Source organism: Isoptericola chiayiensis (genome assembly GCF_013149805.1).
GTDB lineage: Bacteria > Actinomycetota > Actinomycetes > Actinomycetales > Cellulomonadaceae > Isoptericola > Isoptericola chiayiensis.
The window spans coordinates 337,690-450,159 of sequence record NZ_JABEZT010000002.1 but is presented as its reverse complement, the minus strand read 5'-3'; the positions used below and the strand labels follow the sequence as shown (position 1 = coordinate 450,159).

At 73.1% G+C, this 112,470-nt stretch carries 109 protein-coding genes, 6 tRNA genes and 1 pseudogene (2 of these 116 cut by a window edge); 62 read left to right on the top strand and 54 right to left on the bottom strand.

Going from position 1 to position 112,470, the window contains the following annotated elements; genetic code table 11:
* From HDG68_RS05145 to HDG68_RS05135, 3 genes are all read right to left on the bottom strand, one after another.
* A protein-coding gene (locus HDG68_RS05145) for a hypothetical protein (protein WP_172149909.1) crosses the window boundary here: on the bottom strand, positions 1-47 show its 5' portion. 643 nt of this gene lie to the left of the window's left edge; the window shows 47 of its 690 coding nt (coding positions 1-47); its start codon is at positions 45-47; its stop codon lies beyond the left edge, outside the window.
* 28 nt (positions 48-75) lie between these two features.
* Positions 76-1,104, bottom strand: coding sequence for a M14 family zinc carboxypeptidase (locus tag HDG68_RS05140; RefSeq protein WP_172149908.1), 1,029 nt, complete (start codon positions 1,102-1,104; stop codon positions 76-78).
* 129 nt (positions 1,105-1,233) lie between these two features.
* Entirely contained in the window at positions 1,234-1,893 is a 660-nt protein-coding gene (locus HDG68_RS05135; protein ID WP_343037439.1) for a DUF5701 family protein, read from the bottom strand.
* A 229-nt stretch (positions 1,894-2,122) separates the two neighbouring features.
* Between HDG68_RS05135 and acnA the strand changes: the two genes are divergently transcribed.
* Entirely contained in the window at positions 2,123-4,876 is a 2,754-nt protein-coding gene (gene acnA, locus HDG68_RS05130) for an aconitate hydratase AcnA (protein WP_343037438.1), read from the top strand.
* Positions 4,877-5,002: 126 nt separating this feature from the next.
* Here the strand turns inward: acnA and HDG68_RS05125 are convergent, their stop codons facing one another.
* A complete protein-coding gene (locus HDG68_RS05125) occupies positions 5,003-5,842 on the bottom strand; it encodes an alpha/beta hydrolase (RefSeq protein ID WP_172149905.1) in 840 nt (279 codons plus the stop codon).
* A gap of 99 nt (positions 5,843-5,941) precedes the next feature.
* On the opposite strand from HDG68_RS05125, the gene HDG68_RS05120 reads away from it, so the two are divergent.
* Positions 5,942-6,670, top strand: coding sequence for a TetR/AcrR family transcriptional regulator (locus tag HDG68_RS05120; RefSeq protein ID WP_246253565.1), 729 nt, complete (start codon positions 5,942-5,944; stop codon positions 6,668-6,670).
* Here HDG68_RS05120 and HDG68_RS05115 read toward each other — a convergent pair.
* From HDG68_RS05115 to guaB1, 6 genes are all read right to left on the bottom strand, one after another.
* On the bottom strand, positions 6,610-7,953 hold the full coding sequence (locus HDG68_RS05115; RefSeq protein ID WP_172149903.1) for a permease prefix domain 1-containing protein: 1,344 nt from the start codon (positions 7,951-7,953) through the stop codon (positions 6,610-6,612). The two genes, HDG68_RS05120 and HDG68_RS05115, sit on opposite strands and share 61 nt — an antisense overlap.
* A complete protein-coding gene (locus tag HDG68_RS05110) occupies positions 7,953-8,336 on the bottom strand; it encodes a PadR family transcriptional regulator (RefSeq protein ID WP_172149901.1) in 384 nt (127 codons plus the stop codon). The genes HDG68_RS05115 and HDG68_RS05110 overlap by 1 nt, the downstream gene beginning before the upstream one ends.
* 184 nt (positions 8,337-8,520) lie before the next feature.
* Positions 8,521-8,949, bottom strand: coding sequence for a DUF1801 domain-containing protein (locus tag HDG68_RS05105; RefSeq protein ID WP_172149899.1), 429 nt, complete (start codon positions 8,947-8,949; stop codon positions 8,521-8,523).
* Complete coding sequence (locus HDG68_RS05100; protein ID WP_172149897.1) at positions 8,946-9,860, bottom strand: phosphotransferase; 915 nt, start codon at positions 9,858-9,860, stop codon at positions 8,946-8,948. Before HDG68_RS05100 ends, HDG68_RS05105 begins: the two co-directional genes overlap by 4 nt.
* A complete protein-coding gene (locus tag HDG68_RS05095; RefSeq protein WP_425483724.1) occupies positions 9,860-10,549 on the bottom strand; it encodes an NUDIX hydrolase in 690 nt (229 codons plus the stop codon). Before HDG68_RS05095 ends, HDG68_RS05100 begins: the two co-directional genes overlap by 1 nt.
* The gene (guaB1, locus tag HDG68_RS05090; RefSeq protein WP_172149895.1) at positions 10,546-11,994 is read right to left on the bottom strand and encodes a GMP reductase; all 1,449 of its coding nucleotides are present in this window, start codon (positions 11,992-11,994) and stop codon (positions 10,546-10,548) included. Before guaB1 ends, HDG68_RS05095 begins: the two co-directional genes overlap by 4 nt.
* A gap of 82 nt (positions 11,995-12,076) precedes the next feature.
* On the opposite strand from guaB1, the gene dxs reads away from it, so the two are divergent.
* The 4 genes from dxs to HDG68_RS05070 all read left to right on the top strand — a co-directional run bounded on the left by dxs (position 12,077) and on the right by HDG68_RS05070 (position 18,015).
* A complete protein-coding gene (gene dxs, locus HDG68_RS05085; protein WP_172149894.1) occupies positions 12,077-13,966 on the top strand; it encodes a 1-deoxy-D-xylulose-5-phosphate synthase in 1,890 nt (629 codons plus the stop codon).
* 149 nt (positions 13,967-14,115) lie between these two features.
* Positions 14,116-16,380: a formate C-acetyltransferase gene (pflB, locus tag HDG68_RS05080; RefSeq protein WP_172149892.1), complete on the top strand. Its 2,265-nt coding sequence runs from the start codon at positions 14,116-14,118 to the stop codon at positions 16,378-16,380.
* Positions 16,380-17,240, top strand: coding sequence for a pyruvate formate-lyase-activating protein (gene pflA / locus HDG68_RS05075; RefSeq protein WP_172149891.1), 861 nt, complete (start codon positions 16,380-16,382; stop codon positions 17,238-17,240). Before pflB ends, pflA begins: the two co-directional genes overlap by 1 nt.
* A gap of 46 nt (positions 17,241-17,286) precedes the next feature.
* Positions 17,287-18,015 carry a PIG-L deacetylase family protein gene (locus HDG68_RS05070; RefSeq protein ID WP_172149889.1) on the top strand — a complete coding sequence of 243 codons (729 nt, stop codon included), beginning with the start codon at positions 17,287-17,289 and terminating at the stop codon, positions 18,013-18,015.
* A 9-nt stretch (positions 18,016-18,024) separates the two neighbouring features.
* Here HDG68_RS05070 and HDG68_RS05065 read toward each other — a convergent pair whose 3' ends face one another.
* Positions 18,025-19,128: a carboxylate-amine ligase gene (locus tag HDG68_RS05065; protein WP_246253563.1), complete on the bottom strand. Its 1,104-nt coding sequence runs from the start codon at positions 19,126-19,128 to the stop codon at positions 18,025-18,027.
* 166 nt (positions 19,129-19,294) lie between these two features.
* On the opposite strand from HDG68_RS05065, the gene HDG68_RS05060 reads away from it, so the two are divergent.
* Together HDG68_RS05060 and HDG68_RS05055 are read left to right on the top strand one after the other, a co-directional pair.
* Positions 19,295-20,152: an SGNH/GDSL hydrolase family protein gene (locus tag HDG68_RS05060; protein WP_172149887.1), complete on the top strand. Its 858-nt coding sequence runs from the start codon at positions 19,295-19,297 to the stop codon at positions 20,150-20,152.
* A 10-nt stretch (positions 20,153-20,162) separates the two neighbouring features.
* The gene (locus HDG68_RS05055) at positions 20,163-20,831 is read left to right on the top strand and encodes an HAD family hydrolase (protein ID WP_172149885.1); all 669 of its coding nucleotides are present in this window, start codon (positions 20,163-20,165) and stop codon (positions 20,829-20,831) included.
* A gap of 145 nt (positions 20,832-20,976) precedes the next feature.
* Here the strand turns inward: HDG68_RS05055 and HDG68_RS05050 are convergent, their stop codons facing one another.
* From HDG68_RS05050 to HDG68_RS05030, 5 genes are all read right to left on the bottom strand, one after another.
* The gene (locus HDG68_RS05050) at positions 20,977-21,666 is read right to left on the bottom strand and encodes a hypothetical protein (RefSeq protein WP_172149883.1); all 690 of its coding nucleotides are present in this window, start codon (positions 21,664-21,666) and stop codon (positions 20,977-20,979) included.
* A 432-nt stretch (positions 21,667-22,098) separates the two neighbouring features.
* Positions 22,099-24,243, bottom strand: coding sequence for a 3-hydroxyacyl-CoA dehydrogenase NAD-binding domain-containing protein (locus HDG68_RS05045; protein WP_172149881.1), 2,145 nt, complete (start codon positions 24,241-24,243; stop codon positions 22,099-22,101).
* A 6-nt stretch (positions 24,244-24,249) separates the two neighbouring features.
* Entirely contained in the window at positions 24,250-25,521 is a 1,272-nt protein-coding gene (locus HDG68_RS05040) for a thiolase family protein (RefSeq protein ID WP_172149879.1), read from the bottom strand.
* A gap of 136 nt (positions 25,522-25,657) precedes the next feature.
* A complete protein-coding gene (locus HDG68_RS05035) occupies positions 25,658-26,884 on the bottom strand; it encodes an HRDC domain-containing protein (RefSeq protein ID WP_172149877.1) in 1,227 nt (408 codons plus the stop codon).
* The gene (locus HDG68_RS05030; protein WP_172149875.1) at positions 26,881-27,462 is read right to left on the bottom strand and encodes a DUF3000 family protein; all 582 of its coding nucleotides are present in this window, start codon (positions 27,460-27,462) and stop codon (positions 26,881-26,883) included. Before HDG68_RS05030 ends, HDG68_RS05035 begins: the two co-directional genes overlap by 4 nt.
* A gap of 191 nt (positions 27,463-27,653) precedes the next feature.
* Between HDG68_RS05030 and gndA the strand changes: the two genes are divergently transcribed.
* From gndA to cuyB, 4 genes are read left to right on the top strand one after another with little or no spacing between them, the layout of a single operon-like run.
* Positions 27,654-29,090, top strand: coding sequence for an NADP-dependent phosphogluconate dehydrogenase (gene gndA, locus HDG68_RS05025; RefSeq protein ID WP_172149873.1), 1,437 nt, complete (start codon positions 27,654-27,656; stop codon positions 29,088-29,090).
* Between the two features lie 7 nt (positions 29,091-29,097).
* The gene (locus tag HDG68_RS05020; RefSeq protein ID WP_172149871.1) at positions 29,098-30,429 is read left to right on the top strand and encodes a carboxylate--amine ligase; all 1,332 of its coding nucleotides are present in this window, start codon (positions 29,098-29,100) and stop codon (positions 30,427-30,429) included.
* Positions 30,426-31,706: a carboxylate--amine ligase gene (locus HDG68_RS05015; RefSeq protein WP_172149869.1), complete on the top strand. Its 1,281-nt coding sequence runs from the start codon at positions 30,426-30,428 to the stop codon at positions 31,704-31,706. The genes HDG68_RS05020 and HDG68_RS05015 overlap by 4 nt, the downstream gene beginning before the upstream one ends.
* The gene (gene cuyB, locus HDG68_RS05010) at positions 31,703-32,449 is read left to right on the top strand and encodes a cysteate racemase (RefSeq protein ID WP_172149867.1); all 747 of its coding nucleotides are present in this window, start codon (positions 31,703-31,705) and stop codon (positions 32,447-32,449) included. Before HDG68_RS05015 ends, cuyB begins: the two co-directional genes overlap by 4 nt.
* Before the next feature lie 67 nt (positions 32,450-32,516).
* Here the strand turns inward: cuyB and HDG68_RS05005 are convergent, their stop codons facing one another.
* On the bottom strand, positions 32,517-33,011 hold the full coding sequence (locus tag HDG68_RS05005) for a hypothetical protein (RefSeq protein ID WP_172149865.1): 495 nt from the start codon (positions 33,009-33,011) through the stop codon (positions 32,517-32,519).
* Positions 33,012-33,020: 9 nt separating this feature from the next.
* Positions 33,021-33,815, bottom strand: a complete 795-nt coding sequence (locus tag HDG68_RS05000) for a dihydrofolate reductase family protein (protein ID WP_172149863.1) — start codon at positions 33,813-33,815, stop codon at positions 33,021-33,023.
* 32 nt (positions 33,816-33,847) lie between these two features.
* Here HDG68_RS05000 and zapE point away from each other — a divergent pair, with 32 nt between their 5' ends.
* Entirely contained in the window at positions 33,848-34,927 is a 1,080-nt protein-coding gene (zapE, locus tag HDG68_RS04995) for a cell division protein ZapE (RefSeq protein ID WP_172149861.1), read from the top strand.
* A 4-nt stretch (positions 34,928-34,931) separates the two neighbouring features.
* Here zapE and HDG68_RS04990 read toward each other — a convergent pair whose 3' ends face one another.
* On the bottom strand, positions 34,932-35,783 hold the full coding sequence (locus HDG68_RS04990) for a PPK2 family polyphosphate kinase (protein WP_172149859.1): 852 nt from the start codon (positions 35,781-35,783) through the stop codon (positions 34,932-34,934).
* On the bottom strand, positions 35,780-37,312 hold the full coding sequence (locus tag HDG68_RS16945) for an alpha-amylase family protein (RefSeq protein WP_172149857.1): 1,533 nt from the start codon (positions 37,310-37,312) through the stop codon (positions 35,780-35,782). The genes HDG68_RS04990 and HDG68_RS16945 overlap by 4 nt, the downstream gene beginning before the upstream one ends.
* Positions 37,313-37,600: 288 nt before the next feature.
* Between HDG68_RS16945 and HDG68_RS04980 the strand changes: the two genes are divergently transcribed.
* Positions 37,601-37,834 carry a hypothetical protein gene (locus tag HDG68_RS04980; RefSeq protein ID WP_172149855.1) on the top strand — a complete coding sequence of 78 codons (234 nt, stop codon included), beginning with the start codon at positions 37,601-37,603 and terminating at the stop codon, positions 37,832-37,834.
* Between the two features lie 16 nt (positions 37,835-37,850).
* Here the strand turns inward: HDG68_RS04980 and HDG68_RS04975 are convergent, their stop codons facing one another.
* The 7 genes from HDG68_RS04975 to HDG68_RS04945 all read right to left on the bottom strand — a co-directional run bounded on the left by HDG68_RS04975 (position 37,851) and on the right by HDG68_RS04945 (position 39,146).
* Positions 37,851-38,144, bottom strand: coding sequence for a hypothetical protein (locus HDG68_RS04975; protein WP_425483723.1), 294 nt, complete (start codon positions 38,142-38,144; stop codon positions 37,851-37,853).
* Positions 38,145-38,237: 93 nt separating this feature from the next.
* Positions 38,238-38,312 (bottom strand) — tRNA-Val (locus tag HDG68_RS04970).
* Position 38,313: 1 nt separating this feature from the next.
* Positions 38,314-38,389: transfer RNA gene (locus tag HDG68_RS04965), tRNA-Gly, on the bottom strand.
* Positions 38,390-38,515: 126 nt separating this feature from the next.
* Positions 38,516-38,800: a DUF2277 domain-containing protein gene (locus HDG68_RS04960; protein ID WP_172149853.1), complete on the bottom strand. Its 285-nt coding sequence runs from the start codon at positions 38,798-38,800 to the stop codon at positions 38,516-38,518.
* Positions 38,801-38,871: 71 nt separating this feature from the next.
* A tRNA-Val gene (locus tag HDG68_RS04955) sits at positions 38,872-38,946 on the bottom strand.
* A gap of 1 nt (position 38,947) precedes the next feature.
* Positions 38,948-39,018, bottom strand: a tRNA-Cys gene (locus tag HDG68_RS04950).
* Between the two features lie 55 nt (positions 39,019-39,073).
* A tRNA-Gly gene (locus HDG68_RS04945) sits at positions 39,074-39,146 on the bottom strand.
* Positions 39,147-39,260: 114 nt separating this feature from the next.
* On the opposite strand from HDG68_RS04945, the gene HDG68_RS04940 reads away from it, so the two are divergent.
* The 5 genes from HDG68_RS04940 to HDG68_RS04920 all read left to right on the top strand — a co-directional run bounded on the left by HDG68_RS04940 (position 39,261) and on the right by HDG68_RS04920 (position 42,492).
* The gene (locus HDG68_RS04940) at positions 39,261-40,373 is read left to right on the top strand and encodes a chorismate-binding protein (protein ID WP_172149851.1); all 1,113 of its coding nucleotides are present in this window, start codon (positions 39,261-39,263) and stop codon (positions 40,371-40,373) included.
* Positions 40,374-40,414: 41 nt separating this feature from the next.
* The gene (locus tag HDG68_RS04935; protein ID WP_172149849.1) at positions 40,415-40,792 is read left to right on the top strand and encodes a VOC family protein; all 378 of its coding nucleotides are present in this window, start codon (positions 40,415-40,417) and stop codon (positions 40,790-40,792) included.
* A gap of 55 nt (positions 40,793-40,847) precedes the next feature.
* On the top strand, positions 40,848-41,459 hold the full coding sequence (locus HDG68_RS04930; protein ID WP_172149848.1) for a dihydrofolate reductase family protein: 612 nt from the start codon (positions 40,848-40,850) through the stop codon (positions 41,457-41,459).
* A gap of 5 nt (positions 41,460-41,464) precedes the next feature.
* Complete coding sequence (locus HDG68_RS04925) at positions 41,465-42,331, top strand: aminotransferase class IV (protein ID WP_172149846.1); 867 nt, start codon at positions 41,465-41,467, stop codon at positions 42,329-42,331.
* An 89-nt stretch (positions 42,332-42,420) separates the two neighbouring features.
* A tRNA-Val gene (locus HDG68_RS04920) sits at positions 42,421-42,492 on the top strand.
* A gap of 381 nt (positions 42,493-42,873) precedes the next feature.
* Here HDG68_RS04920 and HDG68_RS04915 read toward each other — a convergent pair.
* The 11 genes from HDG68_RS04915 to HDG68_RS04865 all read right to left on the bottom strand — a co-directional run bounded on the left by HDG68_RS04915 (position 42,874) and on the right by HDG68_RS04865 (position 52,700).
* Positions 42,874-43,122 carry a DUF2630 family protein gene (locus HDG68_RS04915; protein WP_172149844.1) on the bottom strand — a complete coding sequence of 83 codons (249 nt, stop codon included), beginning with the start codon at positions 43,120-43,122 and terminating at the stop codon, positions 42,874-42,876.
* Complete coding sequence (locus HDG68_RS04910; RefSeq protein WP_172149842.1) at positions 43,119-44,486, bottom strand: ABC transporter permease family protein; 1,368 nt, start codon at positions 44,484-44,486, stop codon at positions 43,119-43,121. Before HDG68_RS04910 ends, HDG68_RS04915 begins: the two co-directional genes overlap by 4 nt.
* Positions 44,483-45,220, bottom strand: coding sequence for an ABC transporter ATP-binding protein (locus HDG68_RS04905; RefSeq protein ID WP_172149840.1), 738 nt, complete (start codon positions 45,218-45,220; stop codon positions 44,483-44,485). The genes HDG68_RS04910 and HDG68_RS04905 overlap by 4 nt, the downstream gene beginning before the upstream one ends.
* Positions 45,217-46,389, bottom strand: coding sequence for an MFS transporter (locus HDG68_RS04900; protein WP_216647999.1), 1,173 nt, complete (start codon positions 46,387-46,389; stop codon positions 45,217-45,219). The genes HDG68_RS04905 and HDG68_RS04900 overlap by 4 nt, the downstream gene beginning before the upstream one ends.
* Positions 46,390-46,427: 38 nt before the next feature.
* Entirely contained in the window at positions 46,428-47,399 is a 972-nt protein-coding gene (locus tag HDG68_RS04895; protein ID WP_172149838.1) for an SLAC1 family transporter, read from the bottom strand.
* On the bottom strand, positions 47,396-48,100 hold the full coding sequence (locus HDG68_RS04890; RefSeq protein WP_172149836.1) for an SDR family oxidoreductase: 705 nt from the start codon (positions 48,098-48,100) through the stop codon (positions 47,396-47,398). The genes HDG68_RS04895 and HDG68_RS04890 overlap by 4 nt, the downstream gene beginning before the upstream one ends.
* On the bottom strand, positions 48,097-48,615 hold the full coding sequence (locus HDG68_RS04885) for a YbhB/YbcL family Raf kinase inhibitor-like protein (RefSeq protein ID WP_172149834.1): 519 nt from the start codon (positions 48,613-48,615) through the stop codon (positions 48,097-48,099). Before HDG68_RS04885 ends, HDG68_RS04890 begins: the two co-directional genes overlap by 4 nt.
* Positions 48,616-48,679: 64 nt before the next feature.
* Positions 48,680-49,837, bottom strand: coding sequence for a zinc-binding alcohol dehydrogenase family protein (locus HDG68_RS04880; RefSeq protein ID WP_343037436.1), 1,158 nt, complete (start codon positions 49,835-49,837; stop codon positions 48,680-48,682).
* On the bottom strand, positions 49,782-50,855 hold the full coding sequence (locus HDG68_RS04875; protein ID WP_216647998.1) for an L-dopachrome tautomerase-related protein: 1,074 nt from the start codon (positions 50,853-50,855) through the stop codon (positions 49,782-49,784). The genes HDG68_RS04880 and HDG68_RS04875 overlap by 56 nt, the downstream gene beginning before the upstream one ends.
* 121 nt (positions 50,856-50,976) lie before the next feature.
* Entirely contained in the window at positions 50,977-51,861 is an 885-nt protein-coding gene (locus HDG68_RS04870; protein WP_172149830.1) for a helix-turn-helix domain-containing protein, read from the bottom strand.
* On the bottom strand, positions 51,858-52,700 hold the full coding sequence (locus HDG68_RS04865) for a helix-turn-helix domain-containing protein (RefSeq protein WP_172149828.1): 843 nt from the start codon (positions 52,698-52,700) through the stop codon (positions 51,858-51,860). The genes HDG68_RS04870 and HDG68_RS04865 overlap by 4 nt, the downstream gene beginning before the upstream one ends.
* A 173-nt stretch (positions 52,701-52,873) precedes the next feature.
* Here HDG68_RS04865 and HDG68_RS04860 point away from each other — a divergent pair, with 173 nt between their 5' ends.
* From HDG68_RS04860 to HDG68_RS04845, 5 genes and pseudogenes are all read left to right on the top strand, one after another.
* The gene (locus tag HDG68_RS04860) at positions 52,874-55,576 is read left to right on the top strand and encodes a helix-turn-helix transcriptional regulator (protein ID WP_172149826.1); all 2,703 of its coding nucleotides are present in this window, start codon (positions 52,874-52,876) and stop codon (positions 55,574-55,576) included.
* 205 nt (positions 55,577-55,781) lie between these two features.
* Positions 55,782-56,603, top strand: coding sequence for an alpha/beta fold hydrolase (locus tag HDG68_RS04855; RefSeq protein ID WP_172149824.1), 822 nt, complete (start codon positions 55,782-55,784; stop codon positions 56,601-56,603).
* Between the two features lie 207 nt (positions 56,604-56,810).
* Positions 56,811-57,302: pseudogene (locus tag HDG68_RS17645) on the top strand (alpha/beta fold hydrolase); the annotation flags it as partial.
* Positions 57,303-57,342: 40 nt separating this feature from the next.
* The gene (locus HDG68_RS04850; protein WP_172149822.1) at positions 57,343-58,062 is read left to right on the top strand and encodes a hypothetical protein; all 720 of its coding nucleotides are present in this window, start codon (positions 57,343-57,345) and stop codon (positions 58,060-58,062) included.
* A complete protein-coding gene (locus tag HDG68_RS04845; protein WP_172149820.1) occupies positions 58,062-58,244 on the top strand; it encodes a hypothetical protein in 183 nt (60 codons plus the stop codon). Before HDG68_RS04850 ends, HDG68_RS04845 begins: the two co-directional genes overlap by 1 nt.
* Positions 58,245-58,354: 110 nt before the next feature.
* Here HDG68_RS04845 and HDG68_RS04840 read toward each other — a convergent pair whose 3' ends face one another.
* On the bottom strand, positions 58,355-59,137 hold the full coding sequence (locus HDG68_RS04840; RefSeq protein ID WP_172149818.1) for a hypothetical protein: 783 nt from the start codon (positions 59,135-59,137) through the stop codon (positions 58,355-58,357).
* Positions 59,138-59,488: 351 nt separating this feature from the next.
* Here HDG68_RS04840 and HDG68_RS04835 point away from each other — a divergent pair, with 351 nt between their 5' ends.
* Positions 59,489-60,157, top strand: a complete 669-nt coding sequence (locus tag HDG68_RS04835) for a GAP family protein (protein WP_172149816.1) — start codon at positions 59,489-59,491, stop codon at positions 60,155-60,157.
* Between the two features lie 18 nt (positions 60,158-60,175).
* On the opposite strand, the gene HDG68_RS04830 is transcribed toward HDG68_RS04835, so the two are convergent.
* From HDG68_RS04830 to HDG68_RS04810, 5 genes are all read right to left on the bottom strand, one after another.
* Positions 60,176-60,952: an anti-sigma factor gene (locus tag HDG68_RS04830; protein WP_172149814.1), complete on the bottom strand. Its 777-nt coding sequence runs from the start codon at positions 60,950-60,952 to the stop codon at positions 60,176-60,178.
* Entirely contained in the window at positions 60,936-61,523 is a 588-nt protein-coding gene (locus HDG68_RS04825) for an RNA polymerase sigma factor (protein ID WP_343037435.1), read from the bottom strand. The genes HDG68_RS04830 and HDG68_RS04825 overlap by 17 nt, the downstream gene beginning before the upstream one ends.
* Before the next feature lie 78 nt (positions 61,524-61,601).
* Positions 61,602-62,321 carry a class F sortase gene (locus HDG68_RS04820; RefSeq protein WP_172149812.1) on the bottom strand — a complete coding sequence of 240 codons (720 nt, stop codon included), beginning with the start codon at positions 62,319-62,321 and terminating at the stop codon, positions 61,602-61,604.
* Positions 62,322-62,326: 5 nt separating this feature from the next.
* The gene (locus HDG68_RS04815; protein WP_172149810.1) at positions 62,327-63,172 is read right to left on the bottom strand and encodes a DUF4397 domain-containing protein; all 846 of its coding nucleotides are present in this window, start codon (positions 63,170-63,172) and stop codon (positions 62,327-62,329) included.
* A gap of 119 nt (positions 63,173-63,291) precedes the next feature.
* Positions 63,292-63,495, bottom strand: coding sequence for a hypothetical protein (locus tag HDG68_RS04810; protein WP_172149808.1), 204 nt, complete (start codon positions 63,493-63,495; stop codon positions 63,292-63,294).
* Positions 63,496-63,736: 241 nt separating this feature from the next.
* Here HDG68_RS04810 and HDG68_RS04805 point away from each other — a divergent pair, with 241 nt between their 5' ends.
* Genes HDG68_RS04805 through HDG68_RS04795 form a run of 3 tightly spaced genes read left to right on the top strand, consistent with a single transcriptional unit; the run spans position 63,737 to position 65,889 of the window.
* A complete protein-coding gene (locus tag HDG68_RS04805) occupies positions 63,737-64,156 on the top strand; it encodes a DUF6325 family protein (RefSeq protein ID WP_172149806.1) in 420 nt (139 codons plus the stop codon).
* A 1-nt stretch (position 64,157) separates the two neighbouring features.
* Complete coding sequence (locus tag HDG68_RS04800) at positions 64,158-64,517, top strand: SHOCT domain-containing protein (protein ID WP_172149804.1); 360 nt, start codon at positions 64,158-64,160, stop codon at positions 64,515-64,517.
* A 37-nt stretch (positions 64,518-64,554) separates the two neighbouring features.
* Positions 64,555-65,889, top strand: coding sequence for a chloride channel protein (locus tag HDG68_RS04795; RefSeq protein ID WP_172149802.1), 1,335 nt, complete (start codon positions 64,555-64,557; stop codon positions 65,887-65,889).
* Positions 65,890-65,892: 3 nt separating this feature from the next.
* Here HDG68_RS04795 and HDG68_RS04790 read toward each other — a convergent pair whose 3' ends face one another.
* The 3 genes from HDG68_RS04790 to HDG68_RS04780 form a co-directional block, all read right to left on the bottom strand.
* Entirely contained in the window at positions 65,893-66,429 is a 537-nt protein-coding gene (locus HDG68_RS04790) for a DinB family protein (RefSeq protein ID WP_172149800.1), read from the bottom strand.
* Between the two features lie 10 nt (positions 66,430-66,439).
* A complete protein-coding gene (locus HDG68_RS04785; protein ID WP_172149798.1) occupies positions 66,440-67,198 on the bottom strand; it encodes a uracil-DNA glycosylase in 759 nt (252 codons plus the stop codon).
* A 79-nt stretch (positions 67,199-67,277) separates the two neighbouring features.
* Positions 67,278-67,763 (bottom strand): aromatic ring-opening dioxygenase LigA, encoded by a 486-nt coding sequence (locus HDG68_RS04780; protein WP_172149796.1) that lies wholly within the window; start codon positions 67,761-67,763, stop codon positions 67,278-67,280.
* 337 nt (positions 67,764-68,100) lie between these two features.
* On the opposite strand from HDG68_RS04780, the gene thrS reads away from it, so the two are divergent.
* The 21 genes from thrS (at position 68,101) to HDG68_RS04675 (ending at position 90,757) form a co-directional block, all read left to right on the top strand.
* Positions 68,101-70,113 carry a threonine--tRNA ligase gene (gene thrS, locus HDG68_RS04775; RefSeq protein ID WP_172150347.1) on the top strand — a complete coding sequence of 671 codons (2,013 nt, stop codon included), beginning with the start codon at positions 68,101-68,103 and terminating at the stop codon, positions 70,111-70,113.
* A 2-nt stretch (positions 70,114-70,115) separates the two neighbouring features.
* On the top strand, positions 70,116-70,679 hold the full coding sequence (locus tag HDG68_RS04770; protein ID WP_172149794.1) for an HIT family protein: 564 nt from the start codon (positions 70,116-70,118) through the stop codon (positions 70,677-70,679).
* Between the two features lie 72 nt (positions 70,680-70,751).
* On the top strand, positions 70,752-71,387 hold the full coding sequence (pgsA, locus tag HDG68_RS04765) for a phosphatidylinositol phosphate synthase (RefSeq protein ID WP_172149792.1): 636 nt from the start codon (positions 70,752-70,754) through the stop codon (positions 71,385-71,387).
* Positions 71,384-72,334, top strand: a complete 951-nt coding sequence (locus HDG68_RS04760; protein ID WP_172149790.1) for a phosphatidylinositol mannoside acyltransferase — start codon at positions 71,384-71,386, stop codon at positions 72,332-72,334. The genes pgsA and HDG68_RS04760 overlap by 4 nt, the downstream gene beginning before the upstream one ends.
* A gap of 8 nt (positions 72,335-72,342) precedes the next feature.
* Positions 72,343-73,554, top strand: a complete 1,212-nt coding sequence (locus HDG68_RS04755) for a glycosyltransferase family 4 protein (RefSeq protein WP_172150345.1) — start codon at positions 72,343-72,345, stop codon at positions 73,552-73,554.
* Complete coding sequence (locus HDG68_RS04750; RefSeq protein ID WP_172149788.1) at positions 73,551-74,150, top strand: hypothetical protein; 600 nt, start codon at positions 73,551-73,553, stop codon at positions 74,148-74,150. Before HDG68_RS04755 ends, HDG68_RS04750 begins: the two co-directional genes overlap by 4 nt.
* 153 nt (positions 74,151-74,303) lie before the next feature.
* Positions 74,304-75,227, top strand: coding sequence for a pyridoxal 5'-phosphate synthase lyase subunit PdxS (gene pdxS / locus HDG68_RS04745; RefSeq protein WP_172149786.1), 924 nt, complete (start codon positions 74,304-74,306; stop codon positions 75,225-75,227).
* Between the two features lie 91 nt (positions 75,228-75,318).
* The gene (gene hrpB / locus HDG68_RS04740; protein WP_343037434.1) at positions 75,319-77,856 is read left to right on the top strand and encodes an ATP-dependent helicase HrpB; all 2,538 of its coding nucleotides are present in this window, start codon (positions 75,319-75,321) and stop codon (positions 77,854-77,856) included.
* A gap of 58 nt (positions 77,857-77,914) precedes the next feature.
* Entirely contained in the window at positions 77,915-78,496 is a 582-nt protein-coding gene (locus HDG68_RS04735) for an NUDIX hydrolase (RefSeq protein ID WP_172149782.1), read from the top strand.
* A gap of 7 nt (positions 78,497-78,503) precedes the next feature.
* Positions 78,504-79,178: a pyridoxal 5'-phosphate synthase glutaminase subunit PdxT gene (pdxT, locus tag HDG68_RS04730; protein WP_172149780.1), complete on the top strand. Its 675-nt coding sequence runs from the start codon at positions 78,504-78,506 to the stop codon at positions 79,176-79,178.
* Positions 79,179-79,185: 7 nt separating this feature from the next.
* Positions 79,186-79,941, top strand: coding sequence for a YebC/PmpR family DNA-binding transcriptional regulator (locus HDG68_RS04725; protein ID WP_172149778.1), 756 nt, complete (start codon positions 79,186-79,188; stop codon positions 79,939-79,941).
* Between the two features lie 110 nt (positions 79,942-80,051).
* Positions 80,052-80,645, top strand: coding sequence for a crossover junction endodeoxyribonuclease RuvC (gene ruvC / locus HDG68_RS04720; RefSeq protein WP_172149776.1), 594 nt, complete (start codon positions 80,052-80,054; stop codon positions 80,643-80,645).
* Positions 80,642-81,259 (top strand): Holliday junction branch migration protein RuvA, encoded by a 618-nt coding sequence (gene ruvA, locus HDG68_RS04715; RefSeq protein WP_172149774.1) that lies wholly within the window; start codon positions 80,642-80,644, stop codon positions 81,257-81,259. Before ruvC ends, ruvA begins: the two co-directional genes overlap by 4 nt.
* Complete coding sequence (ruvB, locus tag HDG68_RS04710) at positions 81,252-82,349, top strand: Holliday junction branch migration DNA helicase RuvB (RefSeq protein WP_172149772.1); 1,098 nt, start codon at positions 81,252-81,254, stop codon at positions 82,347-82,349. The genes ruvA and ruvB overlap by 8 nt, the downstream gene beginning before the upstream one ends.
* Before the next feature lie 67 nt (positions 82,350-82,416).
* A complete protein-coding gene (yajC, locus tag HDG68_RS04705; protein ID WP_172149770.1) occupies positions 82,417-82,839 on the top strand; it encodes a preprotein translocase subunit YajC in 423 nt (140 codons plus the stop codon).
* Positions 82,840-82,920: 81 nt separating this feature from the next.
* Positions 82,921-84,894, top strand: a complete 1,974-nt coding sequence (gene secD / locus HDG68_RS04700) for a protein translocase subunit SecD (protein WP_343037433.1) — start codon at positions 82,921-82,923, stop codon at positions 84,892-84,894.
* Positions 84,894-85,988 (top strand): protein translocase subunit SecF, encoded by a 1,095-nt coding sequence (secF, locus tag HDG68_RS04695; protein WP_172149768.1) that lies wholly within the window; start codon positions 84,894-84,896, stop codon positions 85,986-85,988. Before secD ends, secF begins: the two co-directional genes overlap by 1 nt.
* The gene (locus HDG68_RS04690; protein WP_172149766.1) at positions 85,985-86,575 is read left to right on the top strand and encodes an adenine phosphoribosyltransferase; all 591 of its coding nucleotides are present in this window, start codon (positions 85,985-85,987) and stop codon (positions 86,573-86,575) included. The genes secF and HDG68_RS04690 overlap by 4 nt, the downstream gene beginning before the upstream one ends.
* 50 nt (positions 86,576-86,625) lie before the next feature.
* Complete coding sequence (locus tag HDG68_RS04685; protein WP_172149764.1) at positions 86,626-88,968, top strand: RelA/SpoT family protein; 2,343 nt, start codon at positions 86,626-86,628, stop codon at positions 88,966-88,968.
* Between the two features lie 37 nt (positions 88,969-89,005).
* Complete coding sequence (locus tag HDG68_RS04680; protein ID WP_172149762.1) at positions 89,006-90,169, top strand: ATP-dependent DNA ligase; 1,164 nt, start codon at positions 89,006-89,008, stop codon at positions 90,167-90,169.
* A gap of 30 nt (positions 90,170-90,199) precedes the next feature.
* Positions 90,200-90,757: a dihydrofolate reductase family protein gene (locus tag HDG68_RS04675; RefSeq protein ID WP_172149760.1), complete on the top strand. Its 558-nt coding sequence runs from the start codon at positions 90,200-90,202 to the stop codon at positions 90,755-90,757.
* A gap of 24 nt (positions 90,758-90,781) precedes the next feature.
* On the opposite strand, the gene ligD is transcribed toward HDG68_RS04675, so the two are convergent.
* From ligD to HDG68_RS16940, 4 genes are all read right to left on the bottom strand, one after another.
* Positions 90,782-91,861 (bottom strand): non-homologous end-joining DNA ligase, encoded by a 1,080-nt coding sequence (gene ligD, locus HDG68_RS04670; protein WP_172149758.1) that lies wholly within the window; start codon positions 91,859-91,861, stop codon positions 90,782-90,784.
* Positions 91,862-91,866: 5 nt separating this feature from the next.
* A complete protein-coding gene (locus HDG68_RS04665) occupies positions 91,867-92,514 on the bottom strand; it encodes a hypothetical protein (RefSeq protein ID WP_172149756.1) in 648 nt (215 codons plus the stop codon).
* A 113-nt stretch (positions 92,515-92,627) separates the two neighbouring features.
* Positions 92,628-94,148 carry a DUF349 domain-containing protein gene (locus HDG68_RS04660; RefSeq protein ID WP_172149754.1) on the bottom strand — a complete coding sequence of 507 codons (1,521 nt, stop codon included), beginning with the start codon at positions 94,146-94,148 and terminating at the stop codon, positions 92,628-92,630.
* Positions 94,145-94,939 carry a peptidylprolyl isomerase gene (locus HDG68_RS16940; protein ID WP_172149752.1) on the bottom strand — a complete coding sequence of 265 codons (795 nt, stop codon included), beginning with the start codon at positions 94,937-94,939 and terminating at the stop codon, positions 94,145-94,147. The genes HDG68_RS04660 and HDG68_RS16940 overlap by 4 nt, the downstream gene beginning before the upstream one ends.
* Before the next feature lie 145 nt (positions 94,940-95,084).
* Between HDG68_RS16940 and HDG68_RS04650 the strand changes: the two genes are divergently transcribed.
* Positions 95,085-95,804 (top strand): MBL fold metallo-hydrolase, encoded by a 720-nt coding sequence (locus tag HDG68_RS04650; RefSeq protein WP_172149750.1) that lies wholly within the window; start codon positions 95,085-95,087, stop codon positions 95,802-95,804.
* A gap of 52 nt (positions 95,805-95,856) precedes the next feature.
* Entirely contained in the window at positions 95,857-97,236 is a 1,380-nt protein-coding gene (gene hisS, locus HDG68_RS04645) for a histidine--tRNA ligase (protein WP_172149748.1), read from the top strand.
* 3 nt (positions 97,237-97,239) lie between these two features.
* On the opposite strand, the gene HDG68_RS04640 is transcribed toward hisS, so the two are convergent.
* Positions 97,240-97,623 (bottom strand): VOC family protein, encoded by a 384-nt coding sequence (locus HDG68_RS04640; RefSeq protein WP_172149746.1) that lies wholly within the window; start codon positions 97,621-97,623, stop codon positions 97,240-97,242.
* Between the two features lie 130 nt (positions 97,624-97,753).
* Here HDG68_RS04640 and HDG68_RS04635 point away from each other — a divergent pair, with 130 nt between their 5' ends.
* Positions 97,754-98,854: an Rv2578c family radical SAM protein gene (locus HDG68_RS04635; protein ID WP_172149744.1), complete on the top strand. Its 1,101-nt coding sequence runs from the start codon at positions 97,754-97,756 to the stop codon at positions 98,852-98,854.
* A gap of 37 nt (positions 98,855-98,891) precedes the next feature.
* Positions 98,892-99,956: a hypothetical protein gene (locus HDG68_RS04630; RefSeq protein WP_172149742.1), complete on the top strand. Its 1,065-nt coding sequence runs from the start codon at positions 98,892-98,894 to the stop codon at positions 99,954-99,956.
* Between the two features lie 27 nt (positions 99,957-99,983).
* Here HDG68_RS04630 and HDG68_RS04625 read toward each other — a convergent pair whose 3' ends face one another.
* Positions 99,984-100,451, bottom strand: coding sequence for a PPOX class F420-dependent oxidoreductase (locus HDG68_RS04625; protein ID WP_172149740.1), 468 nt, complete (start codon positions 100,449-100,451; stop codon positions 99,984-99,986).
* 118 nt (positions 100,452-100,569) lie between these two features.
* On the opposite strand from HDG68_RS04625, the gene aspS reads away from it, so the two are divergent.
* A complete protein-coding gene (gene aspS / locus HDG68_RS04620; protein ID WP_172149738.1) occupies positions 100,570-102,363 on the top strand; it encodes an aspartate--tRNA ligase in 1,794 nt (597 codons plus the stop codon).
* Positions 102,364-102,462: 99 nt separating this feature from the next.
* On the opposite strand, the gene HDG68_RS04615 is transcribed toward aspS, so the two are convergent.
* The gene (locus HDG68_RS04615; protein ID WP_172149736.1) at positions 102,463-104,238 is read right to left on the bottom strand and encodes an SLC13 family permease; all 1,776 of its coding nucleotides are present in this window, start codon (positions 104,236-104,238) and stop codon (positions 102,463-102,465) included.
* A gap of 226 nt (positions 104,239-104,464) precedes the next feature.
* Here HDG68_RS04615 and HDG68_RS04610 point away from each other — a divergent pair, with 226 nt between their 5' ends.
* The 8 genes from HDG68_RS04610 to mltG all read left to right on the top strand — a co-directional run.
* The gene (locus HDG68_RS04610) at positions 104,465-105,856 is read left to right on the top strand and encodes a replication-associated recombination protein A (RefSeq protein ID WP_172149734.1); all 1,392 of its coding nucleotides are present in this window, start codon (positions 104,465-104,467) and stop codon (positions 105,854-105,856) included.
* A 295-nt stretch (positions 105,857-106,151) separates the two neighbouring features.
* The gene (locus tag HDG68_RS04605; protein ID WP_172149732.1) at positions 106,152-107,165 is read left to right on the top strand and encodes a hypothetical protein; all 1,014 of its coding nucleotides are present in this window, start codon (positions 106,152-106,154) and stop codon (positions 107,163-107,165) included.
* A 277-nt stretch (positions 107,166-107,442) separates the two neighbouring features.
* Positions 107,443-108,069, top strand: coding sequence for a 30S ribosomal protein S4 (rpsD, locus tag HDG68_RS04600; RefSeq protein ID WP_172149730.1), 627 nt, complete (start codon positions 107,443-107,445; stop codon positions 108,067-108,069).
* Positions 108,070-108,175: 106 nt separating this feature from the next.
* Positions 108,176-108,559, top strand: a complete 384-nt coding sequence (locus HDG68_RS04595) for a DUF948 domain-containing protein (protein WP_172149728.1) — start codon at positions 108,176-108,178, stop codon at positions 108,557-108,559.
* Positions 108,556-108,918: a hypothetical protein gene (locus HDG68_RS04590; protein WP_216647996.1), complete on the top strand. Its 363-nt coding sequence runs from the start codon at positions 108,556-108,558 to the stop codon at positions 108,916-108,918. Before HDG68_RS04595 ends, HDG68_RS04590 begins: the two co-directional genes overlap by 4 nt.
* Positions 108,919-109,027: 109 nt before the next feature.
* A complete protein-coding gene (gene alaS / locus HDG68_RS04585; protein ID WP_172149726.1) occupies positions 109,028-111,724 on the top strand; it encodes an alanine--tRNA ligase in 2,697 nt (898 codons plus the stop codon).
* The gene (gene ruvX, locus HDG68_RS04580) at positions 111,717-112,220 is read left to right on the top strand and encodes a Holliday junction resolvase RuvX (RefSeq protein ID WP_343037432.1); all 504 of its coding nucleotides are present in this window, start codon (positions 111,717-111,719) and stop codon (positions 112,218-112,220) included. Before alaS ends, ruvX begins: the two co-directional genes overlap by 8 nt.
* A gap of 42 nt (positions 112,221-112,262) precedes the next feature.
* Positions 112,263-112,470, top strand: partial view of an endolytic transglycosylase MltG gene (gene mltG, locus HDG68_RS04575; protein ID WP_172149724.1) — the 5' end (the start) only. It continues 950 nt past the right edge of the window; only the first 208 of its 1,158 coding nucleotides appear in the window; the start codon lies at positions 112,263-112,265; its stop codon lies beyond the right edge, outside the window.

Below are 112,470 nucleotides of genomic sequence, written 5' to 3'. Positions count from 1 at the left end.
AGGAAGGTCACGATGGGCCGCTCGGAGACGGCTGCGGAGCTCGTCATGACCCCAGCCTGCCATCCGTCGCGGCGGTCAGCAGGTACCGCGGACGCGGTCGCCTCGCTCGGGCAGCAGGTCGGCGGCGGTCGGGTCGACCGCGTCGAACGACCCGTCCGCGAGCGACTCGGCCACGGCCTGCATGCTCACCAGGGCTTCGCGGACGAGCGCTCCGTGTCCCTTCTGGCCGACGTCCTGCTGGCCGCGCTGCTCCACCAGGACGGTCGGGTAGCCGTCCAGCGAGAGCCCGTTGCGCGCGGTCGTGGCCGTGTCGCTGCGCGGGTACAGCGTCACGGTCGCGTGCCCGTTGCCGGCGAGCGAGTCGCCGATGACGGTGACGGCGCGCCGTGCGTCGTCGGCCACTGCGGGTGCGACGTCCGGGTGGGTGCCCCACATCGTGGACATGGTCACCAGGTCGTCGCTGCCCTCGGCGGTGTAGCTGACCTGGTGGTGGAAGTCGAGCACGAGGTCCGGGTCGACCTCCTCGACCAGGGACTGGACCGCCACCGCCTCCGGCGCCAGGGACAGGTCGATGTCGGTGGGGCCGAACGTCCGGTTGAGGTCGATGTCGTTCGAGTTGCGCCGGGGGTCCAGGCCGTCGGCGAAGTCGCGGTCCTGGTACCTCTCCCAGCCGTCGGGGTTGATGCGCGGGACCGCGACGAGAGTGACGCCGTCGCGCAGCGCCTCGGCGGCGGGGGAGTTGCCGGCCGCCCGGCGCAGCAGGTCGAGGACCGCTTCGGTGCCGAGCGGCTCGTCACCGTGCACCTGGGTGAGGATCAGCAGCGTGCGGGGGCCGTCGCCCACGGTGACGGACTCCAGGGGTCGGCCCTCGACGGAGCGGCCGATCTCGGTGACCTCGACGGTGTCCGGGTGGTGCTCCGCGAGCTTGTCGAGCGTCGCGGCGAGCTCGGCGTTGCTGGTGAGGCCGCCGAGGTTGATCGGCTGGTTCTCGCACACCCACGGTCCGCCGGGGACCGGGTCGGCGCCGGCGGCGGGTGCGGCGACGGTGAGCGGCAGGACGAGTGCGGGCAGGGCGAGCGCGGCAGCGGCACGGGTGGTGCGCACGAGTTCCTCCTCGGGGCGGCGGTGGGCGCCCGGTCGGGCGCCCGAGAGACACGGTGGCACCCGACCTGCGACGTCGCGACCGGGCAGGCCGACGTCGGACGTGCTGAGTGGTCCCGTGCGCCGGCTCGTTCAGGCGGTACGGACATCCGTCGAGGCGAACCCGAGCCAGGTGTGGCGGTTGCGCCACCAGCACCACCCGACCTTGGGCGCGCCACGGCGCTCGGTGCCGTCGCGGCCCGTCCCGCCCGAGACCCAGATCGCGGGGGTGCGGGCGTCGAGGGTCCCGTCGGGGCGTCGCAGCCGCGAGCCGATGGTCATGAAGCAGTGGTTCGGCTCCAGGACCGCGGGATCCTGGAGCACCCAGTACACGCCCTCGGCCAGGGTCAGCGGGCTGCGGCCGCGTCCCGCCAGCACCGGCTGCGCCTCGGCCGGCGAGGCGTTCGCCAGGTCGTCGCCCCGGTCCGGGGCGGCCACGGCGTAGACGTCGACGTCGGGCACGGTGACGTCCACGGGGCCGAACGCGTCGACGTCGGTCATGTCGACCACGACGAACCCCTCGCGCTCGACGGTCCCGGCGCGGGTGCGCACGGTCCGTCGCATCCGGGGTGCCAGGGTCGACGGCGCCAGGTGGCGCGGGTGCACCACGAGCAGCGCGCCCGGCGGTGCGGTGCGCCCGAGGCGTGCTGCCGCGGACCGGACGGCGTCGGCGCCCGCCGGGGTGCCGTCGTCGGGCAGGAGCCCGAGCCGGTCGAGCCGGTCGGCCTGGGCGGGGAGCGAGGGCAGGGGCACGCGGGTCCTTCCGTCGGGGCGGAAGGCCAACGCGCGGCGGCGAGGGCGTGTTCCCCGGTGAGGCACGCCTAAGTATCTTGACGTCAAGATATATGGGTTATGCTGGGTGCGGTCCGGCCACCTCTGCGTAGGCTGGACGGAGCCCCCGGACAACCACGGCGACGGAACCGCTGCACCGATGGACGCAGCGTGGTGCCCGCGCCGGTCAGCCCCCGTTGAAGGAGCCGCAGTGAGCAGCGTGGACACATTCGGATCGAAGGGAACCCTGGAGGTCGGAGACGCCTCGTACGAGATCTTCCGGCTGTCGGCCGTCGAGGGGCTCGAGCGCCTCCCGTACTCGCTGAAGATCCTCGCCGAGAACCTCCTGCGCACCGAGGACGGTGCGAACATCACCGCCGACCACGTGCGCGCGCTCGCCGGCTGGGACCCGGACGCCCAGCCGAGCACGGAGATCCAGTTCACGCCGGCGCGCGTGATCATGCAGGACTTCACCGGCGTGCCCTGCGTCGTCGACCTCGCCACCATGCGCGAGGCCGTCGCAGACCTCGGCGGGGACCCCACCCGCATCAACCCTCTCGCCCCCGCCGAGATGGTCATCGACCACTCCGTGCAGATCGACGTCGCCGGCACCACCGAGGCCTTCGCGCGCAACGTCGAGTACGAGTACGAGCGCAACCACGAGCGCTACCAGTTCCTGCGCTGGGGCCAGACCGCGTTCGACGACTTCAAGGTCGTCCCGCCGGGCACCGGCATCGTCCACCAGGTCAACATCGAGTACCTGGCCCGCACCGTGATGACCCGCGAGGTCGACGGGGTCCTGCGCGCCTACCCCGACACCTGCGTCGGCACCGACTCGCACACCACGATGGTCAACGGCCTCGGCGTGCTCGGCTGGGGCGTCGGCGGCATCGAGGCCGAGGCGGCCATGCTCGGCCAGCCCGTCTCCATGCTGATCCCGCGCGTGGTCGGCTTCAAGCTCACCGGCGAGATCCCCGCCGGCGTGACCGCGACCGACGTCGTCCTCACGATCACCCAGATGCTGCGCCAGCACGGCGTGGTCGGCAAGTTCGTCGAGTTCTACGGCTCCGGCGTCGGCCAGGTGCCGCTCGCCAACCGCGCCACCATCGGCAACATGTCGCCCGAGTTCGGCTCCACCGCAGCGATCTTCCCGATCGACGACGTCACGGTCGACTACCTGCGCCTGACCGGTCGCAGCGAGGACCAGCTCGCCCTTGTCGAGGCCTACGCCAAGGAGCAGGGCCTCTGGCTCGACCCGAGCAGCGACGACTACGTCGAGCCCACCTTCTCGGAGTACATGGAGCTCGACCTGTCCACCGTCGTGCCGTCCATCGCCGGCCCGAAGCGCCCGCAGGACCGCATCGAGGTGTCCAGGGCCAAGGCCGCGTTCGCCCGCGACCTGCCGAACTACGCCTCCGACGTCATCGACTTCGTCGACGAGGCCGAGAAGGAGTCGTTCCCCGCCTCCGACTCGCCGTCGACCCACGAGCACGTGCGTCCCACGGTGCCGGTGACCGACACCCAGGGCCGCCAGTTCGACCTCTTCCACGGCGCCGTCGCCATCGCCTCGATCACGTCGTGCACCAACACCTCGAACCCGTCGGTCATGCTCGCCGCGGCACTGCTGGCCAAGAACGCCGTCGAGGCCGGCCTGGTCTCCAAGCCCTGGGTCAAGACGTCGATGGCCCCCGGCTCGCAGGTCGTGACGAACTACTACGAGAAGGCCGGCCTGTGGCCGTACCTGGAGAAGCTCGGCTTCCACCTGGTCGGCTACGGCTGCACCACGTGCATCGGCAACTCCGGCCCGCTCGACGAGAAGGTGTCCGAGGCCGTCCAGGAGAACGACCTCGCCGTCGTCTCCGTGCTGTCCGGCAACCGCAACTTCGAGGGCCGGATCAACCCGGACGTGAAGATGAACTACCTGGCCTCCCCGCCGCTGGTCATCGCCTACGCGCTCGCCGGGACCATGGAGTTCGACTTCGAGGCCGACCCGCTGGGCCGCGACGACGAGGGCAAGCCGATCTTCCTCAAGGACATCTGGCCCACGCCGGACGAGGTCCAGGCCACGATCGAGTCCTCGATCGACCGCAAGATGTTCGAGGCCGACTACGCCGACGTGTTCGCCGGTGACGACCGGTGGCGTGCGCTCGAGACCCCGGAGGGCTCCACGTTCTCCTGGGACGACGAGTCCACCTACGTGCGCCGCCCCCCGTACTTCGAGGGCATGGGCGCCACCCCGGACCAGGTCGAGGACATCGCCGGCGCCCGGGTGCTGGCGAAGCTGGGCGACTCGGTCACGACCGACCACATCTCGCCGGCCGGTGCCATCAAGCCGGACAGCCCCGCGGGCAAGTACCTCGCCGACCACGGCATCGCGCGCCGCGACTTCAACTCCTACGGCTCGCGCCGCGGCAACCACGAGGTCATGATCCGTGGCACGTTCGCGAACATCCGCCTGAAGAACCTGCTCCTGGACGGCGTCGAGGGCGGCTTCACCTACAACTTCGTCAAGGGTGAGCAGGACACCATTTACGACGCCGCGCAGGACTACGCCGCGCAGGACACCCCGCTGGTGGTGCTCGGCGGCAAGGAGTACGGCTCCGGCTCCTCGCGCGACTGGGCCGCCAAGGGCACCAAGCTGCTCGGGGTGAAGGCGGTCATCACCGAGTCGTTCGAGCGCATCCACCGCTCGAACCTCATCGGCATGGGCGTGCTCCCGCTGCAGTTCCCGGCCGGCGAGTCCGCGGACTCCCTCGGCCTGGACGGCACCGAGACGTTCGACATCTCGGGCATCACCGCGCTGAACGACGGTGACACCCCGGAGACCGTCGCGGTGAAGGCCACGAAGGACGACGGCACGACCGTCGAGTTCGACGCCGTGGTGCGCATCGACACCCCGGGCGAGGCCGACTACTACCGCAACGGCGGCATCCTGCAGTACGTGCTGCGCTCGCTGGTCGCCTGAGCAGGTCACCCGGCAGCACGAACGCCGACGCCCCGCCGCTCCTCGAGAGCGGCGGGGCGTCGTCGTCCCCACGGCGTCGCCTGCCATCCCCCAGCGGGGTGGGGGGCGACGGGGAGCGCGCGGGGGTCAGGCGGGGACGCGGGTCAGGTGCTCGACGACGGTCTTCACGACGGTCTCGTCGTCCAGGACGCCGTTGTGCCCCTGGCCGGAGGTGATCAGCAGCTCGCTGTCGGGGTGCGCGGCATGCAGCGCCCGGGCCTCCTCGACGCCGTGCATCCGGTCGTCGGCGTCCTGGACGAACAGCGTCGGCACCTCGGCCGGGACCGGGTGCCGGCACAGGTCGAACCGGGCCCGGAAGTCGGTGATGCCCGGGAACAGGGTGCGGGCGATGTCGTCGCAGACGCGGTCGTGCAGCCGCGCAGGGATCCCGACGAGCCGCATGTAGGTGGCGGCGACGGAGTCGAAGCTGGTCGGTGCCGCCAGGGCGGCGAACCGTTCGGCCCGGAACCCCTCGTGCAGCGCCGTGCCGGCGGTGAAGGCGCCCAGGGAGTGCCCGACGACGGCGGTGTAGGTGCCGCGCCGCTCCTGCATCGCGCGCATCGCGGCCATGTGCTCGATGACGGTGAGCCGGTCACCGGGCGACTCGCCGTGCGCCGGGCCGTCGTAGGAGTCGACGGACCACCCGGCGTCGACCAGGGCGCGCACGAGTGCGGCGAAGCGGCTCGCGCGGCGCTGCCAGCCGTGCACCAGCAGCACGGTCGGCGCCTCGGGGGAGCTCGCGCCCCAGTGGTAGGTGGTCACGGGTGAGCCGTCGACGTCGACGGTGCCGCGGTCGGCGTCGTCGTGGACGTCCTGGTCGGCCGGGCGGACGCGGGCCCGTGGGCCGACCTTCGTGAACAGTCGCGCGGCGACGCCGGTGGCGACCGGGGGAGCGACGACGGACAGCGTGCGGAACGTCGCGCGCATCGGTGCAGGGACCACGGTGTACCTCCAAGAACGGCTGATGCCCCCACCGTAGCACTATCTGAACGATCGTGCGTAAAGATTTGTGGATACACTGGTCTCATGACGATCCACGGGCTCGAACCAGAGGTCGCCGCAGCGGTGCCGTCGTCGGACGGCCGGCGCCGCCGGGGCGACCGCACCCGCGCGGCCGTGCTGGACCACGCCGTCCAGCGCGCCTCCGCCGACGGGCTCGCCGGCCTCACGTTCGGCACCCTCGCCACCGAGGCCGGGGCCACCAAGAGCGCGATCGCCGGGCTGTTCGGGAACAAGGAAGGACTCGAGATCGCGCTCGTCCAGCACGCGCGAGGGATCTTCCTCGACGCCGTGATCGTCCCCGCCCGCGCAGCGAGCCCGGGGCTCGACCGGGTGTGGGAGCTCGCCCGACGATGGGCCGAGTACTCCCGGACCCGGACGTTCGCCGGCGGGTGCTTCTTCCGCGCCGTCGAGACCGAGGTGGACTCCCGACCCGGACCGGTGCGCGACGCCGTCGTGGGCGTGCGCCGGGAGTGGGACGGCTACCTGGAGCACCACGTCGCGCTCGCGGTCGAAGCCGGTGAGCTGGCGACCGACGTCGACCCCGCGCAGGTCGTCTTCGAGATCGTCGCGCTGCTCGGCACGGCCAACGACCGCTCCCTGCTGCTGGACGACGACGGCTCCTACGCGCGTGCGCTGGCCGCGGTCCGCACCGTGCTGGTGGCGCACGGCGCCGACCCGGAGCGCCTCGCCGATCAGGCGAAGCCGAACAGCGGGCCGAACGCCACCACGACGCACGCCGCCCACACCGCGTAGACGGGCAGGTAGCTGGTCTGCCACCCCTCCAGCGCGGCGAAGCCTCGCCGGCGTCGGCAGAATCCCAGCAGCAGCCACCCGGTCCGCACCAGGTGCACCAGCAGCAGGAGGTTGAGACCCAGAGCCGCCACCTTGTTGGGGCTGGCGCCGAACTCGGCGATACGCGTCAGCATCGCCGTCAGGGCGAGCGCGTCGACCGCGAGGGCCGCCACGACGAGGATGAGCTGCAGGCCGTCGAACAGACCTGGTCGCGCCATCGGGTCGCGGGCGGAGATCGAGTACAGCAGCAGCGCGAGCACCAGGACGAGGACGGCGTCGAGCAGGATGAGCAGCTCGCGGTCGACCGTCGTCAGGCCGCCCGCGGTGGCCAGCACAACGAACGAGACGGCGAGCATCACCGTGGTCAACGGGGTGAACACGCGGGTCAGCACCGGCGCGATGTTCTCGACCACCTCCTGCTTGGCCTCCACCAGCCAGGCGGCCACCAGGAACGCGCCGGGCACGCAGAACGGCAGGATCCAGCCCTCGAGGACCGGTTCGAGGTCGACGTCGACCAGGCTGAGCAGCCCGGCGGTCAGCCCCAGCAGCACGCCGCCGCCGAGCGCCAGCAGCACGAAGTAGATGGCGAGCTCGCCGGTGAACCGCACGAAGTCCATCCGGCGGTCCGGCGACCGCCACCGTCCGCCCGCGTAGACGACGCCGACCAGCGCCCACAGCACCACCGGTGCGTGCGCGGCGGCCAGCAGCGCGGTCGACCCGCCGGGTGCGAACGGGTAGAGGTTCACCAGGGCGCACGCGACGGCGGCCGAGCCGGTCACGACGGCGACCGGGTGGAGCGGTGGGCGCCGCTTCCAGACGAAGTAGGCCGCCAGGAAGGGCAGCACGAGGAAGACGGCGTTGCGCACGAACGTCTCCTCGTCGAGGCCCGCGGCAGCGATCTTGACGGCCGTTCCGGCGCCGACGGCAAGGGCGAGCAGGACGCCGAGGTCACGCCAGGGCGTGCGCGCCCCGGTCGTGCCGTCGTCGGGCATCAGGACGAGCTGCTTCCAGAGACGTTCGGAGTGCTCGCGGGCGAACTCGCGCGAGACGGCGTCGAGGCGACCCAGGCGCTTGACCGCGACCAGGAAGGCCTCCTCGTCGTCGAGTCCTGCGCCCCGCAGGTCGTCGATGCGTTCGCGCAGGTGGTCGGTCATCTCGTCGACGTCGTCGGGGGCCACGGCGCGGTGCCGGCGCACGTAGTCGCGCCACCGGTCGATCTGGGCCTCGAGGGCGGTGTCGTCCATCAGGCGGTGCCTCCGGCCGGGCGCGGAGAGATCGCGGCGGGTCCGGACGGGGCGGCCAGGGACTGCCAGGCGCGATCGAGCGTCGCCGCCACGACCTCCCACTGGGACCGGCGCTCGGCCAGCTCGGCGCGACCGGCGGCGGTCAGCGCGTAGTGCTTGCGGCGTCGGCCGGCGGGGGACCGGCCCCACGAGGCCTCGATCAGGCCGTGGCGCTCGAGGCGGTGCAGCAGCGGGTAGAGCATCCCGTCGGTCCACTCCATGTGGCCGTCGGACAGGTCGGCCACCTGCTTGGCGATGGCGTACCCGTAGGACTCGCCGTCGGCGAGGATGCCGAGGACGAGCGGCGTCGCGGAGGCCGCGACGAGATCCTTGTCGATGTGCATGGTCCCTCTATCCCTCGTGCTGCGAGGTGTCTGACCCTAGCACTGCGAGGGGTAGCGGTGCGAGGGGTCAGTTGCCCTGCCCGCGAGGTCGTACCTTCCGTCGCGGGGTCGTACCCGCGGAGTACGACCCCGCGACGGAAGGTACGACCTCGCGGGCAGGGTGACGCGGCAGGGGCCCCTGGGGTCAAGAACCGCCGTCGCGGGCCCGGAGCCCGTAGGTGCCGGCCGTCAGCGTGGCGTAGGCGTCGGCGACGACCTTCTCGAGCACCGCGAGGTCGACCTGGGCGAGGTTCGCCAGGTACAGGCACCCGACGCCGGTGCGGTGCGGGCCCAGCCGCTCGAGGTCCGCGGCGTGCGCCTCGACGCCGTCCATGAGGTAGACGACGCTGTTCGCCGCGCGCGGTGCGAACGCCGCGGCGGGGGCGTCGCCGGACCGCCCGGAGGCGTACTCGTAGTGGTACCGCCCGAACCCGACGATCGTGCCCTGCAGCTCGGGTGCCTGCCCGGTGACCCGGCCCATCATCTCCAGCAACGTCTCGGCGTCACGACGACGGCCGGGGCGCTCGACGGCGTCGACGAACGCGCGCACGTCGTCGGGGATCGCGGTGCTCATGGCGTCAGTGTGGTCTCTCGGTCGTCGGCCAGCACCTCGGCCAGGGACTCGCGGCCCAGGCTGACGAGCCACGCGTGCTCGGGTCCGGACGTCAGCATCGAGGTCGCCATCGACAGCGCCCAGCCGCGAGCGCGGTCCCAGACGGGGTCGTCGGCGGGGTACGGGCCTGCCAACGCGGTGCGGAACGCCCGCCGGCCCACGCCGTCGAACACCGTCCACGCGGCGGCCAGGTCGGTCGCGGGGTCGCCGGAGGTGAGGTCACCCAGGTCCGCCACGGCGGCGAGCTCCGGAGCCGACGTGGCGGTCAGCACGAGGTTGCCCGCGTGCGGGTCGCCGTGCAGCCACAGTGCGGGGCCGTCCCACCTCTCGGCCGCCAGCGCGCGTTCCCAGACCGCCAGGGCGGCGCTCGTGCGGGTGGTGACGCCGGACGCGAGGCGGTCGCGCAGCGGCCCGTCGCGGAACTCCAGCGGTACGCCGCGGTAGGGGTTGGCCGGGGCATCGGCGGGAGCGGGCCGGTGCAGGGCGACGAAGAACCGGGCGAGCGGGACGGCGACTGCGGTGCGGCGCCCCCGGGCGACGTCGGCGCCTCGCACGCCCGACATCCACGGGACCACGGACCACCGCCACGGGTAGCTCAGCGCGGTGCTCGGTACGCCGACGCGCAGCGGGACCGGCACCGGGACGGGCAGCCGGGGGGCCAGCCGTGGGAGCCATCGCTGCTCGTGCTCGATCAGCGGTGCCGCCGTCGCGCGCCGCGGCAGCCGGACGGCCAGGTCGTCCCCGAGCCGCACCATGACGTTGTCCCAGCCGTGGGCCGCGACGTGCAGCGGTCGGTCCGCCAGGTCGGGGTGCTGCTCGGCCAGGAGTGCCCGCACGAGCGCCGCGTCGATCTCGATCTCCGCGGCGGCCATCAGTCGAGCTCCAGCTCGCGCCCGCGGTCCCACGGCTCGGTCCAGCCGAGGTGGTCGAACATCGCGTCGAGGATGCCCGCGGTGAACCCCCACACCAGGTGCTCGGTGCCGCCGTCGTCCACGAGGAATGCGGGACCGCGCCAGACCTGCCCGCCACGGCGCAGCACGGTGGTGACGCGGTGGTCCGGGTCGAGGAGGTCGGCCACGGGGGCGCGGAACACGTGCGAGGACTCGGCGGGGTCGACGACGCCGACCGGGGACTGGCGCGTCCACCAGCCGAGCACGGGGGTGACCACGTGGTTGCTCACCGGCATCGGCAGGGGGGTGAGCGTGCCGAGCACCTCGACGCCGTCGGTGTCGACGCCCGTCTCCTCGCGGGCCTCGCGCAGCGCGGCCGAGACGGCGTCCTCGTCGGCGTCGGCGCGCCCGCCCGGGAACGCCACCTGCCCCGCGTGGGAGCGCAGCGTGGCGGCCCGGGCGAGGAGGAGCACGTCGAGGTCGGCGGAGACGGCCAGCGCCTGCGCGTCGTGGTCCGAGGGCAGGCCGTCCAGCACGCCGAACAGCACCAGGACCGACGCGGGCCGGGCGGAGGCGTCGTCGAGCTCGCCGCGGGCGTGGCGCCACGGTCCGGTGAACGCGCCGTCGGCGGCCAGCGCCCGGAGCTGGTCGCGGGCGGAGGGCACCGTCACCAGGAGGTGGCCACCGGCATGCCCTCGGCGAACCCGGCCGCGGACTGGATGCCGACGGTGGCGCGCTCGGCGAACTCGGCCAGCGTGCGGGCCCCGGCGTACGTGCAGCTGGAGCGCAGGCCGGAGGTGATCTCGTCCAGGAGGTCCTCGACACCGGGGCGGCGCGGGTCCAGGTACATCTTGCCCGTGGAGATGCCCTCCTCGTAAAGGGCCTTGCGGGCGCGGTCGAACGCGGAGCCGGCGCCGGCGGTGCGGGCCGCGACGGCGCGGGCCGAGGCCATGCCGAAGGAGTCCTTGTAGAGCCGGCCCGAGCCGTCCTCGTGCAGGTCGCCCGGCGACTCGTACGTCCCGGCGAACCAGGAGCCCACCATCACCTGCGACGCGCCGGCCGCCAGCGCGAGGGCGACGTCGCGCGGGTGGCGCACCCCGCCGTCGGCCCACACGTGCTTGCCGAGCTCGCGCGCGGCGGCGGCGCACTCCAGCACCGCGGAGAACTGCGGGCGTCCGACGGCGGTCTGCATGCGCGTGGTGCACATCGCGCCCGGGCCCACGCCCACCTTGAGGATGTCGGCGCCCGCCTCGACGAGGTCGCGCACGCCCTCGGCCGTGACCACGTTGCCGGCCACGACCGGCACCTGCGGGTCGACGGAGCGCACGGCGCGCAGCGCGGCGATCATCTTGTCCTGGTGGCCGTGCGCGGTGTCCACCACGAGCACGTCGATCCCGGCGTCGAGCAGCTCGCGGGTCTTGGCGGCGACGTCGCCGTTGATGCCGACGGCGGCGCCGACGCGCAGCCGGCCGCGGGGGTCCAGGGCAGGGGAGTAGACCGTGGAACGCACGGCACCCTTGCGGGTCAGCACCCCGGCGAGCACGCCGTCGCGCACCACGGGGGCGAGCTGGACCTTGGCGGCGTGCAGGCGCTCGAACGTGGCCGCCAGGCCGTCGTCCTCGATCTCCTTGGCGTCCACCGTGACCAGGTCGGTCGACATCACGGCGCCGACCCGGGCGAACCGGTCCACGGCGGTGCAGTCGGCCTCGGTGACCACGCCGACCGGGCGGCCGGCGTCGGCCACCACCGCCGCGCCGTGGGACCGCTTGCCGAGCAGGGACAGCACGTCGGCGACGGTGTCGGCCGAGGTCACCACCACGGGCGTCTCGACGACGGGGTCCTTGGACTTGACGTCCGCGACCACGTCGGCCACAACGTCGACCGGGATGTCCTGCGGCAGGATCGCGATGCCGCCGCGGCGCGCGACCGTCTCCGACATGCGCCGGCCGGCCACCGCGGTCATGTTCGCCACGACCACGGGGATCGTGGTGCCGGTGCCGTCGTCGGTGGACAGGTCGACGTCGAAGCGGCTGGTGACGTCCGAGCGGGACGGCACCATGAAGACGTCGCCGTAGGTGAGGTCCGTGGTGGGCTGCTGGCCGGAGAGAAAACGCACCCTCCGAATCTACCGCGCCCGCCCTGCACGGCACGGTCACGATCACCGCATAGAGTGGTCGGATGATGTGTGGGAGGAACGCATGGGGTTGCTGAGCACGATCACCTCGCCCGAGGACGTGCGCCGGTTGACCCCGGCCCAGACCGAGAAGCTCGCCGCGGAGATCCGGACGTTCCTGGTCGAGAACGTCTCGCGCACCGGCGGGCACCTCGGGCCGAACCTCGGCGTCGTCGAGCTGACCATCGCGATGCACCGCGTGTACTCCTCGCCGCGGGACACGATGGTGTTCGACACCGGGCACCAGAGCTACGTGCACAAGCTGCTGACGGGGCGGCAGGACTTCTCCGCGCTGCGCAAGGCCGGCGGGCTGTCCGGGTACCCGAGCCGGGCCGAGTCCGAGCACGACGTCGTGGAGAACTCCCACGCCTCGACCGCGCTGTCCTGGGCGGACGGCGTCGCCAAGGCCAACGTCGTCGCCGGGCGGCGCGACCGTCACGTCGTGGCCGTCATCGGTGACGGCGCGCTGACCGGCGGCATGGCCTGGGAGGCGATCAACAACATCGCCGCCGACGCCGACCGGCGCCTGGTGATCGTCGTCAACGACAACGGCCGCTCCTACTCGCCGACGATCGGCGGCGTCGCGAACCACCTGCAGACGCTGCGCACCACCAGCGGGTACGAGGCATTCCTCGAGTGGGGCAAGCGCACCCTGTACCGTACCGGCCCGCCCGGACGGTTCGCCTACGGCTGGCTGCACGGCCTGAAGAAGGGCCTCAAGGACGTCGTCGCGCCCCAGGGCATGTTCGAGGACCTGGGCCTGAAGTACGTCGGCCCCGTAGACGGGCACGACGCCGAGGCCATGGAGCACGCGCTGCGGCGCGCCAAGGCCTACGGGCGCCCCGTCATCGTGCACGCGATCACGGAGAAGGGCCGAGGGTACACGCCCGCGATGGAGGACGTCGCCGACCGGTTCCACGCCGTCGGCAAGATCCACCCCGAGACGGGGCTGCCGGTGGCGCCGTCGCGGTTCGGGTGGACCCAGGTGTTCGCCGACGAGATCGTCCAGATCGGTCGTCGCCGCTCCGACGTCGTGGCGATCACCGCCGCGATGCTGCACCCCGTCGGCCTGGCCCCGTTCTCGCAGGAGTTCCCCGAGCGCACGTTCGACGTCGGGATCGCCGAGCAGCACGCCGCCACCTCGGCCGCGGGCATGGCGTTCGCCGGCCTGCACCCCGTCGTGGCCGTCTACGCCACGTTCCTCAACCGGGCGTTCGACCAGGTCCTCATGGACGTCGCCCTGCACCGGGCCGGCGTGACGTTCGTCCTCGACCGTGCCGGCGTCACCGGCGACGACGGCGCCAGCCACAACGGCATGTGGGACATGGCGCTGCTGCGCATCGTGCCCGGGCTGCGGCTGGCCGCGCCGCGCGACGAGGCCACGCTGCGCGGTGCGCTGCGGGCCGCCGTCGACGTCGACGACGCCCCCACCGTGGTGCGCTACCCCAAGGGCGCGCTCGTCGAGGCGATCGACGCCGTCGAGGAGCGCGAGGGCCTCGACGTCATCGCCCGTCACATCCCGGGCGACGGCGCACCGGCCGGCCGGCGCGTGCTCGTGGTCGGCGTCGGCTCGATGGCCGGGGCGGCGCTCGCGGCGGGGGAGTCGCTGGCCGCCCACGGCCTGGAGGTCGAGGTCGTCTCGCCGACGTGGGTCCTGCCCGTGCCGGAGGCGCTCGTGAAGCAGGTCGGGGAGCACGACCTGGTCCTCACCCTGGAGGACGGCGTGGTCGACGGCGGTGTCGGGGCGATGCTGGCCCAGCGGGCCGGAGAGCAGGGCGTGCAGACCCCGTTCGTGCACCGGGGTCTGCCGGTGGCGTTCCTGGACCACGCGAGCCGCGACCAGGTGATCACCGCCCAGCGGATGCGCGCCGAGGACGCCGTGCGGGACGCGCTGGCGGCGCTGAGCCGCGACTGACGACCCTGGTCCGCGGGGCCCGCCACCGGAGCGCCGTGGCGGGCCCCGCTGCCGTGTGAGGCACGAGACAGCACTGCTGTCTACTGTGCCACTGCGCTTGTGAAGACCTTCACGTACTGTGGTCTTACCAAGCGTCGAAGGGGCGAGCCATGAGCATCCAGGCCGAGCAGAGCACCGCAGCAGCGGACGTCGCGTGGGAGGGGTTCGTCCCCGGCCCGTGGTGCGACGGCGTCGACGTGCGCGACTTCATCCAGCGCAACTACACCCCGTACACCGGGGACGCGACGTTCCTCGCCGGCCCGACGCCGCGCACCAGCGCGCTCTGGGCCCGCCTGAGCGAGATGTTCCCGGCCGAGCGCGAGAAGGGCGTCCACGACGTCTCCGCCGACGTCCCCGCCGGCATCACCGCCCACGCGCCCGGGTACATCGACCGGGCCGCCGAGATCATCGTCGGCCTGCAGACCGACGCCCCGCTGAAGCGCGCCATCATGCCCAACGGCGGCTGGCGCATGGTCGAGGGCGCCCTGAACACCTACGGCTATCCCGTGGACCAGGACCTCAAGAAGGTCTTCACCGAGTACCGCAAGACCCACAACCAGGCCGTGTTCGACATCTACCCGCCGAACGTGCGCGCCGCCCGCAGCTCGCACGTCGTCACCGGTCTGCCGGACGCCTACGGCCGCGGCCGCATCATCGGCGACTACCGCCGCGTCGCGCTGTACGGCGTCGACGCGCTCGTCGAGGCCAAGAAGCTCGACAAGCTCACCCTCGAGGCCGAACCCTTCACCGAGGACGTGGCCCGGGCCCGCGAGGAGCACGCCGAGCAGATCCGTGCCCTCGGCGAGCTCAAGGAGATGGCCGCCTCCTACGGCGTCGACATCTCCCGCCCGGCCCGTACCGCCGTCGAGGCCGTGCAGTGGCTCTACTTCGGGTTCCTCGCCGCCGTCAAGGAGCAGAACGGCGCCGCGATGTCGCTCGGGCGCACCTCGACGTTCCTGGACGTCTACCTCGAGCGAGACCTCGCCGCCGGGCGGATCACCGAGGCCGAGGCGCAGGAGGTCATGGACGACTTCGTCATCAAGCTGCGCATCGTGCGGTTCCTGCGCACCCCCGAGTACGACGCCCTCTTCTCCGGCGACCCGACCTGGGTCACCGAGACCATCGGCGGCATGGGCGCCGACGGCCGCACCCTGGTCACCAAGAACTCGTTCCGGATGCTGCAGACCCTCTACAACCTGGGCCCGGCGCCCGAGCCGAACATGACGGTGTTCTGGACCGCCGCGCTGCCCCAGGGGTTCAAGGACTTCTGCGCCCAGGTCTCCATCGACACCTCGGCCGTGCAGTACGAGTCCGACGACGAGATCCGGGCCGCCTGGGGCGACGACGCCGCCATCGCCTGCTGCGTCTCGCCGATGGCGATCGGCAAGCAGATGCAGTTCTTCGGCGCCCGCGTCAACCTCGCCAAGGCGCTGCTGTACGCGATCAACGGCGGTCGCGACGAGGTCACCGGCAAGCAGGTGTCCCCGGCGTTCGCGCCCGTGGCCGCCGGCGAACCGCTCGACTACGACGACGTGCGTGCCCGGTTCGACCGCACCATGGACTGGCTCGCCGCGACCTACGTCGAGGCGCTGAACTGCATCCACTGGTCGCACGACAAGTACGCCTACGAGCGGCTCGAGATGGCGCTGCACGACCGTGACGTGCTGCGCACCATGGCGTGCGGCATCGCCGGGCTCTCGGTCGCGGCCGACTCGCTGTCCGCGATCCGCTACGCCACCGTCACCCCGGTCCTCGACGAGCGGGGCGTCGTCGTCGACTACGACACCGTCGGCGACTACCCGGCCTTCGGCAACGACGACGACCGCGTCGACGCCATCGCCGTGGAGCTGGTCGAGACGTTCATGGCCAAGGTCCGCAGCCACCGCACCTACCGCGACGCCGTGCCGACGCAGTCGGTGCTGACGATCACCTCGAACGTCGTCTACGGCAAGGCCACCGGCAACACCCCGGACGGCCGCCGCGCCGGCGAGCCGTTCTCCCCGGGCGCGAACCCGATGAACGGCCGGGACACGCACGGGATGCTCGCCTCCGCGCTCTCCGTGGCCAAGCTGCCCTACGCCGAGGCCCAGGACGGCATCTCGCTGACCAACACCATCGTGCCCACCGGGCTGGGCCGTACGCGTGCCGAGCAGGTGGCCAACCTGGCCGGCCTGCTGGACGCCTCGTTCGGCGCCGGCGGCTACCACATGAACGTCAACGTGCTGGTGCGCGAGACGCTGACCGACGCCATGGAGCACCCCGAGAAGTACCCCCAGCTGACCATCCGGGTGTCCGGGTACGCGGTCAACTTCGTCCGGCTCACGCGTGAGCAGCAGCTCGACGTTCTCGCCCGGACCTTCCACGGAGCGGTCTGATGCCCGCCGACCCGGTGCTGCTCGACGCCCCCTCGCGGCGCCGGGCCGGCGCCGGCCTGCGGGGTTTGGCGACCTCCGACGTCGAGCGGTCCCAGCGGCTGCGGCTCATGCGGTCCGGGGCGCTCGGCTCGGTGCACTCCTGGGAGCTCGTGACCGCCGTCGACGGTCCCGGCACGCGCCTGACGGTGTTCCTCAACGGCTGCCCGCTGCGCTGCCAGTACTGCCACAACCCCGACACGTGGTCCATGAGGGACGGCGGGCCGGTGCTGGCGAGCGACCTGCTGGGGCGCGTCGAGCGGTACCGCGGCGTGTTCTCCGCGACCGGCGGGGGCCTGACCCTCTCCGGCGGGGAGGTGCTCATGCAGCCGGCCTTCGCGGCGCGGATCCTGCGCGGAGCGAAGGAGCTCGGCGTGCACACCTGCCTGGACACCTCGGGCTACCTCGGCGCGAACGCCACCGACGAGATGCTCGACGACACCGACCTGGTGCTGCTGGACATCAAGGCCGGCGACGAGGACACCTACCGGCGCGTGACCGGGCGGTCCCTGGCCCCGACGCTGGCGTTCGGGCGCCGCCTCGCCGAGCGCGGCGTGGCCGTGTGGGTGCGGTTCGTCCTGGTGCCCGGGCTGACCGACGACCCGGCGAACGTCGCGGCCGTCGCTGACCACGCCGCCGCGATCGAGGCCGTGCGGCCGGGGACCGTGCAGCGCGTCGAGGTCCTGCCGTTCCACCAGATGGCCCGGGACAAGTGGGCCGAGCTGCGGCGGGCGTACCCGCTGGCCGACACCGAACCCCCCACGCCGGAGGCCACCGAGACGGTGCGGGAGGTGTTCCGCTCGCGCGGGCTGACGACGTACTGACCGCCCCCGCCCGACACCGGGCCGACCGGGTCGGTAGCGTCGGGTCATGGACACCGACGCGCTCGCACCGCTGGACGAGGACTTCTCCACCGCGCTGGTCGTCGTCGCACACCCCGACGACATGGAGTTTGGGGGAGCGGCGGCCATCGCCCGCTGGACCGGTCAGGGCAGACGGATCGCCTACGTCATGGTCACCAGCGGCGAGGCCGGCATCGACGGCACGTCGCCCGAGGAGGCGCGGCCCGTGCGCGAGGCCGAGCAGGTCGACTCCGCCCGCCTCGTGGGCGTCGAGGAGGTCGAGTTCCTCGGGTTCCCCGACGGCGTGGTCGAGTACGGCCTGCCCCTGCGCGCCGCGATAGCGCACGCGATCCGCCGGCACCGGCCCGAGATCGTGATCACCCTGAACTTCCGCGCGGAGTTCCCCGGCGGTGTCCTGAACCAGGCCGACCACGTCGCGGTGGGCCGCGCCGTCGTCGACGCCGTGCGCGACGCCGCCAACCGGTGGGTCTTCGCCGACCAGCTCGACGACGGCCTCGAGCGCTGGGACGGCGTCCGTGAGGTGTGGGTCGCCGCCTCCCCGCGCGCCGAGCACGCCGTCGACGTCACGGACACGTTCGACGACGGCGTCGCCTCCCTGCGCGCCCACAGCGCCTACATCGCGGGGCTGGGCTGGGAGGACTTCGACGCCGGCGAGTTCCTCGGCCGCATCACCCGCGACAACGGCGAGGCGTTCGGCACCGAGCACGCCACCACCTTCGAGGTGCTGCGGATGTGACCGCGCGGCTCAGGAGTGCGTGACCTCCACGGCCCGCTCGGCCACCCGCCGCAGGTCCCCGCCCGACTCGGCGAACCAAGCACGCTGCTGCGCCGCACCGCCGCCGGTGGACCACAGGTGGCCGAGCAGGTCCGTCACGGCGTCGAGGTCCCCCACGTCGTCCAGCGCGTCGCGGACGTGCGAGACGAGCTGTCCGACGACGTCGTGCGCCGGCGCGGGACGCCACGTGATCGGCGAGACCAGATCGCCCGCGAGCCCCGACCGGCCCGCCCGCCACGCAGCCGTGCGCAGCAGCTCGGGGTAGGTCTCCGTCACGGGGGCGTCCTCGGCGGCCTCGCGGGCGGCGGTCTCCACCAGGCCGCGTCCCAGCGCCGCCAGCAGCGTCGCCGTGTCGGGATGCAGGCAGACATCGGCGACCCGGATCTCCACCGTGGGGTACCGGGGCGACAGCCGCGCGTCGAAGTGCACCATCCCGCGGTCCAGCACCGTGTCGGTGGCCACGATGGCGTCCACGGCCGCGTGGTACGCCTCCGGGGTGCCGAACCGGCGCGTGGGTCCCGCCGTCGGCCAGCGGGCCCACACCTGGGACCGGAAGCTCGCGTAGTCGGTGTCCTCGCCCTGCCAGTACGGCGAGTTCGTGCTCAGCGCCAGCAGCGTCGGCAGCCACGGCCCGATCCGGTCCAGGACGGCCACGCCCTCGACCTCGTCGTCGACGGCGACGTGCACGTGGCAGCCGCTGGTCAGCTGCTCGCGGGCCGTCATGCCGAATGTGTGCCGCGCCTGCAGGTACCGCAGCCGGGACACCGTCGTGCCGGTGAACGCGATCGGCGACGTCGCTAGCGCCGCGACCCGCGCCCCGACCCGGTCCGCGGCGTCCTGCGCGCGGGTCCGCCCGGCACGGATCTCCTTGGCGAGGTCCTCCAGCGAGGCGCGCGGCAGCGTGGCGGTCTCGAGCTGCTCCTCCATGAACTCCGGCTCCAGGGCACCCGTGCCACCGCCCTTGGTGGAGTTCCCGGACGCCTCGAGAGCCTCGGCGGCCTTGGCGACCGGTGACCCGTCCGGACCCACGAGGAGGAACTCCTCCTCGACACCCATCGTGCGCGGCTTCGTCATCTCGGCATCATGGGGCCGCACGGCCCGGAGCGCGCGCCGACGCGCCGTCGCGGCCCGTCCAGCGCACGGCCGGGACCGCCGTCGGACGGCAGTTGTGCCACCGGCCGACGGCGACACGACACCGCGCCGTCACGCCGCGTTCAACCCGATCTGCTTCAACTCACCTATGAGCACCCGCACCTCGCTCACGGCGCTCGCCGCGCTGGCCGCCCTCACGGTCTCCACCGCCGTGGCCGTGGAGATCCTGCGCCGCCAGGCGGCGGTGGCCCGCCGGCGGATCGGCAAGGCGCTGGGCGAGGTCGCCCCCGACGCCGACCGCGTCTGGCGCAAGAAGTACGGGGGCGAACCGCTCCAGATGCTCGTCCTGGGCGACTCCATCGCCGCCGGGCTCGGCGCCGAACGCCGCAAGGACACCCTCGGCGGGCGGGTCGCGCGCGGCGTCGCCAAGGCGCTGCAACGGCCCGTGCGGCTGCGGGTGGCGGCCGTCGTCGGCTCGGAGACCTCGGCGCTCGCGGCCCAGCTCGACGCGCTGCCGGACGGCTACCGCCCCGACGTGACCGTCGTCGTCGTGGGCGGCAACGACGTCACCCACCGCGTGCCCCCCGCGGTGTCCGTGCGGCACCTCGTCGACGCCGTGGACCGGCTGCACGCGCTGGGCTCGGTCGTCGTGGTCGGCACCTGCCCGGACCTCGGCGCGCTGCGCCCGGTGCCGCAACCGTTGCGGGTGCTCGGCGCGCGGGCCTCCCGGCAGCTCGCCGCCGCCCAGTCCGTCGCCGTGCGCCGGGCCGGGGCGCACGCCGTCTCGCTGGCCGACGTCGTCGGACCGTTCTTCATCTCCTACCCCGAGGAGGCGTTCAGCCTCGACCGGTTCCATCCCAGCGCCCTGGGATACCGCCGCACCGCCAAGGCGCTGGTGCCGTCCGTGCTGGTGGCCCTCGGGGAGCGGGACGAGCTCCCGCACGGGCACCGACCGCCCGACCCGCTGGCCGGGACGGTCCGGCGGCGCCGGGCGCGGCCCGCGTAGCCTGCACCTCATGATCTGGCTGCTCGACCTCGACAACACGCTCGTCTCCCGCGACGACGCCTTCGCCGCCTGGGCCGCGACCGCGGTGGCGGACGACGGCGGCACGGACGCCGACCTGGCGGCCATCGTCGCCGCGGACGACGGCGGGTTCTCGCCCAAGGCGGTCGTGGCGCGCGAGCTCATCGACCGGTTGGGCTGGGCCGACGACGTCGAGGCGGCGATCGACCGGTTCCGCGCGGGCATCCGCGAGCACGTGCGGGCGTACGACGGGGTGCTCGCCGACCTCGACGCGCTGCGCGCCGCCGGGGACCGGGCGGCCGTGGTGACCAACGGCGTCTCGCACCAGCAGCGCGGCAAGATCGCCCGGTGCGGCATCGCGGCGCACGTGGACGCGATCGTCGTCTCCGGGGAGGAGGGCGTCGAGAAGCCCGACCCGCGGATCGTGGAGATCGCGCTCGCGCGGCTCGGCGTGACCGACGTCGACCGCGACCGGGTCTGGATGGTCGGCGACGCCGGGCACGCCGACGTCGCCGTCGGGCGGGCCGCCGGGGTGCGCACCGGGTGGGTGTCGCACGGGCGTGCCTGGGACGACGCCGAGGGGCCGGTGCCGGACGCTGTGGGCGCCACCACCCGGGACGTCCTGGCGCTCGTGACCGCCGGCGAGCCGGCCGCGCCCTGACCCGCTCGCCGCCCCCCTCCCGCGAGATACCGGTCCGTCGCCGAGATACCGGTGCGTCGCCGTCCGCGACGGCGACGCACCGGTATCTCGGCGACCGGTCGGTATCTCGCGGTGACGGACGGAGGGGACCGGACTCCAGAAGGGGTCAGCCGAGCTCGTCCGCCAGGGTCGTGAGCCACTCGCCCCAGAACTTCTTCCACTGCTCGGCCTCGGCCGGCGACGCGATCTTCTCGTGGCTGACGGTCAGGCGGCAGCGGTCGCCGACGGCGTCGGTCGACAGCAGCAGCACGCCTTGGACGACGTCACCGTCCGCCCCCAGTTCGGCGACGGTGAAGCGCGGGCTCCTGACGCCGGGGCGGGACCGCGGCGTCAGCGTCAGCCCCGGCACCAGGGCGCCCGGACCGCCGTCGTCGAGCAGGCGCGCCCGCACCGTGTCCCGGCTCGCACCGAGCAGCTTCGACCGGCTGACCGTGAAGGTGCCGTCGGGCATCTGGCCCGGCAGCCGGATGCCGGTGATCCGCTCGTAGCCGACGGTGACCGTCTGCACCCACCAGCCGGACATCTCGGCGTGGTCGGTGAGCCAGGCGACGATCTCGGGGTGGCCGGCGGTGCGGCCGGGCCCGGCGTCCAGCCGGGCGACCCACTCGTCCCAGCCGAGGCCGGTCGCGGAGCGGACCCGAGTGTCGGACAGCTCGGGCTCGCTGACCCGCCGGGCGGGTGCACCCGGCGCGCCGGCCGAGGCGGACAGCAGGGTGCGGCGGGCGGCGGCGTAGCGCTCACCGGTACGGGCCATGCGCTCGCGGACGCGGCGCTTGAAGGACTCGTGCGTGGTCATGAGGACTCCTCGTGCTCACAGGTGCGCCACCCGCGGCCCGCGCCCGCCGGTGCCGCACCGGAACACAGTGTCCTGTGCGACGCGTCGAGCACTCGAGGTCCCCTTTGCCCTCACCACTGTCGCGGTCCCGATGGCGCGAGCACCGGGGAGAGGGTGGGGCGGGACGCACCGCCCACCCACAGGTTAGCGCACGGCTCCCCGCTACCCCCCCGCGCGAGATACCGGTTCGTCGCCGAGATACCGGTGGATCGCCGTCCGAGTGGGCGACGCATCGGTATCTCGGCGACCGGCCGGTATCTCGCGGGGGGAGGGGGGAGAGGGGGAGAGGGAGAGAGGGCGACGGAGCGGTGAGACAGCCGTGGCCCGGTCCGACGTCGGACCGGGCCACGGGTGGTGCGTCACCCCCGGGAGGGCGTTGTCAGGCGACCGGGCTCAGGCGGAGCCCCCGGGGACGTTCGCGACGCCGTCGGGCAGCAGCCGACGGCCCAGCACCTGCTCGCTGTACCCGGTGCGGTCCAGGTACGGCGTGATCCCGCCGGTGTGGAAGCCCCACCCGGCACCCAGGATCATGCACAGGTCGATCTGGCTCGGGTCGGCCACGACCTGCTCGTCGAGCATGTGGCCGATCTCGACGGTCAGCGCCGTCAGCACCGAGTCCAGGACGCCGGCGGCGTCGAGCACCGGCGTGCCGGCGCGACCCTCGGACCCGGCGGGCAGCGCCTCGCCGAACACCGTCTGGATCGCCGGGTCGACGGGCTTCGGCAGACCGCGGCCCGGCGCGTCCGCCACCACGCGGGTGCCGTCGGCGACGAGCTTCTCCAGGCCGGGGGAGCGGGGGAACCGCTCGCCCAGGTCCTCGCGCAGCGAGGTCAGCACGTGGAGACCGACGGCGGGGCCCACCAGGTCGAACAGCTCGAAGGTGGGCATCGGGAACCCGAGGGGCGACAGCGCGGTGTCGGCGACCTCGACGGAGGTGCCGTTCTCGACGGCCTCGACGACCTTGCCCATGACGAGCACGAGCAGACGGTTGACCACGAAGCCCGGACGGTCCGCGACGAGCACGGCCGTCTTGCGCAGCTTCTTCGTGATCGCGAACGCCGTGGCGAGCGCCTCGTCCGAGGTGCGCTCGGCGTTGACGACCTCGACCAGCGGCATCTGGGCCACCGGGTTGAAGAAGTGGATGCCGACCACGCGCTCGGGGTGGCGCAGGTCGGAGGCCATCTCCGTGACCGACAGCGCCGAGGTGTTCGTCGCCAGGACGGTGTCGGAGCTCACGATGTCCTCGAGCTCGGCGAACACCTTCTTCTTCAGGCCCATCACCTCGGTGACGGCCTCGACGACGACGTCGCAGGAGGCGAACTCGCCGATCTCGGTGGTGCCGGAGATGCTGGCGACGATGCGGTCGCCCACCTCGGGCTTCATGCGGCCCCGGCCGACGAGCTTCTCGACGGTGGAGCGGACGTAGCCGAGCCCCTTCTCGACGCGCTCGGTGTCCAGGTCGCGCATGACGACCGGCACGCCGAGCCGCTGCGAGACGAGCAGGGCGATCTGGGCGGCCATGAGGCCGGCACCGACGATGCCGACCCGGGTCACGGGCTTGGCCAGCGACTTGTCCGGGGCGCCCTTCGGCTTCTTGCCCGACGAGGTCAGGCCGAACGCGTACACGCTGGAGCGCATCTCGTCGGTCATGATCAGGTCGGCCAGCGCCTCGTCCTCGGCCGCGAAGGCCTCCTCGCGGGAGGCGTCGCGCGCACCGGCCAGCAGGTCCAGCGCCCGGTACGGCGCGGGCCGCGAGGCGTTGATGACGGCGTCCAGGCGCTCGCGGGTGGCCTGCACGACGGCGTCCCACACCTGGGGCGGGTCGAGCTCGCGCCGCGCCGGGGTCACCTCGCCCGCGAGGACCCGGGCGGCCCAGTCGATGGAGCGCTCGAGGAAGTCGGCGGCCTCGAACAGCTCGTCGACGAGACCGATCTCGAGGGCCTCGGCGGGCTTGAACGGCTTGTTCGCGGCGGGGCGCGTCAGGATGACGTCCACGGCCTTCTCGATGCCGACGAGTCGCGGCACGAGGTAGGCGCCGCCCCAGCCGGGCACGAGGCCGAGGCCGGTCTCCGGCAGGCCGAGGGCCGCGGCGTCGGAGGCGACGGTGCGGTAGTCGCAGTTGAGCGCCACCTCGAGGCCGCCGCCGAGCGCGAGGCCGTTGACGAACGCGAACGTCGGCACGCCCATGGTGTGCAGCAGCTCGTAGGCGGCGTGGCCGGCCCGGCCCAGCTCGAGGGCCTGCTCCCGGGAGGTGACGGCGCTGACGCCGAGGAGGTCGGCGCCGGCGGCGAGGAAGTACGGCTTGCCGGTGACGCCCACGGCGACGATCTCGCCGGCGGCGGCGCGCCGCTGCAGGGTCTGCAGCGCGGCGGTGAGCTCGGCGAGGCCCTCGGGCCCGAGGGTGCTGGGCTTGGTGTGGTCGAGCCCGTTGTCGAGGGTGACGAGCGCAAGGGTGCCCTGGCCGCCGGGGAGCTCGACGTCGCGCACGAGGGAGTGGGTGACGCGTTCGGCGCGCGGCTGTGCGGTGGTCTCCGTCATGGTCGTTCAGCCCTCCTGGGTCGACGGGACGTGGCCCGAGTAGTCGGCGTGGTGCGGGTTCTCCCAGATGACGGTGCCGCCCTGGCCGAGTCCGACGCACATGGTGGTGATGCCGTAGCGGACCTCGGGGTGCTGGGCGAACTGGCGCGCGAGCTGGGTCATCAGACGCACGCCGGAGCTGGCCAGCGGGTGACCGACGGCGATGGCGCCGCCGTAGGAGTTGACGCGCGGGTCGTCGTCGGCGATGCCGTAGTGGTCCAGGAAGCTGAGGACCTGGACGGCGAAGGCCTCGTTGATCTCGAACAGGCCGATGTCGTCGATGCTCAGGCCGGCTTTGGCGAGCGCCTTGTCGGTGGCGGGCACGGGGCCGTACCCCATGATCTCGGCCGGGACGCCGGCGAAGGCGTAGGAGACGAGACGCATCGCTGCGGGCAGCCCGAGCTCCCCGGCGGTCTCGCCGCTCGCGAGCAGCGACACGGTGGCGCCGTCGGTCAGCGGCGAGGCGTTGCCGGCGGTGACGCGGCCACCGGGGCGGAACGGCGTCTTGAGGTCGGCGATGCCCTCGACGGTGGTGCCCGGGCGGGGCAGCTCGTCGGCGGTGGCCAGGCCCCAGCCCTTCTCGGCGGAGCGGACGGCGACGGGCACGATCTCCGGGCCGATGTCGCCGTTGGCGAGCGCCTTGGCGTACTTGGACTGGGTGTCCACGGCGTAGGCGTCCGCGCGCTCCTTGGTCAGGTGCGGGAACTTGTCGTGGAGGTTCTCGGCGGTGACGCCCATGTTGAGCGCCTCGGGGTCGACGAGCTTCTCGGACAGGAAGCGCGGGTTGGGGTCGGCGTCGAGGCCCATGGGGTGGCGGCCCATGTGCTCGACCCCGCCGGCGACGACGACGTCGGCGGCGCCCACGGCGATGCTCGAGGCCGTGCTCGTCACGGCGGTCATGGCGCCGGCGCACATGCGGTCGATGGCGTACCCGGGCACCGTGTGGGGGAGTCCGGCCAGCAGCGCGGCGGTGCGGCCGAGGGTGAGGCCCTGGTCGCCCTGCTGGGTGGTGGCGGCGATGGCGACCTCGTCGATGCGGTCGGCGGGCAGCTCGGGGTGGCGGCGCAGCAGCTCGCGCAGCGCCTTGACGACGAGGTCGTCGGCGCGGGTCTCGGCGAGGAGGCCGTCGGCCTTCGCCTTGCCGAAGGGGGTGCGCACACCCTCGACGAAGACGACGTCGCGCAGTGCTGGGCGCGCCGGGTCGCGGGTGGTGCCGGGGGCCTGGGTGGCCTCGGTCATGGCAGCTCCGTCCGTTGCGTGGGTCGGGTCCGACGGTGCCGAGAGCATCGTCGCTCAGTCCCGGAGGATCACCCGGGGACTCGGGTACACGCTACCGCGAGTACCGGTAACAGCATAGACCACGTGAGACGGCGTATCAGGTCGCGGCGAAGACGGCGGCCAGCCGGGGGGCGAGCAGCTCGATCTGCCACTCACGTGCCGCCCGGCCCCGCAGGAAATCGCCGATCTCCTCGGCGTTCGCCGGTTCCGGCGGGGTCCAGCACACCCGGCGCAGCGCGTCGGGCTGCAGCAGGTTCTCGGCGGGGACCGACAGCTCCTCGCTCAGCGCGGACACCACGTCGCGGGCCCCGGCCAGCCGCCGTGCTGCGACCGGGTCTCGGTCCGCCCAGGTGCGCGGCTGCGGCGGCCCGTCGGTCCGCGGTCCGCGCGTGGACGGCAGGTCCGCCTCGTCCAGGGCCAGCGCCCGGTCGATCGCCTCCTGCCACGCCGGGGCCCGCCGTCGTGCCCCCTTGGTCGCGAAATCCGGCAGCGCCACCAGCTGCGGCACCGACGCGGGCATCGCCTTCGCCGCCGCCACGATCGCGCGGTCCGGCAGCACCCGGCCGGGGGAGACGTCGCGACGGCGGGCGTTCTCCTCGCGCGCCTGCCACAGGCTGCGCACGACGGCCAGGCGCCGCCGCCCCTTGACCGTGTGCGTCCCCGAGACCCGGCGCCACGGCTCGGGTCTCGGCGCCGGCGGCGGCAGGGTGCGCACGTGCTCGAACTCCTGCGCCGCCCACTCCGACTTGCCCGCCTCGGCCAGCCGCTCGGCCAGCACGTCGCGCACCTCGACCAGCACCTCGACGTCGAGGGCGGCGTACCGCAACCAGTCCTGGGGCAGCGGCCGCGTCGACCAGTCCACCGCCGAGTGCTCCTTGGCCAGACCGAGGCCCAGCGTGTCGGCGACCACCGCCGCCAGACCCACCCGCGGCATCCCCAGCAGCCGGGCCGCGAGCTCGGTGTCGAACAGGGACGCCGGTCGCAGGCCGTGCTCGGCCAGGCCCGGCAGGTCCTGCGAGGCGGCGTGCAGCACCCACTCCGCGTCCCCGACGGCGGTGCCCAGCGCGGACAGGTCCGGCAGCTCCGTCGGGTCGACGAGCGCCGTGCCGGCCCCGGCCCGGCGCAGCTGGACCAGGTAGGTGGCCTGCCCGTACCGGTACCCCGACGCACGCTCCGCGTCCGCGGCCACCGGACCGGACCCCGCCCCGAACGCCTCTCCCACGTCGGCCAGCGCGGCCGCCGTCGTGATCACCCGGCCGACACCCTCGGCCGGCTCGGACAGGGGGACGACGTCGGTCGTGGTCGCAGGTACACCGGAGCTCATGGGCCCACCGTACGGCGTCGTACGTCCAGCGCCGTGACGCCGTCGGGCAGCGGCGGCAGGCCGCCCACCGTCGACATCAGGTCCGCCCACACCTCCAGGTGCGCACCCAGGTCCGTGCTCGTCGGCGTCCACGAGGCCCGGATCTCCAGGTCCACCGCGTCCGGCGTGCCCGCCAGGGCGCCGTAGCTCGACGACAGCACGCGCGTGACCGTGCCGCCCGCCGCCACCGCGCCGACCCCCGAGCGCTCCAGGTTCTCCGTCACCCAGGTCCAGGCGACGTCCCCGAGCATCTCGTCGGCCGCGAGCTCGGCCTCGAGCTGGGCGCGCACCAGCGTCACCACCCGGAAGTCCCCGCGCCAGGTGTCCTGGCCCGCCGGGTCGTGCAGCACCACGAACCGGCCGGTGGCGATCTCCTCGGCGTCCGCGACCACCTCGCCCTCCACGGCGAGCGAGAACGGCGCCACGCGCCGCGGGCCCGGGATCTCGACGAGCCGCACCTCCGGTCGGGTCCGGCGCCCGCGCAGCGACCTCAGCGCGGCCGCGAACCGCTGCGGTACCTCGGTCTCCTCGCCCGTCACGGCTTCACGGTACGACGACGGCGCCCCGGACCGGCGGCGACGTGCCGCAGCGGGGGCGTGCAGTCCGCATCCCGGCACGGTGCGCCCGGGCGCACGCCAGGGCGACTAGGCTGGTCGCGGCCTGCCGGCGCTCGGGTCCAGCACTCGGAGCGAGCAGCCGGGCGACGACTTTGACGAAGGAAGCAGAAGCGATGACAGCACGTGCCCAGATCGGCGTCACCGGCCTTGCGGTGATGGGCCGCAACCTCGCGCGCAACTTCGCGCGCCACGGCTACACCGTGGCGGTCCACAACCGCAGCTACGGCAAGACGCAGTCCCTGATCGAGGAGGCGGGCGACGAGGGCGACTTCGTGCCGTCGGAGTCGATGGCGGACTTCGTGGCCTCGCTGGAGCGGCCCCGCAAGGTCGTCATCATGGTGAAGGCGGGCGCCGCGACCGACGCGGTCATCGACGAGCTGCTGCCGCTGCTCGAGGACGGCGACATCGTCGTCGACGCGGGCAACGCGCACTTCCCCGACACGATCCGGCGCGAGGAGGCCCTGCGCGAGCGCGGCCTGCACTTCGTCGGCACCGGCGTCTCCGGCGGCGAGGAGGGCGCGCTGCTCGGTCCGTCGATCATGCCCGGCGGCACCCGCGAGTCCTACGAGTCGCTGGGCCCGATCCTCGAGGCGATCTCCGCCAAGGTCGACGGCACGCCCTGCTGCACCTACGTGGGCCCCGGCGGCGCCGGCCACTTCGTCAAGATGGTGCACAACGGCATCGAGTACGCCGACATGCAGCTCATCGCCGAGGCCTACGACCTGCTCAAGCGCGGTCTGGGTGCCACGGCGGCGGAGATCGGGCAGATCTTCGCCGAGTGGAACACCGGCGACCTCGAGTCGTTCCTCATCGAGATCACCGCGGACGTGCTCCAGCACGTCGACGCCGAGACCGGGTCGGCGTTCGTCGACATCGTCCTGGACCAGGCCGAGCAGAAGGGCACCGGCCGCTGGACCGTGCAGAACGGCCTGGACCTGGGTGTGCCGATCACCGGCATCGCCGAGGCCACCTTCGCCCGGGCGCTCTCCGGCGGCGTGCCCCAGCGCGAGGCCGCCCGCGGCACGCTGCCCGCGCACGCCACCGACCTGCAGGTCACCGACCGGGCCGCGTTCATCGAGGACGTGCGCCAGGCCCTGTACGCCTCCAAGGTGGTCGCCTACTCCCAGGGCTTCGACCAGATCGCAGCGGCGTCGGCCGAGCACGGCTGGGACGTGGACCGGGGCGCGATGGCCCGCATCTGGCGCGGCGGCTGCATCATCCGCGCGCGGTTCCTCAACCGCATCACCGAGGCCTACGAGCGCGACCAGCAGCTGCCGCTGCTGCTGGCCGACGAGTACTTCACCGACGCCGTCGGGAACGGCCTGCCGGCCTGGCGCCGCGTCGTCGCGCAGGCGGCCGCCGCCGGCATCCCGGCCCCGGCGTTCTCCTCGTCGCTGGCCTACTACGACGGCGTGCGGGCCGACCGCCTGCCCGCCGCGCTGATCCAGGCGCAGCGCGACTTCTTCGGTGCGCACACCTACCGGCGCACCGACCGCGAGGGCACCTTCCACACCCTGTGGTCCGGCGACCGCACCGAGCAGGAGGCCTGACGCACCCGTGACCACGCCCCACACGGGACCCGGGGCCGAGGGCCCCGGGTTCCACCCCGTGATCGTCGGGTCGGACATCGGCGTGTACGCGCTAACCCGGTCCTTCCACGAGGCCTACGGGCTGCGCACCACGATCGTGGCGTTCGCCGAGCCCGGTCCGATCGCGCACTCGCAGCTCATCGACGCGGTGCTCTCGGGCACCGCACCGGACCAGATCGTCGCGACGCTGCAGCGGGTCGCCGCCGGGCGTCGGGCGGCCGGGCACGGCGAGCCGCTGCTGCTGCAGTCCAACATGGACTGGGTGGTCCGGGTGCTGGTGCACCACCGCGGCGAGCTGGAGGCCGCCGGGTACGTGCTGCCCTACGCCGGCACCGAGCTCATCGACCGGATCTGCGACAAGGCGGAGTTCTCCGCCGTGTGCGCCGAGCTGGGCATCCCGACGCCCGCGACCGTGATCCAGGACTTCGCGGACGCGGCGGACGGCGACTGGACGCCCGCGCCGGTCGACTTCGACTACCCGGTCATCGCCAAGCCGGCCTCCAGCGCGGACTACCACGACGTGACGTTCGCCGGGAAGAAGAAGATCTACGAGATCGCCTCGCCCGAGGAGCTCGCGCGCCTCTGGGACTCCCTGCGCGGCGCCGGGTTCCGCGGCCGGTTCCTGGTCCAGGACATGATCCCCGGCGACGACACGCAGATGCGGTCGGTGACCACCTACTCGGACACCTCCGGCCGGGTCACGCTGCGCTGCTCGGCCCACGTGCTGCTCGAGGAGCGCACGCCGGCGGCCCGCGGCAACCCGTCGGCGATGATCGTCGAGCCGGTCGAGGAGATCCTCGACGCCGCGCAGCGGCTGTGCGAGCACGTCGGCTGGCACGGGTTCGCGAACTTCGACGTCAAGCTCGACCCGCGCGACGGCGTGTTCAAGTTCTTCGAGCAGAACCCCCGCATCGGGCGCAACAACTACTACCTGACCGCGGGCGGGCAGAACCCGACGGAGGTGCTCGTCGACGACGTGATCCACGGCAAGCGGCGGGACCTCGTCACCGCGCGCCGCGAGGTGCTGTACTGCGTCGTCCCGCACCGGCTCCTGCGCCACTACGTCCTCGACGACGGCCTGCGGGCCCGGGTCGTGGGCCTGATGCGCACCGGCCGCACGGTGCACCCGCTGCGGTACGCGGCCGACGCCTCGCCCCGCCGTCGTCTGTACGTCCTGACGGCGCTGGTCAACCACGTGCGCAAGTACCGGCGCTACTACCCGACGGCGGCGCTGCGGGCCAACTTCGAGGCCGCCCGCGCCGCCGCGACCCGCTCGACCGCGGGGAAGGGGGAACGATGAGGCGTCTGCAACCCGTCGTCCTGGGCGGCGACATCGGGGCCTACTCCCTGGCGCGGTCCTTCCACGAGGCGTACGGCGTGCGGCCCGTGGTCGTGTCCGGAATGTCCACGGGGCTGGTGCGGCACTCGCGCATCCTCACCCACGTCGTCGAGCCGCGCATCGACGACCCCGACGCGATCGTGGCGCGCCTGCGTGCCGTCGCCGCCGAGCACACCGACGCCGACCTCGTCGTCGTCGGGTCCGCCGACTGGCTGGTGCGCACGCTGGTGGAGCAGCGCGACCGGATCGAGGACCTCTACACGGTCCCGTACGTCGGCGAGGAGCTGCTGCTGCGGCTCACGGACAAGGAGGGCTTCGGCGACCTGTGCGCCGAGCTCGGCATCGCCCACCCCACCACGGTGGTGCACGACGTGGCGGCCGGCGGCGAGCCCGACACGTCCGGCCTGACGTTCCCCGTCATCGCCAAGGCGGCGAGCACCGCGGCCTACCACGACGTCGAGTTCGCCGGGAAGAAGAAGGTCTTCCTGGTCGACACGCGCGACGAGCTGGTGGACCTGATGGGGCGCGTGCACGCCGCGGGCTACACCGGGTCGTTCGTGATCCAGGACTACATCCCTGGCGACGACTCCGGGATGCGGATCCTGACCTGCTACTCGGACGCCGACGGCAAGGTGCGGTTCTCCGCGTTCGGGCACGTGCTGCTCGAGGAGCACACGCCCGGCGCGCTCGGGAACCCGGCCGGCATCATCACCCAGCTCGAGCACGACGTCGTCGAGCAGGCGACCCGCCTGCTGGAGCACGTCGGGTGGACGGGGTTCGCGAACTTCGACCTCAAGTACGACCCGCGCGACGGCCGGTACGTGTTCTTCGAGCTGAACCCGCGTCTGGGACGGTCCAACTTCTACATCGCGGCGGCCGGCGCCAACCCGGTGCGGTTCTACGTCCACGAGCACCTGCGCGGGCTCGACCCCGACGCGCGGTCGGTGCTCGGGCCCGACGTCCCGCTCACCCCCACCGGTGAGCTGGACACGAGGCACCTGTACACGGTGCTGCCCGGTGCGCTGCTGCGGCGCTACGTGCTCGACGACGCCGTGCGTGCCGAGGCACGCCGGCTCGCCCGCCGCGGCCGGTCCACCAACCCGCTGTGGTACCGCGCCGAGACGGACCCGCGTCGGATCGCCTACCTGTGCGTGGCCCAGCTCAACCAGTGGCGCAAGTACGCGCGGCACTACCCGGTGGCCGAGGCGCGGCGCCTCGCCTGGCAGGGCGCGCGGTGAGCGACCCGGTCGCGCCGGCGGGCCGGAGCGAGGGCCCGACGCCGCCGGTCGGGGTGATCGGCGGCGTCGGCCCCCTGGCGACGGCGTACTTCCTGCAGCGGGTCGTCCAGCTCACCGACGCCGAGCGCGACCAGGAGCACGTGGACCTGATCGTGCTGAACCACGCGACGATCCCCGACCGGACCGAGTTCGTGCTGGGCCGGTCCACCGACGACCCCGGCCCGGTGCTCGCCCGGGACGCCCGCCGGCTCGAGGCGTTCGGGGTGCGGTTCCTGGTGATGCCGTGCAACACGGCGCACTACTTCACCCAGCAGGTGCTCGACGCGATCACCGTGCCGTTCCTGTCGATCGTCGACGTGACCGTCTCGGCGGCACGCCGCCGGGCGCCCGACGCGCGGGCCGTGGGCCTGCTCGCCACCGCTGGCACGGTGGCCTCGCGGGTCTACCACGAGGCGTTCGCCCGGCAGGGGCTCGACGTCGTCACCCCCGACGCGGACGACCAGCGCCTGGTCAACGAGGTCATCTACGACCAGGTCAAGGCCGGCCGGCCCTCGGACCCGGACACGTTGCGGGCGGTGGCGGGCCGGCTCGCGGAGCGGGGTGCCGGCGTCGTCGTGCTGGGGTGCACGGAGCTGTCCGTCGCGGCCGTCGACCACGACCTGCTGGACGAGCCGCCGTTCTGCGACTCGATGGACGAGCTGGTGCGCGCCACGATCGTGCGCGCCGGGCACCGGGTGCGCTGAGGCCGGGCGCCGCCGGCAGCAGCGCTCGTCGCGACGCGCGGCCCCGCGGGCCCGGTGCCGCGCGTGCTCAGTCGCCGAGAGCGCTGGTGCCCGCGTACAGGTGCAGCACCGGGACCTGGAGCTCCTCGCGGGCGCGCGAGGCCCAGTCGGTGTGGAAAGTGTCCTCGACCGCGTGCGGGTAGGTGACGACGACGATCTCGTCGCCGCCGGCGGCCACGGCGGCCTGCAGCGCCGGCAGCGGGTCGTCCTGCGTCACCTCGCCGCTCGCGGCGGCCCCGGTGGCGCGCAGCAGCTCGACCGAGGTCACGACCTGCTCGGAGGCGGTCTGCGAGGCCTGCTCGGGGGTCGGCTCCTTGCCGACGAGGTCGTCCCACGCCTCGCGGAGCTGGAGCATCCCGAGGTGGTCGAGCACGGAGGCGACCACGTTGTGCTCGGTGTCCGCCGGGACCAGGACGCGATAGACGATCTCCTCGTCCGGGTGCAGTGAGGTGATGTGGTCGACGTCGGCGGACGTCAGGGCGTCCTCGGTCAGGACGACGACGGTCCAGGAGTCTGCAGCCATGAGGGAAACCTACGGCACGGGCGCGTCGTGCTGCGAGCCGGGCCCGCCGCGCAGCTCCCACCGGGCCACCAGGGTGCCGGCGGGGCCGAGCAGGAGGTGCCCCAGGCGGGCGTCGGACCGGGCGTCGGGCGTTCCCGGTCCCGCGTCACCGGCCACGATCCTGCCGGGTCCGGGACCGACCACGACCGGTGTGGTGGTGACGCAGAGCTCGTCGACGGCGCCGGCCGCCAGCAGCGCCCCGAGCAGGTGCGGCCCGCCCTCGCTCAGGACGTGCCGCATGCCGAGCTCTGCCAGCCGGTCGACGGCGGTGCGCAGGTCCACGCCGTCGGCTCCCGCCGGGCAGACCAGGACGCGGTCGTCGCCGACGCCGGAGCGTGCCCGGTCGCCGCCGGCCTGTCCGGTCACGACCCACGGGGCCCGTGCGCCGTGGCGCACCCGGTCGGGCACCTCACCGGAGCGGGTCACCAGGGCCAGCTCGAGCGGCGAGGCCGCGAGGTGCTCGAGTCCGGCCGGCCTCTCCAGCGCCGTGTAGCCCTCGTCGCGTGCCGTGCCCGCCCCGACCAGCACGACGTCGGCCAGGGCGCGCAGCACGCGGAACACCCGGGCGTCGGTGGCGTCGTTGATGGTCCCGGACCGTCCGTCCGCGCCCCAGGCGCCACCGTCGGCGGTGGCGACCATGTTCACGCGCAGGTGGCGCGCCGCGGCGGGGCGGTAGAGCTCGGCCAATGTCTCCTCGGCCGGGTCGGGCGGCAGGTCGGCGGTCGTGGGGGCGAGCAGGCGCAGGGCCGGCGTGTCGGAACTCACAGCGGGCAGTGTAGGTCGCGCACGTAGGCTGGATGCCCGTGACAGCCGTGCAGTCCCAGGACCCGACCGCGACGACCTCCCTGGCCGCGGTGCGCCCCGCCGTCACCCCCGAGCGCCTGCTGGCGGACCTGGTCCCGCCGCGGCACTTCGCCGAGGCGCGGTTCGCGTCTTACCGGGCGAACCCGGAGCACCCGAGCCAGGCCGCCACGCTGGACCGGCTGCAGGAGGTGGCCGCCGAGATCGCCGCCCCCGCGCCGTCCGGCCTGCGGGCGCTGCTCGGTCGACGGCGCACGCCGCCGGCCGTGTACATGGACGGCGGGTTCGGCGTGGGCAAGACGCACCTGCTGACGTCGCTGGCGCACGCCGTGACCGAGGCGTGCGGGCCGGGCACCGCCGCCTACGGCACGTTCGTGGAGTACACGAACCTGGTGGGCGCCCTGGGATTCCTGCCTACCGTCGAGGCGCTGTCGGCCAAGAGTCTGGTGTGCATCGACGAGTTCGAGCTCGACGACCCGGGCGACACCGTGCTGATGTCGCGTCTGCTGCGCGAGCTCGCCGACCGCGGGGTGGCCCTGGCCGCGACGTCCAACACGCTGCCGGACGCCCTGGGCGAGGGCCGCTTCGCCGCCGAGGACTTCCTGCGCGAGATCCAGGCGCTGGCCGACCGGTTCGAGGTGCTGCGCGTCGACGGCGAGGACTACCGGCATCGCGCGGTCGTGACCGACGCGGCGCCGCTGGCCGCGGACGCGGTCCGAGCGGCCGTGGCGGACCGGCCGGGCGCCGTCCTGGACGACTTCGCCGACCTGCTGGCCCACCTGGCCACCGTGCACCCGTCGCGCTACGGCGCGCTGCTGGACGGCGTCGAGCTGGTCGGACTGACGGGCGTGCGTCCGGTGACGCGCCAGGAGGTGGCCCTGCGGGTGGTCGTCCTGGTCGACCGCCTGTACGACCGGGACGTGCCGGTGCTCCTCTCCGGCGTCGACGGCACCACGCACCGGCAGCTCTTCTCCGACGAGATGCTGCGCGGCGGGTACCGCAAGAAGTACTACCGGGCCCTGTCGCGCCTGGGCGCGCTGGCCGAGGAGGGTCGCCGCCTGGCGGACCCCGCCTGAGCGCTCAGCCGCCCGTCAGCAGGCGGCGCTGCTCGGCCACGTCGAAGTCGGCGGGCGGCCACGTCAGGTCCATCCCGCGCAGCGTCTGCAGCAGGAGCTGGCCGACGGCGAGGCGTGCGTACCACTTGCGGTCGGCGGGGACCACGTACCAGGGCGCGGCCGTCGTGCTCGTGCGGTCCAGCATCTCGGTGTACGCGGCCTCGTACTGCGCCCACTGCGCGCGGGCGCGCAGGTCGGCGGGGTCGAACTTCCAGTGCTTGTCCGGCCGGTCGAGCCGTGAGGTGAGGCGCTCGAGCTGTTCGTCGGGGGAGATGGTCAGCATCACCTTGACGATCGCGGTGCCGCCGGCGGCGAGCCCGGCCTCGAACTCGTTGATCTCGTCGTAGTGGGCCCGCCAGGTGGCCTCCGGCTCCAGGTCGTCGACGCGGACCACGAGGACCTGCTCGTAGTGGGAGCGGTCGAACACGCCGATCAGGCCCGGTTCGGGCAGGGCGCGCCGGATGCGCCACAGGTAGCCGCGGGCCCGTTCCTCGGCGGTGGGCCGCCCGAACCCTCGGCAGCGCACGCCCTGCGGGTCGACCATGCCGACGACGTGGCGCACGACGCCGCCCTTACCGGCCGTGTCCATGCCCTGCAGCACGAGCAGCACGGTGCGGTCCCCGCCGGTGCGGCCGTGCGCGAACAGCCGTTCCTGCAGGTCGGAGAGCTCGTCGCGGTGGTCGCCGAGCAGCTCGCGGCCGTCCCCCTTGCCGCCGTCGAACCCGGGGGTGGAGCGCGGGTCGACGGCGTCGAGCCGGGTCACCGGCGTCCAGCGCAGCGCCTCGGCGGGGTCGGCGGTCCAGCGGGGTGCGGTCACGGTGCGGCTCCTGGGGCGTCGGGGGTCGGGTCGGCCCGGTCGGTGCGCAGCACGACCGGGGTGCGGGCCGGGATCTTCAGGCGCCCGGCCACGAGGTGGGTCTCGTCGAGGCGCCAGGAGGCGGCGACCTGCCACGTAGCGGGGTCGGGCAGGTGCTGCTCCAGGTCGACGTCGGTGGCCCGGTCGTCGACGTTGACGAGGATCGCGCTCTCGCCGCGACGTGCGACGAGGGTACGACCGTCGGTGTGCAGGTCGACGCCGGCGTGCAGGTCGGCAAGGGCCGGGGCGCGGAGGCGCAGCAAGGTGCGCGCCCAGTCCCGCAGGCGGCGTGCGGCGAGGGTGTCCCCGACGAGCGGCACGTGCTCGGTGTCGAGCACGAGCGGCGTGCCGGCGAGGGTGGCGAGGGTCAGCAGCACGGCGACGTCGTCGGGCGACGGTGCGGAGGGTCCGGCGTCCCGGTCGGGCGACCAGGAGACCTGGCGGGCGGCGGCGGGCAGCCGCGTGATGTCGTCGACCAGGGTGCCGGAGCGTGGCCCGCGGGAACGCCGGCCGGGGAGGCCCGCCATGCCGGGCACCGCGCTGCCGTCCCCGATGAACTCGGCCCAGATCCGCTGCATCGAGTCGATCGCAGCGGCGATGTTGCCGTCGAGCATCGTCGCGACCGCGGTGGTCAGCCGGTCGCTGCGACCGACGCCGTCCGTGAGGAATGTGCGCGGGACGCCGGTGCGGGCGCCGACGTCCTGCGCGGTCTCGGCGAGCTCGGCGAGGAACGGTACGGCGGACCGGTCGGTGAGGACCTCGACGTCCAGCAGGAGCCCGTCGACGTGGTAGTCCTCGAGCCACCGGCGGGCGTCGGCGACGAGGAAGTCCCGGGTGCCGCGGCTGCCGGACCCGTCGAGGTTGACGCGCGGCGTGTCAGAGGTGACGCCGGATCCGGCGCGCGGAGGAAGGCGGGCCCCGACCGCGTACGGCGCGAAGGCGTGCAGGTCGAGCCGGTCGGCGACGGCCCACCGGTGGGGCAGGTCCAGGACGACGGCGAGCCCGGCCCGGTGGGCGGCGTCGACGAACCGGGCCAGGGCGGGTGCGCCACCGTAGGGCTCGTGGACCGCGAAGAGCCGTGCTCCACCGCTGAGGCCGTGGTCAGGATCGTGGGCGGCGACGGGGCCCAGCTCGACCGCGTCGACGCCCAGGGCCGCGACGCGGGGCAGCAGGCCGGCGGCCGCGTCCAGGGTGCCCTCGGGGGTCGCGCCGGCCACGTCGAGGTGCAGCAGGGCGCCACGCCGCAGGTCCGCGCCGCGCCAGGACTCGTCGTGCCACGCGTAGGACTCGTCCAGCACGCGTCCGGGCCGGTAGGGGCCGTGGGGCATCGAGGTGCTGCACGGGTCGGGCAGGGCGGTGCCGGCGTCGATGCTGAAGGCGTACTCGGTACCGGGGGCGAGCTCGTCGTCGGCGCGCCAGTAGCCCGGCTCGTGCGCGCCCACGAGGCGCAGCGGGCGGCGTTCGTCGGGTCCGTCGGTGCGGGGGAGCACGACCTCGACGGTGCGGGCACGGGGCGCCCACACCAGGGGACGGGAGCCCGGCCACCGGTCGCGATGCCGTACCTGGGGTGCCCGGAGGCCGCCCGACGGCGGTCCGGTTGCCTCGGGGGGATCACCAGCGGTCACCCGGACACCCTAGTTCGACCGGGCGCGGCGGGTGGGTGGGGAGCGTGCCGCGTGTCGGCCGGGCCGGACGGTCGTGCCGTGCCTGAGCCCCCGTGAATCGAAAAAGTGTGCCAAGCAGCGGCGCATCGCGCCGACTCCTGGTACACCTGGAGAATGAGCAAGGACACGGAGGACCCGGACGAGCGCCGCTGGCGTGCCCTCCTCGACGAGTCGATCGCTTCCCAGGCGCGGATCGCGCCGAAGCGGCGGTCAGCCAGCGACCCGCACGGCGATCCCCGGACCGGGGGAGACGCCACGAAGGCCCCGAACTCGCTGTCGCAGTCGGAGCGCCGCCCGATGGAGGGCGCCTCCAGCGGGCACTCCTGGGACGACCCCGACGAGCTCTGAGGGCGCCGGGCCCTCGCTACCGCGGGAAGCGGTCGGCCGCCACGGGGATGAGGCGCGGCATGCCGGCGGGTGCGACCTCGCTCAGCGCCAGGTAGCGCGCCTCGGCGCGGTGCAGGCGGATGTGCTCGTCGAGGGACCAGTGCGGGCCGTTGGTGAGCACCATGCCGCACGAGCAGTCGATCTCGACCGTCCCGTCCGCCCGGTCGCGCACCTTGCCGACGGTCACGTGCGCGGCCCGCGCGCCGGTCTTGGCGCGGTGCATCGTGGCGGACACGGCGGGCGGGCTGTCGGCGCTGCGGTCGGCTTCCACGCGGGCGAGCCTACCGGCCGCTGCCCGGGACGTCGGCGTGGTGGACCCAGGAATGGCGAAGGCCCCGGACCGTGGGTCCGGGGCCTGTCGTGGTGGTGGGCGATACTGGGATCGAACCAGTGACCTCTTCCGTGTCAGGGAAGCGCGCTACCGCTGCGCCAATCGCCCGTGGAGCGGATGACGAGACTCGAACTCGCGACATCCACCTTGGCAAGGTGGTGCTCTACCAACTGAGCTACATCCGCACGTCCGGACACTTTCGGGGGCGTCCCCCGTGTTCCGGCGCCTGAGGAACAGTACTGGACCGGCGGCCCGCAGGTCCAATCGCCAGGGGTGTGACCTGCGCCGCTGCAGTGTCGCAGCCCCGGGGCTCAGGCCGAGGCCGCCTCGCGGGCGGCGATCCGGGCCCGGACCTCCTCGCGACGCAGCGGAGGCACCGTCGTCGGGGGCCGGCGTCGTGCCGGAAGCTCGTCCAGGAGGCGTGTCAGGACGGCGGCGATCTCGGCGGACGCGGCCTCGCAGGGCTCGCGCGAGGCCGGCGCCGCGTTCGAGGCCACTCCCGTGACCTTGCGCACGAACTGGGCGGCGGCCGCCTCGATCTCCTCGGCGGTGGCGGGCGGCTCGAGGCCGCGCAGGGTGGTGATGTTGCGGCACATGTGAGCGACGTTACGCCGCGCTGCCGTGGAACGCGACAGGCCCCGGACCGTGGGTCCGGGGCCTGTCGTGGTGGTGGGCGATACTGGGATCGAACCAGTGACCTCTTCCGTGTCAGGGAAGCGCGCTACCGCTGCGCCAATCGCCCGAGGTGGGTACGGGATTCGAACCCGTGTATACGGCTTTGCAGGCCGCTGCCTCGCCTCTCGGCCAACCCACCTTGAGACGTGCTCTCCGGCGCTCTCGTTGCCGAGGTCGCAGGGAGTGGGCCTCCGAGCGGATGACGAGACTCGAACTCGCGACATCCACCTTGGCAAGGTGGTGCTCTACCAACTGAGCTACATCCGCGCGACCGGACATGTCGGGGTGTTCCCCGGTGTTCCGGCGCGAAGGAAACACTAATGGACGCCCACGATTCCGTCCAATCGCCCCAGGTGGAGGTGCTGGCATACGGTGCTGCCCGTGCAGCAGCCGACATCGTGGGCCCGGTTCGCGGGCCGCACCGCCACCGACGTCGTCGAGTGCGTCGACCTGGAGCGCGCACCGGAGCGGCTCGAGCACGACGGTCCCTGGTTCGTGGTGGTCGACTTCGAGGCGTTCGGCCGCGGCGGGCGGGCGCGCGCCTGGCGGTTCGCCGAGGTCCGGGACGACGGGCCCGACGTCGGCGCCGCCGTCCCAATGCGGCCCGGGGCGTCCGACGTCGGCTGGACCGGTCCGGACGCGAGCTCCTGGCACAGCTCGATGGACCGTGCCGCCTACGAGGCGGCCGTCGCCCGCGTGCGCGACCACGTGCGCGAGGGGACCGTGTACCAGGCCAACGTCTGCCGCATGCTGTCCGCGCCCCTGCGCGTCGACGACGGCGAGCCGGACGCGGCAGCGCTCGCCGAGCGCCTGGCGACGGGCAACCCGGCGCCGTACGCCGCCGCGGTGCACGTGCCGGTCGCCAGCGGCGTCGACCCCGTCTGGGTCGTGTCGGCCTCACCCGAGCTGTATCTCTCGCTGGAGGCCGGGATGCTCGGTTCGGGTCCGATCAAGGGCACCGCACGCACCCCGGCCGGGCTGACCGGTAAGGACCGTGCCGAGAACGTCATGATCACGGACCTGGTGCGCAACGACCTGCAGCGGGTGTGCGTGCCCGGCACCGTCGCCGTGACCGATCTGCTGGGCGTGGAGGAGCATCCCGGGCTGGTGCACCTGGTCTCCCGGGTGCAGGGCACGCTCGCCGGGACCGTGCGGGCCGCGCCGGACCGGTGGCGCCGGATGCTCGGCTCGACGTTCCCCCCGGGGTCGGTCTCCGGCGCGCCCAAGTCCTCCGCCCTGCGGATCATCGACGAGCTCGAGCCGGTGCCCCGCGGGCCCTACTGCGGCGCCGTGGGCTGGGTCGACGGCGACCGGGCCGAGCTCGCCGTCGGCATCCGGACCTTCTGGTGGTCCGACGGCGTGCTGCGGTTCGGCACCGGCGCCGGCATCACCTGGGGCTCGGACCCGCAGGCCGAGTGGCGCGAGACCGAGCTCAAGGCGGCACGGCTCGTCGGGCTCGCCTCCGGGACGGCGAGCGGGCCGCCGCGCCCCTAGCGTGGACAGGGCAGGCTCGATCGACCGACGGGAGGAACCCGATGACCGCGCTGTGGGTGACCCTGCGCTACCGCGACGCCGACGCCGCCCTGACCTGGCTGCGCGCCGTCGGCTTCACCGAGGACGTCGTCCACCGCGACCCCGACGACCGCAGCGTCGTCCAGCACGCCCAGCTCTCCTGGCCCGGCGGTGGCGGACTCATGCTGGGCACGCACCGCGAGAGCCCCGGCTGGCCCGTCGAACCCGGGCACGGGGCCACCTACGCGGTCACCGACGACGTCGACCGCGTCTTCGAGGCCGCGGTCGTGGCGGGCGGTCGGGCCGTCATGAAACCCGCCGACCAGGACTACGGCGGGCGCTCGGCGACCGTCGCCGACCCCGAGGGCAACCTGTGGAGCTTCGGCAGCTACCGGCCGTGAACGACGACTGCGGCACGACCGATGAGTCGACGCCGTCCGGCAGGTCGGGACCGGCATGACACCGATCACCTGCGACCTGTCCGTGTCCCTCGACGGCTTCACCGCCGGTCCGCACCCCAGTCGCGAACGCCCCTTCGGCGACGTCGTCGGCACCGGCGAGGTGCTGCACTCGTGGATGTTCGACCACGCCGACGACCACCGCGACGAGATCGACGGGATCCTCGACGCCGGCGCCTACGTCATGGGGCGCGGCATGTTCTCGCCCGACACCGGACCCTGGGACCCGGACTGGCACGGGTGGTGGGGCGACGAGCCCCCGTACCGGGCTCCCGTGTTCGTGCTGACCCGCCACCCGCGCGAGCCCCTGGTGCTCGGCGCCACGACCTTCTGGTTCGTGACCACCGGTCTCGAGGACGCCCTGGCCGCGGCCCGCCGAGCGGTCGGCGCAGGGTCCGTGTCGATCGCCGGCGGGGTGCGCACCGTCAACGCGTGCCTGCAGGCCGGCGCGATCGACGAGCTGCGGCTGCACGTCGCACCCGTGCTGCTCGACACCGACGGGGGAGTGCGGCTGTTCGACGGGGTCGGCCGGCACGACCTCGACGCCGTCTCCGCCCGGCACACGCCGGAGGTGACGCACCTGGTCTACCGCCGCCGTCGGGCAGACTGAGCCCCATGAGTCTCGTGATCTGGGCCGAGGGCAGGCTGGTCGGAGCCGAGGAGGCCGCGCTGAGCGCGGTCGACCACGGCATCACCGTGGGCGACGGCGTCTTCGAGACGTGCACCGTCCTCGACGGGCAGGTGTTCGCGCTGACGCGGCACCTCGCCCGGCTGCGGCGGTCCGCGCTCGGCCTCGGCCTCGAGGCCCCCGACGAGCGGAAGGTGCGCGACGGCGTCACCGCCGTGCTCGACACCGCCGTCGCCGCGTCCGGCCCCTTCGACGGCCGCCTGCGCCTGACCGTCACCGCCGGCGTCGGACCGCTCGGATCCATGCGGGTGCCCGGCGCGCAGAGCGTCGTCGTCGCGGCACAGGACTCGGTCATGGCACCCGAGTCCCGCTCGGCCCGCTCACCCTGGCCCCGCAACGAGCGGTCACCGATCGCCGGGCTCAAGACGACCTCCTACGCGGAGAACGTCGTGGCGCTCGCGGACGCCAAGGCCAAGGGCGCCGACGAGTCGATCCTGCCCAACACGGTCGGCGAGCTGTGCGAGGGCACCGGCTCCAACGTGTTCGTCGAGCGCGGCGGCGAGCTCGTGACGCCGCGGCTGGACTCCGGGTGCCTCGCGGGGATCACGCGTGCCCTGGTCCTGGAATGGGGCGCCGAGGCGGGACTCCCGGTGCGCGAGGCGCACGAGGGCGAGCTCGGCTTCGACGTCCTGGACGAGGTGTCCGCCGGACGGGCCGCCCTTGCACTGACGTCCTCGGGCCGCAACGTCCAGCCGGTCACGTGGCTGGACGGCGTCGACGTCGCCGCGGGCGAGGTCACCCTCGCCGCGCGGGAGGTCTTCGAGAAGCTGTGCCGCGAGCGCCTCGACCCGTGACCTGCGGTGTCGTGGACCGGTGTGGGCCACGCCGCACGGATCCGGTTTGGTCCGACGGCGGAAGTGTGGCTAGTATCGTCCACGCACTCGGGCGATTGGCGCAGTGGTAGCGCGCTTCGTTCACACCGAAGAGGTCACTGGTTCGAACCCAGTATCGCCCACCGAGGAAGGCCCTCTGACCAGCGGAAACGCTGAGTCGGAGGGCTTTTCGTGTCGCCTGGGAAGTACCGTGGAGCGGCGCTGGGCATCTACGACCTGCGACAGTGGACTCTGGAACACGCCTTGCGCTCGTGGAGCTGCTCTCAGCGTGGGTGACGTGGCCGGCGCGAGCCGCGGGCGTCGAAGCGCCGCGTCTCGACGAGCGGGCCACGCTCAGGCGCTGGACCGAGCCGAAGCGCCGGACAGCGAAGGGCAATGGCGTCGCGAACGGACGATGGGACGCGCTTGCGTGAGCGGACCCGTCAGGGACAGTGCCAACTGGAGGCGCCGGGCGCCGGGTCCGCCGCCTAGCACCGGCGTGGCAGAACAGTGGATCTGTCGCACTACTCGAGGTATCCCTCGACCACGGCGGACGGCCGGACCGTTGCGTTGTCCGGGTCTCGGCCGAACTCTCGTGCGGCCTCACGCCGGCGGAGCAAGTCCCAGCACAGGTCGAGTTGTTCCTCTGTCCGGGCCAGTTCTCGGTTCTCGGTGCTCGCTTCGATCCTCCCCGCCGCGAGGCGGGCTCTGAGGTCGTGCTCGCGCGCAATGAGCGCGTTGATGGTGGCGCGGATGTCTTCGTCTTTCGTCATGACGTTCCTCTCGGGGCTTCTTGGTGTCTTCGTCCAGGTGTGTGGTGCTCTTTCCTCGCCGTGGCCGCGGTGAGAACGGCCGCTGGTAGCACGGCCACTGACTGGATTGCGAAGCAGACGACGGTGGCGCACCCGATGGCCGAGATTGACCCGGGCGCGGCGGCGAGGACGGCGTCCGACCCCAGCGTCCAGGCTGCGGCAATCATCGTGATCCCGACGCAGACTGTTCCGAGTGCCGCTGACGTCGTGACGATGATCGCGATCTCAAAGACCGACGTGCCAATGAGTTGTAATCGTGTCGCACCGAGGCTGTGCGCGACGGTGCTGGTGCTCTTTCGTCCCCGGTCGAGCATCACGACCGTGGCGGCGGATCCGACCAGGGTGACGATGAGAGGAGCCGCGAGCACGACTAGGAGGCCCAGCGCACCTGCCTGCCCGTTGCCCGGCACGGAGTGTGTTGCTGCCGAGGCGGCCCACAGCCCGCCCGTCAACGCGACCGTGACGAGGATCGGGCCGATCGGTCCAGAGCTTCGCGCCAGAAGTTCCCTGGCCTGCGCGCGGGCGATGAGCCAGGTCGGTCGCGGGTTCCGTGAGACCAGGTGCGTCCAGTGCCGCACCCAGCGCGCGACGAAGACCGGCGCCCCGGTAGCGAGCAACGCGGCAGCGAGGGGTGCGATGAGCAGCAGAGGGGTTCCCGGGTCGACCGAGCCGGGGACGCTGGCCACGACGCTGGCGAGTGCTGCCGCAGTCAGTCCTGACGCTATCCAGCGGCTAGCTCCCATCCCCTGGGGCGGGCCGGGAGGATCTTGACGCGGATCCACGCCGACGTTGCGCCCAGCGCGCAGTGCGGGGCGGAACCCGGCGCATGCCGTCAGAACGACGACCGTACTCGCGACGATGACCGTTCCGGGGCCACCAAGGTGCACCCGAACCTGGGAGAGCGTGGGGATCTGTGCCAGCACCGCACCCCCGACACGCCCTGCTGTCGCGGCCGCGAGCACGGCGCCGGTCGATGCGCCGAGAACGGCAACGATGGCCAGCTGGGTCAGCGCGGCGGTTGTGAGCCCAGCCGGTGTCACCCCCGCGAGAATCCACAGAGCAAACCGGCGACGCAGCAGCGCGAGCGTCAGTTCGCTCACTGAGGCCACCGTGACGACGATCGCGATCGCCGTGAACGCGATCGCCGTCCCGCTGATGCCATACAGGGCTAGTTCGGAGGTCCCTTCGAGATCACGGGCCGTGGTGACGAGGCTTGCGACGAGTCCCGCGGTGTACCCGGCCGTGCCGGTAACGGCGCCGACGCCCACCCACAGGACGGCGGCCGCCAGTAGCTCCGCGAGCACCAGGTGCAGCATCGCCCTCACGCCGCGCTCCCCGCCCCGTTGAGCGCGGTGAAGACGCGCTCGGCGGTGGGCTGCTCGATCTCGTCGACGATCGAGCCGTCGCGCAGCACGAGGACCCTGTCGGCCGTGGCCGCACCCGTGACGTCGTGGGTCACGAGGAGGACCGAACTTCCGGCGTCGGCGATTTCACGAAGAAGTCGCAGGACCTGTGCTGCGGCAACGGTGTCGAGGGCGCCTGTCGGCTCGTCAGCGAAGACGACCTCAGGCTCCACGGCGAGCGCGCGGGCAATCGTGACACGTTGCTGCTGCCCTCCGGAGAGTTCAGGCGGGCGGCGATGGGCCTGTTGTCCGAGCCCCACCAGGTCGAGCGCTGCGCTCGCTCGCTCGCTCGCCGTTGCCCGGTCCTTTGCCAGGCGCAGCGGCAGCTCCACATTCTCCTGCGCGGTCAGGGAGGAGATCAGGTTGTACGACTGGAAGATGAAGCCGACGTGCTGCCGCCTCAACAGGGCTTGGGCGCGACGCCCTGTAGTCGCCAGGTCGTGCCCGAGAATCGTCACGCTTCCTCGGCTCGTTCTCTCCAGCCCGGCCAGGCACGCGAGGAAGGTCGACTTCCCCGAACCGCTAGGCCCGACGATCGCGACCATCTCGCCCGGACGGAGCACCAACGACGCCGCGCGCACCGCGATCACCTCCGTAGGCCCGTCGCTGTAGATCTTTCCCACGTCGCGCGCCACCACCGTCGCGAGCCGATTCATCGGCGTACCCTCTCAGCGGTGCGGTGCCAGGGCCTGCGTCGGTGCAGCAACAGGCCCGTCAGCGCCCACACGCTGAGCGCGGCCACGACGGTGCCGTAGACCAGCAGCACGATGCGAAGATCGAAGTTGTCGGCTGCCCAGCCGGCAACCAGTACGGGCAGGCCGTATGCGGTGTAGGCGACGAGGTACGCCGCGGAGAACAGTCCACCTCGGTCGGTGCTGTCCGCTGCGTCTCCGAGCAGACGCAGCGACGAGCCGAAGCCTGCGCCCTGGCCGGCTCCGCCGACGATTGCTCCGATGGCGACCAGCGCGAGCTGGGCGGTCAAGAGCCCTGCGACCGCAAGCGCTGCGCCGGCCAACATCAGCAATGCCCCGAGGCTGGCCGCTCGCCTCGCCGGCCGTCGGGCGAACGGGATGCCGAAGAGCGCCGCGGCGGCCGGTTGCAAGGCGACGAAGGCACCGTTTCCCGCGCCGCTGTCGACGCCGAGGATCACATGGTCGAAGGTGGGCCCTAGTCCGAGGAACAGGCCCGAGAACATCCATCCAGCGGCGACGAGCGGCGCGACAGCAGCGAATACGGGTCGCGCAGGGTGCGGGACCATCAGCTGAGGTCTGAGTGAGGCGATCGCGCCCGGTACACACGCGGAGGTCTCCCGTGCGGCGTGTACCGCGAGGATCCCGATCACGAACGAGACGATGAGCAACGCGAAGACGAACCGCGTGGAATCGGCGACGACGTCCAGGGACGCTCCAGTGAGTACGGCCCCGAGGGCCAGTCCGCCGATGGGGGCGGCGCTGGTGACAACCGTCATGAGGGGGCGTCGTCGTGCGCTGCTGAGCTCGATGATCGCAGCTGTGAAGGTGCTCGTGGCCGCGCCGGTCGCGACTCCCTGCAGCGCTCGCGCGACCAGTACCCACTCGATGCCGTCGTCGATCAGGAACAGGCAGCTCGCGAGGATCATCAGTCCTAGCGCGCCCAGCAGGACAGGACGCCGGCCGAGGTGGTCGGACAACGAGCCCGCAACGAGCAAGGTGGCCAGGAGCGTGCACGCATAGATCGAGAAGGCGGCGGTCAGCTGCCACAGCGCGAAGTCCCAGGTGCTCCGATACAACGCCAGCAGCGGTGTCCCCGCGCCCGCGGCAGCCGCGACGGCTACGGAGGCGAACACGACCCCCGCGAGAGCCTGACCCTGACGCGGGACGCCTGTCACTGCGCTGCCGATCGCTGGCTCGCCAGCGCCAGGCGGAGCGATCCGATCGCCACCGCCGCGACGATGGTCGTGGCGAGGGCCAGCGCCGCCCACGCCGCGACAACGGCTGGTTCTCCGCCCCCGGCGGCGGTCAGGAGTCGTACGGCGTATCCCGCACTCGCTGCCGCCGTGAAGGTCAAGGCCCAGAGCCCGATGGCGAACTTGGTGATGAGATACCGGCGCACGAGGAACATGTGGGGCAGGAGGAGCGCAACCATGGCGGCCCCCAGGACGGTGTGGACCATCGAGGGTGCACCGTCCGTGATCGCCCACCACGCGTTCCCGGCAACGGCCGGGGGCGCTGAGAAGATCGCGAGCGTCGGCACCAGCGGCTCAGGGATCGGCGGCCCGGTCGCGAACCGAAGCATGAGCGCGGACCCGATCAGTGCCCAGAAGAGGATCCCGACTGCGAAGAACCCTATCGCCCACTGCCGCTGCCCGATCGCGGCGAGCGATTGCGCCGTGAGCAGCGTCGCGGCCACGGTGGGCAGGAGATAGCCCCCGTGCAGGGCCGCCGGGTCGCGTGGCTCTGTCAGCAGGGAGGACACGAAGAACGCGCCGAAGGTCACCGACACCAGTGCCATCAACCGCACGCCGGCCGCGGCCACGCCCGGGAGCGGGGGCGCGAGTTGAGCCGCCAGCAGCGATCCGACCACCGGATACAGCACTCCGAACGGTCCCAATACCGGCGATCGCAGGTCCGCGAGCACGACCACGACGCTCCGCGCCCCGGCGAGGTACCGGACGCTGATGAGCAACCATGCTGCTGCAGCGACGGCCCACAGCACATGTCCTACGGCGGCAGGGGCGTCGAGGAACGTAGCGGCAGTCGTCCACGCCCCGGCGAGGCCCGCAGTACCGAACGCGATTCCGATGACGTTGAGAGGTACCCGCTTCACCATGCGCAGGCCAGCCACGGTCGAGGTCATGCCACCCTCCGTCCGCCGTCAACGTGCAGCGTCGTGCCCGTCAGGAATGGGTTGGTCAGGGCGAGCAGGACCACCTGGGCGATGTCCCCGGGCGACCCGACCCGGCCGACGGGGTTGGACGACGCCGCCGCGTCGAGGTAACGCCTCTTGGCGTTCTCGCCCATGCTGTCGTATGCGCCGGAGTCGACGATGCCGGGCGAGACTGAAACGACCCGGATCGGCGCCAGCTCGACCGCAAGAGCGTCCGCGAGTCCTTCGGCGGCACGGTTCCCGGTGGCCATCACCACGAGGTCCGCACTCGGGCGGCTGGAGACCACGCCGGAGAACAGTACGATGACACCGTTCTTGGGCATGGCCGGTGCGAAATGCTTCGCGAGGAGGATCGGCCCGATGACCTTGGCGTCCAGGGCGCGACGGACCCGGTCGGCGTCGAGGGACTCGACGGGACCGTTGGCGTGGTCCGCCGCGAGGACGACGAGGCAGTCGACCGCACCGACTTGGGCGGCGGCGCGTCTGATCGATTCCTCGTCACCGAGGTCGATGGCGATGGCGGTGCCGCCCTCCGGCACCGTGACGACCTCGGGATGGCGCCCCGCCACGATCACCTCGGCTCCCTGGGCAGCGGCGGCCTTGCCGATCTCGCGTCCGATCCCGGAGGCGCCGCCGACGAGAAGGACGCGCCTGGTGTCGAGGGAGCTCATCGTCGGCCGACCGCGATGATCGTTCCACGCGCGATGACGTGAGGCAGGACGTTGAACGACACGAAGGCAGGAGTGGCTTCGGTGTCCAGGCCAAGTTCCTTGACGCTTGCGATGTCGAGAGCCTGCACCGCGAACGCGTATTGGTCGACGGTTCCGGGCGGGGGTGCGGCGCCGATGAACTGCGCCGCACGGGCGTCGTTCTTCACCGTCCATGCGGTGCCGGGAAGCACCTGCACCCCGGCGTCGAGCTGGGTGACCTCGGCCGGGATGTCCACGACCATCCAGTGCCAGAAGCCTGATGGCGTCGGGGCCTGGGGGTCGTAGACGGAGACGACAAAGCTCTTCGTCCCCTGTGGTGCTCCCGACCAGGTCAGCTGTGGCGAGCGGTCCTCGCCGCCGGGTACGCCGAACATCGCTGAGTACTGTGGCGGCGCGAGCTCGGCACCGTCGGCCAGGTCGCTGCTGGTCAGGGTCAGTGCGGGAACGTGGGGAAGGTGGTCGAACGGAGTGGACATGATTCCTCCTGGATGGGGACTGGCTCGTGTGCGTAGGGGGGACGAAGTGCTCGGGACGGGACGGTCACTCGTCGAAGACGACGACCTTGCCGATGCTGCGGCCCGACTCGACGATCCGGTGGGCAGTGATGAGTTGTTCGGGGTCGACCGGTGAGAGGTACTCCGTGGCGGTCGACCGGACGCGTCCTTCGTCGATGAGCTCGGCGACGCGGTTCAGGATGCGGTGCTGCTCGATCAGGTCCGCCGCGTCGTGCATCGATCGGGCGAACATGAACTCCCAGTGCCACGACAGCGCCTTGGTCTTGAGGCTCACGACGTCGAGGTGACTCGGGTCGTCGATCGCGACGATCTGACCGAAGGGCTTGGCGATGCGGACGTAGGCCTCGATCGCGCCGGGTACTGCCGAAGCCGCGGTGAAGATCCAGTCGACGCCGTCGGGTGCCACCTCGAGGACGTGGGCAGCGATATCCCCGTGGTGGTCCACGACTGCGTCCGCACCGAGCGACATGACCCAGTCCGTGGTTTCCGGGCGAGATGCCGTGCCGATGGCACGCACGCCAGGGAGCAGGACCTTGGCGAGCTGGATCATGATGGAGCCGACTCCGCCGGCGGCGCCCACGATCAGCAGCGTGCCGGCGCTTGAGGGGGTCAGGTGGAGCTTGTCGAAGAGCGCCTCGTAGGCGGTGAGTGTGGTCAGAGGCAGGGCCGCGGCGTCGGCCCAGTCGAGTGAGGCAGGCTTGCGACCGACGATGCGCTCGTCGACGGCGTGCACCTGTGAGTTCGACCCTGGCCTGTTCAGAGCTCCCGCGTAGTAGACGTGGTCGCCGATCTCGAACAGGGTCACCGCGTCGCCCGTGGCGACCACGACGCCGGCGGCGTCGTAGCCGAGCACACGAAAGCCGTGCGCGTCGGCGTGGGCGCGTTGCTTCACGTCCACGGGGTTCACGCTCACTGCGCGCACCTCGACCAGCAGGTCGTGGGGACCGAGCTCCGGGCGCGGCACGTCGCGTTCTACGAGTGCGTCCGGGTCGTCGACCGGTCTGTTCCGGGTGAATCCGATGGCTCGCATGAGCGTCGGTTCCGACGTTCTGGCTCCTGTGGTGTCTGTCATGACAGTTGTTCCTCTCGTGGGGGAGTGAGTAGGGCGGGTGCTCATCGACACAGGCTCAGTGAGATGGCTTGGCCGCCGGGGCCGGGGGAGAGAGGCGTACGGGGCGGCCACCCACGTGGGCCCGGACGATCAGGTAGGGCGGGACCCGGTCCTCGGCGCCGTTGAAGAGCGGAGACCGGGGCAGCTGGTTGACGCTGACGTAGAGGTAGCCGTCGGTGCCGAGGGCGAGGGTGTCCGGCCACAGCAGGTCGGGGCCGTGCAGGACGGTGCTCCAGGTGCTGTCGGGCGAGCGCTTCACGACGGCCGAGTGCTCCCACGCCGTGGCGTAGAGGGTTCCGTCGGCGTCCATCTCCAGGCCGTCGGACGCTCCCTTGTCGCCGTGGTCCGTCACGTGCTCCGCGGCGGCGTGGTCGTCGATGTCCTGGTCGCGCAGGACGTCGGTGCACACCGAGTACAGTCGCCGGCTGGACAGGGGGCAGTAGTACAGCCGATTCCCGTCGGGGCTCAGTGCTATACCGTCCGCGCCGACCGAGTAGCCGGTGCGGACCACGCCCTGCACGACAGCGCGGAACTGGTCTGTCGCCTGGGTCGAGGTGTGTCCGCGCAGTCGTGCCCACGACTCGCCGGTGTCGAGGTCGATCACGATGAGGGCACCGACGGCCTGGGAGTCGGTGAGGTAGGCAAATCCCGCACGGCCGCGCGAGAGATCGAACCTCACGTCGTTCAGGTACGTCGTGGGTGTCATCCCGCCGAGCGGGCGGATCACCCGGACGATCCGGTTCGTCGTGAGATCGACCTCGACCAGCTTGGCCCCGCCAGGGATGGTTGGTCCGAACGAGGGGGCGCCGGTGTCCAGCAGCCACAGATGGCCGACCGGGTCGACCACGACGCTCTGCACGGAGACGAGGTGGTCGCCCGGGTCTTCGGTCCCGGTCCACCTGTTGACCTCGGGGTCGGGAAACGGCACGGGCTTGCCGTCCACGATCTCCGCGACGGTGAACGGTACCTCGTCCCCCCACCGGGGGAAGGAGACGAAGACCCGACCCTCGTCCGAGACGGTCAGCCCCGTCGGCATGTTGTCGACGAGGGTGGCGACCACCTCGTACCCGTCTGCCACCCACGTTCCCATGGGTGTTCTCGAAGTCCTCATCACACAGGTTCCTTTCCGATTGGGAGCCCCGGCGCAAGCCCCGCCTGCACCGTTCCTTCTTCGGCACTCGGCCCGTCGTCGGTGTGGTCGAGAAGGCCAACTACGACGCTAGGGAGACGGAAGAAGCCGCGCCTGGCCCCCGCGAGGACACCCACGGCGTGGTGCTGGTCCCCGAGGCAGTCCGCGCTCGGGCCCACCTGAGCGCCGCGGCGGACGGAGACCCGGCGGCGGCCTGGTAAGTGAACAGGAGGTGGCCGGGCGCGCCCGAGATCTCGAGCACGGTGAACTCGAACGGAAGCGGCCCCAGGGTGCCGACACGATGCAGGGCGGAGGCGCCTGTCATCTGGCTGACGTCGTGCCGCTCCCACACGTCACGGAAGTGCGCGTCGGTCAGCAGGGTCTCGCGCACCTCCACTGATCTCGGTTCGTCGTCTCGTGCGGTCATCCGCAGCCAGCCCGCGAGCATCGTCGCCAGGGCGTCCCATCGCGGCTGCGAGCGTCGTAGCGGGTCGAGGTAGAACTCCAGCGCGACGTTCCGTCCCGGGACGAAGACGCCGTCGCTGAGCTCACCGGCGAGCGCGTTCGCCGCAAGGATGTCGAGGTTCGCGTCAGTGACGTACGCCGGCGAGTCGGACCACGTGTCGAGTAGCGGACGGAGGAGCCACACTGTGGATGGGGCATCCACGGCGGGCTCGACGATGGCGGAGGCGAGCCTGCGCATGTAGGTCAGGCCTACTTCGCCGACTCCCAAGGCGCGCGAGAGAGCCACGAGCACCTGGTCGGTCGGGTGGCGGTCTCGGCCCTGTTCGAGGCGCTGGTAGTACTCGGGACTGATGCAGGCGAGCTCCGCCACTTCCTCTCGCCGCAGCCCTTGCACTCGTCGCGGGCGCCCGTGCAGCAGCGCGGTGTCCTCGATGCGCACGGTGACGCGCCGCGCACGAAGGTACTCCGCCAGGGTCGGCACGACGCGCGACGCGCTGTTCATGCGACGTCCGCGGTCTGCGCCGGCGTGGGTCCGAGGGCACTGAGGTGGGCGAAAGTCGCCGCCGACGCTTGCGCGCTTGGGTCGGGGACGACGGCGGTCAACGTCCATCCTGGCGAGCGGGGAACGTGGAAGGTGTGGATCAGCAGGTCGACGGCACCGAACCCGGGGACCTTCTGCCGGTACGCCTGGAAGTAGGACGGGTGCGCCTCGTGCCTCGCCCAGATGCGCCCGAAGTCGGCGTCTCGCACGGTCAAGCCCTCCACGAGCGACTTGAGACGGCGGTCGTAGGGATCTGAGCGGAATCTCAGGGCCGCCACCACGCGGCGTGCACAGTCCTCCCACTCGTCCAGTGTTCCCCGCATCCGTTCGCTGAACACGCTTGCGACGAGGTTCGCTCCGACCTCCCACTGTCCGGCGCTCAGCGCGCGGGCCACGTCGTTACACGCGAGGATGTCGAAGTTGCGGTCAGAGAGGAACGCGGCCTGTGTCGCGTACGGCGCCAGCAGCTTCTCCGGGGCCACCGGGTCGGCGGCCGGCGCGCTCTCGCGGGGTGGGGCGGCCTCGCGAGCGACCAGTCGCGACATGTACGAGATCCCATGCCGATCGAGTCGCAGCGCGGACGCGAGCGCATCGATGGTGCGCGGTGACGGTTGCCGGTCCCTGCCCTGTTCGAGCCGCAGGTAGTAGTGCGACGAGATTCCTGCCCGCTGTGCCACCTCCTCGCGGCGCAGCCCTGGCACCCGCCGGTCTCCGGTGGCCGGCAGGTCGACCTCGATGGGCGAGAGGTTGGACCGACGTGCCCGAAGGAAGTCTCCGAGCGGGGCTTCTAGATGGCTCATGGCTCTCTCCTGTCAAGGTCGATGCGAGGGGCCACGCCGCCCAGTCCAGCGTCCGGGGTACTGAATGCTTTTGGGTATGGGTCAAACGACTACCCCGCTGCACCTCGGGCATGCATACCGGCCCGCGCCGCGCATCGGTCGAATGACCATGACGGCCGGTCTAGAGTGCCGACATGAGCGGTCAGCAGGCCCTCCACGGACGGCACGAGCACCTCGCAGAGCTCCACCGAGCTCTCGATACGGTGCAGCGAGAGCAAGGCCGCTCGGTGCTCATCGAGGGAGAGCCCGGCATCGGGAAGTCAGCACTGCTGGCAGTGGTGGTTGATCAGGCGGTGGAGCGCGGGTGGACGGTTCTCTCTGCCCAGGGAGTCCGCGGACGGAGTGGAGTGGGGTTCTCAGCGCTCCACCAGCTCCTGCGCCCCGTGCTGGATCGCGCTCGAGGCCTGCCGAACAGGCAGCGACAGGCCCTCGAGACTGTCTTCGGCACGTTCGACGGGGTGGCTCCTGAGCCGCTCATCCTGCAGATTGCCGTGCTTTCTCTCGTCGAGGAGGCTGCGGCCTCGCAGCCGGTGCTGCTGGCGGTGGAGGATCTGCACTGGCTCGACCGCTCGTCGGCAGAGGTGGTCCAATTCCTGGCGCCGCGCCTGGGAGGTACCCGTGCCCTCCTGCTTGCGACAGCGCGCATCGTCGAGAACGAGCACCCTCGTGAGGTGTTCGACTCTCGCATCGCGCTCGGGCCGCTCTCGGCCGAGGATTCCTTGGCCCTGGTCTCCGAGCATCGACCCGAGTCGACACCGGCGCAGAGGGAGCGAATCGTCCGGGAATCGGTCGGCAACCCTCTTGCGCTCACGGAATTCTCGGCCTCGCAGGTGCCGTCGTTGTCGGCTCGTCCAGCCCTCCACATGCCGATGACACAACGGCTCGAACAGGCCTTCTACTCCGATGTGCTCGCTCTGAGCGAGCGCACGCGGTCAGCGCTCGTCATCGCCGCCACCGGCGAGGACGCCGATGCGCACGAGCTCGTGGCTGCCCTGCGTGGTGCGGGGCTGTCGCCGAAGGACCTGACCGCCGCGGAGCACGCGGGACTGGGGCGTCTCGAGAACGGCTTCCGGTTCCGTCACCCGCTCGTCTCGTCAGCCGTGTACGACGCCGCGGATTCCGAGACCAGACGTGCGGCACACAGCACGTTGGCCGCTGTCGTGCGGGACCGCGGCCGAGCGGCCCAACATCTCGCGGCCGCGACGATCGGTTGGGACGACGACGTCGCTGCGCGCCTGGCCGAGCTCGCACGATCTGCCGACGAGCGTGGGGCACGGACCGAGTCGTCGGCGGCCTGGGAAGCCGCAGCGGCGCTCACCGAGGCGCCCGGTGCGCGTGCCGAGCGCCTCGCCGCCGCTGCGGAAGCCGCGCGCCAGGCTGGTGTCGTCGACCGGTCGCTCGACCTGGTTCGGCGTGCTCGCCCTGACGCGTCGGACGAAGCGACCATCTTGCATCTCGAGACGACCGAGTGGATGCTCAGCCAGACAGTCGTCATACCCGATGCGCGAAGTGCCGACAGTCTCGTCGACGTGGCGATCACGATGACGGACCCCGGCTCCCGCGTCGAGCTGCTGGTCTTCGCCGCCGTTCGCTGGTACATCCTTCAGGGCTCAGCAACTGTGGCAGATCGGATCGCGGAGGAACTCGCTCGGGCCGAGGGGCAGAACGAGGCACTACGTGAGATCGGCCTCGTCCTGGTGCAACCGGCGACTCGACTGGACGTCGATCGGGTGCTCGAGTCGTTCAGCGGCCCGTTGCGCCCGGTCGACGGCATCCTGTTGAACTGCCTCGCGTTCGCCGCAGAAGAAGCAGGCGACCTGGACGGCGCAGAGCGCGTCTGGACTGCGGCCGAGAACGCCTATCACGCCGCCGGGCGCACCGGGGACGAGGCGACAGCTCTGTGCGGCAGAGCGAGCGTCCGCCTCCTGCGCGGAGACATCACCGGGGGAATGACGGATGCGGCGCTTGCCCTGCATCTGAGCGATCAGATGGGACTCGGGGTCGTCGGAGCCATGGCGGCTGCCGTCCTTGCTCGCGCCCGGGCGCTACGGGGAGAGCACGAGCTGCACCTCCAGGCGTTGTCCGATGCCGTGCTGCGCGGCGGGCCACGGCAGTTCGCGCGCGTGGAGGCGACCCTGGCGTGGGCGAAGGGCATCGCGGCAGCTAACGACGGCGACGACGCCCTTGCGGTCACGGAGCTCGAGAAGACTGCCGTGAACGCGCCGATCGCGCTCTGGGCCGGCGCTGACCTCGCCGAGCCGGCGATGCGATCTGGCCGGACGCAGGCCGTCACCGCATGGATCGACTCGGCGCAGCCTCAGGCGGACCGCACGTCGTCCGATCACCTGCGGATGCTGCTGCTTCGCTCCCAAGCGCTCTTGACGGACGGGCCGGGTGCACAGGAGCTCTTCGAGCGAGCGGTCGCGCGGGGGGAAGCCGCGGAAGCCGCCGTCGAGCTGGCCCGCACCCGCCTGCACTTCGGGGAATGGCTACGGCGTCGACGAAAGATCCTTCCGGCTCGCGAACAGCTGCGTGCCTCCCTCCCCGTCTTTCGCGCACAAGGACTGGATCCACTGGAGAGGCGCGCAACGATGGAGCTGCGTGCCGCCGGTGCGAGTGGTGCGAGTGGTGCGACGGCCGAGGGGAACAATGCCGCTGCAGTCCTCACCGCGCAGGAGCTGCAGATCTGCGGTCTGGCCGCCACGGGGATGACGAACAAGGCGATAGCAGACCAGGTCTACCTTTCCCATCGCACCGTCGGGGCCCACCTGCACCGCGCGTTCGCCAAGCTCGGCATCAGTCGCCGCACTCAATTGGTAAAAGTCCTCGGCTCATGAAGGGGACGGCGTGGTCGCTCACGCCGTCCCATCTGTACCTGACTCGGAATGTGCGATCCTGCGGCCTCGAGGTGGGTGTCCCTGACAGGGCCATCACACGGACAGGCTGGTCCTCGTAACGTCGGCGGTGGCCGACGGGGATCTCGCCTCGTAGCCGTCGCACCGGTCATGTTGGTGCGGCACACCTCGAGTGAAGGAGCTTTTGATGCCCTACATCACCACTTCCGATGGGACCGAGCTGTACTACACCGACCAAGGTGAAGGGCGGCCGGTGGTCTTCAGCCACGGTTGGCCGCTGAGTTCGGACGCCTGGCGCAAGGAGATCAAGCTGGTCGCCGACGCCGGCTTCCGGGCGATCGCGCACGACCGCCGTGGCCACGGACGCTCCCAGCAGACCTACCACGGCAACGACATCGACACCTACGCGCGCGACCTGCGCGACCTCGTCCGGGCTCTGGACCTGCACGACGTCGTCGTCGTCGGGCACTCCACGGGCGGCGGCGAGGTCGTTCGCTACGCCGCCGAGTACGCAGAGGGACGTGTCCGCAAGGTCTTCACTGCCGGCGCGATCCCGCCGGTGATGCTCAAGTCCGAGACCAACCCCGAGGGGACGCCCATCGAGGTGTTCGACGCCATCCGCGCGGGCGTGCTCGGCGACGTGTCGCAGTACTGGAAGGATCTGGCGCTGCCTTTCTGGGGGTTCAACCGCGACGGTGTCCCGTTCTCCCAGGGCCTCGTGGACGACTTCTGGCGTCAGGGCATGATGGCGAGCCTGGTCGCCGCCTACGACTGCGTGAAGGCGTTCTCCGAGACCGACCAGACCGAGGACCTGCGCGCGCTGGACGTGCCGATCTTCATCGCCCATGGCGGGGACGACCAGATTGTCCCCATCGAGGCAGCCGCACTCAAGACTGCTGAGATCGTGTCCAAGGGCACTCTCAAGGTCTACGACGGCGCCCCGCACGGCATCAGCGGCGCCTACCAGGACCAGCTCGACCAGGACCTCCTGGCCTTCATCGCGGACTGATCAGCGCGCGAACACCAGCACCGGAGAAGAGCGAGAGATGAACACGTTGACCGCGCCGAACCGCGGCGTCGTCGCGGCGAATGGCATCAGCGTCTACGGAGTCCCGGTGGTCCTCCTTCAGCACTTCAGAGGCAATCTCGAAGGCTGGGACTCCCGCCCTGATGGATCCGATCGCCGCCGAGCGTGGGGTGATTCTCGGGCGTCGGCGGGTCGTCGGGACGGGTGGCTGCCACCGTCGCCCAGATGGCTCCCGACATGCTGTTCGTCGTCGACGCGCTGGGTGTCGAGCAGTTCGACGTGTTCGTCCTCTCTCCGGGAGGCTTCGTCGCCCAGGAGCTCGCGCTTCTGCGGCCTACCGGGGTCCGGTCGCTAGTGCTCGCGGGCAACTTTCCGTCGGGGCACACCGCGCATGCACAGGCGGCCACAGGACATCCGCCGCTCGTCCCGCTACGACGAGAGCACGGCGGAGAGCCTGCTCTACATCTTCGCCTCAAGGGACGTCCCGGGCGGCGGGCACCGAGACCCTTCGGAGGATCTTCGCGCGCACCCAGGGCAGAGACGTGCCGACGACGACAGCGGTTCGCGATGCGCAGTACAACGCGATCGTGGCCTGGGGGATCGCTGACATGTCTCGCCTCGGACGACTGCGCGGAATCCGACAACCGACCCTCGCCTTGCAACGTGACGAGGACTCCATGATCCCCACGCCAGGCAGCCGACCCACCGAAGGGAGCATGCGATGACTTCGCTGCTCGACAAGATCGTCGCCGCGCACGGCGGTCACCGATGGTCAGAGATTTCCCACCTCGCCGCAGTCCGTGACTTCGGGGGAGTCCTCTGGTCGCTCAAGGGCGTCGCAGGGATCGCCGAGCAAGGACGGTTCACCGTCAACCTCGACCGTGAGCACGCTCGGCTCGACAACTTCGGCGAACCCGACCTCCACACCGACTTCACCCCGGGCCGGGTGGAGATCTGCCGCGAGGATGGGTCCGTCGTCGAGGCTCTCGACGACCCACGCGCATCGTTCGCCGGGCACGAGCTGACGACTCCGTGGAACCGGCTCCAGCTCGCGTACTTTACCGGGTACGCGATGTGGACCTACAACACCGAACCCGGCTCGTTCCTGCTCCCCGGGGTCACGACCGAAGAGCTCGGTCCCTGGGCCGAGCCCGACGGCTCTACGTGGGAGCGCCTTCGAGTGACCTATCCACCCTCCCTCGCCACGCACACACCGGTCCAGACGCTGTACGCCGACGCGGACGGCGTCCTGCGTCGACGCGACTACGAGGTCGACATCGCCGGAAGCTCACCGAGCGTGGAGTACATGTCCGAGCATGTGCGCGTCGGGGGACTATTGGTGCCTCGGCTGCGCGAGATCTACGTCCGCGACGACGAGGGCCGCGCGGTCCGCGACCCGTTGATCGTCTCGATCCGCATCGCCGACGTGGAGGTGTCCTGATGGAGGTCGCCGTGCGCAGGATCTCGGCGGGGGTTCCCGGTGAGTTCGAGGCCGTCGTCGGCCGGTTCGAAGACCTCGTCCCGGCGGTCGACGTCGAGGCGCTCGGTACGGCGGCGAAGACGGGGGATTGGAGCGAGGTCGAGCGCTGGGCACCTAAGTGGGCATCTACGGTTTCCCCGTAGGCCCGACAGCGACCGACAGCCATCGACGAAGGGCTGCGGAATCTCGCGCATCCGACCTGGTGACCAACGATGCGACAGCCCTTCACACCGAAGAGGTCACTGGTTCGGCGCTAGCCCGGGATCACCTCGATGTAGCCGCGCGCGAACGAGCGGTAGAAGCTGAACTTCGACATCGGCTCGAGGTGTTCGGCGCAGGCGACGAGGTCTTCTGACGTCGCGCCGTCATGTGCGCTGAGCACGAGCCACGGGGCGTCCACGACGTCACACTCGACCCACCGGTTCTGCGTGATGTCCGAGGTCTTCGTGTGGCACGGACCGGTGCTGAGATCGCTCGTCGGCAGATCGTCGTCGATCGAGGCGGTGGAAGCGACGTGGATCTCGCCGCCGTCCGCGAGCTCGTAGACCGCGATCGACGAGCCGTCGGGCCCGGTGGACAGATAGGACTCGGTGTAGTCACCCGATAATTTGTAGGGGCGCGCCAGGACGGCTGCACGCTCGGCATAGTCGTCGAGAACGCCGACGACCGCTGCCACGCCGGCCACGACCGCCGGGATGCCGAGCAACACTGCGGAGCCCAGGGCAGCCGGGCGGCGGGTCGCGGGGAACGCGAGGGCGGCGACCGTCGTGGCGAGCAGGCTGCTGATCGCCATCGACAACGCCCAGCGTCCACCCTCCAGCCCTCCATGGCTCAGGAGGACGAGAGGCGGAACGGTTCCGACGAGCACGGCGAAGGGTCCCAGGAAGGATGTCCCTCCGGCCCGGCGTATGGTCAGCGCGGAGGCGATGACGAGGCCTACCAGGACACCCGCCATGACGAGCAGGCCCATCGGGAGGCCACCGCTCCAGGCCAGGATCAGGGCGGCGTGCCCGGTCGGCAGCTCGATCAGGCCCACGAGGAGGCCGACCCGTGTCGCCGTCATCCACCCGGTCACGGTCGCGGACCGGCCGCTCCCGCTGCAGACTTTCGATGCGTCGCTCATGCGCCGTCCGGGACGTAGCTGAGGGCGACGGCGAGGTGGACGTCACGGGCGGCCTGTGATGCCCAGGACACTGACGGCGCTGTCTCGTGGGAGACGGTGGACGTTCCGCTGTTCGGGTGAATGATGGCCTCTGGGGTCGAGGGATCCAGGGTGCCAGAGCGTACGCACTGGTCCGGCAGCCTCCGGTCGGTCAGGATGCCGCGTGCCGGTGCCCGCCGCGATCGGTAGCGTGGGAGCGCGGCGGTGTCCGCGACGGAGGTGCCCATGGGAGCAGCGATCGGTGCGGCCCTCCCGGTCGCGGTCGGGATCGCCATCAGCCCGCTGCCGGTGGTCGCGGTGGCGCTGATGCTGGTGAGCAGCCGGCCCCGGGCCAACGCGCTGACGTTCCTGGCCGCCTGGTCCGTCACGGTCGCCGCAGTGGTCCTCGTCGTGGCGCTGGCCGCCGGTCAGACCTCCGCGCCCGGCCACGACCCGGCACGGTGGACCGGATGGTTGCGCATCGCTCTCGGGGCGGCCCTGCTCCTGCTGGCGTTGCGGCGCTGGCGTGCCCGGCCCCGCGGGGACGGCGCGCCGGACCAGCCCCGCTGGATGTCCGCCGTCGAGTCGTTCACCCCGGTGCGCTCCGCCGGGCTCGCCGCGCTGCTGGCCGGGGTCAACCCGAAGAACCTGCTCCTGGCGGTCTCGGCCGGCGTGAGCGTCGCCGGCGCGACGGCGGACACGACGGCGACGCTGATGGCCGCCGTCGTGCTCGCCGCGGCGGCGAGCCTGGGCGTGGCCGCACCCGTCGTGGTCTACCTCGCGGCCGGCGACAGGGCCGGACCTCGCCTCGAGGAGATCAGGACCTGGCTGGTCCGGCACGACGCGGTGATCATGGCCGTCCTGCTGGTGGTGCTCGGCGCCAAGCTCATCGGCGACGGCATCAGCGTCCTGTGAGATGCCGGGCCCGACCGGTCACGCCTGCTGCAGGCCCCCGCGCACGATCGAGTCGCCCGAGTGCGTCGGGTCGCCGTCGAACGGCTCCTCGGAGACGTCCACCAGGGAGTAGCGCTCCAGGTCCAGACCCTCGGGCACCGGGAACGCCCCGTCGTCACCCTCCAGCATGCCCAGGCTCACCATGCCGCTGAGGTCCTCGGCGATGAGCCAGACCTCCCGGTAGCCGTCGGCGGACGTGTCGGTCCCGCCCAGCGACACCTGGATCTCCCGCTCGCCGTCGGGCAGCTCCTCGACGACGGCGCGGCCCGTGGACCCGGTCCAGTCCGGCAGCGCCTCCAGGTCGGCCTCCGCGACGGCCACCGGCGTCGGCGCAGGGGAGGGCAGCGGCGACTGCGCCCGCTCCCAGGCGACGCCGCCGCCGACGCCCGCCAGGAGCGCGACGCCCGCGGCGACCGCGCCCCACAGCACGGGACGACGACGGCGGGAGGCCAGGTCGACCACCTCGGCACCGCGGTCCGTGCCCGTGGCGGGTGTGCCGCCGTCGACCGGTCCGCGGCCCGCGGCGGACGCCTCCGGCGCCAGCTCGGCGGTGATGCGGTCCCAGACGTGGTCCGGGGGAGCGACCAGGGTCTCCTCGCCGGCCGCGCGCGCCCGGGACGCCACCACGGCCAGCTCGTCGGCCTCGGCCCGGCACTGCGGGCAGGAGCGCAGGTGGACGTGCTCGGCCTCGGACGCGGCGTCCTGCTCCCCGAGCGCGAGGAGCGCGAGGACCTCGGGATCAACGTGCTGCACCATCCACCTCCCATCGGGTGCGCAGCCTGGACAAACTTCGTCGGACGTGGCTCTTGACGGTACCGAGGGGCAGAGCCAGCTCCTCGGCGACCTGACTGTGGGTCATGTCGCGGTAGAACACCAGTCGCAGGATCGTGCCCGCCGGGTCGCCGAGCTGTGCGAGCTCGTCGGCCACCAGGGCACGGTCCACGACGGGGGCTCCGACCGGGTCCATCTCTCCGACAGGGTTCGGAGCGAACGCCTCCGCGGCTTGGCGTTGGCGTCGGACCCGTTCACGTGCGGCGTGGACGTCGGCGATCTTGTGGCGTGCGATGCCCAGGAGCCAGGTCGAGAGCTTCGCACGCGCCGGATCGTAGCCCTCCCGTCCCCGCCACGCCGCGACGAAGACCTGCTGGGTCACGTCCTCGGCGTCCGAGGCCTCGCCCAGGGAGCGAAGGGCCACCGTGTGCACCAGCGGTGACCAGCGGCGGTACGCGGCCGCCAGCCCGTCCTCGCTGCCCGAGGCGAACGCGGCGGCGACCTCGGCGTCGGGGTCGCCGGTCGGGGGCGTGGCGCCCTCGGCCACTGTCGTCACGTGACCTCCGTGATCGTCGTGAAGTGGTCGCGTCGTGCGTCCGTGCCGACAACCTAGCGGCTGGGCGGGTCAGAAGCATCATGGCACCGCCGTGACGACCAGGTTGTCCTCGTAGTGGCCGGCGTCCGCGTCCCAGCGTCCCCCGCACGTGACCAGGGCCAGCCGGGGCTCACCGGTCCGGTCGAAGATCGTCTCGAGCGGCGTCCCCGACTTGTGGAACCGCTCGACGGTCCGGACCGTGTAGTCGTGGACCGCGCCGTCGGCGTCGGTCACCCGGACCCGGTCGCCCGGCTCGACGTCGGCGAGTGCCGCGAACGCCCCGACGCCCTCCGAGGTGTCGACGTGGGAGGCGAGGACGGTGGTCCCGGCCTCGTCGGCGGGTGCGGCACCGAAGCGGTACCACCCCGCGACGTCACCGGAGCCCGGCAGCTCCATGGTGCCGTCCGGGTCGACGCCCACGGGACGCACGTCGACGTCCACCGTGTCCGCCACCTGCACCCGGACGGGTGCGGCGACGTCGACCGCCTGCGGCGGCGCGGCGTCGCGGACCGGGACCCGCGTCACGGGCTCGGCGGGCGCCGCCGGCTCGGACGACGGCGTCGGCGCAGGGCTCTGCGCCACGCTCGCCGACGGTACGGCCGCCGGCTCGCTCAGCGGAACCTGCCCGCCGACGGACTCCTCCTGCTCGAACGCGACGGCCACCGTCCCCGCCAGTGCGAGCGCCAGGGCGGGGCCGGCGATCAGGACGGCACCGCGGCGGACCGGACGACGTGCCCGGCCCGCCGCGGTGGAGGACATCCTCGTCACCGGTTCTCGCGGCCCACCCGCACCGCGGTGCGCACGCCGACGACCGTCACCAGGGCGACCAGAGCGGTCATGGCGGCGATGATCACGGCAGGGCTGAAGAACCCGTGCGAGGCGGCAGCGGCCTCACCGGTGGTGCCGGCGTCGACGCCGCCCGGTGCGGAGTGCATGCCCTCGACGGTCTGGGTGGCCAGCGCGAGGGAGTCGTCGTCGAGCGAGCCCCAGGCGTACACGATGGTGTTCACGCCCTCGGCCACGTCGACGTCGGCCGGTCCGAGCACCGGCTCGGTGGTCCCCGCGGCGGCCACCGCCGCTGAGACCGTGCCGGCCGGCAGGTCGAGGACCTGCTCGTCCGGGTTCTCCAGCCCCTCGATCACCGGGTCGCCGCCGGCGAGCACGTCGACGGCCGGGGCCGCGGCGACGTGCCGGACGGTGAGCCGACCCTCGCCGGCCGCGATCTGCGACGTGTCGTTGGTGAACAGGGTGGCGGTGGGCGAGCCCTCGGCGTCCAGGTGCGCGGCGGCCGTGTAGCTCATGTCCGCCTCGAGCGGGAGGTCGACCGGGCCGATGACGGGCTCGGAGTCGTCCTCGGCGTCCGCGGCGGTGATGGCCACGGAGTACGTCCCCGGGGCCAGCTCCAGGGGACCGGCGAGGTCGCCGGGCTCGAAGTCGTCCAGCGTGAGCTCGCCGTCGACGTACACGTCGACCGTCGTGTCCGGGACGCCGTGCAGGACGGAGAGCATCGCGTCGCCGTCGGCGGCCGCGGCCGGCAGGGCGAACGCGGTGCCGGTCGCCGCGGCGAGCGCCGTGGCGCCGAGCGCGGTGGCGAGTCGGTGGGTGCGCATGAGGTCCTCCTGGTGTCTCGCCCTGTCCGCCGTGGACAGGACTGTGCTGTCGTTGCACCAGGTGTTCGTGCGCGGAGGCCGAACTGGATGCACTTCGATGAAGTTTTTTCCGGACGGCCTCACCGAGACCGGTCGCCGCGGGCCCGGCGGGGCAGCGTCCGGCCGCCGGACGACGTGGTGAAGGAGACGTCGGTGGCGTGCGTGCGGGTCAGCGGGTCGCCGAGGGCGTCCCCGCCCAGCGCGTGCGCCACCTGCGCCAGGGGGCGGCGGGTCTCGAACTCGCGGGCGAGGGCGTCGAAGATCGGGGTGTCGTTGCTGCGCACAAAGATATTCTGCGACGCGCCGTCCGGCGTGTCGGCCGGGACACGGCCACCTTCACAGTGATCTCACACGCCCTCACACGACGGTCGCGACCGGCCGCGGACCACCTGCCGCGCTCGTGTTGCGCGCGGTTGCGCGGGGGTCGATGATCGAGCCGGGTGACCTGCAGGTTCGCTCCTGGACACCGGATCCACGGCGCTGCGTGCGACGTCATCGGTCGCCCCACGGACGGAGAGGGAGGACATGACATCCACCGCACCCGTGGAGCTCGTGCTCATCGAGTTCCCGCAGAGCGACTTCACCGGGGAGATCCTCGCCGAGCTGGCCCGCCTGCAGTCGGCGGGCACCATCTCGGTGCTGGACGCCCTGGCGATCCGCAAGGACACCGACGGCGACGTGGAGTGGCTCGAGGCCACCGACGCCGGCACCGAGCTCGCCGACCTGGTCGGTGAGCCGAGCGGGCTCCTCGCCGAGGACGACGTCGACGCCATCGCCGAGGAGCTCGTGCCCGGTTCGGCCGTGGGTATGGTCGTCTTCGAGCACACGTGGGCCACCGGGCTCACGTCGGCCATCCGCGACGCCGGCGGACGCCTGATCGACATGACCACGGTCCCGCCGGCCGCGCTCGAGGAGCTGGCCGCCGCGATCAGCGAGGAGGACTGAGATGCCCAGACGAGTCGGACGACCGGGCCTGATCGGGACGATGGCCCGCACCGCCGTCATCACCGGGACGGCCAACGCCGTGAGCCGCGGCATGAACAACCGGGCGGCCGGCCGGGCCGACCAGCGCGCGTCGGCCGACGCCTACAACGCCCAGCAGCAGCAGCTCGCCCAGCAGCAGCAGATGCAGCAGATGCTGGCCCAGCAGCAGGCGCAGCAGGCGCAGCTCGCCCAGGCCCCCGCGGCCTCCAGCGCGGGCACGGGTGACACCATGGCCCAGCTGCAGAAGCTCGGCGACATGAAGAACGCCGGGCTGCTGACGGACGCGGAGTTCTCGGCGGCCAAGGCCAAGATCCTGGGGTGAGGCCCAAGCGCAGGCGCGCCGGCGCCGGAGGAGCACAGTGACCACGGACGACGCCGGCGCGCCCGCCGTGCCCGAGGAGGAGCGCCTGTCCGACGAGCAGCGCGCTGCCCGCAACCGGGGCTACGTCGGCGTCCTGGGCCTCTCGGCCGCCATCGGGATCCCCGTCTCGTTCGTCGCGTTCGGGTTCCTGGCGCTGCTGCACGCCATCGAGCACGGCGTGTGGGAGTCGCTGCCGGAGTCGCTCGGGTACGCCGAGGTGCCGTGGTGGTGGACCCTGCCGTGGCTGGCCGTCGGGGGCGTGCTGGTCGGCGTCGCCGTCCGGTGGATGCCGGGGCACGGCGGGCACGTCCCGATCGACGGGCTCGGGATCGAGCCGGTGCCCGCCCGGATGGTGCCGGGGATCCTGCTCGCCGCGCTCGCCGGGCTGCCGCTCGGCGCCGTGCTCGGGCCGGAGGCGCCGCTGCTCGCGCTCGGTTCGGCGTGCGCGCTGCTCTTCGTGCGCCCGCTCGCGTCCCTCGACGACCCGGGCGCCCGAGCCCTGATCACCGTGGCCGGCGCGTCGGCGGCGCTGGCGGCGATCTTCGGCAACCCGCTGATCGGCGCGGTGTTCGTCCTCGAGGCCGCGGGCCTGGCGGGACCCAAGCTGGCCCGCGTGGTGCTGCCCAGCCTGCTCTCGTCGGGCGTGGGCTTCCTCGTCTTCACCGGGATGGGGGCGTGGACCGGCCTGGAGATCTCCTCGCTGTCCCTGCCGCCGCTGGACGGTCCGGTCCGCCCGGACATCGGCGACGTGCTGTGGACCGTCCCGGTCGCCGTCGTCATCGCGTTCGCCGTGCGCCAGGTGCACCACCTGGGCCGGTGGACCCGGGACCGGGCGGTCCGGCGACCGTTCGAGTACGCCGTCGGCGCGGCGCTGGTGGTCGGGCTGTGCGCCGGCGCCTACTCGCTGCTGACCGGGCGGTCCCCCGAGGAGGTCGCGCTGAGCGGCCAGGGCATGCTCGAGCCGCTGGCGTCCGACCCGGCCGCGTGGCCCCTGTGGGTGCTGGTCGCGCTGATCGTGTTCAAGGCGATCGGGTACGGCGTGTCGCTGGGTGCTCTGCGGGGCGGTGCGATCTTCCCGGCCATCCTGCTCGGTGCGGCCGCGGGGGTCCTGGTGTCCGGCCTGCCCGGCTACGGCGCGATCCCCGCGATGGCTGCCGGGATGGCGGCGGCCACCGCCTCGGTGCTGCCCTTCCCCGTGGCCTCGGCCGTCCTGGTCGTGCTGCTGCTCGGACCGAGCGCCACGGCGATGGCGCCGGTCGTGCTGATCGCCGTCGTCGTCGCCTTCGTCTCGGAGCAGATCGTCGCCACGCAGCGGGGCAAGCGGCCGGCCTGAGCCCTACTCGCCGGTCGACCCGTCGATCGACTCCCGCAGCAGGTCGGCGTGCCCGTTGTGCCGGGCGTACTCCTCGACCAGGTGGGTCAGGATCCAGCGCACCGTGAAGCGACCGCCGCCGTGGCGGTCCTCGCGGGCCGAGAGGGTCTCGAGCCCGTCGCGGGCGAGGGCGGCGTCGAGCAGGCGGTCCGCCGCGGCGACCGTCCGGTCGTAGGTGCCGCGCAGCTCCTCGGGGGAGTCCGCGGCCGCCGAGTGCCAGTCCCAGTCGCGGTCCTGTCCCCAGTCCGCCGTGTCGAACGGCGGCAGGGGGTCGTGCCCCGCCAGCACCACGCTGCACCAGTTCGACTCGACGTAGGCGAGGTGCTTGACCAGCCCGCCGAGGGTCATCGTCGACGGCGCCAGCGGTGTATCGAGCTGGGCTGCCGACAGGCCGGACGTCTTCCAGCGCAGCGTGTCGCGGTGGTAGTCGAGGAAGGCCCGCAGGGTGGTGGCCTCGTCGGCGCGCAGCGGCGGTTCGATCCGTCCGGGGGAGCTGGTCACGCAGCGCACTCTAGCCGCCCGTGGCAGCCACCTCGCCCGCGCGCCGCAGCACGTCGTCGAGCATCTCCTCGGTGAGGCGACCGGTGAACGTGTTGTGCGGCGACACGTGATAGCAGCCCAGCACGGTCAGCGGCGGACGGCCCGTGTCGCGGGGCAGGAACAGCTCGGCGCCGTGGGCGAAGGGCGGTCGCGGTCGTGGGACGGCGCGGCCGGACGTGGCGAGGAACGACAGCGTGGCGTTCCAGCCGATCGCACCGAGCGTCACCACCACGCGCAGCGTCGGGGCCAGGAGCTCGAGCTCGCGGGCCAGGTAGGGCGCGCACCGGGCGCGTTCGGCAGGCGTGGGTCGGTTCTGCGGGGGAGCGCACCGCACGGGCGCGGTGAGCCGGATCCCGGTGAGGGTGGTCCCGTCGTCCCGGTCCGTCGAGGTGGGGCTGTCGGCGTACCCGGTGCGGTGCAGGGCGGCGAACAGGAAGTCGCCGCTGCGGTCCCCGGTGAACATCCTGCCGGTGCGGTTGGCGCCGTGGGCGGCCGGCGCGAGCCCCACGACCGCGACGGCGGCCCGCGGGTCCCCGAACCCGGGCACCGGCCGGGCCCAGTAGTCCTGTCCCCGGAACGCCGCGCGAGGGTCGGCGGCGACGCTCTCCCGCCACGCGACGAGGCGCGGGCAGGCGCGACAGCCGGTCACGCGGTCGTCGAGCTCGGCCAGGCTGTGCGCCGCACCCGCCGTCGTGGCCGGGTCGGTGGTCGGGCGCTCGCTGTGCTCCACCGTGCCATCGTGCCCGCTCGGTACCGGCACGGCGAGGGCCCGCCCCCGGTGGGGGGAGCGGGCCCTGGTCGCGGAGCGCTCAGACCGTCGCGCGCGGTGCGCCGGCCTCGACGGCGGGCACCGGGCGGCTCGCGAGGGACCGCAGCGACCATCCGACGAGCCCGAACAGGACGCCGAGGCCGACGACCAGGGCGCTGACGCCGTACGCGACCACCGAGGTGAACAGGGACGCCCGCAGGAACGAGGCGTTCATCGCCGTGTCGCGCAGGGGGTCCTCGCGGTCCAGCTCGGCGTAGGTGAGCCCGCCGGTGGCGGCGAGCGCGTGCTCGTCGATGACCTGCGCCTGGGCGTAGGCGGAGAAGGGGCCGTCGACGGTGTCGCCGGCGAGGAACGCGGCGTCCTCGGACACGGTGATGTTCTGCGCGTCGAGCTGCGAGCTCACGGTGGCCCAGGTGACCGCGCCGGCGACGATCATCAGGACGCCGGCGATCAGGGCGATCAGCCCGACGACCCGCACGCCGCGGGTTCCGGTCCGGTCGGTGGTGGTGCGGGCGGTGGTGGTCATGGTTCCCCTCCGTGGTCCGGGTCGCGGGGTTCCGCGGCCGGTGCGTGACGCCCTTTCCGGCGCCTGTTCCTATGGTAAGACCACATCTCCTGACCTGCATCGACATCGGTTGTGAAGTCCTTCACAAGATGTTCACGGGCAAGCGACCGGCTGCCGGGGCGGGAGCCTGGCCCGCCGTCGTCGGCCGGGCACCGCGCCGCAGCAGCACGCGTGGCCGCGGTCGGCGCCGGGTCGGTACCATCGAGGGGCGCCACCGGGCCGTGGCGCTGCGTGGCGTCCTGCCGTGGGCGCCCACCACCCCCGAACCAGCACAGGGAGTCCCACCGTGTCCGACGTCATGAACACCACCGAACCCACGACCGCGGTGACGGTGGCGACCACGACGACGGGCACCGACCTCTTCGCGGACCGGCGCGACGTCGTCGTCATGCGGGTCGACGGCGAGCTGCTGGACCTGGCGCGCGAGCTCGAGCCGGGCACCGTCGTCGAGCCCGTGACCATCGACTCGCCCGACGGCCTCGCCGTGCTGCGCCACAGCGCCGCCCACGTCCTGGCCCAGGCGGTCCAGCAGGTGAACCCGGACGCGAAGCTGGGCATCGGCCCGCCCGTCACCGACGGCTTCTACTACGACTTCGACGTCGCCGAGCCGTTCACCCCCGACGACCTCAAGAAGCTCGACAAGGCGATGGCGCGCATCGTCAAGGAGGGCCAGACGTTCCGGCGCCGCGTCGTCACCGAGGACGAGGCCCGCGCCGAGCTCGCCGCCGAGCCCTACAAGCTCGAGCTCATCGGGCTCAAGGGCGCCTCGGGGTCGTCCGAGGCCGACGACTCGGGTGTCTCCGTCGAGGTCGGCGGCGGCGAGCTGACCATCTACGACAACGTCCGCGGCGCCGGGCGCGAGAGCGAGCAGGTGGTCTGGTCGGACCTCTGCCGCGGCCCCCACCTGCCCTCCACGAAGCTCATCGGCAACGGCGTCCAGCTCATGCGCTCGGCCGCCGCGTACTGGCGCGGCAGCGAGAAGAATCCCCAGCTGCAGCGCGTCTACGGCACCGCCTGGCCGAGCAAGGACGAGCTCAAGGCCTACCTCGAGCGCCTGGCGGAGGCCGAACGGCGCGACCACCGACGACTCGGCAGCGAGCTGGACCTGTTCAGCTTCCCCGACCAGATCGGCTCCGGCCTCGCGGTGTTCCACCCCAAGGGCGGCATCGTGCGCACCGAGATGGAGGACTACTCGCGGCGCAAGCACATCGAGGGCGGCTACTCGTTCGTCGCGAGCCCGCACATCACCAAGGGCCGGCTCTTCGAGACCTCGGGCCACCTGGACTGGTACGCCGACGGCATGTACCCGCCCATGCACCTGGACGCCGAGCTCGACGACGACGGCACCGTGCGCAAGCCCGGCCAGGACTACTACCTGAAGCCGATGAACTGCCCGATGCACAACCTGATCTTCGACTCGCGCGGACGCTCCTACCGGGAGCTGCCGCTGCGCCTGTTCGAGTTCGGCACCGTGTACCGGTACGAGAAGTCCGGCGTCGTGCACGGCCTGACCCGCGCCCGCGGCTTCACCCAGGACGACGCGCACATCTACTGCACCCGCGAGCAGATGCGCGACGAGCTGAGCACGACGCTGACGTTCGTGCTCGACCTGCTCAAGGACTACGGCCTGGACGACTTCTACCTGGAGCTGTCCACCCGCGACCCGGAGAAGTCGGTCGGCGAGGACGCGGCGTGGGAGGAGGCGACCCGCACCCTCGAGGAGGTCGCCACGGCCTCCGGGCTGGACCTCGTGCCCGACCCGGGCGGCGCCGCGTTCTACGGGCCGAAGATCTCGGTGCAGGCCAAGGACGCCATCGGCCGCACCTGGCAGATGTCGACCATCCAGCTCGACTTCAACCTGCCCGAGAAGTTCGACCTGGAGTACACCGCCGCGGACGGCTCGCGGCAGCGCCCCGTCATGATCCACCGCGCGCTGTTCGGCTCCATCGAGCGGTTCTTCGCCGTCCTGCTGGAGCACTACGCGGGCGCGTTCCCGGCCTGGCTCGCCCCCGTCCAGGTGCTCGCGGTGCCGGTGGCGGACGCGTTCGACGACTACCTCGGCGACGTCGTCGCCCGGTTGCGCGCCCAGGGCATCCGCGCCGAGCTCGACGTCTCCGACGACCGCTTCGGCAAGAAGATCCGCAACGCCGCCAAGCAGAAGGTGCCGTTCGTGCTCATCGCCGGGGGAGAGGACGCCGAGGCCGGCGCCGTGTCCTTCCGCTACCGCGACGGCACGCAGGAGAACGGCGTGCCCGTGGCCGACGCCGTCGAGCGCGTCGTGGCGGCCGTCCGCGACCGCGAGCAGGTCTGAGGATGCCCGACGACGCGACCGGCCCCGAGCTGGTGCCGGCGGACCGGTTCGGCCCGCCCGAGGACGACATGGACCGCCTGTGGACGCCGCACCGCATGGTCTACATCGGCGGGCAGGACAAGCCCGCCGACTCCTCGGTGGCGCAGTGCCCGTTCTGCCGGATCCCGGGCGGCGACGACGCCGACGGCCTCGTGGTCGCCCGGGGCGCGGAGTGCTACGTGGTGCTCAACCTGTACCCGTACAACAGCGCGCACCTGATGGTCCTGCCCTACCGCCACGTCTCGGACTACCCGGACCTGACGCCGTCCGAGACGACGGAGCTGGCCACCCTCACCCAGACCGCCATGCAGGTGGTGCGGCAGGTCTACGCGCCGGCCGGGTTCAACCTCGGGATGAACCAGGGCGAGGTGGCCGGCGCCGGCATCGCCGCGCACCTGCACCAGCACGTCGTGCCGCGCTGGCTCGGGGACGCCAACTTCCTGCCCGTCGTCGGGCGGACGAAGTCCCTGCCGGAGCTGCTGGCCGACACCCGGGCACGCCTCGCGGCGGCGTGGCCCGCCGCCTGACCCGGCGCTGGCGCTAGCCTGGCCCCGGCCGGTCGGCGACCGGCACGAACGAACGATCCCGAGGAGCACCCCATGTTCGGCCGTCTGCGGGCCACCATGCAGCGACTGTTCACGCCGCTGGCGGACCTGCTGCTGCGACGGGGCGTCTCGCCGGACGCGGTGACGATCACCGGCACCGTCGTCGTGACCGCGGTGGCCCTCACCCTCCTGCCCACCGGGCACCTGCTGCTGGGCGGGGTGCTGATCGGGCTGTTCGCGCTGACCGACTCCCTCGACGGTGTGATGGCCCGCCGCAGCGGTCGCACCGGGCCGTGGGGAGCGTTCCTCGACTCGACCCTCGACCGGGTCTCCGACGGCGCGGTGTTCGCCGGCATCACGCTGTGGTTCGTGCTGCACCCGGACGAGCCGCTGGCCACGGCGGGGACCGTCGCCGCGCTGGCGTGCCTGGTGCTCGGCTCCGTGGTGCCCTACGCGCGAGCCCGGGCCGAGTCGGTGGGCGCCTCGGCCACCGTCGGCATCGCCGAGCGGACCGACCGCCTCGTGATCGCGCTGGTACCCACCGGGTTCGTGCAGGTCGGGCTGCCCGTCGCCGTCCTCGTGGGCGCGCTCGCCCTGCTCGCCGTCGCGAGCCTCGTGACGGTCGTGCAGCGCGTCGGCACGGTGCGCCGCCAGCTCGCCGTCGCGGGCCCCGGGACGGCGGACGCATGAGCGTCGCCGACCTGTACACGTTCGCCTGGCGCCACGCCGCCAAGGTGCCCGAACCGGTGCTGCGCGCGGCCGGCACGCTGGCCGCCGACGCCGTGTGGCTGCGCCGGGGTGCCGGCGTGCGCCGGCTGGAGTCCAACTACGCCCGCGTGCGCCCCGACCTGGACGCGCGCGCCGTGCGCCGGCTGGCGCGCGAGGGGATGCGTCGCTACCTGCGCTACTTCCGCGAGGCGTTCACCCTGCAGGCGCTGAGCCCCGAGCAGGTGACCGCCCGGGTGCGTGCCGAGGGCATCGAGCACGTGCAGCCCACGACGCAGGCCGGCGGGTCCGCCGTCCTCGCCCTCGGGCACCTGGGCAACTGGGACCTCGCGGGAGCCTGGGCCACGCCGCACCTCGCCCCCGTCCTGACGGTCGCCGAGCGGCTCGAGCCCCCGCAGCTCTACGCCGAGTTCGTCGCCTTCCGCCGCGCGATCGGCATCGACGTGCTCGGCCTCGGCGACGACGGCGTCTTCCGCGACCTGGTGCGCGGTGCGGCCGACGGGCCCCGGCTGCTGCCGCTGCTGTCCGACCGCGACCTGACCGCCACGGGCGTCGAGGTCGACCTGTGCGGGCACCGCGCCCGGGTCGCCGCCGGGCCCGCCGCGCTCGCCCTCGCCGCCGACGCGCCCCTGGTGCCCGTCGGGATCCGCCACGAGCGGCTGCGCGGCGAACGGCGACGCCGGGCGGGCAGCGCCTGGGGGATCGTCATCCGGTTCCACGAACCCGTGCCCCGCCCCGACGGCGTCGACCGGCGCGAGCAGATCGCGACCATGACCCAGGGCTGGGTGGACGCCCTGGGCGCGTTCCTGGGCACCCACACCGCCGACTGGCACATGCTGCAGAAGGTGTTCGTCTCCGACCTCGACCCGGAACGGTACGCCCGCACCCGCGCCGAGGCGGGGGAGGTCTGATGCGGCCGCTGCGAGTGGGCATCGTGTGCCCCTACTCCTTCGACGCCCCCGGCGGCGTGCAGTTCCACGTGCGCGACCTCGCCGAGGCGCTGCGCGACCAGGGTCACGAGGTCTCGGTGCTGGCCCCCGCGGGGGAGGGCACCGAGCTGCCCGACGTCGTCACCTCCGCCGGGCGGGCCGTCCCCGTGCGCTACAACGGGTCCGTCGCACGCCTCGCGTTCGGACCGCGCACCGCCGCGCGCGTGCGCCGGTGGATCGACGCCGGCGACTTCGACGTGCTGCACCTGCACGAACCCATGACGCCGTCGCTGTCCATGCTGGCCCTATGGGTGGCCGAGGGACCCGTGGTCGCGACGTTCCACACCTCCCAGGTGCGCTCGCGCGCCCTGCAGATCGCCCACCCCCTGCTGCGCCAGTCCCTCGAGAAGATCTCCGCGCGCATCGCCGTCTCGGAGGACGCCCGACGCACCCTCGTGGACCACCTCGGCGGGGACGCCGTCGTCGTGCCCAACGGCGTCTACGTCGACGCGTTCGACGTCGCGCCCGAGCCCCGGTGGCAGGGCACCGCGCAGGCCCCGACCATCGCGTTCCTCGGACGCCTGGACGAACCCCGCAAGGGGCTGCAGGTGCTCGCGCAGGCCGCACCGGGAATCCTGCGCCAGGTGCCGGGAGCACGGTTCCTCGTCGCCGGCCGCGGCGACACCGGGAGGGCCGACGCCGAGGCGCTGCTGGGCCCCGACGCCGCCTCGTTCGAGTGGCTCGGCGGCGTCAGCGACGCCGACAAGGCCGCGCTCCTGGCCTCCGCCGACCTGTACGTCGCCCCCCAGACCGGCGGCGAGAGCTTCGGCATCGTCCTGGTCGAGGCGATGAGCGCCGGCGCCGGCGTCGTCGCCAGCGACCTCGGAGCGTTCCAGCGCGTGCTCGACGACGGTGCGGCGGGCCGCCTGTTCACCACCGGCGACCCCGCGGCCCTGACCCGCGCCGTCCTCGGGGCGCTCGCGGACCCGCAGGACACCGCCGAGCGGCGTCGACGCGCGAGCGAGTTCGTGCGGCACTTCGACTGGTCGACCGTCACGGGCCAGGTGCTGGCCGTCTACGAGATGGCGGTCGCGGCGGCCGAGGCGCTCGGCGACGGGCGGGTGCGCCAGGACCTCGCCGCCGAGCGGCCCGCCTGGCTCCTGGGTCGCCGGACCCGCACGGAAGCCGGAGGTGACCGGTGAGCTGGTCGGAGATCGCCCTGGTCGCCGTCGTCCTGCTCGGCCTCGCGCTGTGGTCGGTGTGGGTGACCGCCTCGCGCCTGGACCGCCTGCACCACAAGGTCGTGGCCTCCCGCATCGCGCTGCAGGCCCAGCTCGACCGGCGCTCGCGGGCCGCCGTCGACCTCGCCTCGGCCGGGCTGCTCGACCCGGCGAGCGCCGTGCTCGTGGCCGACGCGGCGCTCGCGGCCCCGGGGGCCGGGGACCTGGCGGCGCCGGCCGACCGCCCCTCGACGGCGGAGACCTTCGCGCTGACCGGGCTGCCGGCGGAGCGGGCCCGGGGCGAGTCCGCGCTGTCGGTCACGCTGCGGTCGGTGCTCGACGACGGCACGTGCCGCGCGCTGCAGGAGGATGCGGCGGGCGAGGCGTTGCTGGGCGACCTGGCGGCCGCGTGGTACCGCGCCCAGCTCGCGCGCCGGTTCCACAACGAGGCCGTGGCGCAGGCCCAGCGTGCCCGGGGTCCGCGTGCGGTGCGCCTGCTGCGGCTGGCCGGTCGGGCGCCGCTGCCGCGCACCGTCGAGCTCGACGACCAGATGCCGGCGGGGCTCGAGCGGCCCTGACCGGCCCGACCTGCTGGGCGCCGGTCCGGACCGCGTCAGGACGGCGCCGGGCCGGTCCGGACGGCCGTAGGATGGGAGCACGGCGTGGGAACCCACGTCGGCGGTCGGCGCGGACGCGCCGGCACGCACCAGGACACACTCTGTGAGGTTGCGTTGAGCGAGACCACCGGCACCCCTGCCCCCTCGACGGGCGTCGGCGAGGTGGGCACCGCCCGCGTCAAGCGTGGCATGGCCGAGATGCTCAAGGGCGGCGTCATCATGGACGTCGTCACGCCGGAGCAGGCGAAGATCGCCGAGGACGCCGGCGCGGTGGCCGTCATGGCCCTCGAGCGCGTCCCGGCGGACATCCGGGCCCAGGGCGGTCTGGCGCGCATGAGCGACCCGGACATGATCGAGGGCATCATCGACGCCGTCTCCGTGCCGGTGATGGCCAAGGCGCGCATCGGGCACTTCGTCGAGGCGCAGGTGCTGCAGTCCCTCGGTGTCGACTACGTCGACGAGTCCGAGGTGCTCAGCCCCGCCGACTACGCCAACCACATCGACAAGTGGGCGTACACCGTGCCGTTCGTCTGCGGAGCCACCAACCTCGGCGAGGCGCTGCGCCGCATCACCGAGGGCGCGGCGATGATCCGCTCGAAGGGCGAGGCCGGCACCGGTGACGTCTCGAACGCCACCACCCACATGCGCCAGATCCGCCAGCAGATCCGCCGGCTGACGTCGCTGCCGACGGACGAGCTGTTCGTCGCGGCCAAGGAGCTCCAGGCCCCCTACGAGCTGGTCGCGGAGGTGGCGCGCACCGGCAAGCTGCCCGTCGTGCTGTTCACCGCGGGCGGCATCGCCACCCCGGCGGACGCCGCGATGATGATGCAGCTGGGCGCCGAGGGCGTGTTCGTCGGCTCGGGCATCTTCAAGTCGGGCGACCCGGCCGCCCGCGCCAAGGCGATCGTCCAGGCCACGACGTTCCACGACGACCCCGACGTGATCGCGAAGGTTTCCCGCGGGCTGGGTGAGGCCATGGTCGGCATCAACGTCGAGGAGGACCCGGAGCCGGTGCGCCTCGCCGAGCGCGGCTGGTGACCTCCCGGGCCGGTACGACCCCCTGAGCATGCCTCCGAGGCCCCGCGGACGACGTCCGCGGGGCCTCGTCGGCGTCGGCTACCGTCGTGGCGTGCTCCTGCCTGACGTCTCCGTGCCCGGTGCAGACCTCCCGGTCCGGGCGGTGCTGCCCGCCACGGTCGAGGTGGTGCGGTCCCACGGTGCGGCGGTGCTGGTGGCCCCGCCCGGATCCGGGAAGACCTCGCTGCTCCCGCTCGCCCTGGCCGACGCGCTCGAGGGGACGGTCGTCGTCGCCGAGCCGCGACGGATGGCGACCCGCGCGGCCGCGACGCGGCTGGCGGCCCTGGTGGGCGAACCCGTCGGGGAGCGCGTCGGCTACGCGATGCGCGGGGAGCGCCGGGGCGGCGAGGGCCTGCGCGTGGAGGTCGTCACCACGGGGCTCCTCGTGCGGCGCCTGCAGCAGGACCCGGAGCTGCCGGGCGTCGCGGCGGTCGTCATCGACGAGTGCCACGAGCGGCATCTCGACGCCGACCTGCTCCTGGCGTTCTGCGCCGACGTCCGGGCGAACCTGCGCGACGACCTGGCGGTCGTCGCGACGTCGGCCACCGCGGACACGGTCAGGCTGAGCCGGGCGTTGGGCGCCGACGCCCCGGCACCCGTGCTCACCGCGACCGCCACCGCGTTCGACGTCGCGGTCGAGTGGGTCCCGCCGCCCGTCGCCACGCCGCTGCTTCCCGGCGGGCGGGTCGACCCCCGGCTGCTGGACCACGTCGCCGCGGTCGTGGAGCGTGCCCTGAGCGAGAACGACGGCGACGTCCTGGTGTTCGTGCCGGGGGAGGCCGAGATCGCCGGGGTGACCCGCCGGCTGCCGGGGCGGCACGTGCTGCCTCTGTACGGCCGCCAGTCGCGGGCCGAGCAGGACCGCGCGCTGGCCCCGGCCGAGGCGCGACGGGTCGTGGTCACGACGTCGGTCGCCGAGAGTTCCCTGACCGTGCCGGGCGTGCGGGTCGTGGTCGACGCGGGTCTGTCCCGGGAGCCGAGGACCGACCAGTCCCGCGGCCTCGGCGCCCTGGTCACGTGCCGGGTGTCGCGGTCCTCGGCGGAGCAGCGGGCCGGTCGCGCCGGGCGCGAGGCACCGGGGCGGGTCTACCGGTGCTGGTCGAGGACCGACCACGCACGGCTCGACGACCACGCGGCACCCGAGGTCGCGGTGGCGGACCTGGCGTCCTTCGCTCTCGATCTCGCCGCCTGGGGCGCGCCCGGTGGGGAGGGTCTCGCCCTGCTCGACGCGCCGCCGGCACCGGCGTTGTCCGCGGCCACCGCGCTGCTGCGCAGCTTCGGCGCGGTGGACGGCGGTGGCCGGATCACCGGGCGTGGCCGCCGGATGGCCCGCGTCGGTGTGCACCCGCGGCTGGCGCGCGCCCTGCTCGACGGGTCGCCGCGGGTCGGTGCCGACCGGGCACGCGAGGTCGTCGCCCTGCTCTCGGACGACGCAGGACGCGGCGTCGGTGACGACCTGCCCGCGCGGTGGCGTGCCCTGCGGCGGGGTGACGACCGGGCGGCCACCGCACGCTGGCGCGGCGAGGTGCGGCGCCTGGGCCGGGGCGACGGCGCAGGCGCCTCGCGCGACGGGCGGACCGCGCCGGGCAGGACCGCCCCGGGCGCCGGGGTGCCGGACGACCTCGCGGCGGGGATCGTGGTGGGTCTGGCGTACCCGGACCGCATCGCGCGGGCCCGGGGGAGCGGATCGGTGTCCTACCAGATGGCCGGTGGCACGGGTGCGGCGCTGGACGCGACGTCGCCGCTGCGGTCCGCGTCCTGGCTGGCGATCGCAGTCGCCGACCGGGCGCCGGGCCGCGCCGACGCCAGGATCCGCTCGGCGGCACCGATCGACGAGGCGACGGCCCGCGACGTCGCCGCCGACCTGGTGCAGACCGCCGACCAGATCCGGTGGGACGACGACCGGATCGTGACCCGGCGCGTGGAGTCGCTCGGCGCGATCGTGCTGACCGACGTGCCGTTGACGCAGCCGGACCCGTCGCGCGTGCAGGCCGCCGCCCGCGACGGGCTACGGCGCAGCGGTCTGTCCGTGCTGAGCTGGTCGCAGTCCGCGGTCGCCGTGCGTGAGCGCCTCGCGTTCTGCCACGCCCACCTGGGTGCACCGTGGCCCGCGGTCGACGACGACGCGTTGCTGGCCGGCCTCGACGACTGGCTCGGTCCCGAGCTCGCCGACGTGCGCGACGGGCGGGACCTCGCCCGCATCGACGTGGCCGCGGCGTTGCGGCGCCTGCTGCCGTGGCCGGCCGCGGCCCGGTTGGACGAGCTCGCGCCCGAGCGGCTCGCCGTCCCGTCGGGTGCTCTGGTCCGCCTCGCCTACGACGGCGTCGAGCCACCGGTCCTGGCCGTGAAGCTGCAGGAGGTCTTCGGCTGGACGGCCGCACCGGTGGTCGCGGACGGGAGGGTCCCCGTCGTGCTGCACCTGCTGTCGCCCGCGCGGCGGCCGGTCGCCGTCACCAGCGACCTCGCCTCGTTCTGGCGGCAGGGATATCCGCAGGTCCGGGCCGACCTGCGCGGCCGCTACCCGCGGCATCCCTGGCCGGAGGACCCGCTCGCCGCCGTGGCGACGGCACGGGCGAAGCCGCGCCGATGACACCGGCCCTGGGCTCGTCCGCCGGAGCGGGCGAACGGCCTGGACTACGCTGACGGCCATGCGCGAACCCCAGCCCGCGAGCGCCACGGCCGCGTCCCCGTCGTCCGCCTCGCTGGGGCCCGACTGGGTCCGTGGCGACGACGGCCTGCGGCACCGGCGTGCTGCTCGGGTGATCGTGCTCGACGACGCCGGGCGCGTGCTGCTGGTGCGCGGTCACGACGCCGACGACCCGGACCGTTCGTGGTGGTTCACGATCGGCGGCGGGATCGACGCCGGCGAGTCCGAGGAGCAGGCGGCGCTCCGCGAGGTGGGCGAGGAGGCCGGGCTCGTGCTCGGCGCCGGCGACCTCGAGGGGCCGGTGATGACCCGGGCCGGGATCTTCCGCTTCCTCGCCGAGACGTGCCGCCAGGACGAGGTCTTCTTCGTCGCCCGGCTCGACGGCGCCCACGAACCGACCGACCACGGGTGGACCGACGTCGAGCGGGACGTGCTCGACGAGATGCGCTGGCTGACGGTCGCCGAGCTGCGCGCCGAGGCGCGCGAGGTCTTCCCGCGGGTCCTGCCCGACGTCGTCGAGCAGCTCGCCGACGGGTGGGACGGCGTCGTGCGCCACCTCGGCACCGAGGACGACGACGCCTGACGGCCTCGTGCCCACGGCTTCTCCGTCGGCGCGGGGCGGTGCGTACACTGCCGCGGTGACCACGATCGGAGTCCTCGCCCTGCAGGGTGACGTGCGCGAGCACGTCGCCGCCCTGGAGTCTGCCGGCGCGCACGCCGTGCCGGTGCGCCGCCGGTCCGAGCTGGAGTCGGTCGACGGGCTCGTGCTGCCCGGCGGGGAGTCGACCACCATCGACAAGCTGCTGCGGGTCTTCGAGCTGCGCGAGCCGCTGCGGGCGGCGATCGCCGACGGGCTGCCGGTCTACGGCTCGTGCGCCGGCATGATCCTGCTCGCCGACCGCATCACCGGCGGCATCGACGGCCAGCAGACGCTCGGCGGGCTGGATGTGACGGTGCGGCGCAACGCGTTCGGACGCCAGGTCGACTCGTTCGAGGCCGACCTGGCCGTCGAGGGTCTCGAGGCCCCGCTGCGCTCGGTGTTCATCCGTGCGCCGTGGGTGGACGACGTCGGTCCGGGCGTGGAGGTGCTGGCCCGCATCCCGGAGCGGGCGACCGACGGCACGGGGCTCGGCGAGGCCGCCGGTAAGATCGTGGCAGTACGTTCCGGACGGCTGCTCGCCACCGCGTTCCACCCGGAGGTCACCGGGGACACTCGGGTGCACGCGCTGTTCGTCCGTCTTGTCACCGCATCGCGAAGGAGTTAGTCAGGTCATGTCCGGTCACTCGAAATGGGCCACGACCAAGCACAAGAAGGCCGCGATCGACGCCAAGCGTGGCAAGCTCTTCGCGAAGCTGATCAAGAACATCGAGGTCGCGGCCCGCACCGGCGGGGGAGACCCGGCCGGCAACCCGACCCTCTTCGACGCCATCCAGAAGGCGAAGAAGTCGTCGGTGCCGAACGACAACATCGACCGCGCCGTCAAGCGCGGCTCCGGCGAGGGCGCGGACGCCGTCGAGTACCAGACGATCATGTACGAGGGGTACGGCAACAACGGCATCGCCGTCCTGGTCGAGTGCCTCACGGACAACAAGAACCGCGCCGCGGCCGAGGTGCGTACCGCCTTCACCCGCAACGGCGGCAACCTGGCCGACCCGGGCTCGGTGTCGTACCTGTTCTCCCGCAAGGGCCAGGTCATCGTGCCGAAGGCCGACGGCGTCACGGAGGACGACGTGATGCTCGCGGCCCTGGACGCCGGCGCCGAGGACGTCACCGACCAGGGCGACTACATCGAGGTGCTCTCCGAGGCCACCGACCTGGTCGACGTGCGCTCCGCCATCGTCGACGCCGGCATGGAGTACGACTCGGCGGACTCGATCTGGCACCCGTCGATGCAGGTCGAGGTCGACGTGGAGGGGGCCCGCAAGATCGTGCGCCTCATCGACGCCCTCGAGGACAGCGACGACGTGCAGAACGTCTACGCGAACTTCGACGCCCCCGACGAGGTCATGGCGGCGCTCGACGAGTGACCGCCCCGGCCCGCCGGCGCGGGGCCGCCGACCGGCGCGCTGTGTGCCGACCGGCGCCACCACGGGCGCGTCTCGGCCCCGGTGTCGGTGGTGCGTGAGACAGTGACGCCGTGCGTGTGCTGGGAGTGGATCCGGGACTGACCCGGTGCGGTGTGGGCGTCGTGGACTCCCTGCCGGGCCGGCGGGCCGAGCTGGTCGGGGTCGGGGTGCTGACCTCGGCCCCGTCGACCAGCACGGACCTGCGCCTGCTCGAGATCTCCGCCGGGCTGGACGGCTGGCTCGACGAGCACGTCCCCGACGTCGTCGCCGTCGAGCGGGTCTTCGCGCAGAACAACCGCGGCACGGTGATGGGCACGGCCCAGGTCGCCGGCCTGGCGATGGTGGCGGCCGCCCGGCGCGGCGTGCCCGTCGCGCTGCACACCCCCAGCGAGGTCAAGGCCGCCGTCACCGGCTCGGGCCGGGCCGAGAAGGCCCAGGTCCAGCGGATGGTCGCCTCCATCCTGCGGCTGGGCAGCCCGCCACGGCCCGCCGACGCCGCCGACGCGCTCGCGCTGGCCATCACCCACCTGTGGCGGCCCGCCGGTGCGCTGCAGGGCGGCGACCGTCACGAGGTGACCCCCGCGCAGCGCGCCTGGGCGGCCGCCGAGCAGCAGGCACGGTCCCGCCGTGCCCCCCGAGCACCACGGAAGGAACCGGTCCGATGATCGCCACGCTGCGCGGCACCGTCGCCCAGGTCTCCCTCGACCGCGCCGTCCTCGACGTCGGCGGCGTCGGTTACCTGGTCCTCGCCACGCCCGCCACCCTCGCGGGCCTGCGCGTCGGCGACGAGGCGCACCTGCACACGACGCTCGTGGTGCGGGAGGACTCGATGACGCTGTACGGGTTCGCCGAGGACGCCGAGCGGGAGGTCTTCGAGACGGCCCAGTCGGTCTCCGGCGTGGGCCCGCGCATCGCCCTGGCGATGCTCGCGGTCCTCACGCCGTCCGCCCTGCGCCGGGCCGTCGCCGACGAGGACACCGCGGCCCTGCGCCGCGTCCCCGGCATCGGGGCCAAGAGCGCGCAGCGCATCGTCCTCGAGCTGTCCGGCCGGCTCGGCGAGCCCGGGCACGACGACGGCGCACCGGCCGGCAGCGGTGCGCCGGCCGACGAGCGGGGCCAGGTGGTCGAGGCGCTCGTCGGGCTGGGATGGCCGGCGAAGGTCGCCGAGGGTGCCGTGGACAAGGCCCTCGCGGAGACCGGTGCCGAGGTCGTCACGGCCGCCGCGGTGCCGACGACGCTGCGCGCCGCCCTGCGGCAGCTGGGACCCCAGCGTGGCTGAGGGCGCGATCGATCCCCAGGACCTGGGCGAACGGCTCGTCGGGGCCGGTGCCGACGAGGTCGAGCGGGCCGCGGAGGCGGCGCTGCGGCCCAAGAAGCTCGACGACTTCGTCGGTCAGCGCGTCGTGCGCGACCAGCTCTCCCTGGTCCTGCAGGCCAGCCTGCGACGGGACGCCGCTCCCGACCACGTCCTGCTGTCCGGCCCGCCGGGACTGGGCAAGACGACGCTGGCGATGATCATCGCCGCCGAGCTGGGCACCGCCCTGCGGGTCACCAGCGGCCCCGCCATCCAGCACGCCGGCGACCTGGCCGCCGTGCTGTCCTCCCTGGAGGAGGGCGAGGTGCTGTTCATCGACGAGATCCACCGGCTCGCCCGGCCCGCCGAGGAGCTGCTCTACGTGGCGATGGAGGACTTCCGGGTCGACGTCGTCGTCGGCAAGGGCGCCGGCGCCAGCGCCATCCCGCTGGCGCTGCCGCCCTTCACCGTCGTCGGCGCCACGACGCGGTCCGGACTGCTGCCGGCGCCGCTGCGGGACCGGTTCGGCTTCACGGGGCACCTCGACTTCTACGAGGCCGACGAGCTCGAGCGCGTCATCCTGCGCTCGGCGGGCCTGCTCGGCGTCGAGATCCGGCACGAGGCGGCCCACGAGATCGCCGGCCGCTCCCGCGGCACGCCCCGCATCGCCAACCGGCTGCTGCGCCGGGTACGGGACTGGGCGCAGGTGCGCGGCGACGGGACCCTGGACCTGCGCGCGGCGCGGGCGGCCCTGGAGGTCTACGAGGTCGATCCCATCGGCCTGGACCGCCTCGACCGCGCCGTGCTCGAGGCGCTGTGCCGACGGTTCGGCGGCGGTCCGGTCGGGCTGACCACGCTGGCGATGACGGTCGGCGAGGAGTCCGACACGGTCGAGACGGTCGCCGAGCCGTACCTGGTCCGCGAGGGCCTGGTGGCCCGCACGGCACGGGGGCGGGTCGCCACCGCCTCGGCGTGGGAGCACCTCGGCCTGGAGCCGCCGGAGGGCGCCTGGGCACCCGGTGCGCCGTCGTCGGGAACCGGGAGCGCGTCGCGGACGTTGTTCGACGAGGTCTGAGCGCCCGGTGCGGCGCCTAGACTGGCAGGAACACCCGCCCACCTCCGGACCGAAGGACTGAAACCTCGTGGAACTCATCATCCTCTTCGGCGTGCTCGCCGCGCTCATGCTGTTCATGAGCTCGCGCACCCGCAAGCAGCAGAAGCAGCAGGCGGAGTTCCGCTCCTCGCTGGAGCCCGGCCAGGAGGTCATGACCGGTTCCGGGATGGTCGGCACGGTCGTGGACGTCGACGACGCCGCGGACGTCATCACCCTCGAGTCGGCGCCGGGCACCCGCACGCGCTGGCTGCGTGCCGCCATCGTCAAGAAGATGGACGCCCCGGTCGTCGGCGAGGACGCCGACGAGGCCGAGGAGTCCTCGGATGCAGGTAGCATCACCTCCGCAGACGGTGACGTCGACGTCCCGGACGACCTGTCCGGCCTGGACACCGCCCAGCGGGAGTACCAGGAGAACAAGCGTCGGGAGAACGGCGACACCGAGGACAAGTGACCTCCGCGCCGGCCGGGCACGCCCGGTCGGCGCCATCACGCGTCGGCCACGGCGGCGGCGCGCACGACGGAAGAGAACCAAGTGGCCAACTCCAGCACGCGGCGCTCGCGTCCGGTACGCACGCTCGTGGTCTTCGCACTGCTGTCGATGGTGGTGCCCTTCGTGGCGCTCCTCGTCGGCACGTACCTCGACCCGAAGAGCGACGACAACCCGGGAGGGGCGAGCCTCGCGCCCGGACTGGCGCTCGACCTGCAGGGCGGGACGCAGATCATCCTGACCCCCACGTCGACCGACGGCTCGGAGATCACCCCCGAGGCGATCGACGAGTCGATCAACGTCATCCGACAGCGCATCGACTCCTCCGGCGTCGTCGAGGCCGAGATCGTCAACCAGGGCGGCGAGAACATCGTCGTGTCCATCCCCGGCGAGGTCGACCAGGCGACGATCGACCTGGTCTCGCAGCCGGCGCAGATGCGCTTCCGTCCCGTGCTGACCGACGACGTCGGCATCCCGTCCGTGCAGCCCAGCACCGAGCCCAGCGCCGAGGCGTCGGACGCCGCGGAGGGCGAGGGCACCGAGGAGGGCGCCGAGGGCGAGGAGTCCGCGGACGCGCCCGAGGAGGGCGACACCGGGGCCACCCAGGAGGAGCTCGAGGCCCTCGACGAGCAGATCGCCACCGAGGCCGCCGACGTCGAGCCGACCGACCCGTCGGACCTCGCCCAGATCACCCCGGCCGTGCAGGAGAAGTTCGACGCGCTGGACTGCACCGACCCGGCCAACCTCGTGGGCGGCGGCGGTGCCGACCCGGACCAGGTGCTCGTCACGTGCGCCAACGACGGCAGCATGCTCAAGTACGTCCTCGGCCCGGTCGAGGTCGACGGCACCCACCTGGACAACGCGAGCTCGGGCCTGGGCACCGGCCCGAACGGCACGTCCACCAACGAGTGGGTCGTCAACATCGAGTTCGACGCCGAGGGCACGACCGAGTTCCGCGAGGTGACCCAGCGCCTGCAGGGCCTGGAGTCGCCGCGCAACCAGTTCGCGATGGTGCTCGACGGGCTCGTGATCTCCGCGCCGTCGCTCGACGCCGGCACGATCATCACCGACGGACGGGCCCAGATCTCGGGCACGTTCACCCGCGACTCGGCGGCCACGCTGGCCAACCAGCTCAGCTTCGGGTCCCTGCCGATCGCGTACGAGGTGCAGAGCCAGGAGACGATCTCCGCGACGCTCGGGTCCGAGCAGCTGCGCAACGGTCTGATCGCCGGCCTGATCGGTATGGCGCTGGTCGTGGTCTACTCGCTGTTCCAGTACCGCACCCTCGGCCTCGTGACCGTCGGCTCCCTGCTCATCGCCGCGGTCATCACCTACGTCTCGATCGCGCTGCTGTCGTGGACGATCGACTACCGGCTCTCGCTCGCCGGCGTCGCCGGTCTGATCGTGGCCATCGGGTTCACGGCCGACTCGTTCATCGTCTACTTCGAACGCATCCGTGACGAGGTGCGGGACGGCCGGTCCATGTCGATGGCGGTCGAACGCGGCTGGCGACGCGCCAAGCGCACGGTGCTCGCCGCCAAGTCGGTCACGCTGATCTCGGCGGTCGTGCTGTACTTCCTCGCCGTCGGCGGCGTGCAGGGCTTCGCCTTCACGCTGGGTCTGACGACGATCATCGACATCGCCGTGGTCTTCTGGTTCACCCACCCGATGCTGCAGCTGCTGACCAAGGTGCCGTTCTTCCGCGACGGTCACCGCTGGTCGGGGCTGTCGCCCGAGCGCCTGCGGGCCGCCGGCGGCGTGCGGTACAAGGGCGCCGGCCGTGTCGAGACCCCGGTGCCCACCGCCTCGGAGCCCGAGCCGGAGCCCGCCCTCGCGGGCGCCGTGAGCGCGCGCCCGGCACCGGCCACCGACGACTCCGGTCGCCGGATGACCATCGCCGAGCGCCGCGCCGCCGAGCGCCGGGCCGCGTCGTCGTCCGACGACGGACCACCGGACGCTCCGGGTGGCGCGGGCCGCACCGACGACGCCGTTCCCGGCGAGAACGAGGAGAGCCGCTGATGGCCGGCAGCATGACCTTCGCCCAGTGGGGCAACGACCTGTACACGGGTCGTCGCTCCTACCCAATCGTGGCCAAGCGCCGCCTGTGGTTCTCGATCGTCGCGGCCCTGGGGCTCGCCTCGATCCTGATCCTGGTGGTCAAGCCCCTCACGCTGGGCATCGACTTCCGCGGCGGCTCGGAGTTCACCGTCGAGAACGTGACCTCGACCGAGCAGTCCGTCGCGGTGGACGCCGTGCACGAGGTCCTGCCGGAGGACGAGCCGCGCGTGGCCGTCGTCGGCCAGACGGCGGTGCGCGTGCAGACCGCGCAGGTCGAGGGCGCGGACGAGACCGCGATCGTGGAGGCGCTGGCCGAAGGCTACGGCGTGGACGCCTCCGACGTCGAGGCGTCCTTCGTGGGCCCGACCTGGGGCGCGGCGGTCTCCGAGCGCGCCCTGTGGGGCGTGGTCGTGTTCGTGCTGCTCGCCGCGGCGTTCATGGCGATCTACTTCCGGGCCTGGCGCATGTCGGTGGCCGGGATCCTCGCCATGCTGTCCGACCTGCTCGTCTCCGCCGGCGTCTACGCGCTGGTGGGCTGGGAGGTCACGCCGTCGACGATCATCGGCTTCCTGACGATCCTCGGCTTCTCGCTGTACGACAAGATGGTCGTGTTCGACAAGGTCCGGGAGAACACCACGGGCGTGCTCGACCAGTCGCGCAGCACCTACGCCGAGCGTGCCAACCTGGCCGTCAACCAGACGCTGGTGCGGTCGATCAACACCTCGGTCGTCGCGCTGCTGCCCGTGGCGGGCATCCTGTTCCTCGGGGCCCTGTGGCTCGGCGCGGGCACGCTGCGCGACCTGGCCCTGTCGCTGTTCGTCGGCATCGCCGTCGGTGCGGCGTCGTCGATCTTCCTGGCCACGCCGCTGGACGTCGCGCTGCGCGAGCGCGAGCCGAAGTACCGCGACCACACCCGGTCCGTGCTGGCCGAGCGCGAGCGCCTGGCCACCGAGGGCGGGCACGACGCCGAGCTCGCGGCCGCCGCGGCCGGCAAGGCGCAGCTCATCCCCGGTCACCACCAGGGCAACGCGGCACAGCCGCGTCGCAAGCGATGACCGACCCCGTGCCGGACGACATCGCGGTGGTGGCGCTGGACGGTCTCGGGGCCGTCCGCGCGGCCGAGATCCGCGCCCTCATCCGTGACGTCCCCGACTACCCGCACCCGCCGGTGGTCTTCCGGGACATCACGCCGCTGCTGGCCGACGGGCGGGCGCTGGCCGACGTGGTCGACGCCTTCGCCCGGCTCGTCGAGGCGGACGCGGACGGCGTCGACGTCGTCGTCGGGATGGAGGCGCGCGGGTTCCTGCTGGGCGCGCCGCTCGCGACGCGCCTGGGTGTCGGGTTCGTGCCGCTGCGCAAGGCGGGCAAGCTGCCGCCGCCGGTCGAGCGCGAGGACTACGAGCTCGAGTACGGCGCCGCCGCGATCGAGCTCGCCGCGGGAACACTGGCACCGGGTGCGCGCGTTCTCGTGGTGGACGACGTGCTGGCCACCGGAGGCACCGCGCAGGCCGCGGTCCGTCTGGTGGAACGCTGCGGGGGTCGGGTGTCGGCCCTGGCGTTCCTGCTCGAGCTGGACGGGCTCGGGGGCCGGGACCGGCTCGCCGGGCAGACGGTCGAGACGCTGCTGCGCGTGGAGTCGTAGACTTGCCCTCCCGGCCGCCGTCCGTGCGACGCTGGACGAAGGAGGTGCTCGTGAGCGACGACACCCAGGTCGATCGCGCCCCGGACGTGTCCCGACCGTCCGGTGCGGGCACCCGTGTGCGCAACCGGCTGGTCCGCCTCGGCGTGCGCGGCGCGCCGGCGAACACCCCGGCCCTGGAGCCGCTGCTGCAGGCCGTGCGCACCAACCACCCCAAGAGCGACCTGAGCGTCCTGGAGCGCGCGTACGCGACCGCCGAGAAGGCGCACCGTGGCCAGCAGCGCAAGTCGGGCGACCCGTACATCACCCACCCGGTCGCCGTGGCCACGATCCTGGCCGAGCTCGGTTTCGACGGCGCCACGCTCGCGGCCGCCCTGCTGCACGACACGGTGGAGGACACCTCCTACTCCCTGCAGGACCTGACCGGCGAGTACGGCGGCGAGATCGCGATGCTCGTCGACGGCGTGACCAAGCTGGACAAGGTGACCTACGGCGACGCCGCGCAGGCCGAGACCGTGCGCAAGATGGTCGTCGCCATGGCCAAGGACATCCGGGTGCTGGTCATCAAGCTCGCCGACCGGCTGCACAACGCGCGCACGTGGAAGTACGTGTCCGGGGCCTCGGCGTCGCGCAAGGCGCGCGAGACGCTGGAGATCTACGCGCCGCTGGCCCACCGGCTCGGCATGAACACGATCAAGTGGGAGCTGGAGGACCTGTCCTTCCAGACGCTGTACCCCAAGGTCTACGACGAGATCGTCCACCTGGTCGCCGAGCGTGCGCCGGCGCGCGAGGAGTACCTGGGCGTGGTGCGCGAGCAGATCTCCGCCGACCTGCGCGGGGCGAAGATCCGCGCGACCGTGACGGGCCGCCCCAAGCACTACTACTCGATCTACCAGAAGATGATCGTGCGCGGGCACGACTTCGCGGAGATCTACGACCTGGTCGGCACCCGCGTCCTGGTGGACTCGGTGCGCGACTGCTACGCGGCGCTCGGCGCGCTGCACGCGCGGTGGAACCCGGTCCCGGGCCGGTTCAAGGACTACATCGCGATGCCGAAGTTCAACATGTACCAGTCGTTGCACACGACGGTCGTGGGCCCGGGCGGCAAGCCCGTCGAGATCCAGATCCGCACCCACGACATGCACCGACGTGCCGAGTACGGCGTGGCGGCCCACTGGAAGTACAAGGAGACCGCCCGCGCCGGCAAGGGCGGCAAGGACCCGCGGGCCAACGACATGACGTGGCTGCGCCAGCTCGTCGACTGGCAGCGCGAGACCGCCGACCCCGGCGAGTTCCTCGACTCGCTGCGCTACGAGATCGGCGCCGCCGAGGTCTACGTCTTCACGCCCAAGGGTGAGGTCATGGCGCTGCCCGCGGGGGCCACGCCGGTGGACTTCGCCTACTCGGTGCACACCGAGGTCGGCCACCGCACCATGGGCGCCCGCGTCAACGGTCGCCTCGTCCCGCTGGACTCGCCCCTGCAGAACGGCGACGTCGTCGAGGTGCTGACCTCCAAGGCGGACACCGCGGGCCCCTCGCAGGACTGGCTGAACTTCGTCAAGTCCGGGCGGGCACGCAACAAGATCCGCCAGTGGTTCACCAAGGAGCGCCGCGAGGAGGCCATCGAGCGCGGCAAGGACGCGATCAGCAAGGCGATGCGCAAGCAGAACCTGCCGATCCAGCGGCTGCTGAGCCACGAGGCGCTCGTGGGGCTGGCCAACGAGCTGCGCTACGACGACGTCTCCGCCCTGTACGCGGCGGTGGGGGAGAACAACGTCTCGGCCCAGCACGTGGTCGAGTCCCTCGTGAAGTCGCTCGGGGGCGAGGACGGCACGGCCGAGGACACCGCGGAGGTCGCGCGGCCCGGGCACCCGAACCGGCGGTCCCGGTCCACCGGCGACCCGGGCGTCATGGTCAAGGGTGTCGAGGACATCTGGGTCAAGCTCGCCAAGTGCTGCACCCCGGTGCCCGGCGACGACATCGTCGGCTTCGTCACCCGCGGGGCGGGCGTGAGCGTGCACCGGGAGGACTGCGCCAACATCGCCCAGCTGCGCTCCCAGCCGGAGCGGATCGTGGACGTGTCCTGGACCACCGGGGCCAACACGATGTTCCTGGTCCAGATCCAGGTCGAGGCGCTGGACCGTTCCCGGCTGCTCTCCGACGTCACCCGCGTGCTGTCCGACCACCACGTCAACATCCTGTCGGCGACGGTGTCCACGACGTCGGACCGCATCGCGATCTCCCGGTTCGTGTTCGAGATGGCCGAGCCGGCGCACCTGCAGCAGGTGCTCGCCGCGGCACGCAAGATCGACGGGGTGTTCGACGTCTACCGCATCACCGGCACCAAGGCCGCCGACGTCGGGTCGACCGCTCCCGAGGCACCCGCCGACGCCTGACGCGCGGCACCGGACCGGGCGGCGTAGGTTCGCCCCCATGAGGCTGCCGATCGAACCTCCGGTCCGCCCGATGCTGGCCCGGTCCGTGGCGCAGGTGCCCGACCAGCCCGACGGCCCCGGGGCCGGCTGGGTGTATGAGCCGAAGTGGGACGGGTTCCGCGCCGTCGTCTACCGGGACGGCGACGAGGTGCGCATCGACTCGCGCAGCGCGCGACCCATGCAGCGCTACTTCCCCGAGGTGGTCGCCGCGGTGCTCGACGCGCTGCCGCGACGGTGCGTGGTGGACGCGGAGATCGTCGTCGCCCGCCCGGCGGGGCCGGGCAGCACCTCGGCGCACCTGGACTTCGACACGCTGAGCCAGCGCATCCATCCGGCCGAGTCCCGCGTCCGGCTGCTGGCCGAGCAGGTCCCGGCCAGCCTCGTCGTGTTCGACCTGCTCGCCCTCGACGACGAGGACCTCACCGCGCTGCCGCTGACCGAACGTCTCGCGCGCCTGGACGCCCTCGGCCTGGACGGGCCGCAGGTGCACCGCACGCCGCGCACCACCGACACCGACCGGGCCCGGCAGTGGTTCGACACGTTCGAGGGCGCGGGACTGGACGGCGTCGTCGCCAAGCCGGCCGACGGCAGCTATCAGCCCAACAAGCGCGGCTGGTCGAAGATCAAGCACGCCCGTACCGCCGACGTCGTGCTGGCTGGCCTGCGGGAGCACAAGACGTCCACCGCGCAGCGACCCCTCGTCGGGTCGTTGCTGCTCGGGCTGTACCGGGACGGCACCGACGGCGCCTCGTTGCAGTTCGTGGGGGTGGCGGCGTCGTTCCCGGCGGCGCGGCGCGCCGAGCTGTACGACGAGCTGTCCCCGCTGGCCGTGCCGCCCGGGGACGCCGACCACCCGTGGGCCGACCGGCAGGACCCGGCCACCTCGGACGGCGGCGCGGGGGAGCGCCGCCCCGGTGCCCAGTCCCGCTGGAGCGCCGGCAAGGACCTGTCGTTCACGCCGCTGCGGGTCGAGCGGGTCCTCGAGGTCGGCTACGACCACATGGAGGGCAGCAGGTTCCGCCACACGGCGCAGTTCAAGCGGTGGCGCCCGGACCGCGACCCGGCGTCGTGCACGTACGACCAGCTCGTCGAACCCGTCGGCTACGACCTCGCCGAGATCCTGCCCGGGGCACCGGGGCTCGACCTGGTCGACGACCGATGAGTCCCGCCGCCACGAAGGGTCTGCCTGTTCATGGGAACACTGCTGTACTCGACGACCTGCTCGATCGACGGCTTCGTGGCCGACACCGACGGCGGCATCGGCTGGACGACGCCGAGCGAGGAGCTGCACGCCTTCTTCAACGACAGCCTCCGCGACGTGGGGACCTACGTCATGGGCCACGACATGTACGCCACGATGCGGGTGTGGGACACGTGGCCCGCCGGCCGGAGCGTGGTCGAGGACGACTACGCCGCGATCTGGGCCGCCGCGGACAAGATCGTCTGCTCCGACCGACTGACCGCCACGGGCGTCGACGCACCCCGGACCACGGTCGAACCCCGGCTGACGACCCGCCGGCTGGCCGAGATCGTGGCCGGGGCCGACGGCGCGGTCGAGGTCTCCGGCCCGACGACGGCCGCCGAGGCGCTGCGGACCGGCATGGTCGACGTGCTGCAGCTGTTCGTCGCGCCCCGCGCCCTCGGCGCCGGGCTGCGCGCCCTGCCCGCCGGCATGGACCTGGCCCTGGAGCTCACGGAAACGCGCCGCTTCGACAACGGCACTGTGCTGCTGCGGTACGAGCGGCCCTGAAGGACCTGTGTCGCGCCGGAGGGCTCAGTCCTGGTCCCGGTGGCGGTCGGCGTCGCGCGACGGCTGCACCCGCTTCGGCTCGCCGGGCTGCTTGGGGTACTCGGGCGGGTAGGGCAGGTCGCCCAGACCGTGCTCCTCCTCGTCGGTGCGGGCCAGGTCCAGCGCGGCGTCCAACGAGCAGTCGAGGCCCGGGTCGCGGTCGGCGCGCAGCGGGGCGAACAGGTCGCCGCGCTCGGCGAAGCGTTCCGGCACGGTGGCGATCGTGAAGTCGTCGGGGTGGACCTCGCCCACCTCGTCCCAGTCCAGCGGCGTCGAGACGGTGGCCCGCCGGTTGGGGCGCAGCGAGTAGGCCGAGGCGATGGTGCGGTCGCGGGCCATCTGGTTGTAGTCGACGAAGATCCGCCGCCCCCGCTCCTCCTTCCACCACCGCGTGGTCACGCGGTCGGGCAGGCGGCGCTCCAGCTCGCGGCCGATCGCGATGGTGGCGCGGCGGGCCTGCTGGAAGCTCCAGCGCGGCGCCAGCGGGACGAACACGTGCAGCCCCCGCCCGCCGGACGTCTTGGGGTAGCCGGTCAGGTCCAGCTCGCCGAGCACCTCGCGCAGCGTCCCGGACACCTCGGCGGCGTCGCCGTAGTCGGTGCCGGGCTGGGGGTCGAGGTCGATGCGGAGCTGGTCGACGGCCTCGACGTCGTCGCCGCGCACCGGCCAGGGATGGAACGTGAGGGTGCCGAGCTGAGCCGCCCAGGCGACCACCGCGATCTCGTGGGGGGCGACCTCGTCCGCCGTACGACCCGACGGGAACGCGATACGCGCGGTGCGCACGTAGTCCGGCGCACCCTTCGGGACGCGCTTCTGGTAGAACGCGTCGCCGTGGGAGTCGCTGCGGGTAGCCATCACGGCCCCCTCGAAGACCCCCTTGGGCCAGCGCTCCAGCGTCGTGGGCCGGTCCAGCAGCGCACCGAGGATCCCGTCGCCGACGGCGAGGAAATACTCCACGACGTCGCGCTTGGTCGCGCCGACGTCGGGGAACACGACGCGGTCCGGGCTGGACACACGGACGGTCCGGCCGCCGGCGTCGAGCTCGACGGCGTTCGAGGAGGCCATGCGCGTCACGCTACGCCGGGACACCGCCCGGTGCCCGTCCGGGCGCGGACCAGGTCCTCGGCCTCGCGCAGCAGCCTCCGCGCCCGCGGCCTGCCCTGGGCGCGCGGGCGCCGCTCGAGCCGCAGCCGCGCCCGGCCCAGGTCCACACCGGCACCGGCGAGCGCAGCCACCAGGTCGACCGGGTCCTCGTCGCGCAGCACCAGCTCGACGACCGTGCGTTCCGGGGACGTCACGGGCACCCCGGCGAGGCGGACGACGTCCGCGGTGAGCAGCGGGCTCTGCCACAGCCGGGCACCGGCCGGGCGGTCCGGCTGGTGCCGGCCGGCCGGATAGGACAGGTCGAGCCCGCTGCCGTCACCCGCACCGGTGTGGATCCAGGCGGCGGTCCTGCCGGTCACCACCGCACCGGTGGGGACCTCCGGGCCGACCAGGCCCGCCCGCAGCGCGGCGTCCACCCGGGTGCCGGGAGCGCAGCCCGCGTCGCCGCGCACCACCGTCACGGCCCCCTCGCGCACCAGCACCTGCCACGCCACCGGGCCTCCGACGTCGCACGGGCGCAGCACCGTCCGTGATGGCGGACCGGGCCGCAGCAGCTCGGGCACGGTCGGTACCGGGACGGGGGACGGCGCGGCGGGTGCACGGGACGGGCTCATCGGTCCTCCGGGACGACGACGGCGGGGACGGACCGAAACTAGCCCGTCCCCGCCGTCGACACCCGCGAGAGCCCCGAGGCTGTGGACGCGTCCGGGCGTCCACAGCGCACGGGTCAGCCGCGCGAGTCCTCCGCGGCCTTGACGACCTGCTCGAGCCAGGCGCGCCGGGCCTCGATGGCCGCGGTCAGCTCGCGCACCGTGCGGTCGTCACCGGCCTCCTGAGCGGCGTCCAGGTCCGCCTGCATGCCCGCGATCGCGTCCTCGAGCTGCGCCGCGGCGCCCTCGGCCCGCGCGCGGGTCTCGGGGTTGGTGCGCTTCCACTTCGCGTCCTCGGCGTCGCGCACGGCGTTCTCCACCGCCCGCATGCGGCCCTCGACACGCTGCAGGTCGCCGCGCGGCACCTTGCCGGCGTCCTCCCAGCGCTCCTGGATGCCGCGCAGCGCCGCCTTGGCGGCCGCGAGGTCCGTGACCGGCAGCAGCGCCTCGGCCTCCGTGAGCAGCGCCTCCTTGACCTTGAGGTTCTCGCCGTACTCCGCGTCGATCTGCGCGTTCGCCTCGTCCCGCGCGCCGAAGAACGTGTCCTGCGCCGCCCGGAACCGCGCCCACAGGGCGTCGTCGTCCTTGCGGTTCGCGCGCCCGGCCGCCTTCCAGCGCGCCATCAGGTCGCGGTACACGCCCGACGTCGGCCCCCAGTCGGTCGAGTGCTGGACGGCCTCCGCCTCGGCGACGATCTTCTCCTTGGCGGCCTTGGCCGTCGCGTTGCGCTGCTCGAGCTCGGCGAAGAAGTGCCGGCGCTCCCGGTCGAACGCGGTGCGGGCGTGGCTGAACCGCTTCCACAGGCCCTCCTCGGTGGGCCGGTCGATGCGCGGTCCGCTGCGCTGGGCCTCCTTCCAGCGGTCGAGCAGGCCCCGCAGCTCCTCGCCCGCCGGGCGCCACTGCATCTTGGCGGGGTCGGTGCCGGCGATCCGCTCGGCCGCCTCGACGATCTCGGTGCGTGCCGCCACGGCCCGGTCCTTCGCCTCGGCGCGCTCCTGCTCGAGCGCGGCACGCCGCTCGGCGGCGCGCTCGCGCAGACGCTCCACCCGCACCCGCAGGGCGTCCAGGTCCCCGACGGCGGCGGGCGCGTCGGTCTCCTCGCCCAGCTTGGCCAGGGTCTGGTCGATCTCGCGCACCGACAGGTCCGCGCTGTCGAGCCGCGTCTCGAAGAGGGCCACCTTGGCGACCAGGTCGAGGTAGCGGCGCACGTAGAGGGTCAGCGCCTCGTCGCCCGAGACACCGGGGTACTGGCCCACGGACCGTTCCCCGGCCTCCTCGCGCACGTAGACGGTGCCGTCGTCGTCCACCCGCCCGAAGCGCGCGGCCGCCGCCGACTCCTCGGCGTCGTGGACCACCGGGGCCACGGGGGCGGCCGGCTTGGGTGCCGTGCGGGGCGTGGCGGCCCGGGGGGCCACGGCCGACGGCTTGGGGGCGCCGGGTCGCGGCGGACGCGGCTTGGGCGGCGCGGGGCGGGCGGGCTCGGCGTCGGCCGCGGGTGCGGCCGGCTGGGCGGTCTCGGTGGGGGGAGCGTCGGCCTGCGCCTGCTCTGCCGCCTCGACGTGCTCGGGGCCGGTCGAGCCGGGGGTGCTCTCGGTCACTGGGTCTCCACTCCTTCGATGATGACGGGGCTGACCGGGGAGCCGTCGCCGGCCCCGTCGGCCGTGCCCGCGTCAGCGACTGCCTGGACCGTGTCCAGGCCGGACGTCACGGTGCCGAACACCGTGTACCCGCCTGCTGCGTCGGACGGGATGGTCGAGTCCTCGTAGACGAGGAAGAACTGCGAGCCCATCGACTCGGCGTCGCCGCCACGGCGCGCCATCGCGAGGGTCCCTGCGGGGTAGACGTCGTCGGCGGGCGCGTTCTCCACCGGGCCGAACGCGTAGCCGGGCCCGCCCGTGCCGGTGGCCGTGGGGTCGCCGCACTGCAGGACGTAGATGCCCTGCGTGGTCAGGCGGTGGCAGGTGGTGCCGTCGAAGTAGCCCTGCTCGGCCAGGGACACGAACGAGGCGACGGCCTGCGGGGCGGCGCCGCCGTCGAGCTCCAGGGCGACCGTCTCGGTCACGCCGTCGACGCACAGGTCGACCGACGCCTGCCACGTGCGGTCCTCGGCGGCCGACGGCGCGGCCAGGTCCCCGCCGTCGCGGGCCTGCGTGGACCCCGGCGGGCACGCGCCGGCCGCCGGCTCCGTGCCCGGTTGCGCGGTGTCCGGACCCGGGTCCGACGACGCCAGCCCGGCGACGAGGGCACCACCGGCGACGAGGGCGAGGATCGCCGCGATCGCGACGGTCACGCCGATGCGCCGCTGGCGGTCCTTGCGGGCCCGGCGCCGCTCGTCCCACTTGGCCTGGCGCTTGGCCGCGTACTCGCGCTCGCGCTTGCTGGGCGCCACCGTCGGTCGTCCTCCCCGTACCGTCCTGCGCGCACGCCGACCGTGCGCGTGCGGACAGTCTAGGGCTCACGGGCCGCACGAACCGCTCGAACGGCGGCGTCGGCGCCCTGCGGGGGAAGGCTGCTCCGCCCAGTACGGTGGGCGCATGGATGTGCACGTCGTCGTCGCCCCGGTCTTCGCCACCAACTGCTGCGTGGTCGTCGCCGACCGGAGGGCGGACGACGGGCGGCGCGATTGCGTGGTGGTCGACCCCGGCGCCGGCACCGCCGACGCCGTCTCCCGTCTCGTCGAGGACGAGTCGCTGCGGGTGCGGGCCGTGCTCGCCACCCACGGGCACGTCGACCACACCTGGGACGCCGCCGAGCTCTGCGCCCGGCACGACGCGCCGCTGCGCCTGCACGCCCGGGACGTGTACCGGGTCAGCGACCCCTTCGGCACGATCGGGCTCGGCGACGGGCGGCTCGGCGCCCAGGCCGCGGCCGTCAGCGACGCGCTGACCCAGGCGCTCGCGGACTTCGGGCGCACCCCGCGCGAGTACACGGCGCCCGCACGGGTCGAGCCCTTCGACGGCGACGGGGACCTGGTCTGCGGCGACGTGACGCTCCGGGCGCGCCACGCCCCGGGGCACACCGAGGGCTCCACGCTGTACGTCCTCGAGGCCGAGGGCGTGGTGCTCAGCGGCGACGTGCTGTTCGCCGGGTCGGTGGGTCGCACCGACCTGCCCGGCGCGGACCTGGAGGCGATGCTCGCCACGCTGCGCGACGTCGTCGGACGCCTGGACCCCGCCTGGCAGGTGGTGCCCGGGCACGGTCCCACGACGACGGTGGGCCGCGAGCTCGCGTCGAACCCCTTCCTGCCCCGCTGAGCGTGCCGGGCCGTGTCCGCGGCCGGCACCACGATCTGGCAGGATCGTGCCCATGGCTCGCGTGACCCCCTTGTCCGGATTCCCCGAATGGCTGCCCGACGCCCGCGTGGTGGAGCAGCACGTGCTCGACGTCCTGCGCCGGACCTTCGAGCTGCACGGGTTCGCGGGCATCGAGACGCGGGCCGTCGAACCGTTGGACCAGCTCCTGCGCAAGGGCGAGACCTCCAAGGAGGTCTACGTGCTGCGCCGGCTGCAGGAGGACGACGCCGCGGCGGACGGCGCGGCGTCGCACGACGGCGGCCGGTCGGGCGAGAAGCAGCTCGGCCTGCACTTCGACCTGACCGTGCCGTTCGCCCGCTACGTGCTGGAGAACGCCGGCCGCCTCGCCTTCCCGTTCAAGCGCTACCAGATCCAGAAGGTGTGGCGCGGGGAGCGGCCCCAGGACGGCCGGTTCCGCGAGTTCGCGCAGGCCGACATCGACGTGGTCGGCGCCGGTGAGCTGCCTTACCACTTCGAGGTCGAGCTGCCGCTGGTCATGGCCGAGGCGCTCGGCGCCCTGCGCGAGGTGGGCGTGCCGCCGGTGCGCATCCTGGTGAACAACCGCAAGGTGGCCGAGGGCTTCTACCGGGGGCTGGGGCTCGAGGACGTCGAGGGCGTCCTGCGCCAGATCGACAAGCTCGACAAGATCGGCACCGAGCAGGTCGCCGCGCTGCTCGTCGCCGAGCAGGGCGCCAGCCCCGAGCAGGCCGCCGCCTGCCTCGAGCTCGCCGCGGTCCACGGCGCCGACGTCTCCGTCGTCGACCGCGTCCGGGCGATCGCCGTGCAGCACGACGCCGTCACCGACCTGCTCGAGGAGGGGCTGGCCGAGCTCGGCGCCCTCGTCGCCGCGGCCGGCGAGCGCGCCCCCGGCGTGGTGGTCGCCGACCTGAAGATCGCCCGCGGGCTGGACTACTACACCGGGTCGGTCTACGAGACGGTCCTGGTGGGCCACGAGCAGCTCGGCTCGATCTGTTCCGGCGGCCGGTACGACACGCTCGCCTCGGACGGCAAGAACACCTACCCGGGCGTCGGGCTGTCGGTCGGCGTGTCGCGGCTCGTCTCCCGGCTGCTGTCCGCGGGTCTGGTGACCGCCACGCGGGGGGTGCCCACCGCCGTCCTGGTCGCCGTGACCGACGAGGAGCACCGCGGAGCCTCCGACGACGTGGCCGCCGCCCTGCGCGCCCGGGGCGTGCCCACCGACGTGGCGCCCTCCGCGGCCAAGTTCGGCAAGCAGATCAAGTTCGCCGACCGCCGCGGCATCCCGTTCGTGTGGTTCCCCGGCGAGGAGCACCAGGTCAAGGACATCCGCTCCGGCGAGCAGGTCGCCGCCGACCCGCAGACCTGGCAGCCCCCCGCCGACGACGTGCGCCCGCGCGTCGTGGCCGCCTCCTGAGCCCTACTGCTCGATCAGGCCGACCGTGTTGCCGGCCGGGTCGCGGAACCAGGCCACCGTCGGGCCCTCCTCGGGATCGGCGGAGCGCACCACGCCGGTGGCGTCGTGGTCGAACTGCGGGTACGTGACCAGGCCCACCCCGGCGTCGGCCAGCTCGGCCACCGCCGCGTCGATGTCCGCCACGAGCAGGTTGAGCACGGTGTGGCTCGCCGGGGCGTGCGCCTCGCCCTTGGGGTAGACGAACACCGGCGAGCCACCGGTGACGTCCAGCTCGAGGCCCATCGGTGTGCGGGCGACCGTCAGGCCGAGCCCGTCGCGGTAGAACGCCTCGGCCGCGTCGAGGTCGTCCACGAAGAAGCTGCTGAAGGCGTGCTGCACGGTGACCATCGGTCCTCCTTCGTCCGGGCCGCGGGGTGCGGCGCCTCGTCAGGGCAGACCCCGCGGCCCGGCCGGACTCATCGACGGTCGGCACCGCGAGGTGCTTGACAGTCGTTCGAACACGTGTTCGCATGAACGGGTGCGATGGGACGGACAGGCCACGAACGCCGACGACGGGGCGCTGCCGGGGTTGGAGCGGCCCGGCCTGGCGCGGCTCGGCCTGGTCCGCAGCGTGCGCACCCCGGAGTTCGCCGGCGTCACCTTCCACGAGGTGCTCGCCAGGACCGCCCTGTCGAAGGTGCCCGAGGCGTCGCGCATGCCGTTCCGCTGGACCGTGAACCCCTACCGCGGGTGCTCGCACGCCTGCGCCTACTGCTTCGCGCGGCCGACGCACGAGTACCTCGACCTGGACGCCGGCGCGGACTTCGACTCCCAGGTCGTGGTCAAGACGAACGTCGACCAGGTGCTGCGCGCCGAGCTGGCGCGGCCCTCGTGGCGCCGCGAACCCGTGGCGCTGGGCACCAACACCGACCCGTACCAGCGCGCCGAGGGCCGCTACCGGCTCATGCCGGGCATCATCGCGGCGCTCGCGGACTCCGGGACGCCGTTCTCGATCCTGACCAAGGGCACCCTGCTGCGCCGTGACCTGCCGCGGATCGCCGAGGCCGCCGGCCGGGTCGAGGTCGGGCTCGGGGTCTCGCTGTCGTTCGCCGACGCCGCGCTGCAGCAGTCCGTCGAACCCGGCACGCCCACGCCGAAGGCGCGCCTGGACCTGGTCCGCGCCGTGCGCGCCGCCGGGCTGCCGTGCGGCGTGATGGTCGCCCCGGTGCTGCCCTGGCTCACCGACTCCACCGACCACCTGACGCGCCTGCTCGACGCGATCGCCGACGCCGGCGCCACCGGCGTGACGGTGATCCCGCTACGCCTCAAGCCGGGCACCCGCGAGTGGTACCTGCGCTGGCTGCGCCGAGAGCACCCGGACCGGGTGGCCGGGTACGAGCGGGTGTTCGCCCGCGGGGCCGCCGCCCACGCCGGCTACCGCGACTGGCTGTGGCGCCGGGTCCGACCGCTGCTCGGCGAGCGAGGCTTCGCGGGGTCGGGGCATCGCGGCGGGTCCGGTGCCACCGGCCGGCACGACGACGCGCTGCGTCCCCACGACGACGCCGACTACCCGGCCGGCTCGATGGTCGCCCCGACCGGGGCAGGCGCCACGGTGCCGGCGTCGCCGACGCTGTTCTGAGCATCGCGGGCGGTCCGCCGTGTGGCATCGTCGCCGTATGGACCGACGCCTCTACGTGCACGTCGGCGCGCCGAAGTCCGGGACCACCTACCTGCAGTCCCGGCTGCTCGCGAACCGTCGCGCCCTGCAGCAGCACGGCCTGACCTACCCGCTCGGCCCGGGCCGCGACCCGCGCGTGCACTACCGGGCCGCTCTCGACGTCGTCGGACGCGACCACGGCCTGGACGGGCGGGTCGTCGACGGCGCGTGGCCACGGCTGCTGCGGCTCGTGCGCCGCTGCCGGGGCGACGTCGTGCTGGGGCACGAGGTCCTGTCCTCGGCCGACGCGGAGCAGGCGGAGCGCGTCCTGGCCGACCTCGCCGCCACGGGTTCCGAGGTCCACGTCGTCATGACCGCCCGCGACCTGGCCCGCGAGCTCGCCGGCGGGTGGCAGGAGATGGTCAAGTTCGGCAGCCGACGGTCCTTCGCCGCGTACCTCGAGCGCGCCCGTGACGGTCGCCTCGACTTCCAACGGTCCTTCGACCCCACCCGGGTCCTGTCGAACTGGGGCGCCGACCTGCCGTCGTCGCGCCGCCACCTGGTCACCGCTCCGCCGCAGGGCCCGGCGGACGTCCTGTGGCAGCGGTACCTGCAGGCGCTCGGCGCCGACGCGTCCTGGGCGCCGGCACCGGCCGAGCAGGCCAACGCCTCGATCGGGGTGCCGCAGGCCCGGCTCCTGCGGCGGCTCAACAAACGCCTCGGCGCCGAGACCCGCCGCGGCGGTGCCTACGCCCCGCTCGTCGAGGACGTCCTCGTGCCCGCGCTGGCCGACCGCGCCGCGCCGCGCATCTCCCTCGGCCCCGACCACCACGACTGGGTCGCCCGGCGCACCGAGGACTGGGTGCGGTGGCTGACCGACAGCGGCGTCACCGTCCACGGCGACCTCGAGGACCTGCGTCCGGCGCCGCCCGACCCGGACCGGCTCGACCCCGACGGCCGGATGCCCGACCTCGTGGCGACCGCGGCCCTCGACGCCGTCGAGGCGCTGCTCGACGAGCTGCGCACCCGGCCCCGGCCGCTGACCTCCCGCGTCCGCAGCGCGGTCGGGCGGCTGCGGCGCTGACCCGACCGGCCGAGTCCGAGGAGGCGCTCAGTCCGCGAGCCGCGCCGGGAATCCGCCCGTGGCCACCGGCCCCCAGCGCTCGACCGTGATCCGCACCACGGACTTGTCCTGCTTCGCCATCGCCTCGCGGTACTCGTCCCAGTCGGGGTGCTCCTTGCCGGCCGCCGCGCGGAAGTACTCCACCAGCGGCTCCAGGGCGTCGGGCATGTCCAGCACCTCGGCGGTGCCGTCGACCTGCACCCACGCGTCACCGAAGTCGTCACCCTGGGCCATGAACGACACCTGCGGGCGCTTGCGCAGGTTCACCGCCTTGGCACGCTCGGGGTAGGTGGAGACCAGGACGCGGCCCGCGCCGTCGACCCCGTAGGTGACCGGGCTGAGCTGGGGGCGGCCGTCGTCGCGCGTCGTGACCAGCACGCCGTTGCGCCGCGAGCGCAGGAACTCGACCAGCTCGTCGCGGGTCACGGTGGTGTTCGTCGCAATCTGGCGGGCCATCGGAATCTCCTCGCTGTGCGGTACCGGTGCCCCCGTAGGATGTCACGGGCGTCGCGTGCGCCCCGTCGCCGGGCCGCCCGACGACGACACCCCCGACATCGTGCGAAAGGAACCTCCCGTGCTCCGCACCCACACGGCCGGCTCATTGCGGGCCGAGCACATCGACCAGACCGTCACCCTCACGGGCTGGGTCGATCGTCGCCGGGACCACGGAGGAGTGGCCTTCATCGACCTGCGCGACGCCTCCGGCATCGCCCAGGTCGTCATCCGCGACGAGGAGGTCGCCCACCCGCTGCGATCGGAGTTCGTGCTGCGCGTGGTCGGCGAGGTCTCCCGCCGCCCCGAGGGCAACGCCAACGCCAACCTCGCCACCGGCGACATCGAGGTCATCGCCACCGACGTCGAGGTCCTCAACACCTCCGAGGCGCTGCCCTTCCAGGTCTCCACGGCGCTCGCGGACACCGAGACCATCGGCGAGGAGGCGCGCCTCAAGCACCGCTACCTCGACCTGCGCCGCCCGGCGCCGGCGCACGCCATGCGGCTGCGCGCCAAGGTCAACGCCGCGGCCCGCCGCGTGCTCGACTCGCACGAGTTCGTCGAGGTCGAGACCCCGACGCTGACGCGGTCGACGCCGGAGGGCGCCCGCGACTTCCTGGTCCCGGCCCGCCTGTCGCCCGGGTCCTGGTACGCGCTGCCGCAGTCGCCGCAGCTGTTCAAGCAGCTCCTCATGGTCGGCGGCCTGGAGCGCTACTACCAGATCGCGCGCTGCTACCGCGACGAGGACTTCCGCGCCGACCGTCAGCCCGAGTTCACCCAGCTCGACGTCGAGATGAGCTTCGTCGACCAGGACGACGTGATCGCCCTGACCGAGGAGCTCCTCGCCGAGATCTGGGGCCTGATCGACGTCGAGGTGCCGCGCCCGGTCGAGCGGATCACCTACGCCGACGCCATGCGCCTGTACGGCACGGACAAGCCGGACCTGCGGTTCGCCAACCCGCTCGTCGAGCTCACCGAGTACTTCGCCGACACCCCGTTCCGGGTCTTCCAGAACGAGTACGTCGGTGCCGTGGTGATGCCGGGCGGTGCGGACCAGCCGCGTCGCCAGTTCGACGCCTGGCAGGAGTGGGCCAAGCAGCGCGGCGCCAAGGGCCTCGCCTACGTGACCGTGGCCGAGGACGGCACGCTCGGCGGCCCCGTCGCGAAGAACCTGTCCGAGACGGAGCGCGCCGGCCTCGCCGAGGCCACCGGCGCCCGGCCGGGCGACGCGGTGTTCTTCGCGGCGGGTGCCACGGCGGACTCGCGGGCGCTGCTCGGTGCCGCGCGCGTGGAGATCGCCCACCGCACCGGCCAGATCGAGCGGGCTGTCGCCGAGGGCCGCTGGTCCTTCGTGTGGGTCGTCGACGCCCCGCTGTTCAAGCCGGCCGGGGAAGCCGCGCAGGAGGGCGACGTGGCGCTCGGCAGCTCCGCCTGGACGGCCGTGCACCACGCGTTCACGTCGCCCAAGCCGGAGTGGATCGACTCGTTCGAGGCCGACCCGGAGCACGCGCTGGCCTACGCCTACGACATCGTGTGCAACGGCAACGAGATCGGCGGCGGGTCCATCCGTATCCACCGCCGCGACGTCCAGGAGCGCGTCTTCGACGTCATGGGCATCGGGCACGACGAAGCCCAGGAGAAGTTCGGGTTCCTGCTCGACGCCTTCAAGTTCGGTGCGCCGCCGCACGGTGGCATCGCGTTCGGCTGGGACCGGATCGTCGCGCTGCTGACCAAGGCGCCGTCCATCCGCGACGTCATCGCCTTCCCGAAGTCGGGCGGCGGCTACGACCCGCTGACCGACGCCCCGGCCCCGATCACGGCCGAGCAGCGCAAGGAGGCCGGCGTCGACGCCGAGCCCGAGGCCGACCAGGGCTGACACGCCCCACGTCCGACGACGGCGGGCCCGGACCGGTGCATCCGGTCCGGGCCCGCCGTCGTCCGGGGCCGGGGCGCCCTCGGACCCGCGCAGGAGCCCTCAGCCGGTGGCGGGCCACAGGACGGGGACCAGCACGACGGTCAGGACGACCGTCAGCAGCGTCAGGATCCAGCCCAGGCGGGCGTAGTCGGTGAAGCGATAGCCGCCGGGGCCGTAGACCATCATGTTGGTCTGGTAGCCGATGGGGGACAGGAACGACGCCGAGGCTGCCACGGCCACCGCGATCGCCGCCCCCCGCGGGTCGAGCCCTGCGGCCCCCGCCGTGCTCACCGCCACGGGCAGCATCAGCAGGGCGGCGGCGTTGTTGGTGACGAGCTCGGTCAGCACGACCGTCGCCAGCACCAGCCCGAGCAGCACGCCGTAGGGCGCGAACCCGCCGAACAGGCCCACGAGCCCGTCGGCGACGATCTGGGCGAGCCCCGAGGCGTCCATCGCGGCCGCCAGCCCGAAGGCGGAGGCGATGACGACGATCACCTCCAGGTCGATGGCGCGCCGCGCCTCCAGCGGTGAGAGCACCTTCGTCGCCACCAGGACGATCGCGCCCACCAGCGCCCCGTGCAGGATCGGCACCAGCCCCGTGGCCGCCAGCACGACCACGGCCGCCAGCAGCCCCACCGGGATCCAGCCACGCGTCGTGGCGCTCGGAGGCGTGCCGTCGAGCTCGGCCACGAGCAGGAAGTCCGCCCGGTCGCGCCACCGCTCCCGGAAGTCCGGGTCGCTGACGAGGATCAGGGTGTCGCCCAGCCGGACGCGCTCCGTGCCGAGCCGGCTCTCGACGAGCTGACCCGAACGGTGGATGGCGAGCACCGCCGCCTGGTACGTGGCCCGGAAACCCACGTCCTTGAGCGTGCGGCCCACCAGCGGGGAGCGTGAACCGACCACGGCCTCGTAGTACCGCACCGACGGCTCGTCGAGGTCCAGCACGTGATCCATCTCCGCCGACCGCAGCCCCCGCATCTCCTGGAGCTTGACCACCCGGTCCAGGGGGCCGACGAAGTGCAGCCGGTTGCCGCCGCGCAGCACCGTCTCGGGGCGCACCGGCGCGATCGTCGTGTCGCCGCGGTCCACCGACGCCAGGAACAGCCCCGACAGGTCACGCAGGCGCGCCTCCTCGACCGTCCGCCCGTCCACCGGGCCCCCGGGCTCGACCACCATCTCGAACGAGAACCGGCGACCCTCCTCCTCCATCTCCGCCCGCGCCGACCGCCGGTCCGGCAGCAGCACCGGAGCCAGCGCCACCAGCGCCACGAAACCCAGCAACGCGATCGGCAGACCCACCTTGCCGATCTCGAAGAACCCGATCTCCTCCAGCCCCAGCGTCGCCATCTGCCCCGAGACGACCAGGTTCGTCGACGTGCCGATCACCGTCAGCAGACCACCGAGGACCGCCGCGAACGACACCGGCATGAGGATCTTCGAGACCGCCAGCCGACGCCGGTTCGCCCACGCCGTCACCTGCGGCACCAGCATCGCCACGATCGGGGTGTTGTTCAGGAACGCCGAGGCCGCCATCGTCGGCGTCAGCGTCCGCAGCAGCGGACGCCGGTACGAGCCGTTCTCGCCCAGCGTGCGCTGCATCACCGGGGTCAGCGCACCCGTCTTCTCGATCCCCGCCGCCAGGACGTACAGCGCCGCCACCGTCAGCGGCGCCGCGTTGGAGAACCCGGAGAACGCGTCCTCCGCGGGCACCACACCCAGGATCATCACCGCGACCGCCCCGGAGAACACCGTCACCGCGGGGGAGACCCGCCCGCGCACCAGCGTCGCCAGGACCCCCAGGACCACGGCGAGCGTCAGCCAAGCGTCGAGCGTCACTGTCGCGCCCCTGTCTACGTCGTTCCGGCTCGATGGCGGAGCAGCGCCCCGGCGACCCGGCCGCACCGGGCATCGCCGCGACAGGCTAGCAGCGCCACACCCCGCCCCGGGTGCGCGCCACCCGGCGGGCCCGGCCGCCGGGACGAGCGATCCCTGTCACCCCGACCCGCCGCCCCGACGTCGAACACGTGTGCGAAGCGTGCGCCGGCGAACTAGGCTCGCCCGCATGGACCTGTTCAACGCCGCCACCACCGGCGAGCACGGCACCCCGGTCACCCGGCGGACCGGCGCCGGCGCCCCGCTGGCCGTGCGGATGCGCCCCGCGACCCTCGACGAGGTCACCGGGCAGGCCCACCTCCTCGTGCCCGGATCACCGCTGCGCCGGCTCGTCGAACCCGCCGACGACGCCGCCCGCCGCGCCGCCCCCGGCTCCGTCATCCTCTGGGGGCCACCGGGCGTGGGCAAGACCACCCTCGCCTACCTCGTGGCCACCACCTCCGGCCGCCGGTTCGTCGAGCTCTCCGCCGTCACCGCCGGCGTCAAGGACGTCCGCCAGGTCATCGAGGACGCCCGCCGCCGCCTCGCCACCGGAGGCGAGGAGACCGTGCTCTTCATCGACGAGGTGCACCGGTTCTCCAAGACCCAGCAGGACGCCCTGCTGCCCAGCGTCGAGAACCGCTGGGTCACCCTCGTCGCGGCCACCACCGAGAACCCCTCGTTCTCCGTCAACTCCCCGCTGCTGTCCCGCTCCCTGCTGCTCACCCTGCGACCCCTCGGCGCCGACGACGTGCGCGACCTCGTCCACCGCGCCGTCACCGACCCCCGCGGCCTCGACGGCGCCGTGGCGCTCGCGGACGACGCCGAGGACCAGCTGGTCCGGATGGCGGGCGGGGACGCCCGCAAGGCGCTCACGGTGCTCGAGGCCGCCGCCGGTGCCGCCCTCAGCGACGCCCGCGACGAGATCGCCCCCGAGGGACCCGTCATCGTCGACCTGGACACCGTCGAGCGCGCCGTGGACGTCGCGGCGGTGCGCTACGACCGCGACGGCGACCAGCACTACGACGTCGTCTCGGCGTTCATCAAGTCGATCCGCGGGTCCGACGTCGACGCCGCCCTGCACTACCTGGCGCGGATGGTCGCCGCGGGGGAGGACCCCCGGTTCATCGCCCGGCGCCTCGTGATCTCCGCCGCCGAGGACGTCGGGATGGCCGACCCGTCGGCCCTGCAGACCGCCGTGGCCGCCGCGCAGGCCGTCCAACTCATCGGGATGCCGGAGGGGCGGATCGTCCTGGCCGAGGCGGTCGTCCACCTGGCCACGGCCCCGAAGTCCAACCGGGCCTACGCCGGGATCGGCGCGGCGCTGGCGGACGTCTCCGCCGGGCGTGCCGGCGTCGTCCCGGCCCATCTGCGCGACGCGCACTACTCCGGGGCGGAGAAGCTCGGGCACGGGTCCGGGTACCTCTACGCCCACGACGAGCCGCACGGCGTGGCGGCCCAGCGCTACCTGCCCGACGAGCTCGCGGGGCGGCGGTACTACGAGCCGAGCGACCGGGGGTACGAGCGGCAGGTCTCCGAACGGCTCGAGCGGATCCGGCAGATCCTGGACTCGGCCCCCTGACCGGGCTTTCGCCACGGTCCTCCTTCTCGGCTCCCTGCCCAGCGCACTCCTGCCCGACTCCCTCGTTCCCAGCCAGCCCCTCGTCGGCCGCGAGATACCGGTCCGTCGCCGAGATACCGGCGGGTCGCTGTGGCACGTGCCGATGTGCCGGTATCTGGGCGACGGACCGGTATCTCGGCGAGGCAGATCGGCGCCCGGGGGAGCGTGACGGCCGACCTGTGGAGGACGGACGCCGTCCCCAGCTGCCCCGCATGCCCGCCCATGCCGGAGCCGGAACCCGTCAGGGTCGGTCGGCATGAGCATCTCCGCACCTCCGGGCCGCCCCGGTGGCGGCCGTCCGCCCCGCCGATCGCTGCCCACCGTGTACCGGGCCAGCCGGGCCCGGGAGAACGAGACGCGTCGGCGACGACGGCGGGGTGAGCTGGTCCGGGCCCGGCCCGGCGTCTACGCCGCACCCGCTGACGGCGAGGCCGGGTCGCCCGCCCGGCGGACCGAGAGCGAGCACCTGACCCAGTTGGCCGCCGCGCTCGCCGGTCTGCGCACGCCCGTCTGGGCCAGCCACACCAGCGCGGCCCTGCTGTGGGGGTGCTGGACCTACCGGGTGGGCACGACGGCGCACCTGACCCAGCTCGACCCGCCGGACGTGCGGCGCCCCACCGGAGGCGTCTCGCGGCACTGGACCGACCTGCCGGTCCGCGACCGCACGACGATCGACGGCGTCCCGGCGACCACGCTGGAGCGCACCGCGGTCGACTGCGCCAGGCTGCTGCCCGCCGAGTCGGCCGTCGTGGTCGCCGACTCGGCGCTGCGGCTCGGCGCCGACCGAGCCCTCGTGGCGCGCATCGTCGCGGAGTCGGTCGGCAAGCGCGGGATCCGGTCGGCGCGGCGCGTGCTGGCGGTCGCCGACGGCCGGGTGGAGTCGCCCGGCGAGTCGAGGCTGCGGTGGATCCTGGCGGACGAGGGACTCGACGCTCCGCAGGCCGCCGTCCACGTCGACACGTGGGCGGGCCGGCGCTGGGTCGACCTGGGCTGGCCGGACCTGAAGGTGGGGTTCGAGTTCGACGGCGAGGTCAAGTACACCGGGCTCACGCCGTCGCAGGCGGGGCGGGTGCTGTCCGAGGAGAAGCGGCGCCACGACGCGCTGCGTGAGGCCGGGTGGACGGTGCTGCGGATCTCGTGGTCCGACCTCGCGGACCGGGAGATGCTGCTCGAGCGGGTGCGAAGGGTGCTCGCGCTCGCCGGACACCATCCGCCGAGATACCGGCCAGTCGTCGACGTACCGGTCCGTCGAGCCCGGTCGGTGCGATGAGCCGGTATCTCGGCGACGGACCGGTATCTCGCGCCGGGGGGGTCCGGGTGGACCGGAGCCGGGACGGGTGCCGGCGGGGATGCGGTAGGATGTTCGGGTTGCCCACACGGGCAGCCGCCTGGGACCTCGGCCCTGCGAGCACGTCCACCGTCGCACCGCACCTGCGGAGACGACGTCGGACGCTCCGTCGGCTGGTCCCGCACCTGACGTCCGGACCTTCGGATCCGTGCGCCTCGGGTGTGACCTCATCCACCACCACAGGACAGGAAGAACCACTGTGACTGCAGTCCGCAAGTCGCGCCGCCAGGTGCGCCTGAGCCGCAAGCTCGGTCTGGCCCTCACCCCGAAGGCCGTCCGCCACTTCGAGAAGCGCCCGTACCCTCCGGGTGAGCACGGCCGTGCCCGCCGCCGCACCGAGTCGGACTACGCGGTCCGTCTGCGCGAGAAGCAGCGTCTGCGCGCCCAGTACGCCCTGCGCGAGAAGCAGCTCCTCAAGGTCTACGAGGACGCCCGCAAGCACCCCGGCCTGACCGGTGAGGTCATGGTCGAGGACCTGGAGACCCGCCTGGACGCGCTCGTCCTGCGCGTCGGCTTCGGTCGCACCATCCTGCAGGCCCGCCAGGCCGTGACCCACCGTCACATCCTGGTCGACGGCAAGATCGTGGACCGCCCGTCGTTCCGCGTGAAGCCCGGCCAGACCATCCAGGTCAAGGCCAAGTCCCAGGCCACCACGCCGTTCCAGGTCGCCGCCGCCGGTGCGCACCGCGACGTGCTCCCCGAGGTCCCGGGCTACCTGGACGTCCAGCTCGAGAAGCTGTCGGCCACGCTGACCCGCGCGCCCAAGCGCGCCGAGGTCCCCGTGACCTGCGACGTCCAGATGGTCGTCGAGTACTACGCCCGCTGATCCGCGACCCGTTCGCGCAGCACGGCACGACGCCCCGTCCCCGCTCGGGGACGGGGCGTCCGTCGTTGGATAGGGTGGCGACGCACCCCGACCGAGGAGAGAGAAGATGTCCGTTGGCGACGTGGCCGGCCTGGTGGCCGCCATCGCGTTCGTGCTGCTCGTGGGCCTCCTGGCCGTCCCGCTGGTGAAGCTGGGACGCACCCTGGACGAGACCTCGCGCAGCATCCGGGAGCTGACGGAGCACTCGGTGCCGATCCTCGACGAGGCCGCCACCACGGTGGCCTCCACGAACGACCAGCTCGTCAAGGTGGACACGATCACGACCTCGGCCGCCCAGGTCAGCGAGAACGTCTCGGCGCTGGCCGGGCTGTACGCCTCGACGTTCGGGCGCCCCCTGATCAAGGTCGCCTCGTTCTCCTACGGCGTGCGCCAGGGTCTGGCGAAGGCCTGGCGCCGCTCGGGCTCGGACGACACCGGTGGCTCCCGATGATCCGCCGCCTGTTCTGGGTCGGCGTCGGCGTCACGATCACCGTGGTGGTCATCCGTCGCGGGCGTCGCGTCGTGGCGCGGTACACCCCCGAGGCGATGGCGCAGCGCGCCGAGGACCTGGGCCGTGACGTCTCGCGCCGGTCGGCCACGTTCGTGGCGACGTTCCGCGAGGAGTTCGGGGCCGCCCGCGCCGCGCGGGAGGCCGAGCTGGTCGCCGCCCTGCTCGCCGAGGGCCAGACGCACCCCGACGACGTCGAGCCGCGCCCCCGTCACGGCCGCCACGCCGCCGCGGGGAGCGCCGGCGCCGCCGCCGAGGCGGCGACCCGTGCCGACGAGGACGAGCTCGGCTACTCGTTCTGACCAGCCGCACCGCGGCGGTACCGGTCCGGGTGCCTGCCGCACCCGCGGACCGCGAGACAATAGGGACGGACCTGCTCCCGTCCCGCCACCAGACCCCACGAAGGACATCATGCGCACCGCCGACATCCGCCAGCGCTGGCTCGACTACTTCCGGTCCAAGGACCACGAGATCGTGCCCAGCGTGCCCCTGGTCTCGCCGGACCCGTCGATCCTGTTCACGATCGCCGGCATGGTGCCCTTCATCCCGTACATCCTCGGCACGGAGACGGCACCGTGGCCGCGGGCCGCGAGCGTGCAGAAGTGCATCCGCACCAACGACATCGAGAACGTCGGGCGCACCACCCGGCACGGCACGTTCTTCCAGATGAACGGCAACTTCTCGTTCGGCGACTACTTCAAGCGCGAGGCCATCGACTTCGCGTGGGAGCTGCTGACCACCGCGCAGGCCGACGGCGGGTACGGCCTGGACGGCGACCGGCTGTGGGTGACGCTGTGGGAGCAGGACGCCGAGGCCTACGACGCGCTGACGCAGGGCATCGGCCTCGACCCGAAGCACATCGTGCGCCTGCCGCGCGAGGAGAACTTCTGGGACACCGGTCAGCCCGGTCCGGCCGGCCCGTGCGCCGAGTGGCACTACGACCGCGGCCCGGCCTACGGACCGGAGGCCGAGGGCGGCACGGTCGACCCGGGCGGCGACCGGTACCTGGAGATCTGGAACCTCGTCTTCGACCAGTTCGTGCGCGGCGAGGGGCAGGGCAAGAACTACCCGCTGCTGGGCGAGCTCGACCACAAGAGCATCGACACCGGTGCCGGCCTGGAGCGGATCGCGTACCTGCTGCAGGGCAAGGAGAACCTCTACGAGATCGACGAGGTCTACCCGGTCATCGCCACGGTGGAGGAGATGACGGGCAAGCGGTACGGCGCGAACGGCGAGGACGACGTGCGCATGCGCGTGGTCGCCGACCACGTGCGCTCGGCGATGATGGTGATCGGCGACGGCGTGCGCCCGGCCAACGAGGGCCGCGGCTACGTGCTGCGCCGCCTCATTCGCCGCGCGGTGCGTGCGGTGCGTCTGCTCGGCGTCGACGACGTCGCGCTGCCCTCTCTGCTGCCGGTGTCCAAGGACGCCATGAAGGCCTCCTACCCGGAGCTCGAGACCGACTTCGCGCGCATCAGCGACGTGGCCTACGGCGAGGAGGACGCCTTCCGGCGCACCCTGGCCGCCGGCACCACCATCCTGGACACCGCCGTCGCGCGGGCGAAGGACCAGGCCCACGGCGGTGCGGTCGTCCTGGGCGGCGACGAGGCGTTCGCGCTGCACGACACCTACGGGTTCCCGATCGACCTGACTCTCGAGATGGCGGCCGAGCAGGGCGTCCAGGTCGACGAGCAGGCGTTCCGTGACCTGATGACGGCGCAGAAGGAGCGGGCGCGCGCCGACGCGCTGGCGAAGAAGACCGGTCACGCGGACCTGCGCGCCTACGAGAGCCTGTCCAAGGACCTGACGTCGCCGGTCGAGTTCCTCGGCTACACGGACGCCCAGGCGGCGGTGAACGTCGTCGGGCTGCTGGTCGACGGCGTCTCCGCGCCGGCGGCGACGGCACCCGCGGACGTCGAGATCGTGCTGGACCGGACCCCGTTCTACGCGGAGGCCGGCGGCCAGCTCGCCGACCAGGGCACGATCGCCCTGGACTCCGGCGCGGTCGTGGAGGTCGACGACGTGCAGCGCCCGGTCGCGGGCCTGTCGGTGCACCGGGGTCGGCTGACCGAGGGCACCGTGTCGCTCGGCGACCCGGGCACGGCGTCGATCGACACCGGGCGGCGCGTGGCGATCAGCCGGGCGCACTCCGCGACGCACATGATCCACAAGGCGTTGCACGAGCTCGTCGGGTCGGACCGGACGCAGGCGGGGTCGGAGAACGCCCCGAGCCGTATCCGGTTCGACTTCCGCTCGCCGGCCGCGGTGCCGGCGTCGGCGCTGTCCGAGATCGAGGAGCGCGTCAACACGCGGCTGACGGAGAACCTCGAGGTCATCGACGCGACGATGCCGCTCGCGGACGCCAGGGCGATGGGTGCGATGGCGCTCTTCGGGGAGAAGTACGGCGAGAACGTCCGTGTCGTCTCCATCGGCGGGGAGTGGTCCCGCGAGTTGTGCGGCGGCACCCACGTCCGGGCGACCGGAGAGCTGGGCCGCGTGGCGCTGCTGGGCGAGTCGTCGATCGGGTCCGGGGTGCGCCGCGTCGACGCGCTCGTCGGGGACGGCGCGTACGGGTTCCACGCCAAGGAGCACGCGCTGGTCGGCCAGCTCACGGGCATGCTGAACGCGCGCCCGGAGGAGCTCACGGACCGCGTGGGGTCGCTCATGAGTCGGCTCAAGGACACCGAGAAGGAGCTCGCCACCCTGCGTCAGGGCCAGCTCCTGGCGACCGCCGGCAACCTGGCCGCCGAGGCGCAGACGGTCGGCACGGTGCGCGTCGTGACGCACGACGCCGGGGAGGTCGCATCGGCGGACGACCTGCGCGCGCTCGTCCTCGACGTGCGCGGGCGGCTCGGCGAGGCCGACCCGGCGGTGGTGGCCGTGGCGGGCGTGGCGAACGGCCGTCCGCTGGTGGTGGTCGCCACGAACGCGGGCGCCCGCGACGCCGGCCTGCGCGCCGGCGACTTCGTCAAGGCCGCCGCCAAGACGCTGGGCGGCGGTGGCGGCGGCAAGCCGGACCTGGCCCAGGGCGGCGGCTCCGACGCGACCGCGGTGCCGATGGCGCTGCAGGGCGTGACGAACGGGGTGCGGGAGTCCATCGGTGAGTGATGCTCTGCCGCGGGGCGCTCGCCTCGGGGTCGACGTCGGCAAGGCCCGGATCGGGCTGGCCGGCTCGGACCCCGACGGTCTGGTCGCCACGCCGGTCGAGACGGTCGCGCGCGTCCTGTCCGTGCCGACGACGACGGACGGCATACCGGCGGTCACGGCTGACGTCGCGCGGATCGCGGCGGAGGCTGCCGACCGGTCCGCCGCCGTCGTCTACGTGGGCCTGCCGCGCCACCTGTCGGGCAATGAGGGCGCGGCCACGGCGGACGCCCGGGAGTTCGCCGGCAGGCTGGCCCGGGAGATCGATCCGGTGCCGGTCCACCTGGTCGACGAGCGGATGACGACGGTCACGGCGCACGCCCAGCTCCGCTCCGCCGGTCGCAAGACCGTCAAGCACAGGCCTGTCATCGACCAGGCGGCAGCCGTTATCATCTTGCAACATGCACTCGATGCGGAGCGGGCCTCGGGCACGAGGGCCGGCGAACGCCTCGAGTCGTGACCAGCAGACCACAGTCGACACCACCCGAAGGATGAATCCGGCGTGACGGACCTCTTCGAGCCCTCCACGGCACACCGCCCGGCGGCACCGCCGCCGTCGCGGGGCCGCTCGGCGGCGAGCAAGCGAGCCGCTCGCAAGCGCAAGCGGCGTCGCCAGCAGCGCACGGCGTTCATCCTGATCGTCCTGCTCGGCGTGCTGGGCGTGGGCGGCTACTTCCTGTTCGACCGCGTCGGTGACGTCGTCGCCGGCT

What these genes read in the sequence shown, in the direction of transcription:
- HDG68_RS05125 (WP_172149905.1), bottom strand. Translation starts at nt 5,842, where the DNA reads ATGCGCGCGACGTTCCGCACGCTGTCCGTCGTCGCTCCCCCGGTCGCC.
- HDG68_RS05120 (WP_246253565.1), top strand. Translation starts at nt 5,942, where the DNA reads ATGACGATCCACGGGCTCGAACCAGAGGTCGCCGCAGCGGTGCCGTCG.
- HDG68_RS05115 (WP_172149903.1), bottom strand. Translation starts at nt 7,953, where the DNA reads ATGGACGACACCGCCCTCGAGGCCCAGATCGACCGGTGGCGCGACTAC.
- HDG68_RS05110 (WP_172149901.1), bottom strand. Translation starts at nt 8,336, where the DNA reads ATGCACATCGACAAGGATCTCGTCGCGGCCTCCGCGACGCCGCTCGTC.
- HDG68_RS05105 (WP_172149899.1), bottom strand. Translation starts at nt 8,949, where the DNA reads ATGAGCACCGCGATCCCCGACGACGTGCGCGCGTTCGTCGACGCCGTC.
- HDG68_RS05100 (WP_172149897.1), bottom strand. Translation starts at nt 9,860, where the DNA reads ATGGCCGCCGCGGAGATCGAGATCGACGCGGCGCTCGTGCGGGCACTC.
- dxs (WP_172149894.1), top strand. Translation starts at nt 12,077, where the DNA reads ATGGGGTTGCTGAGCACGATCACCTCGCCCGAGGACGTGCGCCGGTTG.
- pflB (WP_172149892.1), top strand. Translation starts at nt 14,116, where the DNA reads ATGAGCATCCAGGCCGAGCAGAGCACCGCAGCAGCGGACGTCGCGTGG.
- pflA (WP_172149891.1), top strand. Translation starts at nt 16,380, where the DNA reads ATGCCCGCCGACCCGGTGCTGCTCGACGCCCCCTCGCGGCGCCGGGCC.
- HDG68_RS05070 (WP_172149889.1), top strand. Translation starts at nt 17,287, where the DNA reads ATGGACACCGACGCGCTCGCACCGCTGGACGAGGACTTCTCCACCGCG.
- HDG68_RS05065 (WP_246253563.1), bottom strand. Translation starts at nt 19,128, where the DNA reads ATGACGAAGCCGCGCACGATGGGTGTCGAGGAGGAGTTCCTCCTCGTG.
- HDG68_RS05060 (WP_172149887.1), top strand. Translation starts at nt 19,295, where the DNA reads ATGAGCACCCGCACCTCGCTCACGGCGCTCGCCGCGCTGGCCGCCCTC.
- HDG68_RS05055 (WP_172149885.1), top strand. Translation starts at nt 20,163, where the DNA reads ATGATCTGGCTGCTCGACCTCGACAACACGCTCGTCTCCCGCGACGAC.
- HDG68_RS05050 (WP_172149883.1), bottom strand. Translation starts at nt 21,666, where the DNA reads ATGACCACGCACGAGTCCTTCAAGCGCCGCGTCCGCGAGCGCATGGCC.
- HDG68_RS05045 (WP_172149881.1), bottom strand. Translation starts at nt 24,243, where the DNA reads ATGACGGAGACCACCGCACAGCCGCGCGCCGAACGCGTCACCCACTCC.
- HDG68_RS05040 (WP_172149879.1), bottom strand. Translation starts at nt 25,521, where the DNA reads ATGACCGAGGCCACCCAGGCCCCCGGCACCACCCGCGACCCGGCGCGC.
- HDG68_RS05035 (WP_172149877.1), bottom strand. Translation starts at nt 26,884, where the DNA reads ATGAGCTCCGGTGTACCTGCGACCACGACCGACGTCGTCCCCCTGTCC.
- gndA (WP_172149873.1), top strand. Translation starts at nt 27,654, where the DNA reads ATGACAGCACGTGCCCAGATCGGCGTCACCGGCCTTGCGGTGATGGGC.
- HDG68_RS05015 (WP_172149869.1), top strand. Translation starts at nt 30,426, where the DNA reads ATGAGGCGTCTGCAACCCGTCGTCCTGGGCGGCGACATCGGGGCCTAC.
- HDG68_RS05005 (WP_172149865.1), bottom strand. Translation starts at nt 33,011, where the DNA reads ATGGCTGCAGACTCCTGGACCGTCGTCGTCCTGACCGAGGACGCCCTG.
- zapE (WP_172149861.1), top strand. Translation starts at nt 33,848, where the DNA reads ATGCCCGTGACAGCCGTGCAGTCCCAGGACCCGACCGCGACGACCTCC.
- HDG68_RS04980 (WP_172149855.1), top strand. Translation starts at nt 37,601, where the DNA reads ATGAGCAAGGACACGGAGGACCCGGACGAGCGCCGCTGGCGTGCCCTC.
- HDG68_RS04960 (WP_172149853.1), bottom strand. Translation starts at nt 38,800, where the DNA reads ATGTGCCGCAACATCACCACCCTGCGCGGCCTCGAGCCGCCCGCCACC.
- HDG68_RS04935 (WP_172149849.1), top strand. Translation starts at nt 40,415, where the DNA reads ATGACCGCGCTGTGGGTGACCCTGCGCTACCGCGACGCCGACGCCGCC.
- HDG68_RS04930 (WP_172149848.1), top strand. Translation starts at nt 40,848, where the DNA reads ATGACACCGATCACCTGCGACCTGTCCGTGTCCCTCGACGGCTTCACC.
- HDG68_RS04925 (WP_172149846.1), top strand. Translation starts at nt 41,465, where the DNA reads ATGAGTCTCGTGATCTGGGCCGAGGGCAGGCTGGTCGGAGCCGAGGAG.
- HDG68_RS04915 (WP_172149844.1), bottom strand. Translation starts at nt 43,122, where the DNA reads ATGACGAAAGACGAAGACATCCGCGCCACCATCAACGCGCTCATTGCG.
- HDG68_RS04905 (WP_172149840.1), bottom strand. Translation starts at nt 45,220, where the DNA reads ATGAATCGGCTCGCGACGGTGGTGGCGCGCGACGTGGGAAAGATCTAC.
- HDG68_RS04895 (WP_172149838.1), bottom strand. Translation starts at nt 47,399, where the DNA reads ATGACCTCGACCGTGGCTGGCCTGCGCATGGTGAAGCGGGTACCTCTC.
- HDG68_RS04890 (WP_172149836.1), bottom strand. Translation starts at nt 48,100, where the DNA reads ATGAGCTCCCTCGACACCAGGCGCGTCCTTCTCGTCGGCGGCGCCTCC.
- HDG68_RS04885 (WP_172149834.1), bottom strand. Translation starts at nt 48,615, where the DNA reads ATGTCCACTCCGTTCGACCACCTTCCCCACGTTCCCGCACTGACCCTG.
- HDG68_RS04875 (WP_216647998.1), bottom strand. Translation starts at nt 50,855, where the DNA reads ATGGGAACGTGGGTGGCAGACGGGTACGAGGTGGTCGCCACCCTCGTC.
- HDG68_RS04870 (WP_172149830.1), bottom strand. Translation starts at nt 51,861, where the DNA reads ATGAACAGCGCGTCGCGCGTCGTGCCGACCCTGGCGGAGTACCTTCGT.
- HDG68_RS04865 (WP_172149828.1), bottom strand. Translation starts at nt 52,700, where the DNA reads ATGAGCCATCTAGAAGCCCCGCTCGGAGACTTCCTTCGGGCACGTCGG.
- HDG68_RS04860 (WP_172149826.1), top strand. Translation starts at nt 52,874, where the DNA reads ATGAGCGGTCAGCAGGCCCTCCACGGACGGCACGAGCACCTCGCAGAG.
- HDG68_RS04855 (WP_172149824.1), top strand. Translation starts at nt 55,782, where the DNA reads ATGCCCTACATCACCACTTCCGATGGGACCGAGCTGTACTACACCGAC.
- HDG68_RS04850 (WP_172149822.1), top strand. Translation starts at nt 57,343, where the DNA reads ATGACTTCGCTGCTCGACAAGATCGTCGCCGCGCACGGCGGTCACCGA.
- HDG68_RS04845 (WP_172149820.1), top strand. Translation starts at nt 58,062, where the DNA reads ATGGAGGTCGCCGTGCGCAGGATCTCGGCGGGGGTTCCCGGTGAGTTC.
- HDG68_RS04835 (WP_172149816.1), top strand. Translation starts at nt 59,489, where the DNA reads ATGGGAGCAGCGATCGGTGCGGCCCTCCCGGTCGCGGTCGGGATCGCC.
- HDG68_RS04830 (WP_172149814.1), bottom strand. Translation starts at nt 60,952, where the DNA reads ATGGTGCAGCACGTTGATCCCGAGGTCCTCGCGCTCCTCGCGCTCGGG.
- HDG68_RS04820 (WP_172149812.1), bottom strand. Translation starts at nt 62,321, where the DNA reads ATGTCCTCCACCGCGGCGGGCCGGGCACGTCGTCCGGTCCGCCGCGGT.
- HDG68_RS04815 (WP_172149810.1), bottom strand. Translation starts at nt 63,172, where the DNA reads ATGCGCACCCACCGACTCGCCACCGCGCTCGGCGCCACGGCGCTCGCC.
- HDG68_RS04805 (WP_172149806.1), top strand. Translation starts at nt 63,737, where the DNA reads ATGACATCCACCGCACCCGTGGAGCTCGTGCTCATCGAGTTCCCGCAG.
- HDG68_RS04800 (WP_172149804.1), top strand. Translation starts at nt 64,158, where the DNA reads ATGCCCAGACGAGTCGGACGACCGGGCCTGATCGGGACGATGGCCCGC.
- HDG68_RS04780 (WP_172149796.1), bottom strand. Translation starts at nt 67,763, where the DNA reads ATGACCACCACCGCCCGCACCACCACCGACCGGACCGGAACCCGCGGC.
- thrS (WP_172150347.1), top strand. Translation starts at nt 68,101, where the DNA reads ATGAACACCACCGAACCCACGACCGCGGTGACGGTGGCGACCACGACG.
- HDG68_RS04770 (WP_172149794.1), top strand. Translation starts at nt 70,116, where the DNA reads ATGCCCGACGACGCGACCGGCCCCGAGCTGGTGCCGGCGGACCGGTTC.
- pgsA (WP_172149792.1), top strand. Translation starts at nt 70,752, where the DNA reads ATGTTCGGCCGTCTGCGGGCCACCATGCAGCGACTGTTCACGCCGCTG.
- HDG68_RS04760 (WP_172149790.1), top strand. Translation starts at nt 71,384, where the DNA reads ATGAGCGTCGCCGACCTGTACACGTTCGCCTGGCGCCACGCCGCCAAG.
- HDG68_RS04735 (WP_172149782.1), top strand. Translation starts at nt 77,915, where the DNA reads ATGCGCGAACCCCAGCCCGCGAGCGCCACGGCCGCGTCCCCGTCGTCC.
- HDG68_RS04725 (WP_172149778.1), top strand. Translation starts at nt 79,186, where the DNA reads ATGTCCGGTCACTCGAAATGGGCCACGACCAAGCACAAGAAGGCCGCG.
- ruvA (WP_172149774.1), top strand. Translation starts at nt 80,642, where the DNA reads ATGATCGCCACGCTGCGCGGCACCGTCGCCCAGGTCTCCCTCGACCGC.
- secF (WP_172149768.1), top strand. Translation starts at nt 84,894, where the DNA reads ATGGCCGGCAGCATGACCTTCGCCCAGTGGGGCAACGACCTGTACACG.
- HDG68_RS04690 (WP_172149766.1), top strand. Translation starts at nt 85,985, where the DNA reads ATGACCGACCCCGTGCCGGACGACATCGCGGTGGTGGCGCTGGACGGT.
- HDG68_RS04680 (WP_172149762.1), top strand. Translation starts at nt 89,006, where the DNA reads ATGAGGCTGCCGATCGAACCTCCGGTCCGCCCGATGCTGGCCCGGTCC.
- HDG68_RS04675 (WP_172149760.1), top strand. Translation starts at nt 90,200, where the DNA reads ATGGGAACACTGCTGTACTCGACGACCTGCTCGATCGACGGCTTCGTG.
- ligD (WP_172149758.1), bottom strand. Translation starts at nt 91,861, where the DNA reads ATGGCCTCCTCGAACGCCGTCGAGCTCGACGCCGGCGGCCGGACCGTC.
- HDG68_RS04665 (WP_172149756.1), bottom strand. Translation starts at nt 92,514, where the DNA reads ATGAGCCCGTCCCGTGCACCCGCCGCGCCGTCCCCCGTCCCGGTACCG.
- HDG68_RS04650 (WP_172149750.1), top strand. Translation starts at nt 95,085, where the DNA reads ATGGATGTGCACGTCGTCGTCGCCCCGGTCTTCGCCACCAACTGCTGC.
- hisS (WP_172149748.1), top strand. Translation starts at nt 95,857, where the DNA reads ATGGCTCGCGTGACCCCCTTGTCCGGATTCCCCGAATGGCTGCCCGAC.
- HDG68_RS04640 (WP_172149746.1), bottom strand. Translation starts at nt 97,623, where the DNA reads ATGGTCACCGTGCAGCACGCCTTCAGCAGCTTCTTCGTGGACGACCTC.
- HDG68_RS04630 (WP_172149742.1), top strand. Translation starts at nt 98,892, where the DNA reads ATGGACCGACGCCTCTACGTGCACGTCGGCGCGCCGAAGTCCGGGACC.
- HDG68_RS04625 (WP_172149740.1), bottom strand. Translation starts at nt 100,451, where the DNA reads ATGGCCCGCCAGATTGCGACGAACACCACCGTGACCCGCGACGAGCTG.
- HDG68_RS04610 (WP_172149734.1), top strand. Translation starts at nt 104,465, where the DNA reads ATGGACCTGTTCAACGCCGCCACCACCGGCGAGCACGGCACCCCGGTC.
- HDG68_RS04605 (WP_172149732.1), top strand. Translation starts at nt 106,152, where the DNA reads ATGAGCATCTCCGCACCTCCGGGCCGCCCCGGTGGCGGCCGTCCGCCC.
- HDG68_RS04595 (WP_172149728.1), top strand. Translation starts at nt 108,176, where the DNA reads ATGTCCGTTGGCGACGTGGCCGGCCTGGTGGCCGCCATCGCGTTCGTG.
- HDG68_RS04590 (WP_216647996.1), top strand. Translation starts at nt 108,556, where the DNA reads ATGATCCGCCGCCTGTTCTGGGTCGGCGTCGGCGTCACGATCACCGTG.
- alaS (WP_172149726.1), top strand. Translation starts at nt 109,028, where the DNA reads ATGCGCACCGCCGACATCCGCCAGCGCTGGCTCGACTACTTCCGGTCC.